The organism is Amycolatopsis sp. NPDC003676, assembly GCF_053587275.1.
Window position 1 is genome coordinate 1 of the sequence record NZ_JBSFNS010000020.1, and the last position, 101824, is coordinate 101824.

The 101824-nt window shown below is 70.2% G+C and carries 71 protein-coding genes, 1 tRNA gene and 1 pseudogene; 31 read left to right on the top strand and 42 right to left on the bottom strand.

What is annotated here, in order from left to right; genetic code table 11:
- A pseudogene (locus tag ACWDNU_RS15295) lies at window positions 1–211 on the top strand (TetR/AcrR family transcriptional regulator); the annotation flags it as partial.
- Here ACWDNU_RS15295 and dmpG read toward each other — a convergent pair.
- Together dmpG and ACWDNU_RS15305 are read right to left on the bottom strand one after the other, a co-directional pair.
- The gene (gene dmpG / locus ACWDNU_RS15300; RefSeq protein WP_449669262.1) at window positions 205–1230 is read right to left on the bottom strand and encodes a 4-hydroxy-2-oxovalerate aldolase; all 1026 of its coding nucleotides are present in this window, start codon (window positions 1228–1230) and stop codon (window positions 205–207) included. The pseudogene ACWDNU_RS15295 and the gene dmpG sit on opposite strands and share 7 nt — an antisense overlap.
- Window positions 1227–2129, bottom strand: a complete 903-nt coding sequence (locus ACWDNU_RS15305) for an acetaldehyde dehydrogenase (acetylating) (protein ID WP_449669263.1) — start codon at window positions 2127–2129, stop codon at window positions 1227–1229. Before ACWDNU_RS15305 ends, dmpG begins: the two co-directional genes overlap by 4 nt.
- Window positions 2130–2168: 39 nt before the next feature.
- Here ACWDNU_RS15305 and ACWDNU_RS15310 point away from each other — a divergent pair, with 39 nt between their 5' ends.
- Entirely contained in the window at window positions 2169–2924 is a 756-nt protein-coding gene (locus ACWDNU_RS15310) for an IclR family transcriptional regulator (RefSeq protein WP_037805676.1), read from the top strand.
- Here the strand turns inward: ACWDNU_RS15310 and ACWDNU_RS15315 are convergent, their stop codons facing one another.
- On the bottom strand, window positions 2925–3497 hold the full coding sequence (locus ACWDNU_RS15315) for a TetR/AcrR family transcriptional regulator (RefSeq protein ID WP_449669264.1): 573 nt from the start codon (window positions 3495–3497) through the stop codon (window positions 2925–2927).
- A 53-nt stretch (window positions 3498–3550) separates the two neighbouring features.
- Here ACWDNU_RS15315 and ACWDNU_RS15320 point away from each other — a divergent pair, with 53 nt between their 5' ends.
- The gene (locus ACWDNU_RS15320; RefSeq protein ID WP_449669265.1) at window positions 3551–4768 is read left to right on the top strand and encodes an amidohydrolase family protein; all 1218 of its coding nucleotides are present in this window, start codon (window positions 3551–3553) and stop codon (window positions 4766–4768) included.
- Window positions 4765–5619, top strand: coding sequence for an alpha/beta hydrolase (locus ACWDNU_RS15325; protein ID WP_449669266.1), 855 nt, complete (start codon window positions 4765–4767; stop codon window positions 5617–5619). The genes ACWDNU_RS15320 and ACWDNU_RS15325 overlap by 4 nt, the downstream gene beginning before the upstream one ends.
- Window position 5620: 1 nt before the next feature.
- On the opposite strand, the gene ACWDNU_RS15330 is transcribed toward ACWDNU_RS15325, so the two are convergent.
- Entirely contained in the window at window positions 5621–7051 is a 1431-nt protein-coding gene (locus ACWDNU_RS15330) for an amidase (RefSeq protein WP_449669267.1), read from the bottom strand.
- Window positions 7052–7194: 143 nt separating this feature from the next.
- Here ACWDNU_RS15330 and ACWDNU_RS15335 point away from each other — a divergent pair, with 143 nt between their 5' ends.
- The 3 genes from ACWDNU_RS15335 (at window position 7195) to ACWDNU_RS15345 (ending at window position 10276) form a co-directional block, all read left to right on the top strand.
- Window positions 7195–8145, top strand: a complete 951-nt coding sequence (locus ACWDNU_RS15335) for a response regulator transcription factor (RefSeq protein WP_449669268.1) — start codon at window positions 7195–7197, stop codon at window positions 8143–8145.
- A gap of 142 nt (window positions 8146–8287) precedes the next feature.
- Complete coding sequence (locus ACWDNU_RS15340) at window positions 8288–9550, top strand: alpha-hydroxy acid oxidase (protein WP_449669269.1); 1263 nt, start codon at window positions 8288–8290, stop codon at window positions 9548–9550.
- Window positions 9551–9610: 60 nt separating this feature from the next.
- Window positions 9611–10276, top strand: coding sequence for a GntR family transcriptional regulator (locus tag ACWDNU_RS15345; RefSeq protein WP_449669270.1), 666 nt, complete (start codon window positions 9611–9613; stop codon window positions 10274–10276).
- A gap of 201 nt (window positions 10277–10477) precedes the next feature.
- On the opposite strand, the gene ACWDNU_RS15350 is transcribed toward ACWDNU_RS15345, so the two are convergent.
- The 6 genes from ACWDNU_RS15350 to ACWDNU_RS15375 form a co-directional block, all read right to left on the bottom strand.
- Window positions 10478–11632: an LLM class flavin-dependent oxidoreductase gene (locus ACWDNU_RS15350; protein WP_449669271.1), complete on the bottom strand. Its 1155-nt coding sequence runs from the start codon at window positions 11630–11632 to the stop codon at window positions 10478–10480.
- On the bottom strand, window positions 11629–12639 hold the full coding sequence (locus ACWDNU_RS15355) for an ABC transporter substrate-binding protein (RefSeq protein ID WP_449669272.1): 1011 nt from the start codon (window positions 12637–12639) through the stop codon (window positions 11629–11631). Before ACWDNU_RS15355 ends, ACWDNU_RS15350 begins: the two co-directional genes overlap by 4 nt.
- Window positions 12626–13330, bottom strand: coding sequence for an ABC transporter ATP-binding protein (locus ACWDNU_RS15360; protein WP_370936781.1), 705 nt, complete (start codon window positions 13328–13330; stop codon window positions 12626–12628). Before ACWDNU_RS15360 ends, ACWDNU_RS15355 begins: the two co-directional genes overlap by 14 nt.
- Entirely contained in the window at window positions 13315–14130 is an 816-nt protein-coding gene (locus ACWDNU_RS15365) for an ABC transporter permease (protein WP_370936780.1), read from the bottom strand. The genes ACWDNU_RS15360 and ACWDNU_RS15365 overlap by 16 nt, the downstream gene beginning before the upstream one ends.
- Before the next feature lie 645 nt (window positions 14131–14775).
- Window positions 14776–15486, bottom strand: coding sequence for an MBL fold metallo-hydrolase (locus tag ACWDNU_RS15370; RefSeq protein ID WP_344276007.1), 711 nt, complete (start codon window positions 15484–15486; stop codon window positions 14776–14778).
- Between the two features lie 24 nt (window positions 15487–15510).
- Entirely contained in the window at window positions 15511–16011 is a 501-nt protein-coding gene (locus ACWDNU_RS15375; RefSeq protein ID WP_449669273.1) for a mycothiol transferase, read from the bottom strand.
- A gap of 43 nt (window positions 16012–16054) precedes the next feature.
- Here ACWDNU_RS15375 and ACWDNU_RS15380 point away from each other — a divergent pair, with 43 nt between their 5' ends.
- The 3 genes from ACWDNU_RS15380 (at window position 16055) to ACWDNU_RS15390 (ending at window position 21091) form a co-directional block, all read left to right on the top strand.
- The gene (locus ACWDNU_RS15380; protein ID WP_449669274.1) at window positions 16055–16942 is read left to right on the top strand and encodes a DMT family transporter; all 888 of its coding nucleotides are present in this window, start codon (window positions 16055–16057) and stop codon (window positions 16940–16942) included.
- A gap of 700 nt (window positions 16943–17642) precedes the next feature.
- Window positions 17643–19334 (top strand): ABC transporter ATP-binding protein, encoded by a 1692-nt coding sequence (locus ACWDNU_RS15385; RefSeq protein WP_449669275.1) that lies wholly within the window; start codon window positions 17643–17645, stop codon window positions 19332–19334.
- Window positions 19331–21091: an ABC transporter ATP-binding protein gene (locus tag ACWDNU_RS15390; RefSeq protein ID WP_449669276.1), complete on the top strand. Its 1761-nt coding sequence runs from the start codon at window positions 19331–19333 to the stop codon at window positions 21089–21091. Before ACWDNU_RS15385 ends, ACWDNU_RS15390 begins: the two co-directional genes overlap by 4 nt.
- A gap of 5 nt (window positions 21092–21096) precedes the next feature.
- Here ACWDNU_RS15390 and ACWDNU_RS15395 read toward each other — a convergent pair whose 3' ends face one another.
- Entirely contained in the window at window positions 21097–21903 is an 807-nt protein-coding gene (locus ACWDNU_RS15395) for an SDR family NAD(P)-dependent oxidoreductase (protein ID WP_449669277.1), read from the bottom strand.
- Window positions 21904–21950: 47 nt separating this feature from the next.
- Between ACWDNU_RS15395 and ACWDNU_RS15400 the strand changes: the two genes are divergently transcribed.
- A complete protein-coding gene (locus ACWDNU_RS15400; RefSeq protein ID WP_449669278.1) occupies window positions 21951–22541 on the top strand; it encodes a TetR/AcrR family transcriptional regulator in 591 nt (196 codons plus the stop codon).
- Window positions 22542–22609: 68 nt separating this feature from the next.
- Here the strand turns inward: ACWDNU_RS15400 and ACWDNU_RS15405 are convergent, their stop codons facing one another.
- On the bottom strand, window positions 22610–22819 hold the full coding sequence (locus ACWDNU_RS15405; RefSeq protein ID WP_370936773.1) for an MbtH family protein: 210 nt from the start codon (window positions 22817–22819) through the stop codon (window positions 22610–22612).
- 23 nt (window positions 22820–22842) lie between these two features.
- Window positions 22843–24180, bottom strand: coding sequence for a lysine N(6)-hydroxylase/L-ornithine N(5)-oxygenase family protein (locus ACWDNU_RS15410; RefSeq protein WP_449669279.1), 1338 nt, complete (start codon window positions 24178–24180; stop codon window positions 22843–22845).
- Window positions 24181–24317: 137 nt separating this feature from the next.
- On the opposite strand from ACWDNU_RS15410, the gene ACWDNU_RS15415 reads away from it, so the two are divergent.
- Window positions 24318–25265: a methionyl-tRNA formyltransferase gene (locus tag ACWDNU_RS15415; RefSeq protein ID WP_449669280.1), complete on the top strand. Its 948-nt coding sequence runs from the start codon at window positions 24318–24320 to the stop codon at window positions 25263–25265.
- 43 nt (window positions 25266–25308) lie between these two features.
- Here ACWDNU_RS15415 and ACWDNU_RS15420 read toward each other — a convergent pair whose 3' ends face one another.
- Window positions 25309–26946 carry an ABC-F family ATP-binding cassette domain-containing protein gene (locus ACWDNU_RS15420; RefSeq protein WP_449669281.1) on the bottom strand — a complete coding sequence of 546 codons (1638 nt, stop codon included), beginning with the start codon at window positions 26944–26946 and terminating at the stop codon, window positions 25309–25311.
- Window positions 26947–27067: 121 nt separating this feature from the next.
- Between ACWDNU_RS15420 and ACWDNU_RS15425 the strand changes: the two genes are divergently transcribed.
- From ACWDNU_RS15425 to ACWDNU_RS15440, 4 genes are all read left to right on the top strand, one after another.
- The gene (locus tag ACWDNU_RS15425) at window positions 27068–27958 is read left to right on the top strand and encodes a PaaX family transcriptional regulator (RefSeq protein WP_370936769.1); all 891 of its coding nucleotides are present in this window, start codon (window positions 27068–27070) and stop codon (window positions 27956–27958) included.
- Window positions 27955–28725, top strand: a complete 771-nt coding sequence (locus tag ACWDNU_RS15430; RefSeq protein ID WP_370936768.1) for an enoyl-CoA hydratase/isomerase family protein — start codon at window positions 27955–27957, stop codon at window positions 28723–28725. The genes ACWDNU_RS15425 and ACWDNU_RS15430 overlap by 4 nt, the downstream gene beginning before the upstream one ends.
- Before the next feature lie 255 nt (window positions 28726–28980).
- A tRNA-Pro gene (locus tag ACWDNU_RS15435) sits at window positions 28981–29054 on the top strand.
- A 249-nt stretch (window positions 29055–29303) separates the two neighbouring features.
- Entirely contained in the window at window positions 29304–29852 is a 549-nt protein-coding gene (locus ACWDNU_RS15440) for a hypothetical protein (protein WP_449669282.1), read from the top strand.
- A 634-nt stretch (window positions 29853–30486) separates the two neighbouring features.
- Here ACWDNU_RS15440 and ACWDNU_RS15445 read toward each other — a convergent pair.
- Window positions 30487–31923: a pentapeptide repeat-containing protein gene (locus ACWDNU_RS15445; RefSeq protein WP_449669283.1), complete on the bottom strand. Its 1437-nt coding sequence runs from the start codon at window positions 31921–31923 to the stop codon at window positions 30487–30489.
- Window positions 31924–32421: 498 nt separating this feature from the next.
- Here ACWDNU_RS15445 and ACWDNU_RS15450 point away from each other — a divergent pair, with 498 nt between their 5' ends.
- Window positions 32422–34539, top strand: a complete 2118-nt coding sequence (locus ACWDNU_RS15450) for a hypothetical protein (RefSeq protein ID WP_449669284.1) — start codon at window positions 32422–32424, stop codon at window positions 34537–34539.
- A gap of 840 nt (window positions 34540–35379) precedes the next feature.
- On the opposite strand, the gene ACWDNU_RS15455 is transcribed toward ACWDNU_RS15450, so the two are convergent.
- From ACWDNU_RS15455 to ACWDNU_RS15465, 3 genes are all read right to left on the bottom strand, one after another.
- Window positions 35380–35994, bottom strand: a complete 615-nt coding sequence (locus ACWDNU_RS15455; RefSeq protein ID WP_449669285.1) for a VanZ family protein — start codon at window positions 35992–35994, stop codon at window positions 35380–35382.
- Window positions 35995–36580: 586 nt separating this feature from the next.
- Window positions 36581–36865: a DUF4235 domain-containing protein gene (locus tag ACWDNU_RS15460; RefSeq protein ID WP_449669286.1), complete on the bottom strand. Its 285-nt coding sequence runs from the start codon at window positions 36863–36865 to the stop codon at window positions 36581–36583.
- A gap of 312 nt (window positions 36866–37177) precedes the next feature.
- Window positions 37178–39325, bottom strand: coding sequence for a hypothetical protein (locus tag ACWDNU_RS15465; protein WP_449669287.1), 2148 nt, complete (start codon window positions 39323–39325; stop codon window positions 37178–37180).
- Between the two features lie 490 nt (window positions 39326–39815).
- Between ACWDNU_RS15465 and ACWDNU_RS15470 the strand changes: the two genes are divergently transcribed.
- Window positions 39816–40319: an acyl-CoA thioesterase gene (locus tag ACWDNU_RS15470; RefSeq protein ID WP_370936764.1), complete on the top strand. Its 504-nt coding sequence runs from the start codon at window positions 39816–39818 to the stop codon at window positions 40317–40319.
- 584 nt (window positions 40320–40903) lie between these two features.
- Here ACWDNU_RS15470 and ACWDNU_RS15475 read toward each other — a convergent pair.
- The 4 genes from ACWDNU_RS15475 to ACWDNU_RS15490 are packed head-to-tail and all read right to left on the bottom strand — an operon-like array spanning window position 40904 to window position 47830.
- Window positions 40904–42121, bottom strand: coding sequence for a hypothetical protein (locus ACWDNU_RS15475; RefSeq protein ID WP_449669288.1), 1218 nt, complete (start codon window positions 42119–42121; stop codon window positions 40904–40906).
- A 36-nt stretch (window positions 42122–42157) separates the two neighbouring features.
- Entirely contained in the window at window positions 42158–45010 is a 2853-nt protein-coding gene (locus ACWDNU_RS15480) for a hypothetical protein (protein ID WP_449669289.1), read from the bottom strand.
- Window positions 45007–45816, bottom strand: a complete 810-nt coding sequence (locus ACWDNU_RS15485) for a serine peptidase (protein WP_449669290.1) — start codon at window positions 45814–45816, stop codon at window positions 45007–45009. The genes ACWDNU_RS15480 and ACWDNU_RS15485 overlap by 4 nt, the downstream gene beginning before the upstream one ends.
- Complete coding sequence (locus ACWDNU_RS15490) at window positions 45770–47830, bottom strand: hypothetical protein (RefSeq protein ID WP_449669291.1); 2061 nt, start codon at window positions 47828–47830, stop codon at window positions 45770–45772. Before ACWDNU_RS15490 ends, ACWDNU_RS15485 begins: the two co-directional genes overlap by 47 nt.
- 309 nt (window positions 47831–48139) lie before the next feature.
- Between ACWDNU_RS15490 and ACWDNU_RS15495 the strand changes: the two genes are divergently transcribed.
- Window positions 48140–49114, top strand: a complete 975-nt coding sequence (locus tag ACWDNU_RS15495; protein WP_449669292.1) for a lactate/malate family dehydrogenase — start codon at window positions 48140–48142, stop codon at window positions 49112–49114.
- A gap of 50 nt (window positions 49115–49164) precedes the next feature.
- Here ACWDNU_RS15495 and ACWDNU_RS15500 read toward each other — a convergent pair whose 3' ends face one another.
- Complete coding sequence (locus ACWDNU_RS15500) at window positions 49165–50154, bottom strand: AraC family transcriptional regulator (protein WP_449669293.1); 990 nt, start codon at window positions 50152–50154, stop codon at window positions 49165–49167.
- Between the two features lie 124 nt (window positions 50155–50278).
- On the opposite strand from ACWDNU_RS15500, the gene ACWDNU_RS15505 reads away from it, so the two are divergent.
- On the top strand, window positions 50279–51127 hold the full coding sequence (locus tag ACWDNU_RS15505) for an NmrA family NAD(P)-binding protein (protein WP_449669294.1): 849 nt from the start codon (window positions 50279–50281) through the stop codon (window positions 51125–51127).
- A 14-nt stretch (window positions 51128–51141) separates the two neighbouring features.
- Here the strand turns inward: ACWDNU_RS15505 and ACWDNU_RS15510 are convergent, their stop codons facing one another.
- The 7 genes from ACWDNU_RS15510 to ACWDNU_RS15540 form a co-directional block, all read right to left on the bottom strand.
- Window positions 51142–51927, bottom strand: a complete 786-nt coding sequence (locus ACWDNU_RS15510; protein WP_449669295.1) for an enoyl-CoA hydratase/isomerase family protein — start codon at window positions 51925–51927, stop codon at window positions 51142–51144.
- Window positions 51920–53107: a CaiB/BaiF CoA transferase family protein gene (locus ACWDNU_RS15515; RefSeq protein ID WP_449669296.1), complete on the bottom strand. Its 1188-nt coding sequence runs from the start codon at window positions 53105–53107 to the stop codon at window positions 51920–51922. The genes ACWDNU_RS15510 and ACWDNU_RS15515 overlap by 8 nt, the downstream gene beginning before the upstream one ends.
- Window positions 53104–54621: a class I adenylate-forming enzyme family protein gene (locus ACWDNU_RS15520; protein ID WP_449669297.1), complete on the bottom strand. Its 1518-nt coding sequence runs from the start codon at window positions 54619–54621 to the stop codon at window positions 53104–53106. Before ACWDNU_RS15520 ends, ACWDNU_RS15515 begins: the two co-directional genes overlap by 4 nt.
- A complete protein-coding gene (locus tag ACWDNU_RS15525; RefSeq protein ID WP_449669298.1) occupies window positions 54611–55711 on the bottom strand; it encodes an extracellular solute-binding protein in 1101 nt (366 codons plus the stop codon). Before ACWDNU_RS15525 ends, ACWDNU_RS15520 begins: the two co-directional genes overlap by 11 nt.
- Window positions 55712–55727: 16 nt before the next feature.
- Complete coding sequence (locus ACWDNU_RS15530) at window positions 55728–57050, bottom strand: MFS transporter (protein WP_449669299.1); 1323 nt, start codon at window positions 57048–57050, stop codon at window positions 55728–55730.
- A gap of 125 nt (window positions 57051–57175) precedes the next feature.
- Window positions 57176–58219, bottom strand: a complete 1044-nt coding sequence (locus ACWDNU_RS15535; RefSeq protein WP_449669300.1) for a LacI family DNA-binding transcriptional regulator — start codon at window positions 58217–58219, stop codon at window positions 57176–57178.
- 102 nt (window positions 58220–58321) lie between these two features.
- On the bottom strand, window positions 58322–58861 hold the full coding sequence (locus ACWDNU_RS15540; protein ID WP_449669301.1) for a ricin-type beta-trefoil lectin domain protein: 540 nt from the start codon (window positions 58859–58861) through the stop codon (window positions 58322–58324).
- A 157-nt stretch (window positions 58862–59018) separates the two neighbouring features.
- Here ACWDNU_RS15540 and ACWDNU_RS15545 point away from each other — a divergent pair, with 157 nt between their 5' ends.
- The 3 genes from ACWDNU_RS15545 to ACWDNU_RS15555 are packed head-to-tail and all read left to right on the top strand — an operon-like array spanning window position 59019 to window position 61031.
- Window positions 59019–59414, top strand: coding sequence for an XRE family transcriptional regulator (locus ACWDNU_RS15545; RefSeq protein ID WP_370936754.1), 396 nt, complete (start codon window positions 59019–59021; stop codon window positions 59412–59414).
- Window positions 59415–59436: 22 nt separating this feature from the next.
- Entirely contained in the window at window positions 59437–59928 is a 492-nt protein-coding gene (locus ACWDNU_RS15550; RefSeq protein WP_449669302.1) for a hypothetical protein, read from the top strand.
- On the top strand, window positions 59925–61031 hold the full coding sequence (locus tag ACWDNU_RS15555; RefSeq protein WP_449669303.1) for an MAB_1171c family putative transporter: 1107 nt from the start codon (window positions 59925–59927) through the stop codon (window positions 61029–61031). Before ACWDNU_RS15550 ends, ACWDNU_RS15555 begins: the two co-directional genes overlap by 4 nt.
- A gap of 11 nt (window positions 61032–61042) precedes the next feature.
- Here ACWDNU_RS15555 and ACWDNU_RS15560 read toward each other — a convergent pair whose 3' ends face one another.
- From ACWDNU_RS15560 to ACWDNU_RS15570, 3 genes are read right to left on the bottom strand one after another with little or no spacing between them, the layout of a single operon-like run.
- A complete protein-coding gene (locus tag ACWDNU_RS15560) occupies window positions 61043–62212 on the bottom strand; it encodes a cytochrome P450 (protein ID WP_449669304.1) in 1170 nt (389 codons plus the stop codon).
- Window positions 62209–66552 (bottom strand): type I polyketide synthase, encoded by a 4344-nt coding sequence (locus ACWDNU_RS15565; RefSeq protein ID WP_449669305.1) that lies wholly within the window; start codon window positions 66550–66552, stop codon window positions 62209–62211. Before ACWDNU_RS15565 ends, ACWDNU_RS15560 begins: the two co-directional genes overlap by 4 nt.
- The gene (locus ACWDNU_RS15570) at window positions 66549–70997 is read right to left on the bottom strand and encodes an SDR family NAD(P)-dependent oxidoreductase (RefSeq protein WP_449669306.1); all 4449 of its coding nucleotides are present in this window, start codon (window positions 70995–70997) and stop codon (window positions 66549–66551) included. The genes ACWDNU_RS15565 and ACWDNU_RS15570 overlap by 4 nt, the downstream gene beginning before the upstream one ends.
- A 210-nt stretch (window positions 70998–71207) precedes the next feature.
- On the opposite strand from ACWDNU_RS15570, the gene ACWDNU_RS15575 reads away from it, so the two are divergent.
- Complete coding sequence (locus ACWDNU_RS15575; protein ID WP_449669307.1) at window positions 71208–84572, top strand: amino acid adenylation domain-containing protein; 13365 nt, start codon at window positions 71208–71210, stop codon at window positions 84570–84572.
- Window positions 84573–84583: 11 nt separating this feature from the next.
- Window positions 84584–85738 (top strand): macrolide family glycosyltransferase, encoded by a 1155-nt coding sequence (locus ACWDNU_RS15580; RefSeq protein WP_449669308.1) that lies wholly within the window; start codon window positions 84584–84586, stop codon window positions 85736–85738.
- Window positions 85739–85782: 44 nt separating this feature from the next.
- Here ACWDNU_RS15580 and ACWDNU_RS15585 read toward each other — a convergent pair whose 3' ends face one another.
- Together ACWDNU_RS15585 and ACWDNU_RS15590 are read right to left on the bottom strand one after the other, a co-directional pair.
- Window positions 85783–86463, bottom strand: coding sequence for a response regulator (locus tag ACWDNU_RS15585; protein WP_449669309.1), 681 nt, complete (start codon window positions 86461–86463; stop codon window positions 85783–85785).
- Entirely contained in the window at window positions 86460–87623 is a 1164-nt protein-coding gene (locus tag ACWDNU_RS15590) for a sensor histidine kinase (protein WP_449669310.1), read from the bottom strand. Before ACWDNU_RS15590 ends, ACWDNU_RS15585 begins: the two co-directional genes overlap by 4 nt.
- Window positions 87624–87771: 148 nt before the next feature.
- Here ACWDNU_RS15590 and ACWDNU_RS15595 point away from each other — a divergent pair, with 148 nt between their 5' ends.
- Window positions 87772–88467: a hypothetical protein gene (locus tag ACWDNU_RS15595; protein ID WP_449669311.1), complete on the top strand. Its 696-nt coding sequence runs from the start codon at window positions 87772–87774 to the stop codon at window positions 88465–88467.
- Here the strand turns inward: ACWDNU_RS15595 and ACWDNU_RS15600 are convergent.
- From ACWDNU_RS15600 to ACWDNU_RS15610, 3 genes are read right to left on the bottom strand one after another with little or no spacing between them, the layout of a single operon-like run.
- The gene (locus ACWDNU_RS15600; RefSeq protein WP_449669312.1) at window positions 88449–89111 is read right to left on the bottom strand and encodes a response regulator transcription factor; all 663 of its coding nucleotides are present in this window, start codon (window positions 89109–89111) and stop codon (window positions 88449–88451) included. The genes ACWDNU_RS15595 and ACWDNU_RS15600 overlap by 19 nt on opposite strands.
- Before the next feature lie 10 nt (window positions 89112–89121).
- A complete protein-coding gene (locus ACWDNU_RS15605) occupies window positions 89122–90762 on the bottom strand; it encodes a right-handed parallel beta-helix repeat-containing protein (protein WP_449669313.1) in 1641 nt (546 codons plus the stop codon).
- Window positions 90762–92156 (bottom strand): BTAD domain-containing putative transcriptional regulator, encoded by a 1395-nt coding sequence (locus ACWDNU_RS15610; protein ID WP_449669314.1) that lies wholly within the window; start codon window positions 92154–92156, stop codon window positions 90762–90764. The genes ACWDNU_RS15605 and ACWDNU_RS15610 overlap by 1 nt, the downstream gene beginning before the upstream one ends.
- Before the next feature lie 34 nt (window positions 92157–92190).
- Between ACWDNU_RS15610 and ACWDNU_RS15615 the strand changes: the two genes are divergently transcribed.
- The 4 genes from ACWDNU_RS15615 (at window position 92191) to ACWDNU_RS15630 (ending at window position 95468) form a co-directional block, all read left to right on the top strand.
- Window positions 92191–92865 carry a response regulator transcription factor gene (locus ACWDNU_RS15615; protein ID WP_370936739.1) on the top strand — a complete coding sequence of 225 codons (675 nt, stop codon included), beginning with the start codon at window positions 92191–92193 and terminating at the stop codon, window positions 92863–92865.
- Window positions 92862–94112: a sensor histidine kinase gene (locus ACWDNU_RS15620; protein WP_449669315.1), complete on the top strand. Its 1251-nt coding sequence runs from the start codon at window positions 92862–92864 to the stop codon at window positions 94110–94112. The genes ACWDNU_RS15615 and ACWDNU_RS15620 overlap by 4 nt, the downstream gene beginning before the upstream one ends.
- A gap of 76 nt (window positions 94113–94188) precedes the next feature.
- Entirely contained in the window at window positions 94189–94533 is a 345-nt protein-coding gene (locus ACWDNU_RS15625; protein WP_449669316.1) for a hypothetical protein, read from the top strand.
- Window positions 94518–95468, top strand: a complete 951-nt coding sequence (locus ACWDNU_RS15630) for a DUF6177 family protein (RefSeq protein WP_449669317.1) — start codon at window positions 94518–94520, stop codon at window positions 95466–95468. Before ACWDNU_RS15625 ends, ACWDNU_RS15630 begins: the two co-directional genes overlap by 16 nt.
- Window positions 95469–95476: 8 nt before the next feature.
- On the opposite strand, the gene ACWDNU_RS15635 is transcribed toward ACWDNU_RS15630, so the two are convergent.
- Genes ACWDNU_RS15635 through ACWDNU_RS15650 form a run of 4 tightly spaced genes read right to left on the bottom strand, consistent with a single transcriptional unit; the run spans window position 95477 to window position 100885 of the window.
- Window positions 95477–96061 (bottom strand): EndoU domain-containing protein, encoded by a 585-nt coding sequence (locus ACWDNU_RS15635; RefSeq protein ID WP_449669318.1) that lies wholly within the window; start codon window positions 96059–96061, stop codon window positions 95477–95479.
- Between the two features lie 38 nt (window positions 96062–96099).
- Window positions 96100–100221 carry a WXG100-like domain-containing protein gene (locus ACWDNU_RS15640; RefSeq protein ID WP_449669319.1) on the bottom strand — a complete coding sequence of 1374 codons (4122 nt, stop codon included), beginning with the start codon at window positions 100219–100221 and terminating at the stop codon, window positions 96100–96102.
- Window positions 100218–100553, bottom strand: a complete 336-nt coding sequence (locus ACWDNU_RS15645) for a hypothetical protein (protein WP_449669320.1) — start codon at window positions 100551–100553, stop codon at window positions 100218–100220. The genes ACWDNU_RS15640 and ACWDNU_RS15645 overlap by 4 nt, the downstream gene beginning before the upstream one ends.
- Window positions 100550–100885: a YbaB/EbfC family nucleoid-associated protein gene (locus tag ACWDNU_RS15650; protein ID WP_449669321.1), complete on the bottom strand. Its 336-nt coding sequence runs from the start codon at window positions 100883–100885 to the stop codon at window positions 100550–100552. Before ACWDNU_RS15650 ends, ACWDNU_RS15645 begins: the two co-directional genes overlap by 4 nt.
- 117 nt (window positions 100886–101002) lie before the next feature.
- Between ACWDNU_RS15650 and ACWDNU_RS15655 the strand changes: the two genes are divergently transcribed.
- Complete coding sequence (locus ACWDNU_RS15655) at window positions 101003–101809, top strand: S8 family serine peptidase (protein ID WP_449669322.1); 807 nt, start codon at window positions 101003–101005, stop codon at window positions 101807–101809.
- Window positions 101810–101824 lie beyond the last annotated feature (15 nt).

Consider the following 101824-nt stretch of genomic DNA (forward strand, 5'->3'; position numbering starts at 1 on the left):
CCTCCCGGCGTTCACCACGCTCGTCGGCGAACAGCTGTCGCGCGGCGACGAGACCGGCCGCCAGCTCGTGGCGATCGGTCTCGTCGGCGCGCTCAGCAACGTGTTCATCGCCTACCTCGACGGCACGCTTAAGGTGAGCCGCGAGCGTCTCGTCGAGCACTGCGTGCAGCTCGTGCTCGGCGCGGACGCTTTCGACTCGGGGGCTCACTGAGCGGCTGCCCGCTCGTCGCGCAGCCGCAGCGCGATGTCGATGATCATGTCCTCCTGGCCGCCGACGTAGCGTTCTTCGCCGACCTTGTACAGGATTTCGTGCGCCGGGACGCCGTAGCGCTCGGCCGCGCGTTCGGCGTGCAGCAGGAAGCTGGAGTACACGCCGGCGTAGCCCTGGATGATCGACGACCGGTCCATCACCGGCAGCCGGGTCAGGTACTTCTTCACGACGTTCTCCGCGGCCTCCATCAGAACGTCTTTGTCCACCCCGGTTTTGATGCCGAGCCGTTCGAAGGTGGCCGCGAGGACCTCCGTCGGCGAGTTGCCCGCGCCAGCACCGAGCGCGGCGAGCGAACCGTCGATCTGCCGGGCCCCCGCACGGTACGCGAGCACCGAGTTGGCTACTCCGAAGCTCAGGTTCTGGTGTCCGTGGTACCCGACCTGAGCTTCGTCGCCGAGTTCCGCGACGAGAGCGGCGACGCGTTCGGAGGCGTCGTCCAGGATCAGCGCGCCCGCGGAGTCCACGACGTACACGCACTGGCAGCCCGCGTCGACCATGATCCGGGCCTGCTTCGCGAGGTCCTCCGGCGACGACATGTGCGACAGCATCAGGAATCCGACGGTCTCGAGGCCGAGATCGCGGGCCGCGCCGAAGTGCTGGATGGACACGTCGGCCTCGGTGCAGTGGGTCGCGATCCGCACCGCGCCCGCACCGAGATCGGCCGCCGCGCGCAAGTCGGTGACCGTGCCGAGGCCGGGCAGCAGGAGCACGGCGATCTTCGCCTGCTTCGCCTCGTCGACCGCGGCGGCGATGAGCTTTCGCTCGTCCACCAAGGAAAAACCGTAGTTGAAGGTGGAGCCGCCGAGGCCGTCGCCGTGGGTCACCTCGATCAGCGAGATGCCCGCGTCGTCGAGCGCGCGGACGGTGTCGCGCACCTGCTTCTCGGTGAACTGATGCGCCATGGCGTGGCTGCCGTCGCGCAGAGTGGTGTCGACCAGCCGGACGTCGGTGTTGTTCACGCGGCCACCTCCTGAGCGGCGAAGAGATCGCCGACGCGCGCGGCGGCGGCGGTCATGATGTCGAGGTTGCCCGCGTACTTGGGCAGGTAGTCGCCGTTGCCCGCGACCTCAAGGAACACGCCCACGCGGGCCTCGCCGCTCCAGTCCGGCCGCGGCGGGTCGAACTGCGGGTCGGCCTTGAGCGTGTAGCCCGGCACGTACTGCTGGACGTCTTTCACCATGCGGTGCACGGATTCGCTGATCGCGTCGAAGTCGGCGTCCGGGTCGACCGCGCAGAACACCGTGTCGCGCATGATCATCGGCGGGTCCATCGGGTTGATGATGATGATCGCGCGGCCCTTGTCCGCGCCGCCGACCTTTTCGATCGCGTGCGCGGTGGTCTCGGTGAACTCGTCGATGTTCGCGCGCGTGCCGGGTCCCGCCGATCGCGACGACACCGACGCGACGATCTCCGCGTACGACACCGGCGTCACCCGCGAAACCGCGTGCACGATCGGGATGGTCGCCTGGCCGCCGCAGGTGATCATGTTGACGTTGCGATCGGTCAGCTGGTCGGGCGGATTGACCGCCGGGCACGTGAGCGGGCCGATCGCGGCGGGCGTCAGGTCGATCGCGCGGATGCCGGCCTCGGCGTACCGCGGCGCGTTCGCCTTGTGGGCCTTCGCCGACGTCGACTCGAACACCAGGTCCGGCAGTTCCGGGCGCGCCAGCAGCCAGTCGACGCCCTCGGCGGACGTCTCGAGCCCGAGCTTCGCGGCGCGGGCGAGCCCGTCCGACGCCGGGTCGACGCCCACCATGTAGCGCACTTCCACGTGCTCGCTGCGCTGGAGTTTTGCCAGCAAATCCGTACCGATGTTGCCCGGGCCGACGATCGCGGCCGTCACCTTGCGTTCCGCCATGTCTGCACGGTGCTCGCCGGGATGGGGCACACTCAACCCATGCGTACCACTGGACGGAACGGCGACGGGCTCGTGACCGCGCGCGTCGCCGCCGTGCTGGAAGCCTTCCGCCCCGGCGACGACGCACTGGGCGTCTCCGAACTGGCGCGCCGGACCGGCCTCGCGAAGACGACCGTGCACCGCCTGGCCGGGCACCTGGCCGACACCGGCCTGCTGGAACGCGACGGCACCTCGGTCCGGCTCGGGCTGCGGCTGTTCGAGATCGGCCAGCTGGCGGTGCGCCGCCGCGGCCTGGTGGAAGCGGCGCGCCCGTACCTGGCGGATCTGCGGGAGGCCACGCGGAACACGGTGCATCTCGCGGTGCTTGAGGGGACCGAGGTGGTCTACCTGGACGTGTTGCGCGGGCCGGACGCACCGGATCTGCCTTCGCGGACCGGCGGGCGGTTTCCGGCGCACGCGACTGGCGTCGGGAAGGCGATTCTGTCCTGCTCCCCCGACGATGTCGTGACGCGGGTGATCGATGCCGGACTCCCCCGTGTCAGCCCGCGAACGATCACCGCGCCGGGGTTGCTTCGGCGGCAGTTGGCACGGATTCGCGAGGACGGAATTGCGTTCGAGCGCGAGGAATCCGGCGTGGGCGTGGTGTGCGCGGCGAGCCCGCTCGTCGATGCCAACGGGCTCGCGGTGGCCGCGGTGTCGATCTCCGGATGGGCGACGCGGATGCGAACCGAACGAGTCGCGCCCGCGGTCCGGACGGTGGCGTTGGCGTTGTCCCGGACCGTCTCCGAAACCTGATCAGGACTGCCCTTTGCCCAGGCGCAAGATCAGGGCAAGGGCTTCCTCCGAGTAAGCCCCGGGAGTCAGGACCTCCTGCAAGAGCAGGCCGCGCATCGCGGCGACGGTGACTGCGGCCCTGGTCAGCGCTTCGTCGGCGGCAAGCCCTTCGCGTTCCGCGAGCGACGCCAGCATCTTGGTCAGGTCGTCGAGCGAATCGATGAACTCGCGGAAGTCCTCCGGCCGGTACGCGGCCAGCCCGGTGACGTGAAAGAACCCGCGAACGCGCGACAGCTGCTCTGGGCGCGTGTACGTCCGCCAGATCGCCACGACGAGATCGTCGAAGGTGCCCTGTCGGGCAGTCTTGAAAAGCGCCTCGTTGTCCCGGGATCGCTGTGCCCCGAGCATCGCCGCCAAGACGCCCGGGAGCGACCCGAAGTGGTAGCGCAGCAGGGCGTGGCTGGTCTCGGCCCTGGCGGCGACCTCCCGAAGCGACACCTCCGGCGACGGAAGCGTCCCGTCGAAGGCGTCGAGAAGCCGGGCCAGGAGACGTTCGCGGGCGTCGCCCTTGCCTTCCGTGCTTGACAGGCTCACTCCCACAGTTTATCCATTGGAAAAGAACGCGGCAACGGCGGAGGGAACGGCTCGTGGGACGTTTTCAGATAGTCGGCGCGACAGTCATCGACGGTTCGGGGCGCGATCCCGCGGACGGCACCGTCGCCGTCGAGGACGGGCTGATCGCCGAGCCCGGCGGCTCCGGCGAGCACCTCGACGCCACCGGGCTGACCATGACGCCCGGCCTCATCGACGCCCACGTTCACCTCGGCCTGTCGAGCCCGATCCAGCCGCAGTTCTCGTTCCAGCTCAGCGCCGCCGAGATCGCGGCGGACATCTTCGCCACCGCCGGCGCGACCCTCGACGCGGGGTTCACGACCGTCCGGGACACCGGCGGGATCGACGGCGGCGTCGTCACCGCGATCGCCAAGGGCAAGGTCCGCGGACCGCGCGTGCTGTCGTGCGGGCCGGTCCAGTGCCAGACCGGCGGGCACGGCTACTACGGGCCCGAATGGGAACCCACCGAGCTGTGGAGCAGCCATCACATTCCCGGTCTGGCCGCCCTGTCGATGATGTCGGGCAACGCGAACGAGCTGCGCGGCAACGTGCGCGAGGCCTTCCGTCGCGGAGCCTCGTTCCTGAAGCTCTGCGTGACCGGCGGCGTGGTCAGCGCGCACGACAAGCTGACCGACACCCAGTTCACCGTGGAAGAAATCGCCGTCGCCGTCCAAGAAGCCGCCGCACGAGGCACTTACGTGACGGTGCACGCGCACAACAACGAAGGCATCCGGAACGCCGTCGAGGCCGGAGTGCGCTGTGTCGAGCACGGCACCGACATCGACGAGTCCACGGCCGCGCTGATGGCCGCCCACGACGTTGCCCTGGTGCCCACTTTCGCCGTCGTCGAGCACCTGCTGCGCGACGCCGCCGAAGCCGGGCTGGGCGAGTCGATCCGCGATCGGGCGCTGGGTGTTCGCGAGCGGATGGCCGAGGCGCTCGCTGCCGCCAAGAACGCCGAAGTGCGGATCGGGCTCGGATCTGATCTCATCGGTCCGGCTCAGGACCGCCGAGGGGAAGAGCTCGCGTTGCGCGCAGACCTGGAGACGCCGATGGAAGCCCTCGTCGCGGCCACGAAGACCAACGCCGAGATCCTGGGCCTGTCCGGCGAGGTGGGGGTCATCGCACCCGGCCTGCAGGCGGATCTCGTGCTGTGGAACGGAAATCCGCTCGAAAATCCGAAGCTGTTCGCCGACCCCGCGAACGCCGTTGTCGTCGTCCAAGCCGGACGCGTCGTAAAGGACCTCCGATGAGCACTCTGTGGCAAGGCTGCCTCGCCGGCACCGATTACTTCGAAATGCGTTCGCGCAGCGGGCACACCTACGGCATCTGGGTCACCACGCCGCCGGGTTACGACCACACCAAGACGCGGGTGCCGGTCGTGTACGTGCTCGACGGCAACTGGGCCGTGGGCATGACGGCTCCGCTCATCGTCACCCAAGCGGATCCCATGCAGCCGATCCAGCCTTACCTCCAGGTCAGCGTCGGCTACGCGGGCGAGGAAGCACAGGACTGGACGCGGCTGCGCAACCGAGACCTCGTGCCGCCCGGCGAACCCATCGCCCAGGAGTTCGTCGATGCCGTGGAGATGGGCATCGAAACGGGCAGGATGACCCGCGAGGAGGCCGACGCCTACCTCGCCGAACTGCGCGACAGCCGCGCCGACGCGTTCCTGGCTTTCCTCGCCGACGAACTGCACCCGCGGATCGAGCGCGCCTATCACGCGGCCCCGAGCGGCCACGGCCTCTTCGGCTACTCCTACGGCGGGCTCTTCAGCCTCTACGCGTGGCTCAGCGGCTGCCCGCTCTTCGAAAGCATCGGAGCGGGCAGCCCTGGCGTCATCGGTGAGGAAAGCAAGGTTTTCGCCCAGCTTGCCGAGCTTGGCGACAGTTTGCCCGCCGCCAAGCTGCACGTGACGGTCAACGACCAGGAGCTGTTCGGAGACCTCGCCGTGTACCAAAGCCTCGCGAAGCACACGGCGACGTTCCTGCACCGCCTCAAGGCTCGCGGCGGAAACGTCACCACCGCGGTCCTGCGCGAAACGCACGTCACCGGCCTGCAGTCCTCGTTCCTCAGCTATCTCCGGACCTACCGGGCCCAGTGAATCACCCGGCGGCGTGCACCGCGGGCCGCCGGTCCGCCCACGGCATCGCCTCCTCCAGGAACGCCGCGACCCGCAGCAGCAGCGATTCCGAGCAGACCGGGCCGCCCAGCTGGACGCCGATCGGCAGTCCCTGCGAGGACTGCCCGAGCGGAAGGCTGATCGCGGGCGCGCCGGTCTGGTTGAACAACGGCGTGAACGTGCACGCGTCGAAAAGCTGCCTCGTCCAATCGGTCGCGGTGAGATCGGCGTTCGCGTCGAGGCGGCCCAGCGGCAGCGCCGGGGTGTTCATCGTCGGGGTCAGCAGCAGGTCGTATCCGGTGAAGAACTGGCCCGCCGCACGGGAAACGACGTTCATCGCCCCCAGCGCCGCGGTCAGTTCCATCCCGCTGACCGAGCGGCCGTATTCGACGCACGCCCAGGAGGTGCGTTCGAGGTTCTCCGGGCTCGCCGCGACCCCGGTCATCTCTTCGATCCCGGCGACCGCGCCGGCCAGGAATCCGCACCACAGCACGTGATTGGCGTGCAGGAACGACTCCCATTCGAAGACCGGCGTCGCGCGTTCGACGTGGTGGCCCGCCGCTTCGAGCACCTCAGCGGTCGCCTCGACCGCGCGCGCCACCTCCGGGTCGACGTAGCTGCCCGCCCACGATTCGGTGTGCAGGGCGATCCTGAGGCGACCCGGGTCGGCGCCGACCTCGTCCAGCCACGGGCGCGCGGGCGGCGCGAGAACGTACGGGTCGCCCGGATAGCTCACCGCCACCTCGTCGAGCAGCGCGGCGGTGTCCCGGACCGTCCGCGAGACCGCGAGTTCGACGCCCATGCCGTAGAGCGGATCGGCGAAGTCCGGCCCGGTAGGCACCCGGCCGCGCGATGGTTTCAGCCCGACCAGGCCGTTGCAGGCGGCGGGCACCCGGATCGACCCGCCGCCGTCGTTGGCGTGCGCGATCGGGAGTGCCCCGGCCGCGACGAGCGCCGCCGAACCGCCGCTGGATCCGCCGACGCTGTGCCCGGTGTTCCACGGATTGCGCGTCGAACCGTAGGCCAGCGCTTCGGAGTTGCCGTTGAACCCCAGCTCCGGCGTGGTCGTGACGGCGAGCGTCGCCAGACCCGCCGCGCGGAACCGCTCCATCAGATGGGTGTCCTCCGGCGGCACGACGCCCTTGCCGAGCAGCCGCGTGCCCATCCGGGTCGGCACCCCGGCGGCGTGCAGCACGATGTCCTTGATCGCGAACGGAACCCCGGCGAACCGGCCGTCCGGCGAGTACTCCAGCGGACGCTCGAACGGGCCGTCGGCGACCGCGTTCAGCTCCGGGTTCACCTTGCCGATGGCCTCGACCGCCAGTGCGGCGACCTCCTCGGCCGTCACCTCGCCGGACGCGATGACCGCAGCGAGCGCGGTGGCGTCGAGGGCGGCGTATTCGTCGATGTTCATCGGGTCTCCTTCAGCCGGGGATCCGGAACGCTACGAGCATGCGTCGGCGGTCGCATCGGCCTAAAAGCCGATCCGCGCGTGCGCCCCGTTGACATCCAGGACGGCGGGCGTTCATGCTCCGTTCGGCAGCGGAGGTTCGGAACATGGCCGCGGATGTGCAGTGGTGGGCACGGCTCGCCCAGGAAGTGCGCGCGGCCGGGCGCGGCGACCTGCCCGTCGAGACTCCGCTCCGCGCGGTGCGCGACAAGCTCGGTTTCGCCTGCATCGCGTTGGTGAGCGGCAGCAAACAGCGCACCGCGACGGTCAACCTCGGCTATCCGGCGGACATGCTCGGCTACATGACCACGACCTACCGGTGGAAGTGCCCGATCCACTCGCGCGCCGCCCGGTTGGGTCTGCCACTGCGCTTCGTCGACATCCCGGAGGTCCACGAGACCAGGACGTACCGGGAAGGCATTCAGCCCTACGGTTTCCGCGAAGGCGTCACGCTGCCGCTCTCGCCGGGTACCGGCCCGGAGCGGAGTTTCGTAGCGCTGAGTTCGACGCATGACCGTCCGCTGGACGACGGATCCGTCCTCGCGCTCACGATGTTGTCGCACGATTTCGCCGCGCTCGCCGACCCTGGTGCCGAACCGGGCGATTCCACCGCTGATGTCGTGCTGTTCGTTTCGCGGTCCCAGGTCGAAGTGCGCGCTGCCGCGGTGGACCAGCTGCCGCTCGGCGAGCGCGAGTTCCGCCTCGCCGCGCAGTGCGCTTCGACCGAGCGGACCGGATTCCGCCACCGGGACGCGGACGGTGTCTGGTGGCGAGTGCTGGCGCGGGTGCGTCGTCCGGACGGCGTGCTGCTGCGGATCTCCCGCGTGCCCGAGCCCGGGCCGCTGACCGGCCGGGAGCTGGACGTGGTCGGTCTCATCGCGCGCGGCTGGTCGAACGAGCGGATCTCGGCGGCGCTCGGGATCGCGATCCGGACGGTGCGCAGCCACGTCGAGTCATCGCTGGTGAAGCTCGACTGCCCGAACCGGACCGCGCTGGCCCGGCACGCGCTCGAACACGATCTGGACACTCTCGGCGCGCTGGAGGCCGCCCACCACTGATCAGATTGTGTCACAATCCTTGCGATCAAGATGGGACCGTGCTTGACTCGCCGTGCCCACAAGTTCCGACAATGGCGGCGCAGCAAGCATTCTGTGTATCGCACATTGTGTACCGATCTTCTCGGTGGCCAGGAGGCAGCGGATGACCACGTTCGAACCCGAGCACCTGCCCCGGCGGCCGATCAAGCGGCGGCTGCCCCGGCCGTCGGAGATCCGCCCGCTGCTGAAGTTCCGGCAGCCGAGGTTCGATGTCCGCGAACGCCGCCTCGCCACCGCGCACACCATCGACGACCTGCGCTCCATCGCGCGCCGCCGCACTCCCCGGCCGGTTTTCGACTACGTCGACGGCGCGGCGGAGCAGGAGATCAGCATCGGCCGGGCGCGGCGGGCCTTCGAGAACGTCGAGTTGCATCCGCGCGTGCTGCAGGACGTCACCGAGGTGGACCCGTCGACGTCCGTCCTCGGTGGACAGTCGGCGCTGCCGCTCGTGCTCGCGCCCACCGGTTTCACGCGCATGATGCACCACGAGGGCGAGATCGCCGTCGCCCGCGCGGCCGCTCGCGCCGGAATCCCGTACGTGCTCTCGACGATGGGCACCACCGATCTCGAAGACGTCCGCGCGTGTGCGCCGTCCGCGCGGCAGTGGTTCCAGCTCTACCTCTGGAAAGACCGCGCCGCGAGCGAAGCTCTGATCGACCGCGCGGCGCGGGCCGGGTACGAAGCGCTCGTCCTGACCGTCGACACCCCGATCGGCGGGGCGCGGATGCGCGACGTCCGCAATGGACTGACCATCCCGCCCACGCTGACCGTCCGCACGCTCGCCGGGATCGCCGTGCGGCCGTCCTGGTGGATGAACCTGCTGACCACCGAACCGCTGCAGTTCGCCGCGCTCAGCAACTTCGACGGCACGGTCGAGGAACTGATCGGCACGATGTTCGACCCGTCCCTGACTGTCGAAGACCTGCGGTGGCTGCGCGAACTGTGGCCGGGAAAGCTGGTCGTCAAGGGTATCCAGAGCGTGGCCGACGCCAAGGAGATGGCCGGTTCCGGCGTCGACGCCCTCGTGCTCTCGAACCACGGCGGCCGCCAGCTCGACCGCGCGCCGACCCCGCTGGAACTGCTGCCCCGCGTCGTCGATGCGGTGGGCGACGACTGCGAGATCATCCTGGACACCGGCGTCCGGACCGGCGCCGACCTGGTCGCCGCGCGCGCACTGGGCGCGTCGGCGGCGATGGTCGGCCGGGCCTACCTGTACGGCCTGATGGCGGCCGGGGAACAGGGCGTCGACCGCGCGATCGAGATCCTCCGCGCCGAATACACGCGGACGTTGCGGCTGCTCGGCGTCGTGCGCACCGACGAAATCAGCGCGGAACACGCCTCCCTGCGGCTGCCCGCCCGGATTTGACGGTGGGCTCGGCTAAGATCGGCAGCGGCTGTGGGAAGTTCTGCTGAAACGAGTAGCGACGTGCGCGATCAGGCGGTCAGTACGCCAGGCGGCATCGCGCAAGCCCTCCGCGACGATCTCCTGGACGGCGTCCTCGAACCCGGGACGCGGCTCACCGAGGAATCGCTGAGCGCGAGGTTCGGCGCCGGGCGGCATTCGGTGCGGTCCGGGCTGCAGACGCTGGTGTCCGAAGGGCTTCTCGAACACCAGCGCAACAAGGGAATCGTCGTGCCCGCGGTGACCGCCGAACGCATCGACGCGATGTGCTCGTACCGGTCGATCCTGGAACTGGGCGCGCTGCGCCTCGCGCTTCTCCAAGGCGCGAACTTCGACGCCGTCGACGAGGCCGTGCGGCACCTCGAAGCGATGACCGCCGAAACCCCGTGGCGGCACGTGATCGAGGCGCACAGCGCGGTGCACGCGGAAATCGTGGCCGCCAGCGGGAATCCTCGCGTAGTCGCCGCGCACCGGGCCTGCGCGAATGAGCTGAACTGCATGCTCGCGACCATCCGCGCCGAGTCCTCCGCCGAGCACCTGGCGACAACCCACCGGCATCTCGTCGGCCAGCTCCGCGCTGGCGGCGAGTCGGCGTTGAAGGCGCTCGATGACGACCTGGAGCTCGGCGGCCGAGCCATGATGCACCTCGCACTGCGCCGCCGGAGCGAGGTGCCCCACCTGCTCTCGTGAGTGACGGTGCCGGATCTCACCGGCAACGCCAACACCCAGCTCCAGCATTCCGCCGCCCCGCGCCAACACCGGGACTCGCATGTTCGCCCCGGCCCGCACCGCCTTGGGCGCGCACGGCACTCACCTCGCCGCACCGCCAACGCCGTCGCATCGGTCAGTGCGAGGGCTGGTGAGCGGCGGTGCCGGTTCTCACGACCATCCCTACTGCGCAGCCACCGCCTGCTCCCGCGGCACCGCCCGCAACACCGGCACCTCATCGAGCAACCCACGCCGCCCCAGCTCAGGCCGCACCCCCTCGCCGAACCAGTACGCCTCCTCCAAATGCGGATACCCGGACAGCACGAACTCCGACACCCCGGCGTCGTGGTACTCCTCGATCAGATCCGCGATCTCCTCGTAACTGCCCACGAGCGCCGTCCCCGCCCCGCCGCGGACCAGTCCGATCCCGGCCCACAAATGCGGATGGATCTCCAGATCCCGCGCCGTCGTCCCAGCCTTGCCGCCGTGCAACGCCACCATCCGCCGCTGCCCCACCGACTCGCTCGCCGCCAGCTGCGACTGCGCCTTCGCGATCTGCTCCGGATTCAGCGCGTCGAGCAGCTTCTGCGCCTCCGCCCAAGCCTCCGCCGAGGTGTCGCGCGCGATCGTGTGCAGGCGAACTCCGAACCGCACCGTGCGACCGGCCTCCTCCGCCAGTTCCCGTACCTTGCCGATCTTCTCCGCGACCTGCGCGGGCGGCTCGCCCCAGGTCAGATACACATCGGCGTGCCGCGCGGCGACCGGGAGCGCCGCCGCCGAGGACCCGCCGAAGTACAGCGGCGGCACCGGATCCGGTGCCGCAAGCGTCGTGGCCCCTTCGACCCGCAGATGGTCGCCAGCGAAATCGAACGGCTTCCCAGACCACACGCCGCGCACGATCGACAAGAACTCGTCAGTCCGGGCGTAGCGGGCGTCGTGGTCGTGCCAATCGCCGAAGCGGCGTTGTTCGATCGCGTCGCCGCCGGTCACGATGTTCAGCAGGACCCGGCCGCCGGACAGCCGCTGGAACGTGCCCGCCATCTGCGCGGCGAGCGTCGGCGAGATGACGCCCGGGCGGAACGCGACCAGGAACTTGAGCCGCTTCGTCTCGCGGATCAGCGCGGCGGTGGTCAGCCAGGCGTCCTCGCACCAGGTCCCGGTCGGCGTCAGCACGCCCTCGAACCCGAGCCGCTCGGCCGCGCGGGCGACCTGCGCGAGGTAGTCCAGATCCGCCGGCCGCTGCGCGCTCGGGCCCTGGGATTTGTTGGCGTGGAAGCGTTCCACGATCGTCCGGCCGTCCCCGGTGGTCGGCAGGAACCAGTGCAGTTTGACGCTCATCCGTTCCTCCTCGCGGCCTCGATGTCGGGCCCGTAACGGCGGTCGACGAACGCCGCGAAGTCGACCTTCCCGGGCAGCGTGCCCTCGTTGGTGAACGCGTCGGAAAGCTGCTGCTCCGACGCGACGACGGAATCGTCCAGCGGGATCGGCCGGTCCCGCCCGGCGGAAACGGCCTTCTTCGCCACCTCCGGCTTCAGCCCGGTCTCCGCCGCCCACGCGCGTGCCCACTCGTCCGGATGCGAATTGGCCCACAGCTGGGCTTTCACCACGCGCTGCACGAAATCCTTGATCGCCGAGTTCTTGCCCGGATCGGCGAGCGCGGTCGTGCTGGCGGTCTCGAAGGCGAGCCCGTTGGACGCGCCGCGACCGTCCGCGAGCACCCGGGCGTGCGCCTCGAGCTGGGCCTGCGCGGTGTACGGGTCCCAGATCGCCCACGCGTCGATCTGGTGCTGAGTGAACGCGGCGAACGCCTCGGACGGCTGCAGGAACGAGAGCTTGATGTCCTTTGTGGACAGACCAGCCTTCTTCAGCGTATTCAGCAGCTGGCCGTGCGCCGAACTCCCCTTCGCCACACCGACCGTCTTGCCCCGCAAAGACGCGACATCGGTCAGCGGCGAATCCGGCGGCACCAGAATGGTTTCCCGCTCCACATTGCTCTTCGCGACGCTCACCACGGAGATCTTCGCCTTCGACGCCGCCGCGAAAATCGGCGGCGTATTGCCGACCCGGCCGACGTCGATCGCGCCCGCCGACGCCGCCTCCAGCAACGGCGGCCCGGAGGTGAAGGTCGACCATTCGATCCGATACGGCGTTCCGCTCAGCTGATTCGCCGCCGTGAGCAGGGATTTCACCCCGCCTTTCTGGTCGCCGACGCGAAGCGTGACCTTCTTCAGCTCGGCGGGCGACACCGCGGCGGGCACCGGCGCGCGACCGTCCGAAGCGGACGACGAGCAGGCGGCGAGCCCGGTCAGCAGAAGCGCCGCGGCCAGGACGTTACGCAGGTGCACCTTCGGTCACTCCCAGATCGGCCAGTACGCGGCTGCGCACCTCGGCATGGTCGGCGGCCTTCCGCGGACGCGGCTGGCCGAGAACGTGTTCGGCGACGATGTGGCCTTCGCCGAGGACGAGGATCCGGTCGGCGAGTACGAGCGCCTCGTCGACGTCATGCGTCACCAGCAGTACTGCGGGTTTATGCGTGCGCCACAGATCCTCGACAAGCCGGTGCATCGCCAGCCGGGTCAACGCGTCAAGCGCGCCGAACGGTTCGTCCAGGAGCAGCAGATCCGGCTCGCGGACCAATGCCCGGGCGAGCGAAACCCGTTGCGCCTCACCGCCGGAGAGCGTGAGCGGCCACTTGTCGGCGTGCTCCGCGAGCCGCACTTCTGCTAGCGCTTTCTCCGCGACAGCGCGGCCGTTGTCCTGATGCAGCCCGAGCACGATGTTGCGCCAGACCTTGCGCCAGGGCAGCAGCCGCGGCTGCTGGAAGGCGACCGAAACCGTCCCGTCAATGCTGGCGGTGCCCTCGATCTCCTGATCCAGCCCGGCCAGCACCTTCAGCAGCGTCGACTTCCCGGACCCGCTTCGTCCGAGCAGCGCGACGAACTCGCCGCGGCCGATGTCCAGGTTGAGTCTGTTGAGGACAGTCCGGTCCCCGAATTTCTTCGCGAGGTCACGGACCTCGACTACCGGGCTCGCCATCGCAGGGCCCTCCTTTCGAGCAGCCGGACGAGCGCGTCGGTGACGAGCCCCAGCACGGCGTAGACCACGAGCCCGACCACCACGACGTCGGTGCGCAGGAATTCGCGGGCATTGTTGATGAGGTAACCGATCCCGGCGTCCGCGTTCACCGTTTCGCCGACGATCAGCGCCAGCCACGCGACCCCGAGCGACTGCCGCAGCCCGACCAGCGCCTGCGGCAGCGCACCCGGCAGAACGACGTGCCACAGCCGTTCGCCGCGCGTGAACCCCAGCGCCCGCGCGGCTTCCACGAGCTGCGGGTCGGCGGTGCGGATTCCCGAGTGGACATTCAGATACAACGGGAACGCCACGCCGAGGGCGACCAGGACGATTTTGGTCTCCTCGCCGATCCCGAACCACAGGATGAACAGCGGGATCAACCCGAGGAACGGCAAGGTGCGCAACATCTGCACCGGCGGATCGACCAGCGCCTCGCCCCACCGGGACAGCCCCGCGACGGCGCCGAGCAGGAGCCCGGCCAGCGCCCCGAGCGCGAACCCCGCGCCGACGCGGCCCAGCGAAACAACGAAGGCACTGCCGAGTTCGCCGCTGCGGGCGACGTCGACGCCGGCTTGCAGGACAGTCAGGGGAGAACTGAGTTTGTCGGGCGGCAACGCGCCGGTCGAGCTGGCGATCTGCCACGCCGCGACCAGCGCGACCGGGCTGATCCAGCGCCGCAGCGACGGCAACCGCCGCCGCGGCGCACGCTTCGGCGCGGCCGTTTCGGCGCGCGGCAGCACGCCCGTGGTGGAAATCGACACGGATTTCTCCCGGGTGGGGGTTTTCGGTTCAGGGAAAGGGATTCAGCGGCGGGACAGACAGACCGCGCTCGCCTGCTGCCGGAGGTCGACGTGCAGGCGGCACACGAGGAGGACGCCGCGCTTCATGCCCCCGAGCTTCGATCCCCGGACGGGTGAAGTCAATGTCGTGCTTTCCGGCTCTCACGCACTGGAACCCGCGCGCCGGTGTACGGGGTTTGTTCACCCGGCCGGTACGCGGATGCCCGGGATGCGGGACGGGTTTCCCGGGCTGGTGCCGAACATGGGACGAGCCGTGCTGGTGCTTGCTCAGGGGTTTCCCAGTCAGCTCCGCACATCCGATGCGTTCAGTCCGAGATCCGGCCGGTCATCGCGGCGGCTACCCTGACAAACCACCGGATGTCTGGAGCCGTCGCGAAAATTGTCGGTGCTGTGCGGTACAAGATCACTATGGCTATTTCCACGGCACAGCAAGCGTTCTTCGCCCCGACTCCGCACTGCACACCCCATAGGCGCAACCGCGCCGCCCCGCAGCCAACCTGCGACGCCCTCGCTGCGGCGACCTCCCGGCCAACGAGCCGATTCCGCCGCCAGCCTCCGGCACTGCGCGCCGAGCCGCGCTTTCGGCAGCTTGAACCGAGATCCGGCTCAGCCGCCGAACATCAGCCGCCATTCCTCCAGCGACCGGGGCCGGAAGACGAAGTTCGTCCCCTTCACCCGCGACAGCGACGCCGAAGACTCCGGCGAATACTGGTGTCCTGGATACACGACCGGATCGCCCGGAAGCGTCGCCAGCCATTGCAGGCTGCGGAAAATCGCGTCCGCGTCGCCGCCCGGGAAGTCGGTCCGGCCGCAGCCCTCCAGGAACAGCGTGTCCCCGGAAACCAGCCGGTCGCCGACCAGGAAGCACTGGCTTCCCGGCGTGTGCCCCGGCGTGTGGAGCAGCCGGATGTCGATCGAGCCGACCGTCACGACGTCGTCGTGCTCGTGGGCGCGCAGATCGGTGTCCGACACGCCGGTCACCCGGCGCACCCATTCGCTTTCCTGCGCGTTGACGTGGATCGGCACCGGCCGCAGCGCGAGCAGTTCCGCGATGCCCGGCAGCGAGAAGCCCATCATGTCGCCGCCGACGTGGTCGGGGTGGTGGTGCGTCGCGAGCACTCCGGTCAGCCGCATCCCGTCGGACTCCAGCGTCTCGACCAGGTCGCCCACCGCGTACGCCGGGTCGACCAGCACCGCCTCGCCCGATTCGCGGTCCCCGATCAGGTAAGCGAAATTCACCATCTGGGTCGCGACGGGATCCCCGACGGCGAAATCGCGGCCGGCGAGCAGTTGGCGGAAGTAGAGCTGGTCTGCCATGCCCCGCAGCCTAACGGTCGCCGCTCACTCGCCCACGGAGCCGTCGGCGAGCTCCCGCAGCGCGTCGAGGTGCCCGACGTGCCGCGCGGTCTCCTGCACCACGTGCGCCAGCACCCAGCGGACAGTGAACTCCCCGGACCGCCGCGTCCGGTCCTCCGGTGTCAGCCCGGCCAGCGCCGCCGCCGCCAGTTCCCGCTCGGCACGATAGGCCGCGACCACCCCGGCGACGTCGTCTTGAGGCGTCAGGTCCCAGCTCGGATCCGGCGACCCCGGCCACAACGACGGCTCGTCGGCCCCGCCCGCCTCGATCACGAGCCACCACCGCTCGACCGCGGTCAGATGCTTGAGCACGCCCAGCGCGCTGGTCCGCGGCGAACTGGGCAACGGAGTCGCGACCGCCTGTTCCCGGGTCAGCCCGGTGACCTTCTGCACCGCGGTCGCCCGGAGGAAGTCGAGGAACCGCGTCTGCACGGTCATCTCGTCGCCGTCGAGCGGATCCGGCCAGACGCGTTCTCCCTCCGCCATGGCCCCGACCCTACCGTCGCCGGGCAGGAATACCCTCGGCGTCATGGTGTGGGGATTTCTGTGCGCGCTGCTGTCCGCAGTGGCCTACGGCGTCGCTTCGGTCATGCAAGCAGTGGCCGCGAAGGCCGCCCCCGACGAGGGCGGTTCCGGCGTCGACCCGCGCCTCCTCCTGCGCGTGCTGCGACAGTGGAAGTTCGTTGTCGGCCTGCTGCTAGACGGCGTCGGCTTCGTCGCGCAGATCGCCGCCCTGCACGTCCTGCCGCTCTTCCTGGTGCAGGCAACCCAAGCCGCAAGCCTCGCGGTAACAGCCGTCGCCGTGCGGGTCTTCGGCGTCCGGCTCGGTGCCCGGGAATGGACCGCCGTAGGCGTCGTGTGCGCCGGACTCGCGTTGCTCGGTTCGTCAGCAGAAAGCGAGGGCTCAACTGAGGTCGGCCTGGCCTTCCGCCTGACGCTGGCCGGTGCCGCCGTCGCACTGGGAATCGCCGGACTCCTAGTCGGCCGCGCCAGCGACCGCGTCCGCACCGCCGGACTAGGCCTGGTCGCTGGCCTGTGCTTCGGCCTGGTCGCGGTCGCCGGACGGGTGATCCCCAGCCTCGCACCTCTGGACCTGCTGCGCGACCCTGCCTTGTACGTCGTCGCCGTCGCAGGCGCTCTGGCGATGCTGTTCTTCGCCACCGCCTTGCAACGCGGCAGTGTCACAACGGCCACCGCCATGATGGTGCTCGGCGAAACAGTCATGCCGTCGCTGATCGGCGTCGTGCTGCTCGGCGACCGCACCCGCCCCGGCTTCGCCGTCGTCGCGCTGATCGGTTTCGTCCTCGCCGTCGCCGCCGCCCTGGCGCTGGCCCGATTCGGCGAACCCGAACCAGCCGTCTCAGCCGAAGACCAGCCCCCGGAAACCGAGCCCGCCAGCCGCGACGCCCACCGGTAGCCCCAGCTCCCGCCTACCCGCACTGCGAAGGTTAGGCTAGCCTTCGCAGCTGGCGGGACAAACGGGAGCAATCGGCGAACGAACCAGCCCCGCCCGCACGAACGGAGGGGTCGGTGACCACGCCCGCACAGCCGGCTGGAGACAACGCGCAGCCTGGCGCGAGCCTCGCCGCCGGCATCCCGACCTCCGCCAACCCGACGCGGAGGCCCTGGCGACCACCGCACCCCTCACCAGCCGCGATGTTCTCCGCAACGCCGCACCGGCCGATGGAGACTCATCCGCGCCGCAGGCCACCAGAACCGGCGAAGCGCTCGTCCCGGCAACCGAGCCCACGGCTGGAGAGCACCCGCTGCCCAGCACGACCGCCAGGCAACGGCACCCACCCGCGCGGAGGCACCGGTGACCACCATCCCGCCCACGACTGGCCGAGGCCTCCGGCGCGGCGCTGCCGCCAGCCAACCGAAACCCCGCCCACGCAGCCATCCGCCCGACCTCCTCTCGCCCCACCGAGAGGCACCGGTGACCACCACCCCGCCCACAACTCGCCGACGCCTCCGGCACAGCGCTGCCATCGGCCCAACCTTTACTCACCTCACGCGGAGACGCCGGTGACCACGACCCCATCGACCACCGGCCGCGAAGTTCTCCGCGGCACCATCACCAGCCGCCCCAAACCCGCCCACCCCACGCGGAGGCACCGGTGACCACCACCCCACCCACCACCAGCCGCCAAGTCCTCCGCAGCGCCGTCACCGGCCAACGGAAATCCGTCCTCTCCGCCTCCATCCTCGCCGCAGGTCACCAAGGCGGCGAAGCGCTCGTCCCAGTAGTGGTCGGCGTCGTACTCGACCGAGCCGTAGGCGACAGTTCCGCCCTCACCCTCCTCGGCTGGCTCGCCGTACTCGCCGTCGTCTTCCTCGTGCTCTCGTCCAGCTACCGTTTCGGCGCACGAGCCGCCGAGCGGGCGTCCGAGCGGGCCGCGCACGAGATCCGGCTCGCGGTCAGCCGTCGGGTCCTGCATCCTCGCGGCGGAGCGGAAAGCGGCTCGCTCGCCGGGGAATTGGCGAGCGTCGGGACTTCGGACGCCCGCCGAGTCGGGATGATCAACGCGGTGCTTCCGTTCGGCATCGCAGCACTCGTGGGGCTGGTCGTGAGCGCGGTCGTGCTCCTCCGGATGTCCGTGCCGCTCGGGCTGCTCGTCCTCCTCGGCACGCCGCCCCTGCTCTTCCTCGCCCACCTCATCGGCAAACCGCTCGAGAAACGCAGCGAACTGGAGCAGGAACGCGCCGCGCACGCCTCGGGCGTCGCCGCCGATCTCGTCAGCGGGCTGCGCGTCCTGAAGGGCATCGGCGCGGAACCGGCGGCAACAGCACGCTATCGCCGCACCAGCCAAGATTCGCTGCAGGCGACCATCCGCGCCGCCCGCGCGCAGGCTTGGCACAACGGCGCACTGCTCGCCCTCACCGGGATCTTCATCGCGATCGTCGCACTCGTCGGCGGCTCGCTCGCCGCGAATGGCGAGATTTCCGTCGGCGATCTGGTCGCCGCGGTCGGACTGGCCCAGTTCCTCCAGACACCGTTCACCATCTTCGCCTGGGTCAACGGCCAGCTCGCCCAGGGCCGCGCCTCCGCCGGGCGAGTCGCCGCCGTGCTCAGCGCTCCCCCGGCTGTCCCGGACGGAACCGGCGAGCTGCCCGTCCCAGCGAGCGGCAGCGTAATGTTTTCCGTGGTATCGCACGGAAAACTCCGCGAACTCGACCTCACCGTCCCGCCCGGCGAGCTGCTCGGCGTCGTCACCACCGACCCCGCCACGGCCACGGATCTCCTTGACTGCCTGGGCCGGTTCGCCGACCCCAGCAGCGGAGCCGTCCACATCGACGACATCAACCTGTCCACTGTGGACCCAGAACGAGTCCGCGACGTCGTCCTCGTCGCCGCGCACGACACCGATCTGTTCGAGGGCACCATGGAAGACAACGTCCGCGGCGGAATGCCCGCCATCCCCGACGGAGTGCTCACCGCCTCAGCCGCCGACGAAGTTGCCGCGACTCTCCCGTCCGGCACCGCCACGACGGTCACCGAACGCGGGCGATCGCTGTCCGGCGGGCAACGACAACGCGTCGCCCTCGCGCGCGCCCTCGCCACGGAAGCGACAGTCCTGGTGCTGCACGATCCGACCACTGCCGTCGACACCGTCACCGAAGCCCGCATCGCCACCGGAGTGGCGAAACTGCGCCGGAACCGGACGACGATCGTGGTCACCACCAGCCCGGCCCTGCTCGCCGCGACCGACCGGGTCGTGCTGATCGAAGACGGCCAGGTCGTCGCGGAAGGCAGCCACGCCGAACTGGTCCGCGCCGAGGCGGCTTACCGAGCGGCGGTGCTGTCGTGAACGAACGCGAACTTCTGCCCGTCGCCGCCGGGCCGCGCATCCGGGCCGTCCTGCTCGACTTGCTGCGCCAGGCGAAAGGCCGCGCCGCCGGGTCCTTCGCCTTCGTGGTCGGCGCGACCGCGATCGGCCTGCTCGCCGCTCCCCTGCTCGGCCGGGTCGTCGACCTGGTCGCTACCCGGCAGCCCGCGTCCGCGCTCGGGTACCCGGTCGCCGGGCTGGTTCTGGTCGCCGTGACGTCCGCGATCGCCACCGCCATCGGCGTCTCGATGCTCGCCCGGCTCGGCGAAACCATGCTCGCCGACCTGCGCGAACGGTTCATCGACCGCGCGCTCGGCCTGCCGCTGGAGCAGGTCGAGAAGGCCGGTTCCGGCGACCTGACCACCCGCGTCACCAACGACGTCTCGGTCGTCGCCGAAGCCGTCCGGCAAGCGCTGCCCGCGCTCGCCCGCTCAGTGCTGACGATCGTGCTCACCCTGGTCGCGATGGCGATCCTCGACTGGCGTTTCCTCGCCGCGGCCCTGCTGGCGGTCCCGATCCAGCTGCACACCGTCCGCTGGTACGTCCGCCGCGCGACCCCGCTGTATGCCGCCCAGCGCGCCGCCGTCGGCGCGCAGCAGCAACAGCTTCTCGACACCATCGGCGGCGCCAAAACGGTCCGCGCATTCCGTCTCGCGGACGCGCACGTCGATCGGGTCCGCGAACGGTCCAACGGCGCGGTGAAGCTGGCCTTGCGAGGAGTTCGGCTCGCGACCCGCTTCTACGGACGCCTGAATCTCGCCGAGTTCGTCGGGCTGTCAGCCGTACTTGCCGCCGGTTTTCTTTTGGTGGGCGCGAATCTCGCGACCGTCGGTGTCGCGACGGCGGCCGCACTGTACTTCCACAGCCTCTTCGGGCCGATCAACACCGCGCTCGCGCTGGTAGACGACGCGCAGGCGGCGACCGCGAGCCTGTCCCGGCTCATCGGCGTGGCGGATCTCCCCGCGCCCGCCCAACCGACCCGGGTGAGCCGTCCGGTCGACGCGTCGGTGAAGGCCGTCGGCATCGGACACTCCTATGTGGACGACCATCCGGTGCTTCGGGACGTCGATCTGGAAGTCGCCCCAGGTGAGCGAGTCGCGTTGGTCGGGGCAAGCGGGGCCGGGAAGACGACGCTGGCGAAACTGATCGCCGGAATCCACCAGGCCAGCAAGGGTGCGGTGTCGATCGGCGGTGTTCCGCTCGACCAGCTCGGCCCGGCCGCCACCCGTCGCGCGGTGGCGTTGATCAGCCAGGAGGTGCACGTCTTCAGCGGCCCACTGGCAGATGATCTCCGCCTCGCCGCTCCCGGGGCCAGCGACGACGATCTCCAAAGGGCACTTGCGAAAGTCGGCGCGGCCGAGTGGGTCGAAGCGTTGCCGGACCGGCTCGCGACGGTCGTCGGCGAGGGCGGGCACCGGCTGACCGTCACGCAGGCTCAGCAACTCGCGCTGGTCCGCCTGGTGCTCGCCGACCCGCCGGTGGCGATCCTCGACGAAGCAACGGCCGAAGCAGGCAGCGCGGGGGCGAAAACGCTGGAAGCCGCCGCAGCCGCCGCGCTCGAAGGTCGCACCGGCTTGATCGTGGCGCACCGCCTGACCCAGGCAGCGGCTTCGGACCGCATTGTCGTCCTGGACGCCGGTGCGGTGGTCGAATCCGGGACGCACGACGAACTGGTCGCCGCGGGCGGACGGTACGCCACGCTCTGGACTGCCTGGTCCGGCCTCCGCAGGACGGAGTGATCCGGTTATGCGGCGTATCCGCCGTCGATCCTCAGCACCGCACCGGTGACGTAGGAGGCCTGCGGGCTGGCAAGGAAAACGACGCCCGCGGCGATCTCCTCCGGCCTGCCGTACCGCCCCATCGCTGTGGTCGAAAGGAACATGGACGCTGCCGGACCGTCCGCGGGATTCCCTTCGGTGTCAACGAATCCAGGCTGGACGACGTTGACCGTGATGCCCCGCTGCGCGAGATCGCGGGCCGCGCCCCGGCTGAAGCCTTCGAGAGCCGACTTCGTGCCCGTGTAGTACGCCATCCCCTGGAAACCCGCCCGAGCGGCCACTCCCGAGCTGATGCTGACGATCCGCCCGCCCTCAGGCAGCAACGGCACTGCCGCCTGGATCCCGGCCACCACGCTGGTGTAGTTGACGGCAAGCTGCCGCTCGACAGCGACCTGGTCGGCTGACTCGCTGCCGACGAGATCACCGCCGCCCGCGGCCGCGTTGTTGACCAGGATGTCCAGCTTCCCGAACCGCTCGACCACCCGCCCGATCAAGCCCGCCGCCTGCGCCGCGTCCGCCTGGTCGGCCCGGAATGCCGCCGCGCGCACCCCCTTCGCCTCAAGTTCTGCGACCACGGCCCCGGCCCGATCCGCCGAGGACGAATAGCTGATCGCGACGTCGGCTCCTTCGTCGGCAAGGGCAAGCGCCGAGGCCGCCCCGATCCCCCGCGACCCGCCGGTCACGATCGCCACCTTGTTGTCCAGCTTTCCCACGTGCTTCCCGCTTTCCCCTAAGCCGCGACGTGCCGCGGAGTTCTTGACCGTGCGGTCCACCATAAGGATGGTGGACCGCGCGGTCAAGAACCTTTATCCTGGTCCGCATGGCACGTCCGCGCACATTCGACGAGAAACAGGTGCTCAACGCCGTCCGCGATCAGTTCTGGGACGCCGGTTACGCCGCGACCTCGCTGGAAGACCTGATGCGGGTCAGCGGATTAGGCAAAGGCAGCCTGTACGCGGCGTTCGGTGACAAGCGGCAGCTCTTCCTCCGCGCGCTGCGCAGCTACACCGACGAAAGCCACGACGCGCTCCGGAAAGCCCTCTCCGAGCCGCCGCGAGCCCTGGACGCACTGCGCCTGCTCATCGAGGCGCCGATTGACGACCCCGGCACACGGCGCGGGTGCCTCATGGCCAACAGCACGTGCGAACTAGGCAACGCGGATCCGGAAGTCCTCGCCCACGCCCACCGCACTTACGAAACGTCCACGGCGCTGATCGGCGACTGCGTCGCGCGCGCCCAGCGCGAGGGCGACCTGCCAGCCGAAGCGGATCCGATCGCACTGGCGCGAGCCCTTCTCGCCGCACAACAAGGGCTCGTGTTCATGAGCCGGACCGGGCTCGACACGGCCACGCTCACCGCCACCGCGCACTCGCTCGCGGCTCAACTCCTGCCGGACCGCACCAACGCCTGATCCGGCAGGCAAAGCCCAGCTAACCGGACGGGGAACCCGGGATTCGCACCGGATTCCCCGCCCGGGCTTCAGGATTCTTCCGACCTGATCAGTGACAGCGGACGCAGGTCAGTCCAGTTCTGCTCGATGTGGTCCAGACAGGCTTGCCGCGCGTCCGGACCGAACGTGGTCCGCCAACCGTCCGGCACGGTCGCGAAGTCCGGCCACAAGCTGTGCTGGCCCTCGTCGTTCACGAGAACCCGGTAAACGCCGTCGGGGTTTTCGAACGGATTCGTCATAACTCAGTCCTCTCCCAGCTCGCTCAGCGAATCCCGCTCACCGCGTACTCGACCGGGTCAGCCCCGGCCGCCCGCCGGTCCACAATGGACTGCAGAATCTCGCCCACCCGCACAGCCGTGTTCGACAGCAGCGACGACGTGATGCCATGCGTGTGCTCGGTGCCGCCTTGCAGATAGAGACCGCCGCGCACAACGGGATCAGTGGTGATCCGGTAGTCCCGCTCGACTTTCAACCGTCCCTCGTCGTCCCTGAGGCATTGCCCGGCCAGCCCGCCGAGCAGCGACGTCGGATCCGCGGGCAGATAGCCGGTCGCGTAGATGACGGCGTCGGCGTCCAGCACCGAACGCTCGCCGGTCGCCAGCGATTCGACCGTCGCGCGCACGTGCGTGCCCTGGTCGGCGACCTCGACCGGCCGCGAGATGTTGAACAGCCGCAACCGTTCCACGCCGAGCACCTTTTCCTGGTACCGCCGCCGGTACAGCTCGTCGATGAGGTCCAGGTCGACCGCGGAGTAGTTCGTCGCGCCGTGGTAGCCCATCAAGCGTTCCTTGACCGGTTCGCTTGCCGCGTAGAAGGAATCGACCGCCTCGGGGTCGAAAATCCGGTTGGCGAACGCACTGTCGTCGGCGGGGCTGTAGCCGTAACGGGCGAACACCGCGCACACCTCGGCACGAGGGAATTCGTCGTGCAGCAAGGCGGCGACCTCGGCCGCGCTCTGCCCGGCGCCGATCACCACGAACCGGCGCGCGTCCGTGCCGCGCAACGACTCGACGCGGTGCAGCAGTTCGCTGTTGTGCCAGATCCGTTCCCCGGCAACGACGCCGTCGGGCAGTTTCGCCCGCAATCCGGTTCCCAGCACCAGATTCCGCGCCCGGAGCTCGGTGATTTCGCCGTCCGCCTCGGCGCGCACGTCGAAGAACGCGATCTCGTCGCCGTCGCGCACCGGTTCGACCGAGACGACCTCGCTGCCGTAGGACACCAGGTCGTCGACCTTCGCCGCAGCCCACTCGAAGTAGTCGTGGAACTCGACGCGCAGCGGGAACAGGGTCTTGTGGTTGATGAAATCGACCAGCCGTCCCTTCTCGTGCAGGTAGTTCAGGAACGTGAACGCGCTGGCCGGATTCCGCATCGTCACGAGGTCCTTGAGGAACGACACCTGCATCGTCGCGGTGTCGATCAGCATCCCGCGATGCCAGCCGAACCGGGGCTGGCGCTCCAGGAAGTGCGCCGTGACCGTCTCCCCCGAGCCCGCGTTGTGCTCGGCGAGGGCGATCGCGAGCGCGAGGTTGGACGGCCCGAACCCGACTCCGACCACGTCGTACACCGGCACCTGGCTGTCCTCGGCCCCTGCTCGTGACATGAAAGTCCCCTAGCGCGGCACTGCCGCATCACCGTTCCCGACTGACCAATGCTCAAGAAACCCTAACCTAACTTAGGTAAGCCTCAACTAGTACTGTCTGGGTGATGTTCGTCCCGACCACGAAAGGTGCACCGCCGATGCGCGTGGCCATGTTCGGCTACCAGACCTGGGGACACCGCACCCTCAAGGCCCTCCTCGACGCAGGCCAGGACGTGCGGCTGGTGGTCACCCACCCGCCGAGCGACCACGCCTACGAACGGATCTGGAGCGATTCGGTCGCCGGACTGGCCGAGCAGCACGGAATCCGCACCCTGCTGCGCACCCGCCCGGACGACGCCGAACTTCTCGACGAGCTGCAGGCCGCGGACCTGGACCTGATCGTCGCGAACAACTGGCGCACGTGGCTGCCGCCGGAGATCTTCGCCTTGCCGCGCAACGGCACGCTCAACGTGCACGATTCGCTGCTGCCCGCCTACGCCGGCTTCTCCCCCATCATCTGGGCGCTGATCAACGGCGAGCCGGAGGTGGGCGTCACCGCGCACATGATGAACGACGAACTTGACGCGGGCGACATCGTGGCCCAGCGCGCCGTTCCGGTCGGCCCGCGCGACACCGCCACGGATCTGTTCCACCGCACCGTCGACCTCATCGAACCGCTCGTGACGGAGGCGCTGGGCCTGATCGGATCCGGCACGGTCGTCCCGATCGCGCAGGACCGGACGAAGGCGAGCTTCTTCCACAAGCGAGCGCCGCGCGACAGCCTCATCGACTGGACGTGGTCGGCCGAGGAGCTGGACCGCTTGGTTCGCGCCCAATCCGACCCGTACCCCAACGCCTTCACCTACCACCGCGGCGAGCAACTGCGCATCGTGCGCGCGTCGGTTTCGGACGGTCGCTACGGCGGGACTCCTGGCCGCATCTTCATCCGCGAAGGCGAGGGCGTGGTGATCGTCGCGGGCCGGGAGGCGCGGCGCGGTCAGTCGCCGGGGTTGCGGATCGAACGCGTCCGGACGGCCGACGACCGGGAGCTTTCGGCTGCGGAGTACTTCACGACCATGGGCGGGTATCTCACCGACCGTCCGTGACCGCTCGTGAGTGCCGGTTCCCACCGGCACTCACGAGGTCTCGTCAACGCTCGGAAACCTTGCCCCCGTCGACTTCCAGCCGCCGCGTCACCGACACCGCGTCCAGCATCCGCCGGTCGTGCGTCACCAGCAGCAACGTCCCGGGGTAGGTGTCCAAAGCGGACTCGAACTGCTCGATCGCGGGCAGGTCGAGATGGTTGGTCGGCTCGTCCAGCACCAGCAGGTTCACCCCGCGCGCCTGCAGCAGCGCCAGCGCCGCGCGGGTGCGCTCGCCGGGCGAAAGCGTCGCCGCCGGACGCAGCACGTGCGCGGCCTTGAGCCCGAATTTCGCCAGCAGGGTACGGACTTCCGCGTCGGCGAGCGACGGGACCTCCTGCGCGAACGCGTCCGCCAGCGGGAGGTCGCCGAGGAACAGCCGGCGAGCCTGGTCGACCTCGCCCACCACGACGCCCGGCCCGAGCGCGGCGTTGCCCTCGTCGAGCGGCACCCGGCCGAGCAACGCCGCCAGGAGCGTGGACTTGCCCGCGCCGTTCGCACCGGTGATGGCGACCTTGTCCGCCCAGTCGATCTGCAGGTCCACCGGCCCGAGCGTGAACTCGCCGCGGCGCACGACCGCGCCCCGCAGCGTCGCGACCACCGCGCCCGCGCGCGGAGCGGCCGCGATCTCCATCCGCAGCTCCCACTCCTTGCGCGGTTCTTCGACGACCTCGAGCCGCTCGATCATCCGGTCCGTCTGGCGCGCCTTCGAGGCCTGTTTCTCGGTGGCCTCGCTGCGGAACTTGCGGCCGACCTTGTCGTTGTCGGTCGCCTTGCGGCGGGCGTTCTTGACGCCCTTCTCCATCCACGCGCGCTGCATGCCCGCCCGGGCCTCCAGCGACGCGCGGGTGTTGGCGTATTCCTCGTAGTCCTCGCGCGCGTGCCGCCGCGCGACCGCCCGTTCCTCCAAATAGGACTCGTACCCGCCGCCGTACGCCTTCACCTGGCGCTGCGCCAGATCCAGCTCCACCACGCGGTCGACCGTGCGGGCCAGGAACTCGCGGTCGTGGCTCACCAGCACGGTGCCCGCGCGCAGCCCGGTGACGAACCGCTCCAGCCGGGCCAGCCCGTCTAGGTCGAGGTCGTTCGTCGGCTCGTCGAGCAGGAAGATGTCGTACCGGCTGAGCAGCAGCGACGCCAGCCCGGCGCGCGCGGCCTGCCCGCCGGAAAGCGAAACCATCGGCTGGTCGAGGTCGACGGCCAGCCCGAGATCCGCGGCGACCTCGCCGGCGCGGTCGTCCAGGTCGGCGCCGCCGAGCGCGAGCCAGCGGTCCAGCGCGGTGCCGTATGCGTCGTCGGCGCCGTCGATGCCCGCGGTAAGCGCATCAGTCGCCGCATCGAGCGCGGTTTGCGCTGTCGCGACACCCGTGCGTCGCGCGAGGAAAGCGCGCACCGACTCGCCCTCGCGCCGCTCCGGCTCCTGCGGGAGGTGCCCGACGGTGGCGGTCGGCGGATTCAGCCGCACCTCGCCGGATTCCGGGCGGGCCAGCCCGGCCAGCGTGCGCAGCAAGGTGGACTTGCCGGCGCCGTTGACGCCGACCAGGCCGATCACCTCGCCAGGGGCGACGACGAGATCGAGACCGGAGAAGAGAACGCGGTCACCGTGGCCCGCGGCCAGGTCCTTCGCGACGAGTGTGGCGCTCATATCGCAGCCGAGTTTACGGGTGCCGCTCGCGCCGCGTGCCGCGTGTCGGCTCCGTCACTCCGAGTGGGTACTCTGGGCGGGTTGCCGGGTCCAACGAGAGCAGTGAGGTCGGTGAAAAGCGATGGCGGAACCCGCCCCCGTCCCGTTCGGCCGGGGGAAGCAGCGGGCTCCCCGGCCGACCGTCAGCAGACGGCGCGAGGTGAGCCACGCCAGCGCACGGTCGCTGCTGATGACCGTGCTGGGCGAGTACGTGCTGCCGCGCGACCGTCCGGTGTGGACGTCGATGCTGGTGGAATCCCTCGGCATGCTCGACATCGAGGAGAAGTCCGCGCGCCAGGCGCTGGCCCGGTCCGCGGGCGAGGGCTGGCTGGTGTCCGAACGCATCGGCCGCCGCGTCCGCTGGTCGCTGACCCCGCCCGGGCGGCGCCTGCTCACCGAGGGCGCCGACCGCATATACGCCTTCGGCCGCGACACGCACGCCTGGGAGAACCGCTGGCTGATGCTGATCGTCTCGGTACCGGAAGCGAAGCGCGACCTGCGCCACCGCCTGCGCACCCGGCTCACGTGGGCCGGCTTCGGTTCGCCGGTGGCCGGCGTCTGGGTCAGCCCGGATCCGAGCCGCGAGCCCGAAGCGCAGAAGATCGTCGCCGAACTGGGCCTCGAAGCGCAGGCGATGTCGTTCACCGCGGAGTACGGCGCGATCGGCGACCAGGAAAGCATGGTCGCGCGGTCCTGGGACCTGTCCGAGCTGACCGACCGGTACGAGGACTTCATCGACCGCTTCACCGGCGTGTCCCCCTCCGGCGCGCAAGCGGTCCTGCGCGCGCAAACCGAACTGGTGCACGAGTGGCGGCGTTTCCCGTTCCTCGACCCCCAACTGCCCGCGGAACTGCTGCCCGCAAGCTGGAGCGGAGCCAAGGCAGCTGAACTGTTCCACCGCAAACACGTGGAATGGCGCCCCGCCGCGCAGGCGTACTGGGACCAACTGACCGCGAACGAGGAGCAAGCATGACGAGGCTGGAACGCGACGGCGGGCTCGCCGTGCTCACCATCGACGAACCGCCGCTCAACCTCTACACGAAGCCGCTGCAGGACGCGCTTCTGGACGCGATCAGCTCGCTGGAGGAAACCCCCGCCCGAGCCCTCCTGATCCGCGCCGAAGGCCGCGTCGTGAGCGGGGGTGTCGATGTCGCGCTCTTCGATGCGCAGTCCTCTCCGGCTGAGGCGAAGGTGCTCTTCGACGAGCTGCTCACGGTGCCGGATCGCCTTGCCGCACTGCCGTTCCCGACGGTTTTCGCCGCGCATGGCCTTTGCCTGACCTGGGCTTTCGAGGTCGCCATGGCGTGCGATCTGCTGCTGGCCGCATCGCGGGCGAAGTTCGGTTTGGTGGAGAAGGTCGTCGGCCTGACGCCCACGATGGGCGGCACGCAGCGCCTCGCCGCTCGGGCCGGGGTGGCGCGGGCTAAGGAGTTCGTGTTCACCGGCTCTCCCTTTGACGCGGCCACGTTGGAGCGATGGAACGTCGTCAACCGCGTTCTCCCGGATGAAGGTTTCGACGAGGCTGCGCGGGAGTTCACGCGTCAGCTCGCCGAGGGCCCCACCCAGGCGCACGCCGCGACGAAGCAAATCCTGGCGCACTTCGAACACGGCGGGGTGCCAGAGGCGAACGCGCACGTGACGGCTATTGCCGCGGATCTGTACAACACGGAGGACCTGCGGGGCGCGGTGAAGTCGTTCCTGGCCGATGGGCCTGGGAAGGCACGGTTCAGCGGTCGCTGAGCGGGTTGCTCTCCAGCCCTGGTCCTTCTGCTGGACCAGGGCTGATTTTTTGGGGTGCCCATGGGTTGCCGGGGCTGGCGGCTCCGGGGCGGCTGATCATGGCGGTGTCGTCCTGCCTCTCGCGCGGGGAACCTCGGTCGCCTGGGTTTGCGCAGGTCAGAGACTAATGAAGACCTCGTTGCGGGGCCGGTTTCGGGACCCGCTAGAGTAGTCGCATCGCACTCCACGAGGGGTTCCTTCGGGGAGTGAGGAGTCCGGGCTGTGGCGCAGTTTGGTAGCGCACTTGACTGGGGGTCAAGGGGTCGCAGGTTCAAATCCTGTCAGCCCGACCGGACGAACAAGCCGCTTGGCTTGGGTGAAAGCCCAGGTCAGGCGGCTTTTTTGTCGTTGACCACCTGCCTGCTGCGGACAGCGGCGCTACGACCTCTGGGGACCATTTGGGGACCACTCGCGTCGACGTGACCGTGTAGCGCCGCCCAGCTCGCGATGAGGCACATGAAACGCCTTCAAGCCGCCAGCCGACTGGGCTAGCAGCGGCCAACGCTCTTAGCCGCCAAGACGCCGGGGAAGGAGCGTGCATGGATAGCGCCACGATCGTCGCGACGGCCTCGGCCGCGATTTCACTCCTGGCGATGGGCATCGCCATCTGGCAGGGAACCTCGGCGCACAGGGCAGCCGACGCGGCGAAGGGCCAAGCTGCATCGTCCTCCCAGGCCGCCGCAGCCGCTGAGCGTGCAGCTACCGCAGCCGAAGTCGCGAATGAAGTGCAGCGGCAGCAGATCGACGAGGCGGCCGGCCCCGAGTTCCAGTGCGTTCTAGGACTGTTCGGCGACCAGTCAAGCGAGGTTGCCGTGGAGATCACCATGATAAAAGGACCACCCCTGAACTCGGTCTCTGCATCAGCAGTTGGCAACACACTCGGCGTCAGCCGAGAAGATAACTCGAATTTCCGCCTCAAATTAGCTTTAGGACCAGCGGAAGAAGGCGACTCCTGGACGATCAAGGTCGGCCTCCAAAGAGTCGGGCGTCCTGAACTCGCCCAGATCCATCTCGATTGCCGAGATCACGACGGCACCCGCCAATGGCGGCGCACATACCCCCTCGAAGCAATGAAGAAATTGGGTTGATTCATGACGCATCGAGATACTCCAGAATCGGATGAGACCTTGCACTCTGAAGCGGTCGACGTTTACCGCCGCTACAATCGAATTTTGGAACGGTTCAACACATGGAGCTTTATGATCGGTTGGCTCGATCATGCTCCATAATTCTGGCGGAGACACTATCCGGGAGTTCTTTGTCTATTCTCTCATGAAGCTCTCTCATTAAAACATCGAAATCCGAAATAGTCCGACTTATTAATTTCCGGCCTTCGTTAACCAACACCACGGGAACCCCGCGATAGTGATCACTCCGAGTGTAGCCTTCCGAGAATTTAGTCATTTACTTTATGCCAATCATCACTTGCGAAGCAGAGGTTCAACGCAGCTAATATTCCACCCGAATTCGACTTACTTGAACTGCGCCGAGACGAGGGCACGGACACTGAACCTCTCAGCCTGCGACCGCAGGTGCCTGCTCCCTCCCCCGCAACACTCATCATGGCTGTTTAGTCGCCTAGTGAGCACGTTTTGTTTCGCCAAAGAGACATCGACTCCGCGAACAGTTGCTTCAATGTGGGCAAGGGTCCCAAGCGGTGCCGTGTAGTTCGTTATACACTTTCGCAGTACGCGCTCGGCCAGATCGTCGCCAGATGGGCCCTCATTCGACGCTTCGCCGATTCCGGCGCCAGTCGTTCTCAAAGTCGAACTCAACCCCGTTCAACCTCGCACCACCAAACATTGGATCTCTCGAAAACTCCGCATGGTGGAAATTTGGGATTTTCGCAAAATTAGAACTAGTGAAGTTTGCTTCCAAGTGAAACTTCGCATCAGTTACCGATAGCCGATCAGAAAAGCTGCACTGATTGCATTTCACGTCACCCGTAAAAATAGTCTTTTCAAGTAAAACGGGCCCCGAAAACCTTGCTCCGGAAAAGGTAACCTTTCCCTTGAATAGCGAACTGTCCAGCCCCAATTCATCGCCGACCTTAGCGTCCCGAAACGTAGCCCCGCTTTTAAACGCCGTACCCGTAAAGCTTCCGCCCCCCATCAGATCCGCGTCAGCGAAGTACGCTACGCCCCCGAATTCAGCATGATCAAACTCGGCCGAATCAGAGAATTCTGTCCCGGAAAATGCAGCAGTTGACTCAAACTTCGCCGAGTAGAACACTGTCAAATCGCTAAATTTCGATCGATTAAATAGTGCGGAACCGGAAAATTTTGCCCCGAAAAACACTCCTCCTTTAGTGAAGATGGAGTCGTTGAAATTTGACTCACCGGAGAAATTCGCATCTACAAACCTTGCCGACCCGACACTGCAATCTCTCAAGTCAATACTCCGGAGGTGAGCGCCGGAGAGGTCGAGGTCTCGCGAACCCCAGTTGGTTGCATTGTTTTGCACCTTGAGATGACTCGTTAAAATACGCTGCGCAGCGTCCCGTACTTCTATCTCCTGAGCGTATTCACGCTGCAGTGTTCTTCGGTCGGGCACCTCACCTTCATCAGAGATTGTTGGCGGCTCCGGCATCCTCAAGTAGGCGCACAGCACGTTGACGATGGTCTGGCGTTGGCTTTCGTTGTCCTGCGCAAGGCGTTCGAGAGCATAGAGTCCGCCAAGCCGCACCGGAGCTTTGTCAGAGCCGAGCTGCTCAACCGCTTTGGTGTACAGCTCGGTGATCCGCCGCTCGGTCGCGTCCAGTCGCGAGTCCTCAGCGATGCGCTCCTGGTGTCGCTTTGTGTCGGCTGCGACAGCTTCCTGATGCGCAAGTGTGCGCTCTCGAGTATCCAGATCGACCTCTGTGGCATGCTGCCGTCGCCAAGTCAGGTAGAGAGCGACAACTCCGCCGCTGCCGACCCCGATGCTCAGCCCGATCTTTAGCGCATCGAACCGGGCGGTAACCAAGGCGGAGCCATTCAGTCCCGAGGTCGCCGGCCACCACAGCAGGACGACTGCCGCCGTAGTGAGCACCGTAATCACGACGGCAGTCGTCCACATCGCTTTCGGAGTCAGTTCCCTCAGCCTGCTGGTGCCTCGAGTCGCCGGATGAGCGGGGTCGAGCAGCTCACCGTCCTCGCGTTTACTCGCATCGTCGCCCATGCAGTCATCTTCTCCCACTCGATACCCTCAAGGCCGAGGTTCCAGTTGGGGGCGCTGGCTGCCTGAGGACCTTCACCCAAATGGTCGCACCCGGGGAAGGAAGTCTCGGGCTAGCCGGCGAGGCCTCGACTCAGCGACCCGAAGGCCCACTTGCGCGGCCGGAGCTTTGGGGCATCGCTCAGGACGCGACTGCTCTTGTTCCACCCCCGATGCACCCCCGAATTCCTGCCTTAGGCCGCGCATACGCAGGTCAGAGCACATCTCCTGCCTGGATTCAAAACCCGTCCAGTGTGAGTTCGAATCTCGCTGGGGTACTCGCGAGCACCTGCATAAAATGACCCCTGACCAGATAGAACCTGGACAGGGGCCGCACTTGTTTGGTCCGGCTGTGTCCGGGGCTGTCCGGCCATCTGCGACTGTTCGCGGTCTATTCGCGGTCCACATCGGTACTGCTGCGCTCGCCGGACAGTAACGCGCGTATGCCTGCCTACCGACTTCATGACCATGCCACCCGCGGACACTCCCGAACCACTGACGCCTCTAGAACGCGAGCTGATCAAGCACGTCGAGCGCGGCGAGAGTCTCGATCTCGGCGAACACCACCCCGCGGACGAGACTGCAATGAGAGCCTGGGGAGAGACGCGCACGATCCGCGCGTGGGTCGTGCGCGACGTCCTTCGCGGCCGACTAGCCCCCGACCCGGACCCGCACGGTCTGCAGGTGCGCGGTGTCCGAATCGCCGGTCGTGTCGACCTGGACAACATCACCACCACCGTATCGCTCACCCTAAACAACTGCCTGCTAGACGAAGGAATGACCGCAGATAGCAGCCACCTCGCCAACCTCGCTCTGTCGCGCTGCTGGCTTGAACATCCCACTGAAACACCGCTCTCCGGTGCGAGACTAGTCGCGAGCGGCCTCGCCCTCGACGGCGCGACCGTGGTCGCGCACAGCGCAGATGGGGCCGTTCATCTAATCGACGCTCAAATCGATCAACTGAGCTGCAATGGGGCGACACTGCGCAACAACTCCGGCCCCGCACTCCACGCCGACAGGCTGCAGACCAACGGGAATGTGCTCCTGCGCAATGGATTCTCGGCAACCGGCGACAGCGACCGGGGGGCGGTCCGGCTGCTCGGCGCCCGCATCGGCGGCGGGCTGGTCTGCCACGGGGCGACACTGCGCAACAGCTCCGGCCCCGCCCTCCACGCCGACGGGCTGCAGACCAACGGGGATGTGTTCCTGCGCGAGGGGTTCTCGGCAACCGGCGACGGCGACAACGGGGCGGTCCGGCTGCTCGGCGCCCGCATCGGCGGCGGGCTGGTCTGCCACGGGGCGACACTGCGCAACAACTCCGGCCCCGCCCTCGTTGCCGACAGGCTGCAGACCAACGAGAGTGTGCTCCTGCGCAATGGATTCTCGGCAACCGGCGACAGCGACCGGGGGGCGGTCCGGCTGCTCAGCGCCCGCATCGGCGGCCAACTGGGCTGCCGCGCCGCCACACTGCGCAACAACTCCGGCCCCGCCCTCGTTGCCGATGGGCTGCAGACCAACGGGGATATGTTCATGTGCGAAGGTTTCTCGGCAACCGGCACCGGCGACAACGGGGCGGTCCGGCTGCTCAGCGCCCGCATCGGCGGCCAACTGGACTGCAGCGGGGCGACGACACTGCGCAACAACTCCGGCCCCGCACTCCACGCCGACAGGCTGCAGACCAACGGGAATGTGTTCCTGCGCGATGGATTCTCGGCAACCGGCGACGGCGACGAAGGGGCGGTCCGGCTGCTCGGCGCTCGCATCGGCGGCCAACTGGGCTGCCGCTACGCGACACTGCGCAACAACTCCGGCCCCGCACTCCACGCCTACGCGCTGCAAGTCTCCGGGGAGGTGTTCCTGCGCGAAGGGTTCTCGGCAACCGGCGGTGGCAAGGGTGCCGCGATCAATCTAGCCGGCGTTCAGATCGGGGGCACGCTGACATTCACGCCGAACCGATTGGAGCATCTCAGCAGCGCACTGTCCCGGCTCGATGTCGACGGCTTGGTCTACAACGGGTTGCCCTCCGGGATCTCGACCTACTCCTGGTTGCGACTGCTGCGCGAGGCCACACCCGCCTACGTCGCCCAGCCGTATCAGCAACTGGCCGCAGCACTGCGGGCAGCCGGGCACGACCACGAAGCACGGCGAGTACTGATCCAGCAACGCCGCGACCAAATCCAACGCCACGCCCTCACCGGACGCACCGAACGCACCTGGGCCCGCATCACCGGACTCACCCTCGGCTACGGCTACCAACCCTGGCGAGCACTCCTCGGCCTCCTCGCCGCCCTCATCACCGCGGCCGTGATCACCGCAATCCTTGGCGCCCACGGCGGCCTCGCCCAAATCCACACACCACCCAACCCCACACCCACGGACTGCACCCTCATCGAACGCATCGGCGTCGGACTCGACCTCGGCACACCACTCATCTCCACCGGTGCCCGCACCCACTGCGACACCACCAACACCGCCACCGGCCAATGGCTCACCGCCACCGGATGGGCACTCCGACTCCTCGCCTGGGCCTTCGCCACCCTCTTCATCGCCGGCTTCACCGGAGCCGTCCGCAAAACCTGAGTATGGCAACGCACAAGCCCGTGACGGACGTGAGCCGACACGGCGACAGTTCGCTGCCCCGGGCCATAGCCAGCACCGTCCGGTACCCATCGTCTTGCACGCGAGTTTGTCCGAGGAGGTTATCCGAGAGACGACCGGTAACGACCCACAACTTGTGCGGACTAGCGCAAGTGTCGGTCTCTGGCAACGCCGGACCGTGAAGGCAGTTATACATGTCCGTAAGCGCTCCGGAGCAACTTGCTTGAACAACGCCACCCCGGACAGCGGCTCCGACCAGCTCGCGCTCAGGGCAGGACGGGCTTCCTGGCCGGATCCAGAACCCGCGTGGGTTCAGCTGCTGCCTGACGAAGTGCCTGACAATGCACCCGGACGCGCGCGGACGTTCGCGCACGTCTGCGGTCACGGGTAGTCAGGCAAGAATGCCGCCCTACCTGGTGTTTTACGACTGTCAAGTGCCTGGGGGTCAAGGGGTCGCAGGTTCAAATCCTGTCAGCCCGACCGGAGACGAAAGCCGCTCGACCAGGGTGAAAACCCAGGTCGGGCGGCTTTTTTCGAGCCGTGCTTGATGTCCGCAACGGTCAAGGTCAGTCGGGCCCGTGGACCATTTGGGGACCAGCAGGCCCGAGCAACTGGGCTCGCCGCCGTGAGAAGAGCGCAGAAGACGAGGCCACACGGTCGAAGCGCGGCAAGACCTGCGGCCCTCGGCGGGGAGGTGCCGAAAGCTGACCCGCTGAACTTGGCGCCGCACTTGTCGCCAATCGGTCGTCCGTCGCGATTTTGCGTGCGGCCGAACGCAAGCGGGCATCGGTCACGGAGGCGCGAACAGGCCGTGCCCACGCTCTAGAGCAGATCCGGGGCACGCGATTCCGAGCGGGCCGCAGCGCGAAAATCCGGCGGCCCGGCAGCCGGAGTTCCCGGGCCGGAAGCTACGGCCTCGCGAGGGCGAGGGATCACCGGAGAAAGAGCGCGCCAAAGGCCGCGCGTCAGACTGGCGCTGGCGGTGGCGCCGATCGTGTTCAACAGTACGTCGTCGGTGGCGCTGACCCGACCGGCGTCCAACAGGTACTGCACGGCTTCGATCCCGATCGAGACGAGCGCCGCCGCCGCTGCTATCCGTGCGAGCGACTGCAGCCGGGGCACCCGAAACGGGACCAGCGCCGCGAGCGGTGCCAGCAGCACCAGGTTTCCCGCTATCTGCCAACCCGCGTCGGTTCCCAGACCGGCGACGTCCTGGCCCGGGATCAGATGCAGGGTGCTGCCTTCGCCGTCCCCGGCGGGTGCGGTGACCAGGACGACGACCAGCCCGCCGCAGAGCAGAATCGCCGTGTCGACGGCGGCGGTGAACGTCGCGATCGAGAGCGGCAAGCGCCGGCTCCGGCGCACCGCCAGCACAACCCACAGGATCTGCGACACCGGCAACGCCAAGACCGCCGCCGGAATGATCCGTTCGACCACTGTGTCCATCCCGCGCCTCTCCCCTGAACCCCCTTCGCAAGATCACCTTCGCATCGGTCAGGGAGAGTGTCGTGTCGCCACGATCACCCGACTTGATGGACGGCCGGATCGCCGAATGCGCTGTCTTGCAGTGGGGTTCGACCACCCGTTCACCTGACGGCCGGGGGACGCAATTACGCCATTCGTGTAGCGCCAAGGACTCGGTGCCGAACGCGCTGGTCGCAGTGCCTGCGAGCGTGGGGTGGGCGGCGTTGGCCGACTTCGCCGTCGGCGGCGAAGTCGGGGCTTCTTGCCAGACGAGCCCGAGTGCCACACCGGGCGGTCGGACTGCCCGGCGTGGCACTCGGGCTCGTCTTGGGTCGCCGCGATCGCCTCTGCCCTCTTCGGCCAGGATCCAAGCGACAGAACCCGAAATATGACCCGACCTGGGTGTGGCACCTGCCCGGAGACACTAACCGGGTCACCTCAGCTGCGGCACGACGAGCGGCCTAGGCGCGCGCGTCCCGGCCCGTGGTTCTGCCCAGCAACGCCTGCCGGGCTCCCGCCTGCGCTGAAGGTTGCCCGGCCGCTGAATGCCGGTGCGATCTCAGTCGTTGTCGTGTTCGGCGGTGTCGCCGGGCCACTGACCGGTGAGCTTGTCGTAGCCGGTCGCGCCGCCTCGGTCGACAGCCGCCTTCACCAGGCCGAAGATCGCTCCTTGTACGGACGCGGCCAAGAGCACCTCGCCCCATCCCCGGTCTTTCTGGGTCGGAGTCGGCGCCTTTTCCCTGCCGGAGATCAGCTTCCACACTCGATCGAACACCGCGTTGGCGGCCAAACCGCCAAGCACGCCGAACAGCATGCCCAGCGGGCGGTACAGCAGCTTGTTCATCTTCATTTTCCTTCCGGACTACCTTCCACGGCGCACAATCGGGGCGTTCTCGCTCGATCAAGCACTACCCGCTACCGCGGAGGTGTATGCGCGGCCGGGAGGTCGAAACCCAGTCGAAGCACGCGGCGCGTACCGGGTCGTCGTCCGCGGCCAGGCACTGACGGACAGGGGGCGGCCGGTGCGCCTCCATAGTCGCTTGTGGACAGTCCTGGCGGAGCTGGCCGAGATTCCGTCCCGGATCGGCGCGCAGCAAAGCCATTTCGGTCTGCGCAGGTGCGAACGATGTCGCGCCGGGTGCGGCATCCTGTGCCGTCAGGAAGTGTTGGCCAGGATCGTGCGGCAGTCGGCGAGCAGGGATTCGTCGGCGGTGACGAATCCGTTGTAGACATCGAAATACTCGACGACTCCCTGCACAGTGTGCCGGCGAACTGAATCCAGTTCGGCGCGGGCCAGTGGTGCGGCTGGGCGTGCGGCGGGGCCCAGTTCCGCCAGGCCGCGCGCCAAGGCAGGCATCAGCACTCGGTTCGTGCGCCACAACGTGACCAGCACCGCCGCTGCTGCGTCGGCGTCGCCGTCGATGCGCCACAAGGCGGTCGCCAGTTGGTATCGCACCCATCGGTAGGGGTCGGATTCGTCATCGGCTTGGGCGAGCATCGTCCGCAACCGTGCGCGGTAAGACGTCGCTGCTTGGCCCAGGGCGCCGAGAGCTTCCGCGGCGGCCGCGATCGCGTACTCGCTTCCGTCCAGACGCCGGGCAATCGCGGGGAGCACGACATCGGCGTCGCCGGTGATGCGCCACAGCGCGACCGCCGCGCCGATGGAATGGTCCCGGTCGGGTTCGCCCAGCAGCGAACGGAGTGCCGGGACCGCAGCGGCGGCGCCAGGGCCGATCTTGCCCAAAGCTGGCACGGTTTCTCGGGTCTTGCCGTTCGAGAGGAGGGCCACCATCTCCGGCACGGCTTCCGCGGCGACGGCGCCCATCTCCCCCAGCGCGCCCGCCAGCGCCTCGGCTTCCCCGGGGAAGTCCGGCATCCGACGACGGACCAGCGGGACCAGATCGGCCGCGAGCTCGCCGAAACTGCTGATGGCGCTTCCGATCCCAGCGGGCAGCTGCTCTTGCTCGAGCACCCAGCGCAGGGCCGGCAACGCGCGCACGTCCCGCAACTCCGCCAGCACGGGCAGAATCGGGTTGAGATCGACGGAAACCCGCGCCGGCCCGGAGCCGCGCGGGCGGGAAGTCTTGATGAGCCAACCCGGTTGGCCGGACAGCGGGTTGCTCCGTTCGGCTTCCCGGGGCATCGCATCGAGGGCCTGGCTCAGCGCATCCGCCGCGGGAGCGGCCAGGACGCCGAAACCCGCCAACGCGGTCACTGCGCTGCCAGCCAGAAGCGGGTGCTCGTCGAGCGCGTTTTCGCCGATGCGTACGGCCAGCTCGCGGTAGTCGCCGCGCCAGCCGCGGACGAGGTCACTCGCCGCGTTCTGGGCGTCCAGGCGGCATTGTCGGCCGGCCGCGCCCGTCAGGCCGGCCAGCAGCCGGAGCCGGTCGCCGACCTGATCGCGGAAAGCCCAGCTCAGCTCTCGGACCGGCGAGGGTCCGTACGGATCCAGGTCCTCCGGCAGGCCGCTCCGGTGCAGTGCCTTCCGCTTCCGCAACTCGCCGGCGAGCGTCGGCGGCGCGCCCGGCAGGGTCTCGAACGGGACCGGCTCCGGCACGGGCTCGGGGGTGGCATGCTGGGCGGTCAGCAATTCCACCGCCAGCTCGAGCCTCTCGTCCGACAGCGATTCAGTGCCGGATCGTGCCAGCGCGGCGAGCGCGGCCAGCCGCACCTTCGGGGGCCCGGGCTCGGCCAACGCGGCGCGCACGCCGGAGAGGTCGACATCCGCCGAGCGCCGGGCGAACGTTCCGATCGTGGCGACCAGCGCAGCCGCGACGGCGGGCACCGCTTCCGCGGCGAGCCGCCGCTGCACCGCCGCCGCGACTTCGGCCACCTCGGACCGGCGGGCGAGCAGCGTGGCGCCGACAGCCTCCCGGACCTCCGCGTCGGGATCGGCCAGCAACGGCAGCAGTGCCCCAGCAGCGCCGCCCACCGCCGACGCTGCCTGCCCGTACCGCATGCGGTCGCGATCCACCGGCGGCGAAGGCTGTTCCGCACCGCCGATACTGGCCAGCAGCCGCAGCACAGCAGCGCGCCCGGGAAGGCCGGGGCACGCGGCGACGCGCACCAGGAACGGGACGGCCGCGACCGTGCATTCGTAGACATCGCCTTGGTGGTGCACCGCCCCGTACATGCCGTCGAGCGCGACCTCCCGCACGGCCGGGTCGGCAGACGCCAGCCCGCGCAGCAGCCCGGGGACGTCCCCAGCCGGTCCGTACGCGTGTTCCATCGCGGCCCAGTCGATCTCGTCCAGCCCGGCGAAAACCTCGGCGGGCGCCTCGTTGTCCAGCACGTCGGGGATCATGCCACCGACCCCCGACAAAACCGGCCGCCCTTGTCCTCGGTCCCCCGTCCCGAGACCCGTCCCGAGCCGAAGGCATGCGACCGCCTCGTCCCGATCTTCGCTCTGCCGACCGTCGGTCCCGGACACCATCAACGCGGCACCCGAAAACGCACAATGCGTTTCACTTTCACGTTTCTGTCACCGTTCGCGTGAAGCCGGCACAATCGCGCGGGGCACTCTTTCGGCCGTGCTAGGATCGATTCAGAGAGAGCATCCATCGAACGTAGAGGCGCCCGATCGACGCATTCACCCGAGCCCGAGCGGAAAGCATTACCCGATCGGGCCGCTTCGGCACGGCCACGGGCGACCCCCGGGCATGCGGATGCGTCTCACCGGGATGAGCGGAATTCCGCGCGCAATTTCCGCGGGCCCCTGAAGTTTTCCGCGTTTCCGCCGCATTGACGTGCGGCTTTTTCGCGCAGACCAGCCGATGACCGAAAGGAATACCGTGATGAGCACCAGTTCGTCCGCGCCCTGTGCGCGACCGCTGATTCAGCGCACTTTGACCCACCTGGCCCAGCCCGCCGACCTCAACCACCAGGGAGACGTCGCGGGCGCGGTCATGTTCCGGCTGATCGACCACGCGGCCTGGCTCGTGACCCTCGAGTACAGCAACGGCCCGACGGCCACCCGCGCCGTGAAGCGCATGGAGTTCCTGAACCCCGTGCGAGAAGGCGGTTTGCTGCACGCCTGCGCGCGGATCGAGCGGGTCAACAACACCTCGATCGAAGTCCGCACCACGGTGACCGCCACCTACTGGTCGGGCTGGGCCGACGATCCCGAGGACCTCGCGGCGCCGCCGACGCCGGTGGCCTCCGCGGACTTGGTCTTCGTCGCGATCGACGTCACCGGAACGCCGCGGCCGGCGAACCCGGTGCCGGGGACCAGACTGTCGTCGGAGCGCCTGTACCTGCACCAGGAAGCGGCCTCCGGCTATCGCCGCTCCAGCCCGTGACACAAATCCGGAGCTCTTGAGCATTTCGCGAGAAGGCGGAAAGGAGAGCAGGAAAAAAATAACGCCGTCAGAATTTCCTGACCGGCGAGAAGCTTATCAGCGACCGTTATTCATCGCGGAACGATCTGGCTGGCGGCGCGTCTAGTGCGTGCCGTCAGCCAGCTTCACGCTGCCCGCTAATCGGGTGCGGCGAGACATTTCGAGCGTCGATCCCTCAGCGTGAGGAATGTCCGTTCGGTCAGGGCTCCTCAATCGAACTGGGAAGGAATCGCTGAACGAATTTCGAAGCGGAGCGACCCCGGACTCTCCGTCGGCGCCGTTCCCGCCTTCGAACCACTCCGGACGCGCCGTGCGGTTTCTGCCCGGCTCATTCGCCTGCGAGCCTCCGCGAGGCAGGCCGCCGCCGCGGACCCGGCCCGGGGGCCGGGAGATACGGGGTCGCGAATGGGACGGGGGCGGCGCGGGGAAAACGATACGGCCGTAGGTCCCGGCCGGGCGGGACCAAGAGCAGGAAGAAGCGGCACCGGGCAAGAAAAGGACGGCGGCGCGACTGTTCCTTCGCAAGGTCGATGCCCGCTCGGATCTCAGTCCTCGTGCGCGGCGGCGTCCAGTGCCGCCTGAAGGCCTCCCGGGTCCTTCAGCAGTTCCGGGTGGCGTTCGAGATGTTTGAGCTGAGCGGGGGTCAGCGTGCACGAATAGACCTGGCTCGCGCCGTCGGGCCGGCAGGTCTTGATCAGCAGCAACGGACCCAGTTGGATAGCCGCGGCGGATTCTTTCTCCAAAGCTTGGATGAGAGCAGCGAGACCCTGCGCGTTGTTCAGGGTGGCCTGGCTCTCCGGCACGGCGAGCAGGTGGACCTCCGCGGCGCGTTCCAGCTTCTCCAGCCTTTCCTGCAGCGCCGCGCGCGCCTGGGGGCTCGCGGCTTTGGCGCGCAGTTTCTGGAAGAACGATCCCAGAACCGGGTCGAACTCCGCGACCACTTCGAAACCCAGCTCGGCCCAGAACCGCTCGACCGCCTTCCGGATCTCCTCGCCCTCGCGGACGCCGCCGTCCCGCAGATAGATCGCCACCGCCCAGTTGTCTTCCGCCTGCTCGCGCGGCACCTCGATCGGCGGCGCACCGTGCGGGAATCCATAGGCCGTGGGGACATCGACGCGCCCGATCGCGATGCGGAGCCCCTCGACGCAGATCGCGTGCACGGTCTCGCGCATGGCCCGGGCCGATGCGGCGCGGGCGAAGTCGTCCGCGCGCCGGGCGCGATCGAGCAGCAGCTTCCAGCCGCGGCGGGAACGGCTCATCGTCCATCCCACGTACAGGCCGTCCCCGTAGCGGAACACTGAAATGACCGCACGGTAATCGTGATCGACCAGATCGAGGTAATTGACGGTCGCGAATCCGTCCTCGATCCGCCGGGTCGAAATCCGGTCGACCGGAAGGTTCTTTTCGCGGAGGCTCCCCGCCAGGAAGGTGTATACGGACTCGGCTGCCTGCCCGCGGTCCGCCAGGACGACCGACCACTCGCCGATCGGCTCCGCCGATCGCAAGAAGAGGGTCAGCAGGGCACAGACCGCGACGGCGGCGGAGAACGCGGCCGGATAAGGAATGCCCGCCATGTTCGCGATGCCGAGGAACGCCGCCAGCACAAGCACTCCGGCCGGGACTGTGCGCACCGCCAGCCGTCCGAGCCCGGCCGATTCCGTCGGCTCCAGGCTGCCGAGCCGGTAGCGCGGGACCCGGTCGAGGAAGGCGGGGTAATCGTCTCGGGTTTCCGGCTTCGGACCCGGCGTATCCGGTCTTGTCATCGTGCCCTTTCCCGCACAGGTGCGAGCTCGGTTTTCTCAGCCCTGGCTTTTCGGCCCTCGACCCGGACGAGGACGGATCGCCGCGTGGCCGATCAATCGCTCGGCCGCCGCGCTGCCCTCGGGCAGCAGGTCGTAGTAGCTGACTCGCGGACTGCTTTCTTCGTCCAGCCGGATCTTTTCGACATACCCCTGCTCGCACAGCTTCCGCAGCGTTCCCCGAAGCGCGTTCGTGCTCGGCGGCTTTCGCAGCCGCCGTCTCAGCTCGTGGATGTCCTGAGTGCCGTAGCGGGCCAGTGCCACGAGGACAGCCGACTCCGCGGCCGACCGCTTCCGCTTTTTTCGGCGCACCGGTTCGGCTTCCGGCTTCCGCGCGCTCTCGTCGTGCAGGCCCGGGTCGTCGACCGGAGTGAACAGACCGAGTTCGCGGCCGAATCCGACGACGAGCGCGTTGTCCGCGGCGGAAGCCGCGAGAACCTCCGCCGGGACGAACAGCACGGCTTCGGCGGCACCGGTCCGCGCGTCCCAGACACAGGCGCTGTTCTGGCTGCCTGCCGCGATCACCACCGGGCGGCCGGCGGCGGTTCCGAAGAGCAGCCGGGAAGCGACGCCGGCCGACGAGGGGATCGTCAGCGCGGCTTCCGCGGCGGCGTCCCACACTTTGATCACGCCGTCCGCCTGCTGCGTCGCGAGGAGAGCGGGACCGGGCGTCGCGGTCATCGCGACGTGCACGAGGTCGGAACCGAGCGGGCCGAAGGCATGCAGCGCCGAGCCCGTGGCCAGGTCGAACACGACGGCCCTCCGGTCCGCGGTGCCGGCCGCGAGCACGTCTCGCCGGCCGATCCGCCCGAACGCGACGGCCGTGATGTCCGGGATATCCGGCTCGGCGCCGGCGGCGTTCGGCAGGACCCGCCCGCTCCGGAGGCTCAGCATCGTGAGCCGCCCGTCGTGCACCGCGGCGACCGTCGCGTTCCGTCCGGAGCCGCCGACCTCCAGCGCCGAGGCGGGCAGGTGGCGCTTCCACAGCGCTTTGCCGGTGGAGACCAGGCGCGCGGCGACCGTTCCGTCGGAAGTGGCGGTCACCGCGACCGCGCCGTCCCGCGTTCCGCCCAGCCCGACCGCGACCACGGTCCCGGTGCCGACCGTGTAGTGCCCGATCTGCTTGCCGTCCGCGGCCGTGAACAACCGCAGCACCGAGTCGCCGCAAGCGGTGGCGATGACGGTCTGGCCGGCGACGCGCCGCACCGCGACCGCGTCGACCCGTTGCGGATGCCTGGCCCCTTCGGCCTGCGTCCGCCAGTGCTCCAGTGCCCAGAGGCTCGCCGTTCCGTCCTCGCTCCCGCTCACCGCGATCGGCTCGCCCCAGAGTTCGGTGACCTTGATGTCGGCCACGCCGCCCGTGTGCGCGAAGAACGTCCGCAACGGCCGGCAGTTCGAGGCGCTCCAGCTCTGCACTGTTTCGTCAGCGGATCCCGACAGGACGACGTGCTCGGCGAGTTCTCCGAGAATTTCGGCTTTTCGCCGCCACCAGTCCGTCCGCGGCCGCAGCCGCACCAGGTCCGGTTCGTTCGGCCGCGCCGGCCGCGGGGAGCGGTGCGTCCGGACGACATGCCAGGCGACGGCGGTGATCCGCTCCCGGTGCCTGCCGGTCATCCGTCCCAGGAGCTTGCCGTCCGCGAGGTTCCACAGCCGCAGCACCCCGTCCTCGCCGCCGGTGACCGCGACGGTCTCCAGCCCGGTTTCGATCACGCTGAGGACCTCCAGGCAACCCGGGCGTCCGGTCAACGTCGCCGTCAGCGCTCCGTCGGAGAGCCGCCACACGTGTCCGGAGCCGTCCTCGTGGGTCGTGACGACGACCGGCTCCTCGCGAACGAACGCGCACTCCGCGGCGGACACCGGACTGGCGGCGGTCCCGAATCCGGCGATCGCCCGCCGGGCGATGAGATCGACGACCACCACGGACCCGGTCGCGGTCACCGCCACGGCCACCGGGGCGTCGTCCGCGCCGCCGGAGATCAGCCGGACCACCGGCCCGCCGGCTCGCACCGTCTCGAGCGGCGTTCCGCCGACCAGATCCCACAGGCGGACCGCACCGTCCGCGTCGCCGGAAATCGCGAGATGCTTCTCGTCGACGGCGTCGACCAGCAGGCAGCCGACCGCCGCGGCGCCCGCGTGCCGGTATCGCTTCTTGCCGGTGCGAAGTTCCCAGCAGCACACCGTCCCGCCGGTGTCCGCGGTGACCGCCAGCGGCGAGGACGCCGGGCCGCCCACCGCGACTGACGTCAGCGGCCTCCGATGGCCCCGAAGACGCCGGTGCAGCACCCCCACGAAAAGGTTCCACACGCACGCTGCCCCGTCGTCGCCCGCGGTGACCGCGATCGGCGTCTCGTCGACGAAGCCCGTGGCGATCGCGCGGATCGGCCCGTCGTGCCCCACGAGCGAGGCCTTCAGCGCGAGGCTGATGTTCCCGGCCGTGGCCCAGCGGCACTGCCAGCCGACCGGCGGCAACAGCGGCGGGTTGTACAGCCGCGAGCCGATCCCGCCGGACCGGTGCCGGATCGCGTCCACGGCCAGGATCTGCCGCCGTTGTTCGGGTTCCGAGTGCAGATGGCGCGCCAGCGAGGAACGGTAGATCGGCATGGTCTCGGTGGGGACCCGCGTCTCCAGGATGGCGCCGAAGGTCTGCACGCTGCCGGGAGCGCCGTGGACCAGGTACTCGGCGTCCTGGAGGAGTTCGGCCAATTCGCCTGCCTCGAGCGCGTGTTCGGGCGCGTGGCGCAGCAGATACGGAGAAGCCAGATCCCATCTTCGCGACCCTCCCTCGGTGATCGAGGCGAGCAGCCGTTCGTAGACCAGAGCGGCGGCCGTCCCGCGCGCTTCGTCTTCGGTCATCCCAGCAGCCTGGCCAGCCGGCGGGACTTCAGGTAGTTGCCCGCCTTGTGGAAGTCCCAGGCATCGATGACGTCGTGGTCGTCGCTGTCGACCCCGGCGAAACAGCGCGAGACTCCTCCGATCGGCACCGCGACGAGATCCCCGGGATCGGCCAGGTTGGCCCACCTGCCGACCCGGTGCGGACGGGTCCCCCGCCCTTCTCGCGGCGCGGGCGTGAGCCGCTCGAAAACCGCCTTCGGGAAGGCCAGCGGCGAGCCGAGGGTGATCCACAACGGCACGCTCGGTCCCGCGCTCTCGTGCAGGATCTCGTAGGTCACCACTGTTCCCAGGGAATGGGCCAGCACGACCTCGGGCTGATGCCGCTGAAGCGCCGCGCGCAGCCGTTCCTGGACGGCCTCCCGGGCCCCGCCGGGCGAAAGGTAAGCGACCGCCTCCTTCGCGAAACGAACCAGCAGCCATTCCACGAGCCGCTCGCTGCACACCCGGCTCGCCGCGAGCGTCGAAATCATCGCCCGAAGCCATGCGGTCAACCGGCCCTGCGGCACCCCCGGCAATTCGAGAGGCTGCCCTTCGAGGAGACACCGCAGGAACTCCTCCTCGACGGCGGTCAGGTCGCTGAGGTCGCTGTCGTCGCCCTGGCGGCCGCGCACCCGCAGGAGGTCGGAGTAGTACGCCACGGTGACGTCGTGCCGGCCCCCGGCGGCGGCGAGACCGGCCGTCCAGACGCGGGACAGCGAAGCCGAAGCGCTCTCCGGAGTCTCATGAGGACGGTAGTTCCCGATCCCGTGGACTCCCAGGATCTTCATGTCCGAATTCCTTTCCCCATGGCGTCGCCTTGAGATAGTCGGCCAGTCCCTGGTGGAAGAGCCGGTACAGCACAGATCCGTCTGCTTCGACGCTCGTGCGCAGGTAGAAGCGGCCCGCGGCAAGCAACTCCCGGACGTTGTCCTCAGTCACCGAAGGATGGAACCCGGGTGCGATCGCGGCGACCGCCTCGGTCGGAAAGCCCTGTCCCTTCGCCCAGGCCACAGCTGCCAGGGTGGCTCGCAGAGCGTCTTTCTCCGGATGCAGCGAAAGGTCCAGTTCGAGCACGTCGGGCAGCGTCCGGGGGGCGCTCGCGCCGAGCACGGCCGCGCTGACGGCGTCCGTCGCCGGTTCGAGCGCCACCAGCGACCGGCTGAAGATCCGGGCTACCAGAAAGGGTCCCCACTCGCGCCGCCGCCGCGGATCCTCGGCGAGAGCGCGTGCCACGGTGCGGGCCAGGACGGCGCGCACGTGGCGGCGCGCGGGTTCCCGGTAAGCGGTGTGCTCGGCCAGGACGCGGAGAAGATGCTGTTCGAGGTCCGCGCGCAATTCCGCTTCCGGCACGTCGTCGAGATCGACCACGGCGCCGGCCGCTCCCGCCTGCTTCAGCAACGGTTCGAAGTCCGGCCTCCGGCGGGTCCCGACCAGCAAGCGGCACGCCGGGGCGCCGTCGGTCCGGACGGCCCGAACCAGCGGAAGCAGGAGTTCCCGGAGGACGTGCACCGGGTCGTCGGCTTCGTCGAGCGCGTCGAAAACGAGAGCAGGTACCGTTTCAAGGTCCAGGACAGCGGCGATGAGCGCCCGCGCGGACAGCGTGCCGTCGCCCGGGGCGAGACGCCACTGCGCCGCCAGCGAGACGAGAACGGCATCGAGATCGCGACCGCGGGCGTGAATGGCCGCCAACCCGTCGTTCGCGGACGGGGTGCCCTCAGGGCACTGCGCGGCGAGGCAAGCCCGGACGTCCGGCACCGCGGCGACGATCTCGGGGTGGCCCGCGCACGCCAACGCGCCGAGCAAAGCCGATTTGCCCGCCCCCGGAGCACCGGTCACCACCTTCAAGCCGCCGACGGTCGCGTCGTCCAGCCACGGGGCGAGCTCGCCCAGCTGCTGCCGCCTCCCGACGAAGTGGTCGCCGACGCGGTCGATGAAATGGTCGGCGCCGAGATCGGCGACAAACGGCCGGACCGGCGGCGTGATCGCCTGCACTCGCGCCCGGCGTTCGTCGGAAACCCAATTCGGGTTGCGGAAAAACGGTAGTTCGGGAAGCGGCTGGGACGGGTCGATCTTCGTGGCGTGGATCCGCTGCGTGCTGCCCGCCGCGGTCAAGCGCTGCTGGATCACGAACACCAGGCGGTCCCAGCGGACGAATTCGATCGACGGGTCGGTGTCGAGGCCGTTCGCCGCGATCTGCTCGAGCACCTCTCCCACGATCTCGCTGAACGTGCCGTCGTAGGCGGGTTCCGCGGGGCTGGTCGCCGCGACCACCCAGGCGTTCAGCTCGTCGTCGGGAACCTGGGCCAGCTGCGCGATCCGGGCCGCGCGGCCGGCCCGGCAGAGATCGACGACGAACAGCATCGGCTCGGCTCGCCGGTGCGCGGTGCGAATCCACTGGACCACGTCGGTCCCGTTGCCCGTCTGCCCGCAGGAGGGCACGAAACACAATTGCTCGCCGTCTTCCGCCGACCGGGACCGCACCGCGTCCGCGAGCGACGTCGCCCCGTGCGAAATGACATGGACGATGCGAAATCCCTTCGTCACCGCGTCGTCCCATTTCTCCAGAACAGTACGCCGGACGGGGTTTTCGACGATTTCCACGTCGTACGCGAGTTTTCGATAGGCCTGCTGCAGCCGCGGCAGCAATGCGGTGACGAAGGGCAAGTCTTCCCACACCTGCTGCGCGGGCTCCGGCTCTGCCTCCGGCGGAAGCGGCGACGCGAACCGTTGTGCCGCAAGCACCATGACCGCCCCGGTTCCCGCCTGTTCGGCGACCGGATGCATTCGCTCAGCGGCAGGCATGTGCTTCTTTCGGCAGCGGCCAGGTCTCTGCCGAAAGGTCGCGTCACGAACTCTCGCCGTTACACCGCGTTTCCGGTGAACCCCGTCAGCCGTTCAACGGCTCCGCGCGGGCCGTTGTTTGCAGATCGTCAAATACAACGTCGAATACCAGGATGGGCCAGGATTCCGGAAGCCCGGATCAGGCCCGAGGGGCATTGGTCTCCGGCAATGGTGGCCGTCGCCCCTGGAGGGCCAAGGAGCGGCTGTCCCACGCTGGACATGCCGCGCGAGCAGCCTCGGCGGTTACGGATTCGGGCGAGGAGGATGCAAGTGCCGCACTTGCTTCCGGTGCACAGCGCGCCGCACGGGACCAAGGTCGCCATCGTCGGAGCGGGCGCGGTCGGGTCGACGATCGCCTACGCCTGCCAGATCCACGGCGTGGCCCACACGATCGCGTTGTACGACACCGACGCGGCGAAGGTGCGGGCCCAGGTCCTCGATCTGCAGCACGGCAGCATGTTCACCCCGACCACCGCGATCGCCGGCAGCGACGACATCGGGGTGTGCGCGGACGCCGACCTCGTCGTGATCGCCGCCGGAGCCAGACAACGGCCCGGTCAAAGCCGCATGGAGCTCGCGGAGGCGAACGTCGCGATGTGCCGGGCGCTGGTGCCGCGCCTGCTGGCGGCGGCGCCGGAAGCGATCCTGGTCCCGGTCACCAATCCCGTCGACGTCATCACCCGCGCCGTGCTGGCCGTGAGCGGGCTCCCGGCCTACCGCGTCGTCGGCTCCGGCACCGTCCTGGATTCCTCCCGGCTGCGGTCGCTGATCTCCGAACGCGCCGGAGTCGGCGTGCCCAGCGTGCGTGCCTACATCGCCGGCGAACACGGCGACAGCGCGGTTCCGCTGTGGTCGGGAGCGTTCGTCGGCTCGGTGCCGGTCGCCGAGTGGACGATCGACGGCGCCCCGGCCTTCACCCCAGCCGTCCGCGACGACATCGCCCGGACCGTGACCAACGCGGCCTATGAAGTGATCGCGGGCAAAGGCGCCACCAACTACGCGGTGGGGCTGGCCGCCGCTTACGTCCTCGACGCCGTTCTCGGAGACCCGCGGCTGATCCTCCCGGTCAGCAGCCTCGTCCAGGACTTCCACGGCATCGACGGCGTATGCATGTCACTGCCGAGGCTGGTCGACCGCCGCGGAGCCGGCAGGCCCGAACCCGCGACGCCCTCCCCCGAAGAACTCGCCCGGCTCCGCTCCTCCGCCGGACAAATCCGCAAAGCCTGCCGCGACCTGCGCCTCTGAACACCATCGCGCTTTCGGCGAACCTCTGGCATCCGGCGCCGCGATCGCAGTCATCGCCGCGTATCGCTGGCGCCCGCATCTCGATGGTGCATCGCCCGATAACGACCGGGCGCATGACCGACCACCCGTTTGAAAGCGCGCGCGAACGCGAATTCCGAGTCGTAACCCACCTTCCGCGCGATCTGCCGCAGAGGAGCCTGGCCCTCGCGCAGCAGGCGCGCGGCCACGGTCATCCGCCAGATGCCGAGGTACTCCATGGGGGCGTGGCCGGTCGTCGAGGCGAATCGGCGGCTGAACCGGGCCCGCGGGACGCCGACGGCGTGTGCGAGCGCCTCCACGGTCCAGGGTTTGCCGGGGTCGTCGTGCAGGAGTGCGAGCGCCGGGCCCACCGCGGGGTCGTGGAGCGCGTGGGCCCATCCGACCAGCTGGTCGGGCTGGCCGAGGAACCAGGACCGCAGGGTGTAGGTGAACAGCAGGTCGAGCAGCGAGGCCACCACGGCGGGTGTGCCGCGGCCGGCGTGGTCGACTTCGGTGGTGAGCAACTGGACGGCGGCGGCGAGGCAGGTGCCGCGCATCTGGCTCGCCGTGACGTGGACGACGTCGGGCAGCGACGCGATGAACGGATGCTGCGGCGCCGGTTCGAGCAGATATGCGCCGCAGACCAGAACGGTCTCGGGGCCGTCGCCCTTGATGACGAGGTCGGTGGCGGACAGCTCCTCGAGGTCGGCGCCGAACAGCTCTCGTACGGTGGGAGCCTGGCGGCCTGGGGTGTCGGCGGCGACGTGTCCGGCGCCGGACGGCAGCAACGCGACGTCCCCCTGGGCGAGATGCAGCGGTTGTCCGCCGTCGGGGACGAGGACGCAGGAACCGGCGATCGCGACGTAGATCGTGGCGATCGAGCGCGACTCGAACGCGATGCCCCAGGGGGCGCGCAGCAGCGCCCGGCCGTAGACGACGCCTCCGCGCCGGAGGGCGGCGACGAGGTCGCCCACGACCTCGGCCACGTGGTCGCGTTCACGGCCGACCGCTTTCACCGCCATGCCCGATTCGCTCCGGCGCGGCGCCGATCGGACATGAATCTGTCGAGAGCTGTCATGGCGCGTGTCGGTGACCCATTCCTACGGTGATGTCGTTGCCGTTTCGACCCTACCTTGCGAGGAACGCGTGCCCGCCACAGTTCTTGTCCTCGGCGCGACCGGACGCACCGGGCGCCGCGTGGTGTCCTTGCTGGCCGAGCAGGGGCACGAGATCCGGGCGGCGAGCCGGACCCCGGGGAGCCCGGCGGGTCCGGTGACGCCGGTCCGCCTCGACTGGGACGACCCGGCGACCTACCGGCCCGCGCTGGACGGCGTGGACGCGATCTACCAGTGGTTCCCGATCAGCCCCGACCCCACGGCGGAGGTCGCGGCGCTGCTGGACGACGCCAAGGCCGCCGGGGTTCGCCGGGTGGTCCACCTGTCGAACATGGCGGCGCAGCTGTCCGCGGGCGGATTCGCGGCGCACGGAGTCGAGCGATTCCTCGAAACCGGGCCGGTGCCCGCGACGATCCTGCGTCCCAACGTCTTCGCCGAGAACTTCTCCGAGCACCCCGCGATCCTCCAGGGCATCCGCACCGGGGTCGTCTCGGTTCCCGCGGGCGACGGCCGGGTGGCGCCGATCTCCGTCGAGGACATCGCCGCCGTCGCCGCGGCCGCGCTGACCCAGGGCGGGCACCAGCACCAGATCTGCTCTCTGACCGGGCCCCATTCACTGTCCTTTTCGGACATGGCCGCGATCGTGGGCGACGCCGCGGGAAAACCGGTGCGGTACCAGGCCATGGACCCGGCCGAGTTCCGCGAAGCCCTGCTCGGCGGGGGCACTCCCGGCCAGGTCGCCGACTTCTACGCCGCCATGTACGAAGGCATCCGCAACGACTGCGCCGCCGACGTGACCGACGACGTCCAGCGGATCACCGGCCGGCTGCCGGTCTCCTTCGCCGACTACGCCCGCGCCGCGGCAGGCCTGTGGCGCTGATCAGCCCGCCGAGGTCAGAGACGGCCGAACGCGGGCGGGCGTTTCTGGATGAACGCGTCGATGCCCTCCTTCGCGTCGGGCGTGTCGAACAACCTGCCCAGCGCCGCTTGGTCGTCGCCGAGCGCCGTCGCCAGATCCTGCTCCGCTCCCTCGTCGATGCGTTGCTTCGCCGCCCGGGCGGCCTCGGCGGGCAGGAGAGCGAGCGTGGTAGCCAGTTCCAGCGCCTCCGCGGGCAAGCGGTCTGGTGCGACGACCTTCGCGACGACCCCACGCGCGAGCGCCTCGTCGGGGTAAACGGTGCGTCCGGTGAGGACCAGCTCCTTCGTCCACCTCGGGCCGACCTGACGGGCCAGCCGTTGCGGACCGCCTCCGCCGGGGATGAGGCCGAGTTTGATTTCCGGCAGGCCGAAGCGGGCGGTTTCCGAGCAGAGGATGACGTCGCAGCAGAGGGCGATCTCGAAGCCGCCGCCGAACGCGTAGCCGTTGACTGCCGCGACGGTCGGCTGCGGCAGTGCGCTGAGCGCGTCGAAGACCACCCGCGAACGTCGTTGGTATGCCTCGAATTCGGCGCGCGAGGAAGTGCCGTACTCGCCGATGTCCGCGCCCGCCACGAAGCCCCGCCCGGTGCCGGTGAGGATGACGGCGCGCACGGCTGCGGCGTCGCGCAGGGCCGTGATCTCGTTGCCCAGAGCGGCGATCAGCGAACTGGAGAAGGCACCGAGCTTGTCCTCGCGGTCGATCCGCAGGATCCGGACCGCGCCCTCGTCGCGCACGACCAGGTTGGGGTGGGCGTCAGTCATGGGCGGCACTCCTCGCAGCGGGCGTCGTGAAGCGGGCGATCTCTTCTTCGGTGAGCACCTCGCGCAGCACCTCCGCGGTGTGCTCGCCCGCCCGCGGCGGGGCAGAGCGGAGCTGCCAGGGCGTCTCACTGAGGGTGACCGGGCAGCCGATCAGCGAGATCGGGGAACCGTCGGGGCCCTCGGTGGTGATCAGCAGGTCCGAATCCTGTTCCTTCAGCTCGGCGACGGCCTCCTCGGTGGTCCGCACGCGCGCCGCCCAGAGTCCTGCGGCGCCCAGAGTTTGGACCCAATGTGCTGCTGTCTCCTGGCGCACAAGCGATTCCAGGCGACGCTTGACCTCGTCCCGGTCCGCCCAGGCATCGAGATCGGCGAGCGACGGGTCGCCCGCTACGTCCGCGACGACGTCCAGCGGGGCCATCGCCAGCGCGATCCAGCCGTCCTGTGCCCCGTAGACGCCGAACGGCGCCGACAGCCACGCCTGGCCGATGCCTTCCTCGGACCGGTCGTAGCTGCCGTCTTGGTTGAGGAAAGCGGAAATCTCCTGGCACTGCATGGCGATCGCGGTCGAGTACAGATCCACTTCGACGCGCTGTCCGATCCCGTGCCGTTCCCGCGCGACGAGCGCCGCGAGAATGCCGTTCGCGAGAGTGAGCGCGGTGGCGTGGTCGACGATCGCCGTCCCCGCGGGCGTCGGCGGGTCGCCGCGCCGTCCGGTGGCCGCCGCCAGTCCGGACATCGCCTGGATGAGGAGGTCCTGTCCGGGGCGGCGCTCGCGGGCGAATGGTGTGTCCTGTCCCCAGCCCGACCCGGAGCAGTAGACGACATCGGGCCGCACCGCGCGGATGTCGTCGTAGCCCAAGCCCAGTTTGTCCATGACCCCGGGACGGAAGTTCTCCACCACGACATCGCACGTCGCCGCGAGGCGCAGCAGGGCGTCTCGCGCGGCGGGGTCCTTCAGATCCAGTGCGAGCGAACGCTTGTTGCGGTTCATCGCGAGATACGCGGCCGACTCCCCGGCGACCAGGCCGCCCATCATCTCCAGCGAGCGTTCCCACTCCCCCTCGGGACGCTCCACCTTGATGACGTCCGCGCCGAGGTCGGCGAGCATCTGCGTCCCGTACGGGCCGAGCATCATCTGCGTGAAGTCGAGGATGCGGATCCCTTCGAGCGCCTGGGTCATGCGTCTGCCTCCTTCGTCGGCGGCTCGGGCGCGACGGAAGCACGCAGGGCCCGCCGGTCGAGCTTGCCGTAGTGGTTGCGCGGCAAGCTGTTTCGCACGTGGACGTGCCGCGGCTTCTTGTACGAGGCGATGGCGCCCGCGCACGCGTCGCGCAGGGTCGTCGCCAGGGTTCCCGGGTCCCGCAGGGCGTCGTCGCCGACGACCACGAACGCGTGCACCGCCTCGCCCCACTCGGGATCCGGCACGCCTGCCACGGCGACGTCGGCCACGCCGGGGACCCGCTCGATGACCTGTTCCACTTCCCGCGGCTGGATGTTGTACCCGCCGGAGACGATGACGTCCGAGCTGCGCCCGGTCAGGTGCAGATAACCGTCGGCATCGACACGAGCCAGGTCGCCGGTGGCGAACCAGCCGTCGGACAGCACCTTCGCGTCGAGGTCAGGCCGCCGCCAGTAGCCCGGCATGACGACGCTGCCCCGCACTGCGAGGACGCCGTCATCGACGCGGTGCTCGACGCCGTCGACGAACCTTCCGGCTGAGGTGAGGCGGCTCGAATCCGAGCCGTCGTGATCGGCCGGTGTCAGCACGGAAAGCGGCGCGAGGGCTTCGGCGAGTCCGTAGAACTGGGTGAGCACGCCCGGGAACCGGCGGGACGCGCGGACCAATACGTCGGTGCTCACGGAGGAGCCGCCGTACGGGAGGCAGCGGATGTGCCGTCCGCTGGCGGGTCGTGCGGCCGCCGCTTCGACGAGACGGGCCAACAGGACTGGCACGAGCGGCACGATCGTTCCCTCGTACCGGTCGATCAGGTCGAGGACGGCTTCGGCGTCGAATCGCCGCTCGATCACCGTCCGGGCGCCTTGGATGAAGCAGTCGAGCGCGACCGATCCGGCGAAATGGGCTGCCGGGGCTGCGAGGACCACTGTGTCCGCTTCCGTCACGGGAGGCAGACACGCGAGCGAGTGCCGGGTTCGCGCTACCCAGGCGCCTTGCGTGACCACAGCCGCTTTCGGCGCGCCGGTCGTGCCGGAGCTGTACATCAGCATTGCGACGTCGTCGTCTTGCGGGCGCACCAGTGCCGTCGTCTGCGCGTCGCCAAGGGCGGGCGGACGGTCGGCATCCAGGCCCACGACGAAGGTGCGAGCGCCAACGTCGTGGAGCGCGGCCTGCAGCAGGTCGGCTTGTCCGGGGTCGGTGCACACCACGGCCGCCTCTGCGTCGAGGCAGATCGCCGCGACTTCCCGGACGTGGAGCCTCGCCGAGACGGCGACCCGGACGAGGCCGAATCCGAGCAGGGCTTGATCGAGCAGCCGGGTCGTCACGCCGTTCTCGAGATGCACGACAACGCGATCTCCTTGGGCAGCGCCATGTTCGAGGAGCAGGGCGTGGATGCCTCGCGCGAGCCTGGCCGTTTCGGCGAACGTGAGCCAGCTTCCGTCGTGAAGCAGCGCGGGCGCGGCCCCGCGTGCTTCGTAGGTGTGTTCGAGGAGCTCCGGCAGAGTGTCAGCCGACATGCGCACCGGACCACAAGTTGTTGAGGCGCACCACGATCCGCGCGTCGTCGGCTCCTCCGCGGATCATGTCGTGCAGCGCCGACGCCGCCACGCGCTGGTACCGCGGGTAGGACGGCACCCGAGGGCGGAGGAACGACTGCTGCATAGTCGAAAGCGTGCTGCTGAAGAATTCTCCGGCGAGCGGGTCGTGCCAGGCACGCGCCGCGGCGGGTTGACCCCCTGCTGCCAGGCAGATCCCGGCCTGCACTTCCGGCGAGGTGGCGAAAACGACGAAGTCCGCGGCCTCCTGCGGCCGGGCTGATCGTGCCGACACGGCGAGACCGACCCCGCCGGCGAGCGACCCGGTGGCCGTCCGCCCGGCCGCGACCGGCGCGTCCGAGAACACGACGCGCCGGTCCAGTGCGTAGGTGCTGTAGCCGAAGACCAGCGGCGTGTACCGCGCGGGCCCGGTGCCTGCGAGTTCGTCGAGCACCTGGATCGGGTTCGCCTCGAACGACCTCTCGGGCAGCAGTGCCAGCACCTCGCGCAGCAATGCCAATGCCGCCAACGCGGTGTCGGCGTCCAGACCGTCGTCACCCCACCAGCCAGGCAGGTCGCCCGGACGGACGGCTTCGCACATCGACAGCAGAGTGCCCCACAGATGCGTGGGATTCGCGGCGAGCAGAGTGCGGGCGGGCCCTAGCTCGGCCAGGTGCGCGAGGACGTCCGGCCACGTGTGCGGGAGGTCGGTCCCGGCCCTCGCCGCGCTCACCATGCAGGCCGCGTCGACCGGCAGGGCCAGGAGCCGGTTCTCCCACACATAGCTGCGCAGGCTCGGCCCGACGTAAGCCGTCGCCCGCTTCTCGAGGATCTCCGACGGCAGCGGCGCGAGAGCACCGGCGCGCGCGGCGTTTCCCACGTGCGGATGGTCGATCGCCAGGATGTCGAACTCGTCCGCCAGTTCGGCGAGCGGGACGTCCTCGAACTCCTCAAGCGACCGCGCGGTCCACTCGACCGAGATTCCCGTGCGGGCCTCGTATTCCGCGGACGTGCGGACGATGGGGTCGATGGCGCGGGGGTGGTCCCACGTGAGCCCCCGTAGGCGCGTCATGGCCTGGTTTCTCCTGTCAGTCGTGATGAACGGGGCTGGACGGGCGCGCTGCCTGCGGCTCCGGATTACGCGTGCGGTGGCGCTGGTGGATGCCGACCGCGACTAGCCCGGCGATCGCCACGACCTGCAGCACGACGAGGTAGTACGCGGGCGCGAGGAGCGATCCGGTGGACGACACGAGCGCCACCACGATGTACGGGGCCACGCCGCCGAACGCCGCGTTCGCGACCGCGTAGACGATGCTGAGGAACGAGGTCCGCACGCTGCCCGGGGCGAGTTCCGCCAGGAGCGCGGGAGTCGGGCCGGCGACCAGGCCGAGCGACGCGGCGAACAACAGCACCGCGGCGCCGATCGCGACGGTCGATCCCGCGATGAGCAGCTGGTAGCCGGGGACCGCCACGACGGCGAGCAAAACCGCGCCCGCCAGCATCACCTTCCAGCGCGCGAACTTGTCGGACAACCAGCCGCCGAGGACGACGAACGCCGCGTACGCGCTGAGGCCGACCAGCGACGCGGTCAGGCCCTGGCTGATCGGACGCTTCAGGACGCCCTCGAAGAACGTCGGCAGGAACTGGAGCGTGACGTAGCCGCCCGCCGTCCACGACACGATCGCCGCCGTGCCCGCGATGATCATGCGCCAGCTCGAGCGGAAGACCTCCTTGATCGGAGCCTCCTCCAGCGTGCCGGTCACCTGAAGCTCGGTGAAGGCGGGCGATTCGTCGATCCGGCGCCGGATGTACCACCCCGCGAGGCCGAGCGGCAGCGAGAGCAGGAACGGGATGCGCCAGCCGAAGCCGTGCAGGAACTCTTCGCTCATCGCCGAGGTGAGCGCGGTGCCCAGACCGGCCGAAACCGCCAGCGCGGCCACGATGCTCGCGGGCTGCGCCGAGCCCATCAACCCCCGGCGGCGGCGGTCGGCGGACTCGAACAGCAGGGACGCCGCTCCCCCGAATTCGCCGCCCGCGGAGAACCCCTGCACGAGCCGGAGGACGGTGAGCGCGATCGGTGCCAGCGCCCCGATCTGGTTATAGGTGGGCAACACGCCGATCAACGCGGTGGCGACCGCCATCATGAGGATCACGACGGACAGGACCCAGCGGCGGCCGTGCCGGTCCCCGAGATGCCCGAACACCAGCGCGCCCACCGGCCGCAGGACGAAGGCGGCCGCGAAGATCGCCAAGGTCGCGAGCAAGCCCACGAACCCTTGGCTTTCCGGGAAGAAGACCTTCGCCAGAACGGCGGAGAAGTAGCCGTAGATCGCGAAGTCGTACCACTCGACGAAGTTTCCGGCGACGGCGGCCGCGACGATCCGCGGCCTGCTGCTGGGTGAGGTCGGCATGAGGCGTCTTCCTTGACGTGGGGGGTCCGGCGAGCACGAACAAGGCGACGGTAACACGTGTTACCACCCTGGCAAAGAGTCAGCATCGGAGCCTGCTAGCGAATCGCGGGGCTTCGGGGTCGCCGTCAACGAGCGGCGGAACCGCCCGGTGAACTGGACGCGCGCGGCGGTGCCGTGGAGTCGCGCGCGACGATCCGCGGCTCCGGTTCCGTGACCTTGACCTGCTTGTCCACGGCCTGGCCGTCGAGCAGCTGCATCGCCGTCTCGACCGCGGCCGCGCCCATCTCGCGCAGCCCCATCCGGACGACGGTCAGCGCCGGTTCGAGGTATGCGGCGTAAGGCATGTCGTGGAACCCGACGATCGACAACTCCCCTGGCACGTCGATGCCGAGTTCCCTCGCCGCGATCAGCGCGCCCACCGCGGCCTGCACGCTGTGCACGACAATGCTCGACGGCAACGGCCCGCTTTCCGCGAGCCGGAGCAGTGCGCGTCGTCCGGACTCGGGCTCGTGGCCGCCGTCCCCGACCCAGCGGTCGTCCAGTTCGAGGCCCAGTTCCCGCAGTCCCGCGACATGCCCGTCGACCCGGTCCGCGCCGCGCTGGGTCTCGCCGTCCAGGTGCAGCAGGCCGATCTCCCGGTGCCTCAGGTCGGCCAGGTGCCGCACCGCGAGCATTCCGGCCGTGTGCTCGTCCGCGCTCACGCTTTGATAGTCGGCGGAGCGCTCGTTGACCAGAACCGTCGGGATGCGCGCGGCGGCGGAGTGCGCGATCGCGGCGTCGGACTCGTCGCCCGCGGGCAGGAGCAGGAGAGCGTCGATCGCATCGCTCGCGACAAACCGGCGAAAGGTCGCCGCGTCCCGGTGCAGCTCGGCGGCGTCGGCCAGCATGAGCACCGAGCCGTGCCGGTTGATGGCTTCCTGCGCGCCTTTGATGACCTCGCTGTACACCGGATTGCTCAAGTCGTGCACCGCCAGTCCGATCGCCCCGGCGCGCGACGCGCGCAACGCCTTCGCCGCGTGATGCGGGATGTACTCCAGCTCAGCGGCGGCCGCCAGCACGCGCTCGCGGGTCTCGGACCGGACCCGCAACGCCTTGTCGCCGTTGAGGATGCGCGAAACCACGGCGTGGGTCACACCTGCCAGGCGCGCTACATCCTTGATTGTGGGCACTCGTCGATCGTAACTGCCTTGCGGCGGGGCGCTTGCTGCGCGGAGGGCCAGGGGCCGGCACCCGGACGGAGCCCGGCAAGAGGCTCCGTCCAGGCAGTCCGATCAGCTGTGCAGGTAGTGCGCGTCCCAGCCCTGCAGCGGGGCCAAGTTGTTGCACTGGCCGACAAACGTGTAGACGCCCTTCTTGTTCACCTGGTCCAAACCGAACTGGATGCAGGTGCCCAGGAGGCGGTTGCGGATGGTGCCGTCGTCGTAGAAGACCCACTGCTGTTCGGCTCGGCCGTTGCAGCCCCAGCCCTCCAGGCGCGGGGCCGGGTCGCCCAGGCCGGTCGCCGAGGGCGACAGACAGCGGCCGTCGTTGGTGCTGTGGATGGAGCCGTCCGGAGCGATGGCCCATTGCTGGTTGTAGCTGCCGTTGCAGTTGTACGTCCAGACCTTGCGGCCGTCGCCTCTGCTGTCGTCCGAGTCTTCGTCGATGCACTTCGTGCCGTTGAAGTAGTACGAACCGAAAGCGTAGTAGCCGACTGGCTGCACCGGCTTGGGCGCGGTCGCGGGCGCCGCGGATGCCGGGGCCGCGGTGAACATTGTGCTGGCCAGGGCCAGGGCGCCGACTGCGCCGGCGAGGAGTTTGCGCTTCGTCATGGCTTCTCCATTCACATCGGGATGTCAGCTGACATGAGTGTTGCCGATCACTCCATTCATCTCAGCTCATGGCAGATCCTGGATGACGGGACGGCCGCTGTCAACTAAGATGAATCCGGAAGCCGGACATGTTCACGCCAGCAGAGGAAGACCGACGATGGCCTCGCTCGCCGAGAAGATCGAGAAGTTGTTCGACGTCGTGCGCAAGCCGGACCGCGTTCAGTACTCCAGCGAAGAGGTCGCCAGCGCTTGCCGGGAGGCGACGGGCGAGACCTTTTCGGCCACCTACCTCTGGCAGCTGCGCACGGGCCGCCGGGACAATCCCACCAAGCGGCATCTCGAGGCGCTGGCCGGGTTTTTCCAGGTGCCGCCCGCGTATTTCTTCGACGACGAGCAGAGCGCGCGGATCGCCGAGGAGCTCGAACTGCTCGGCGCGCTGCGCGACGCGGGGGTGCGGGACGTGGCGCTCCGGGCGGTGACCTTGTCCAGGGCCGGGCTGGGGACCATCAGCGACATGATCGACGCGATCGCGCGAAGAGAAGCCGGCGAGTAAGGCGGAACTGGGGGGTCGGTTCGTGGATCGCAAGCTGTGGCGAAGATGCCGGAAACTCGCCGACGACCTGGAACTGCCGGAGCCCTTCGACCCGGCCGAGTTCGTGCGGGGAGTCGCCGCGAGCCGGGGCCGGCCGATCGAGCTGCTGCCTGCCCGGGCGGTCGTCGGCGGTCCGTGCGGGCTGGTGATGTCCACCGACCGCGCCGACTACATTCTCTTGCCCGCCAACACTTCCGCGCTGCACCGCCAGCACATCCTGCTCCACGAAATCGGGCACCTCGTGTGCGGGCACTCCGGGGGCGGCGACGTGGACGTCGGCGCGCTCCTGCCGACCCTCTCCCCCGAACTCGTCCAGCGCGTGCTCGGCCGTTCGGTGTACACCGAGGTGCAGGAGCAGGAGGCGGAATTGCTGGCCACCCTGGTCGCGCACCGTGCGGCTCGCGGGCGCGAACCGTCTGCAGGGAACGCACGCGGTTCGCGCGGGCTGGCGTTGGTGGAGCGGTGGTTCGGGTGATCGAGGCGATCGGGTACTCCGGCTGTCTGTGCGCACTGCTCGCAGTCGCCGCGAAGGTGGAGTCGCGCCGTCCTGCTCCCCCGCCCGGGATCAGGTACCTGTGCATGTTCATCGGGTGCTTGGCCGTCGGCATGACGCTGCTCGCCGTCCGGGGCGGCAATACGGCGGGCTTGCTCGGCGACGAATTGAAGCTCGCCTCGCTCGCGTTCCTCGTCCTGTTCGCGCGATCGTTGTCGCCGGGAGAACCGACGCGGCGACAGGTCCGCGGCACCCTGCTCGTGACCGGCGAGATGCTCGCGGTCAACGCCGTTCTGTTCGCCGCCGCCGATGCCCGCGAGGTCGACGGGAACACCGTGGTGAGCGGGTCCGGTGTCCTGCCGTTGCTGATCTACTACGTGATCTACACCTTGGCCGCCACGTCGGCGTTGTCGCTGTTCATCGTCCTGATCCGGCGGTATGCCAAGCGCATGGCTCCCGGTTCGCTGCGGCGCGGGCTTCAGTTGATCATCGCTGGCGCCTCGGCTGGCCTGTTGTGGACAGCGTGGGCGGTCGAGGACATGTACAGCTTGCTGGCAACCGGCCAGGTCAGCGCCGCCGAGGACACCCCGTCGGTGCTGCTCGGCGCGGTGGCCGTGACGCTCGCCGCCGCCGGCGCGACGCTCTCCGTGTGGGGGCCGCGGCTGGGTGCGCCCGTGCGGTGGTTGCGCGCCTACCTGGGCTACCGCCGCCTTGGTCCTTTGTGGACGGTGATGCGGGAGGCGGTGCCGGGCATCGTCCTGAACACCGGCGGCGGGGTGCATTTGGCTCTCTACCGCCGGATCATCGAGATCCGCGACGGCCACCTCGCGTTGCGGGAGCACTTCGATCCCGCGGTGGCCGAACGGGCGGCGTACACCGCACGGCGTACGGGCATCGCCCCGGATCGGGTACCCGCAGCTATCGAAGCCGCTTCGATCGTCGCCGCGCTGGCCGCTCACCGCGAAGGCCGCCGGTTCGGCACCGCGGCGGACTATCGGCCGCCCCGTCTCGCACCCACCATTGCGGCCGAGACCGCTTGGCTCACTGCGGTTTCCCGGGAGCTCCGCTGGCCGGGCGTGTCCTGACGGCACCGGCTTCAGTAAAGCTCGGCCGTGTCCGGGACGAACCGTACCGGCAGCGTGCTGTACCCGGTCAGGAAGTTGGAGTGGATCCGCCTCGGCGAGCCGACGACCTCGAATCCGGTCGCGTACTTGCGAAGCGCTGAGAGCAGCTCGGCGAGCTCGATCCGCGCCAGCTGGGCACCGACGCAATAGTGCGGGCCGTAGCCGAAGGCGAGGTGTTTGTTCGGGGTGCGGCGGAGGTCGAAGCGGTCCGGCTCGGCGAAGACGGTTTCGTCGCGGTTCGCCGAGCTGAGCCACAGCGTCACGACCTCCCCCGCCGCGATGGGGTGACCGGCGATTTCGGTGTCAGCGATCGCGGTGCGGCCAAAGTGCATCGCGGGAGTCGACCAGCGCAAGACCTCGTCTGTGGCGGTAGCGAGGTCGATATCGCCGTTGCGCAGCACGTCCCATTGCGAAGGATGGGCGGCGAGGGCACGTACGGCCTCGATCATGGACAGGCGGCTTGTCTCGTCGCCGCCGATGAGGAGGCTGTAGCAGTTCAGGACGATTTCTTCGGCGGACAGCCGGGTGGCGGCCAGCGCGGTGAGGACATCGTCGGCGGGAGTGGTGCGGCGGTCAGCCAGCAGGTCGGTGAAGTAGGCCAGGATTTCGTTGCGGGCCAGGGACGATTCCAGCTCGTCGGAGTCGCGGTCGTCGGAGCTCAGGGCGCGTTTTGTTTGGGTCAGAAGGAAATCGTGGTCGCTCTCCGGCACGCCCAGCAGGTGCCCGACGGTCGTGATGGGGATTCGGCCGGCGACGTCGGCGGCGAAATCGCAATCGCCGCCCGAGACGGCGTCGACGATCAGGGTGCGGGTGTTGCGGCGGACTTGACGAGTGAGGCGGTCGAGCGCCGACGGGGTGAAGGCGCGCTGCAGGATCTGGCGGAGTTCGCGGTGGCGCGGGCCGTCGGTGACGGCGAGCATGCGGCCGGCCGCGGAGTCTCCCCCGGCCAGCAGGGTGACCAGGACGTTGCCGCGTTCGGAGGTGTAGTGGGCGGCGTCGCGGTAGACAGCGAGGACGTCCGCGTGCCGTGACACTACCCAGAAGCCGTGCGGTTCGTGGCGGTAGACGGGGTTGTGCGCGCGGGTGGAGCGCCAGAACTCGGTGCGGTCGGACTCGAAAGTCCGGGGGTCGGCCAGGTTCATCGGAGTGCGTTGAGTTCGTCGGCGAGGGCGCGGATCGTCGAGTGGTCGAACAGGGTCGCGGCGGGCAGGTCGACGTCCAGGTGTTCGCGGAGCCGGGCGAGCAACTGGGTGGCCTGGAGCGAGTTGCCGCCGAGTTCGAAGAAGTCGCTGTCCAGGTCGAGGTCGGGGACGCCCAGGGTTTCTTCCCACAACTGCAGCAGCGTTCGCTGGAGGTCGGTCGCGTCGGCGAGGTCCTCGCGTACTACCGGGGCCAAGTGATGGGCAGGCGCCGGGACCGGCTGGGGTTCCATGCGCTGGGCGGCTTCGCGGCCGACCTCGGCGAGGCCGCGCGGGGCGGCGATCACCTGCGGGCCGAGGCGGGCGGCGAGGATTCGCCAGAGCAGGTCGAGGCCCTCGCTGGTGCGGAGGTAGTTGCTGTGCGGATCGTTGGACGCGAGCATGCCGGTCTCGCTCCAGGCGTCCCAGTTGACCGACACGGTGTGCCGCGGTCCGGACGGGCTGGCGTGGGCGAAGGCGTCGAGATAGGCGTTGGCGGCAAGGTAGTCGGCCTGGCCGTAGTAGGTCGGGACGAGTGCGGTGACCGAGGAGAACAGGACGAGGAAGTCCGGGTCCTGGCCGAAAACCCGGTCCAGGATCTGGGTTCCGGTGATTTTCGGGGCGAGTACGGCTTCGACGTCCTCGCGGCGGCGGACTGCCATCATCCCGCCGCCGGGGCTGCCTGCGGCATGGAAGATGCCGTCGATGCGGCCGCAGGTGTCGTGAATTCGGCGTATGGCCTGTTCGTCGGTGACGTCGGCGACTTGGACCAGGACGGAGCCGCCTAGAGCCTCGATCTCCTTGAAGCGCCTGATGGTCTGCTTGCGGATCGGGCACGGGCCTTCGGCGAGGTAGGTGTCCCAATCCGGGCGGTCGGGGAAGCTGGAACGGCCGACCAGGACGAGCCGCGCGCAGACCAGGCGGGCGAGGTCCTCGGCCAGCGCCAGGCCAATGCCGCCCAGTCCGCCGGTGATCAGGTAGGTCCCGCGTTCGCGCAGCAGCGAGGGCAGGGATTGCGGCGGGCTGCTCGGCAGGGGGCGGATCTCGCGGACCCAGCGGCGGCGTCCGCGCAGGGCGACCTGGTCGTCCGTGGCGGCGAGTTCCGCCAGGACCTGCCGGACGTCGGCAGGCAGCGCGAGGTCGACGACGCGGCTGGACAGGTTCGGGATCTCCTGATTGACCATGTGGTGCGGGCCGAGGACGGTCGCTTTCGCGGGGGTGACCGGGTCGGTGCCGGTGACCTCGTGCAGGCCGGTGGTGAGGATCGTCAGGGTGATCGGGACCGAGATCTGCCGACGGGCCAACGTCCGGCCGAGTGCCAGCAGGCTGAACAGGCCGTGTTCGAGGCTGTCCTCGTCGAGCAGCCAGGCGTGGACGATGCGGCGGGGTGCTAGTCCGGCGGCGGCGAGGTCGGTCAGGAGTGCGTCGTAGTCGGCGGGGTCGGAGGGGCGGAGCGTGTACCGGCCGGGGGCGCGGCGGGCGAACTCGGTGCCGGGTTCGGCTCGGACCACGGTGGCTCCGGCGCGGCGGAGGTCGTCGAGGACGTGGTCTACGACCGGTGAGCCTGCGGTGAAGACGAGCCAGGGTTCACCGGGGGTGACGCCGACGCTGGTCTGGTCGAGGGGTTGTTCGGCCCAGGTGGGCAGTTCGAGCGGCGTCTTTTCGGCCGGCGGTTCGGCTGCGGTCAGCGGGACGCCGTACATCCCGGCCAGCGGCGGGCGGCCCGGATCCGGATCGACCCACGCGCGGACGCGTTGGTACGGGTAGCCGGGCAATGGCAGACGGCGGCGGTTCTCCCCCGCCCAGAACGTGTCCCAGTCCGGTTCGACTCCGGCGGACCAGAGGGTGCCGAGTGCGCGGAGCAGCAGGTCGGCGTCGGTGCGTTTGTCCGCACGGTGGCGCATGGAGGAGACGATGGTCGGCGCGGAGTCGGTTCGGGTTTCGCGCCAGTGCAGGCGTGCGATGGTGGACAGTGCGCCACCAGGGCCGACTTCGAGCAGGGCGTGCTCTCCGTTGTCCCACAACGTGTTCAGGGCGTCGGCGAATCGCACTGGCTGGCGCAGTTGCCGGACCCAGTATTCCGGGTCGCGGGCCTGGTCGGCGGTCAGCCAGCCGCCGGTGACGCTCGAGACGATGGGGATTTCCGGGGCGTCCAGCTCGATGTCCGCGAGGGCGGCGCGGAACTTCGGGAGGATCGGGTCCATCAGCGCGGAATGGAAGGCGTGGTCCACCGGGAGCGGGACGCAGCGGATTCCCCTGTCGGTCAACCGGTTTCGGAGCTGGTCCACGAGCTGCGCGGGCCCGGACGCGACGGTGTTGCGGGCGCTGTTGACCGCGGCGATCGACACGCCGTCCGGGAGTTCGGCGCGGAGTTCGTCCTCAGGAAGCGGGACCGCGAGCATCGCGCCCGGGGCGGTGCTCGCCATGAGTTCGCCGCGCAGGACAACCAGGTTGGCGGCGTCTTCCAGGCTGAAGCACCCTGCGACGCAGGCAGCGGCATACTCGCCGATGCTGTGTCCGGCGAGGGCTCGGGGCCGCACGCCCCAGTGCATCCAGAGCTGGGCGAGGGCGTATTCGACGGCGAACAACGCGGGTTGGGCGAGGTCTGTGCTGCGCAGGGTTTCCTCGTCCAGGTTGATGCCGAGGAGGTCGGCGCAAAGGTCGAGTTCGCGGCGGAACACCGGTTCGTGCGAGGCGATTTCGCGGCCCATTCCCGCGTACTGCTCGCCTTGGCCGGGGAACAGGAACGCGACCGATGGCGGACGGCGCGGAGCCGGTGGGCGGCCGTCGATCGCCAGTTCTTCCAGCCGTTGAGCCAGATTCTCGCCGGGTGCCGCTACCAGGGTGCGGCGGTGCGCGTGCGCGGCCCGGCCGCGGTGGAGGGTGTGGGCTAGGTCGGCGACGTCGAGGTCTGGGTTCGCGCGCACGGTCTCGGCTAGCGCGCGGACGGCGGCGTTGGCGGCGGCTTCGGTCCGGCCGGAGACAGTGATCAGCTGCCGGGGCCGCGCGCTGGCTTCGGTGGCGACGGCGGGGGCTTGGGTGAGCATGACGTGGGCGTTGGTGCCGCCGATGCCGAAGGAGCTGACGCCCGCGACCCGGCGTGGCTGCGTCCAGTCGCGGAGTTCGGTGGTGACGAAGCAGGGGCTGGAGTCGAAGCCGATGTCCGGATTGGGTTCGGCGAAACCGGCGCTCGCCGGGATTTGTCCATTGTGGATCGCCAGCGCGGTTTTGATCAGGCCCGCGATCCCGGCCGCGGAGCCGAGGTGGCCGATGTTGCCCTTGACCGAGCCGATCGGGACGCTGCCGCAGCCCGCCAGCACGGTGGTCAGCGCTTCGACCTCGATCGGGTCGCCGACGGTGGTGCCGGTGCCGTGGCATTCGACGTAGCCGAGATCGGCGGCGGTCAGCCCGGCGCGGGCAAGCGCGGTCTGGACGAGTTCGACCTGGCCGGCGATGCCGGGCGAGGTGAAGGTGAACCGGCGGGATCCGTCGTTGTTGACTGCGGAGCCGCCGATCACCGCGTAGATGTGGTCTCGGTCGGCGACAGCGTCGGCGAGGCGTTTCAGCGCGACGACGCCCGCGCCGGAGCCGAAGACGGTTCCGTCGGCGGCGGCGTCGAAGGGGCGGCAGCGACCGGTGCGGGACACAATCGCACCCTCGTGCCAGAGGTAGCCGTGGCCGTAGGGCAACTGGACGTCTGCGGCTCCGGCGAGGGCGAGGTCGCAGTCGCCTTGCCGCAGGGATTGGGCGGCCAGGTGCACCGCGACGAGGGCCGACGAGCACGCGGTAGCGACCGCCAGGCTGGGTCCGTCGAGGCCGAGGCGGTGCGAGACGTTCGTGGCCAGGTAGTCGTTTTCGTTGCCGACACTCCACTCCAGCGACGCGAGCGCGGCACGGGCGGCCGGTTCGCGGCTGACGTGCAGGGCGCCGTAGAGGTTCGGGGCGGCGGAACCGAAGACCCCGGCTCGCCCGGGGACGCGGCCGGTGTCGTAGCCGGCGTTCTGGAGCGCGGCGTGCGCGCATTCGAGGAACAGCCGGTGCTGCGGGTCAGTGGCCCTTGCCAGCTCCGGGCGGTAGCCGAACAGGTCCGCGTCGAATCCCGCCAGGTCGGCTACCAGCGCGGCGGCCCGGACGTAGTCGGGGTCGTCGATCCGGGTCGGCGGGACTCCTGCCTCGCGGAGTTCCTCCTCGGAGCGGTCGGCGATCGAGGCGACGCCGCCGCGGAGGTTGTCCCAGAACTGCGTGACCTCGCCCGCGCCGGGGAAACGGCAGGCCAGGCCTACGATCGCGATCTGGTCGCTCATCGTGCTCCTCGGTCGGTCAGGGTGGCCGAGACGGTGCGCACGGTCGCGGATTCGAACAGCGCGCCCGAGCTCAGCGCGATGCCGTAGCGCTGTTCGATCTGGTCCACGATGTGCACAGCGGCCAGCGAACTGCCGCCGACGTCGAAGAAGTCGTCGTCGAGGCCGATGTCCGGGTTGCCGAGCAGGTCTGTCCACAGTTGACGGACGACCTCGACCACGGGCTGTCCGGGCGGCGGGGTCGGCTCGGCCGCCGGTGGTGCGGGCGGAGTGCCTAGATGTTCGACGATCACCGTCGCGGGCAGGTCGCGGCTGAGAGCGTCGAGGAAGATCTGCGCGGCTTCCGCTGGGTCGAGTTGCGGGTCGCGCGAGGTCGGTGCCGGTGCGGTGGGGCGGCTGAAGTCGGTGCGGGGCACGGCGCGGAAGGTCAGCTCGCGGATCGCGACGAGGTGGTTGCCGTTCTCGGTGTCGTGGAGGTCCACGTCGACTACGCGGGTGGTGCTGGTCCGCTCGCGCATCCGGGAGCGGGCCGTGACGCGGCTGGTGAGCCGGTCGAAGACGGCGACCGAGCGGTAGCGGAACGGGACGAACACCGCGTCGGCGGTGGTATCGATCAGCGTGGCGGTCGCGACGTCGAGGAGGGCCGGGTGCAGGAGGTGTTCGTGCAGGTCGGCGTGGAACTTTTCGGGCAGCTCGAGTTCGGCGACCGCCTCGTGCTCGTCGCCCCACCGGCGGATTTCGCTTTCCCAGCGCGGGCCGAATCCGAAGCCGGGGCCTGCCGCCGTCGCGGGCACGTGCGGGGCCGCGCTGGGCAGCGATTGGCTGGCGAGTTCGGGTTCGGTGTCGGGGACGTCGATCAGTCCCTCGGCGTGGTCGGTCCACTCCCCTTGTCCCTGCACGGGTTTCGAGCGCAGGCGGAAGCGACGACCGCCGGGTGCGGCGGAGACGGCGACCTCGACGTAGTGCGGCTCGGTGACCGGCAGGGAACGCAGGATCAGCGTGTCGCGCAGGCCGACCGGCGAGCTGTCCGGCAGGAGGGCTCGCGCGGCTGTGACGGCGAACTCCAGCATCGCCGTGGCGGGCAGCACCGGGACGCCGCCGAACTTATGCTCGTCGAGCTGCCAGGTCTGACCTGGGGCGATGACGACCCGGTGGCCGGGGGTGGCGGTCATGCCGGTTCGTTCCCAGGCGGGCCAGGCGATCGACAGGGTGCGAGGGTGGCGGAGGCGGTGGCGGGCGGCGTGGGCGTTGAGGAAGGCGTTGGCGGCGGCGTAGTCGGCGCTGCCGCGGAGGCCGGACACTCCGGCTTGGCTGGAGAAGTAGACGAGGAAGTCGAGGTCCGCTCCGGACAGGGCGTGTTCGAGGGCGAGGGTGCCCTGGACCTTCGGTCGCAGGACTCTGTCCACATCGGACCGTGAGCGGCGTTCGACCAGGCCGCCGCCTGCGATTCCGGCGGCGTGGACGACTCCGTGCGGCCCTCGGCCGAACGCGCGCTCAACCTCGGCTAGGGCACCGCGCAGGGATTCGGGGTCGGTCACGTCGGCTTTGAGCACCGCGACGGTCGCGCCCGCTGCTTCGAGGTGCTCGATCGCCGGGGTGCGGGTGGCGGACCGGCCGAGCAGGGCAAGCCGTGGGCGGATCCCGGTGTCGGCGAGCGCCTGTGCGATGACGAGGCCTGCTCCCCCGAGTCCGCCGGTGATCAGGTAGATCCCGTTGTCCCGCAACGGGCGTGGCTCGACTGGGGTGTCGTCGACTTCGACGATGTCGGGCAGCCAGCGGGTGCGGCCGCGCAGGGCTACCTGGGGTGCGGTCAGGGTGGCGAGTTCGGCGGCCAGTACGGAGGTCGCCGCGATGGGACCGACGTCGATGAGCACGCAGCGGAGGGTGGGGAGTTCTCGTTCGACGGTGCGGGCGAAGGCGTTCAGCATGGCGCGGGCGGGGTTGAGCGGTTCGGCACCGGTCAGGTCGACGGTGTTCCGGACCAGGATCGCTAGGGTTGCCGAGGCGGACCGAAGTTGCTTCGCCAGGGTTTGGACACAAGCCAGGACGCTGTAGAGGCTGGTCTCCAGATCGGCGCTGTCCTCGTCGGTGACCCCGAGGGCGTGGACGATCAGGTCCGGTACCGCAGTCTCACGCAAGGCTTCGGCGGTGGGCAGGTCGGTGGTGTCGTACCCGGCTGCGGCTACGGAATCCGTTACCCACTGCGCGTTTTCCGGCCGCAGGACCAGCGCTCGCGCGCCTCGGACTGGGGTCGCTGGGGCCTCGCTGCCCGGTCGCCAGCGCTCGTGCAGCAACGTCCATCCGGCGGGTTTCGGCTGGTCAACGGAGACGGGACCGTGGTAGTCGACCCAGTGTCGCCGTCGCTGGTAGGGATAGCCCGGCACCGGGATCCGGCGGGCGGTGCGCGGGGCGCGGCTGCGCCAGTCGATGTCCTGGCCGTGGACCCACAACGTGGCAAGGGCATCGTTGAGGCCGTTGTCGGAAAGGACCGGCAGGACGCGAGCGGACGCGGTGCCGGGGCCGAGCAGCACCGTCAGGTCCGCTCGCGGTTCAGTCCGTTGTGGACTTCCCGCGCCGCTCACCACGCGTTCCGCGAGGTCGCGCGAGATCTCGCCCTCGCGGAAGGCCTGCGCGGCCAGTGCGCCGACACCGTCGCCGGTCACGCTCTCCGGCCGCACTCCCCAGCGGGTCAGGCAGGCGGCCATCGCGTACTGGAGGACGAACAGTGTCGGGCGGGCGAGGCCGGGTGCGCCACCCGGTCCGGCAAGGGGTTCGAGGACCGCGAATGCGGCATCGTAGGCGTCGCGGAAGTCGGGCTCGGTGGCGTAAAGACCGCTCGCCAAACCGGGCTGCCACGCCGACTCGTCCGGGAAGTGCAGGCCCACGCTGCGCGGACGGTCCTCCGAGCTGAGCACGCCAGACGCCAGCTGCGCGAGGAAATCGTCCCGGTCGCGGGCCACCACCGCCGAACGCACGGAGCGCGCGGTCCGGCCGACCTGGAGCGTGTGGGCCGAGGCGGCGAACAGGGTCGGGTCGAGGTCGGCGAAGTAGTCGCGGAGGCGGTCGCGGAGCTGGGACTCGGCGGTCCGGTCGTCGGCGGACCAGACGACGATCTGGTCCCCCGAATGCAGATCAGGCTCGGCTGGCGGGGCCTCTTCCAGGATCACGTGGGCGTTCGTGCCGCCGATGCCGAACGAGTTCACGCACGCGCGGCGGACCGAGCCCGGCTGGCGGGGCCACGGGCGAGACTCGGTGAGCACCTCGAACGGCGAATCGGCGAGGCCGAGTTCGGGGTTCACCGCGTCCACGTTGATGCTCACGGGCAGCCGCTCGTGGCTCAGCGCGAGGACGGTCTTGATCACGCCCGCCACTCCGGCTGCGGCGCCGAGGTGGCCGACGTTGGACTTGACCGAGCCGAGCAGGCAGGAACCCGGCGGCAGCGGGCGCCCGGCGAGCGCGCGGAACGCCTGGGTCATCGCGGCGACCTCGGTGCGGTCGCCGATCGCGGTTCCGGTGCCGTGCGCCTCGAAGTACGAGATGGTGCGCGGGTCGATGCCCGCCGCGGTGAACGCGCCGGTGATGCAGTCGGCCTGGCCGTCGACGCTGGGGGCGGTGAAGCCGGTGCCGCGTCCGCCGTCGTTGTTCACCATCGAGCCGCGGACTACCGCGTGGACGGTGTCGCCGTCGGACAGCGCGTCGGAGAGCCGTTTGAGCACGATCGCGCCGACGCCGTCGCCGAAGTTCGTCCCGGTGGCCGCGCTGGCGAAGGGGCGGCACGAGCCGTCCGCGGAGTTGACGCCGCCGGGCACGTGCACGAATCCGCGTTCGCTCTGCGGGTCGATCATCGAGCCGCCGACGAGCGCGAGCTCGCAGTCGCCCGCGAGCAGCGCTTGGCGGGCGAGGTGCAGGGCGACCAGCGACGTGGAGCAGGCGGTGCGGACTGTCAGGCTCGGCCCGGTCAGGCCGAGGCGTTGCGCGATGCTGGCGGCGAAGTAGTCGGGGTCGTTGTTGAAGTCGACGGCGAGCTGGCCGACCGAACGCAGCAGGCGCGCGTCGGGCTCGACGTGTTCGCTGGCGTACCGGTTGCTGCCCGCGCCGGCGAAAACGCCGATCCGGCCGGGGAAATCGGCGGGCACCTGTCCGGCGTGCTCCAGCGCGGCGTGGCTGACTTCGAGGAACACCCGGAACTGCGGGTCGCGGATCTCGGCTTCTCGCGGCGTGAGGCCGAAGAACGCGGCGTCGAAGTCGTAAGGCGCGTCGATGCGAGGACGGCGGCGCACGTAGCCGGGCATGGCCAGGCGTTTCGGGTCTTCCCCGGCGCGCAGGATCTGGTCGTCGGAAAGCGCGGTGATGCAATCGCGGCCGTCGAGGAGATTCCGCCAGAATTCAGCGAGGTCATTCGAACCCGGAAACCGGACCGCCATCCCGACTACGGCGATCGGCTCCATATCCACCCCTCACCAGTTCACTCTCGGCGGAGAGCTGATACGCGCATTGCAGCACACCGACCGGCGCCGCAGCCAGCGTTTCGGACAGAGCCGAAGCGAACCTCTCTTACCGCGTCGCAGCTGGTCAGAACTTGACCGGACCTGGCCGCCGCCGAAACAATGCGGGCACATCTCGGCCCCGCTCGGGCTCGCTGGCTTCGGGAGTTGCTCATGGCCGAACGGATCTGTCCCGCCTCTTGCGAACAGGAACGGATCTGGTTCGCCAGCCAATTCGAACCGAATTCCCCGGCGTACAACATCTCGGCGGCAATGACGTTGCCGCCGGTCGCATTGCCGCCGGAAAACATCGAAGAACTGCTCGCGACCGTGACCGCCCGGCACGAAGCCTTGCGCACGTCGCTGGCCGCTGACGAACACGGCGTGCTCCACCAGACCATCCACGACGAGGTTGTCCTTGACGTCGAGCACGTCGACCTGCGCGGGCACGCCGAGGCCGAGGCGGCTGCGCGCGAATTGCTGCGAGAGCTGAGTCTTCGGCCACTCCCCCTGTATCGCGCGCCGCTGTGGCGTGCGGTGTGCGTGCGCCTGTCCGACGCGGACTACTGGCTGCTGTTCGTGGTGCATCATGCGGTCTTCGACGCGGCGTCGAGCGTGCTGCTGCAGGCTGAACTGGACGAACTGTGCACCGCAGCGGCGGCTGGGCGACCGGCGGAGCTGCCCGAACTGGCGACGCAGTACGCCGACTACTCGGTGCAGCAGCGCTCCGCTCCCGGGGATCAAGAGCGGCGGCTGGCGTATTGGCGCGATCAGCTCGCCGAACTGTCGGACTTCCTGCCCACGGATCTGCCCCGGCCCACCGTCCCAGGACACGAGGCTGCGGCGGTGCCGTTTCGCCTGCCAGAGGGGTTCATCGACCGCGTGACGGCAGTCGGGCGCGGCCTTCGCGCGACGGCGTTCATGGTGCTGCTGGCCGCACATCACGTGCTGCTGGCGCGGATGTCGGGCAGCGCGGACGTGGCCATCGCGGTGCCGACCTCCAGCCGGGACCGGCAGACGAGGTCGGTGATCGGGATGTTCATCGACACGGTCATCGTGCGGGTCGCACTGCCTGCCGAGCTGACCTTCGCCGAAGCGGTCTCGCGGGTGCGGGACGCGCTCTTCGACGGGTTGCGGCACAAGGGGATTTCGTTCCAGGAGATCGCCGAGAAGTTCAGCGCCGGCGCCGCGGACCGGTTCGGGCGGCTGTCCCGGGTCGCGTTCAACTACGTGCCGTCGTCGGGACACGAGTCGATTCACAACGGGTGGGCCCGCGCCGATCTCGCACTTGAGCTGTCCACTGTGGACGGATGGGTGCTGTACCGGACGGATCTGTTCCAGCGCCGCAGCGCCGAGGCGTTGACCCGGCGGTATCTCGGCTTGCTGACCGCGGCCCTGGACGCGCCGGAGACGCGGCTGCGCGACCTGCCCCTGCACGTCGACGGTGAGCTGGCGGAGGTGCTGACCTGGAGCACCGGAGAACCCTCGGCTACGCCAGAACAGTTGCCCGATCTGCTCGCCCGCCACGCCGAGCACGCGCCACAGCGCCCGGCGGTCGAGGCTGCCGACGCCACGTTGTCCTACGCCGAACTGCACGAACGTGTCGAGCACCTGGCCGGGGTGCTGGCCGCGCGCGGGATCGGTCCGGAGCACGTCGTGGCGATCGTCGTGCCGCGCTCGGCGGCCTACCTGACTGCTGTGCTGGCAGTGCTTCGCGCTGGAGCCGCGTTCGCCCCGATAGACGCCGCCACCCCGCCAGCGCGGATCGCGACCCTGATGGCGAACACCACGGCGGTCTTGGCCACGTCGTCCACAGTGGACCTGCTGCCGACGGGAAGCGACCCCGTCGTGCTGGACGCGCTGGACGGCCTGCCTACGTCGGCGGTGGTCGGTCAGGCGCTTCCGGACAACGCCGCCTATCTGCTGCACACCTCGGGTTCGACCGGCGAACCGAAGGGCGTCGTGGTCGCGCGCGGGTCGTGGGCACGGCTGGCGGCGACCTGGGCGGAGCGGCTGGGACTGACCGGCGAGTCGCGGATCGCGCAACTCGCCTCGGCGGCCTTCGACGCCTCCGTGGCCGAGATCGGCGCTGCGCTGGTCGCCGGGGCGACGCTGGTGATCCCCGAGGCTCCGACCGCCGGCGAGGACTTGGCGAAGTGGCTGGACGATCAAGCCGTCACCGAACTGCTGCTCACTCCGACGGTTCTCGCCAGCCTCCCGGAAGGATCGCTCCGCAGCGTCCGGACAGTGTTCGTCGGCAGCGAGGCGTGCCCGACGGAGCTGGCGACGCGATGGCACACGGACGGACGGCGGGTAGTCAACGCCTACGGCCCGACCGAGGCAACCGTCAGCGCGACACTCTGGGACTTCGAGCCCGGCATCGAGACACCGACCGTGCCGATCGGCCACCCGCATCGGGGTGCGCAAGTGTACGTGCTGGACGCGGCGCTCAAGCCGGTTCCGCCGGGCGTGACCGGGGAGCTGTATCTCGCGGGTTCCGGCGTCGCCCGGGGTTATCTGGGCCAGCCGGACCGGTCGGCGGAGCGGTTCGTGGCGTGTCCGTTCGGGCCGCCGGGGGCGCGGATGTACCGCAGCGGCGACCTCGCGAGGTGGGGCTGCGACGGGCGGCTGGAGTTCCGGGGCCGCGCCGACGACCAGGTCAAGGTGAACGGGATCCGGGTCGAGCCGGGCGAGATCGAGGCCGCTCTGCTCGCGCGGCCGGACGTCGGGCACGCGGTCGTCGTGCTCCGCGAAGGACGGCTCGTCGGGTACGCGACCGGGTCCACTGTGGACACGGACGCGGCGCTGGCAGACCTCGCGCGCCGTCTGCCCAGCGGGTTGGTGCCTGGTGCATTGGTCGTGGTGGAGTCGATTCCGTTCACCCGCAACGGCAAGCTCGACCGGAGCGCGTTGCCCGCGCCTGCGGTGCCTGCCGCTCCGCGCGGAGAGGTGTCCGGCACGGTCGGGCTGATCTGCCGGTTGTTCGCCGAGGTGCTCGGGCTGGCCGAGGCTGGGCCGGACGACAGCTTTTTCGCGCTCGGCGGCGACAGCATGTCCTCGATCCGGCTGGTGAACCGGGCGCGCAAGGCGGGTCTGGCGTTCTCGCCTCGGGACGTGTTCCGGCGGCGGACCCCGGCCCGGATCGCCGCTGCCATGGCCGAGAAGCCGCCGGAGAAGCTGGCGCGCGAGGTTTCCCGCGTCGTGGAACGGACGTTGGCGGACGTTTTCGCCGAGACCGTGCGACGGCATCCGGAGGCTGCGGCGCTGGACGACGGAACCACGGTGCTGAGCTACTCCGCACTCGCTGAGCATGCTGGCGCGCTGGCCGAGCGGCTGCGCGGGCACGGGGTCGGCGCGGGCGATCGGGTCGGGGTGCGGGTTCCCTCCGGCACGGCTGAGCTGTACGTCGCGATCCTCGGCGTGCTCCTCGCCGGGGCGGCCTATGTCCCGGTGGATGCCGACGACCCGGACGAGCGCGTCGAGCGGGTCTTCGCCGAGGCTGGCGTGAAAGCTGTCGTGCGGCAAGGCAGCCGGGTCGAGGCGCGCTCCGCGGCCAGGAGTCGGGCCGACGGCGAGGCTTGGGTGATCTTCACGTCCGGCTCCACCGGGCGGCCGAAGGGTGCAGCGGTCCCGCATTCGGCTGCGGTGTCCTTTGTGGACAGCGAGGCACGGCTGTTCTGCGCTGGTCAGCCGCTCGGGCCGGGCGATCGGGTTCTCGCCGGGCTGTCGGTCGCCTTCGACGGGTCCTGCGAGGAGATCTGGCTGGCGTGGCGCAGCGGCGCGTGCCTCGTCCCGGCGGCCCGGGAGGCGGTCGAGGGGCCTTGGCTGCGGGAGCGCGGGATCAGCGTGGTCTCGACGGTGCCCGCCCTCGCCGCCGCGTGGACGGCGCAGGACCTCGAATCGGTGCGTCTGCTGATCTTCGGCGGCGAGTCGTGTCCGGCGGATCTGCTCGACCGGCTCGCCGGGCCGGACCGGGAGATCTGGAATACCTACGGGCCCACGGAAACCACGGTGGTCGCGACGCTGTGGCGGCACCGGCCCGGTCGCGCGACGACGCCGACGGCACCGATCGGCCGTCCCCTGCCAGGTGTCGCCGCGCACGTGCTCGACGCGCGACTGCGGCCCGTGGAGCCGGGCGAACCCGGCGAGCTGTACCTGACCGGGGCGGGGCTCGCCCGTGGCTACACCGGCCGTCCGGAGTTACCGGCAGTGCGGTTCGTGGCTTGTCCGTTCGGCCCGCCAGGCGCGCGGATGTACCGGACCGGAGACCTGGTCCGCGAGGACGCCGACGGCATCCTGCACTTCTGCGGGCGCGCTGACGAGCAGGTCAAGATTCACGGCGTGCGGATCGAGCCCGCCGAGGTCGAAGCGGCCCTGCGCGCGGATCCGGCGATCGGTCGTGCGGCGGTCGTCGTACGGGAGGACGAGCCGGGCCGGCGGCGCCTCGTCGGCTACGTCGTGCCCGCTCCAGCGTCCACAGTGGACGTCGAGGGCGTGCTGACCGGGCTCGCCGCGACCCTGCCCGGCGCGTTCGTCCCGGCTGACCTCGTTGTCCTGGACCAGATCCCGACTACCCGCAACGGCAAGACCGACCTCGCCGCCCTACCGGCCCCAACCCGGTCCGCGACGACCACGAAGCGCGCGACGACCTCCACAGAGCAACTGCTCTGCCAGGTGTTCGCCGAGGTGCTCGGGCTCGCCGAGGTCGGCGTCGACGACAGCTTTTTCGCCCTCGGCGGGGACAGCCTGCTCGCGATCACGCTGGTCGGCCGGGCGCAGGCGAAGGGGGTCCGCTTCACGCCGCACGAACTGTTCCTGCGCCGCACCCCGGCCCGGCTCGCGCGGCTGGCCGGCGACCGCCGCACGCCCGCCGACTTCCCGCTGGCGCAGCTCAACCAGCCCGAGATCGACGATCTGCTCCGCGACTACCCGGGCCTGGTCGACGTCCTGCCGCTGACGCCGCTGCAGCAAGGTCTGGTGTTCCACGGCAGCTACGACAGCGACGAGAACTACCGGGTCCAGCTGGCACTCGACGTGGACGGCGACCTCGATCCGGACCGCCTGCAGACCGCACTCGACGCGCTGGTCCGCCGCTACCCGAACCTCGGCGCGGCTTTTCCGGCCACCGGCGACGGTCGCCTGGTCCAGGTGATCCCGGCGCACCGTCCGCCGCACTGGCGCGAGGTTTCCTCGGCAGAACACGAGCGGATCTCCGCCGAGGAACTGCAGGCGCCGTTCGACCTTGCCCGTCCGCCGCTGCTGCGGACCGCGCTGGTGAAGCTGGGCGAAGGCCGGTCGCGGCTGCTGCTGACGCTGCACCACGTCCTGCTGGACGGCTGGTCGACGCCCATCGTCATCCGCGAACTGCTCGCGCTGGCCACCGGTGCGAAGTTGCCTCCCGCCGCGGACCACCGCGATTACCTGCGCTGGCTGGCGGAACAGGACCACGCGGTCGCGGCCAAGGCGTGGGTGCAGACGTTGCGGGATCTCGACGGGCCGACTCTCGTGGCCCCGCCGCGCTCGCGCGCTGTCCGGCCGGAGCTGGTCAGCGCCCGGCTGCGGACGGAGGTCTTCGCTGCGCTCCGGGAGCGGCTGCGCGAGCTGGACCTGACGCTCAACGCCGCGGTGCAGTCGGCGTGGGCGGTTCTGCTCGGCAGGCTCACCGGCAGAAACGACGTCGTGTTCGGGACGACCGTTTCCGGGCGTCCGGCGGACCTGGAGCACGCGGACCGGATGGTGGGGCTGCTGATCAACACGATCCCGGTCCGGGTGCGGTGTTCGCCGCACGAGCCGCTGGCCGGGCTGTTGCGGCAGGTCCAGGACCAGCAGGCGGACCTGCTGGAGCACCAGTTTCTCGGTCTCGCCGACATCCAGCGCGCGGCCGGGCACGGGGTGCTGTTCGACACCGCGACCGTGGTCGAGAGCTACCCGGACATGGGCGGGCTCGGCCGTACCGGCGAACTGGCGGTGACCGGGTTCGGCAGGCGGGAGTCGACGCATTACTCGCTCTACCTCTACGTGATTCCCGGCCGCGAGCTGACGGTCGAACTCGCTTACCGGCCGGACGTGCTCAGCGCGGACACCGCGGCGGAGGTCGCCGAGAGCTTCCTCAGCCTGCTGACGGCGATCGCTAAGGAGCCCGCGCAACCGGCGGGGGCGGTCCGGCTGCTGACCGACGACCGTGCCCGGGCATTGCTCGCCACCGGCGTCGGTGCAGCTTCGGGAGCACGGGCGTTCGATCCGATCTCGGCTGGCACGGACCGGATCGCGGTACGGGACGCGGCGGGCCAGCTCACCTACCGCGAACTCGACGCGGCGGCGAACCGGTTGGCGCACTTGCTGATCGAGCACGGCGCGGGTCCGGAAAGGACAGTCGCGGTGGCGATACCGCCGTCCGCTTCGTATCTGACGGCGCTCCTCGCGATCACTCGCGCAGGCGCGGCCGCGTTGCCGCTCGACTTGAACCATCCCCCGCAGCGCCGACAGTTCATGGTGGAAGACTCCCGCCCGCTGCTGACGCTCGGAACCGCGGCGACCCTCGACGGCGTGCCCGGCCCGCACCTCGTCCTGCCCACCACGATCGACCAACCCGGCACCCGGCCCGTTGAACGCGCGATGCCGCAGCATCCGGCTTTTCTCTTCTACACGTCGGGTTCGACCGGCACGCCGAAGGCGGTCGTCACCACGCGTGCCGCGGTCGCGAACGCCGTCGCTGCCTTCGTGACCGGTTACCGCCTCGACGAGGACGCACGGATGGCGCACACCACGTCGGCGGCGTTCGACATCTCGGTGGCGGAGCTGTTCGCACCGCTGGCCGCGGGCGCGACCGTAGTGATCCCGGATCCCAGCGTGCCGCGCGCCGGGGCCGGACTTGGCGATTGGCTGAGCGAGGCGGAAGTCAGCCACGCGCAGCTCGTGCCGACGGTCCTGGGCACGATTCCGCCCGAATCCGCTGTCGGGCTGACCACGGTGATCGTCGGCGGCGAGGCGTGTCCCGGCGAACTGGCGCAGCGATGGGGCGAAGGCCGCACGGTCGTCAACGCCTACGGTCCGACCGAGGCGACGATCTGGGCGACCCTGTGGGACTACGAGCCCTCCGACACGGCCGTCGCCGCGATCGGCGAGCCGATGCCGGGAGTGCGCGTGCTGGTGCTGGACTCGGCGCTGCGCCCGCTCCCGCCGGGGATCACTGGCGAGCTGTACCTGGCCGGAGACTGTCTCGCCCGGGGTTACGGCAACCGGCCCGCACTGACTGCCGAACGCTTCACGGCTTGCCCGTACGGTCCGCCGGGCGCGCGCATGTACCGGACCGGCGACCTCGCGCACTGGGATTCCGACGGCACATTGCATTACGACGGCCGTACCGACGAGCAGCTGAAGATCAACGGCGTCCGGGTGGAGCCGGGCGAGATCGAAGCGGCTCTTCTGACGCATCCGGCCGTCGAGCAAGCCGTGGTGATCACCGTCGAGAAGCGCCTGATCGCTTACGTGGTCCCGGAAATCGACGCGGCGGACGTTCGGGAGCATCTCGGCCGGATGCTGCCGCAAGCCGTGGTGCCGGGTGCGGTCGTCGGGCTCGGCGAGCTGCCCCGGCTGGCCAACGGCAAGGTCGACCGTGCCGCGCTTCCCCGCCCGAACCGCCCCGAATCCCGTCGCCCGGCCGACGCGCGGGAAGAGACGTTGTGCCGGATCTTCGGCTCGGTGCTCGGCATGACCGGCGTCGGCGCCGACGACGGGTTCCTCGATCTGGGCGGGGACAGCATTTCCGCGATCCAGCTGGTGGCGCGGGCGCAGGCCGCCGGTCTCGGGTTCACGCTGCGGGAGGTGTTCCGGCACGGCAGTCCCGCCGGGCTCGCCGCGGTGGCGCGGGTCCGGGCCGACGTCGAGCTTGGCGGCAGGGAGGTGCCGCTGACGCCGGTGATGCACTGGCTGACCGAGACCGGCGGCGACATCGACCGGTTCAGCCAGTCGGCGTTCGTGCACACCCCGGCAGGACTGACCGAGGCTCGGCTGTCGGGTGCGCTGGAGCAGGTCCTCGCGCGGCACGACATGCTCCGGATGCGGTGGGTGCGCGGGACGATCGAGATCCAGGCGAGCGCTGGGAACTGCCTTCGCCGAGTTGATGCCACCGGCCCGAACACCGACGCGCTTATCCAGGCAGAAGCCGCCGCAGCGGGCGCATCACTCGCGCCGGAGCAGGGAGTGATCGTCCGTGCGGTCTGGTTCGACGCCGGGCCTGACCGCCGGGGCAGGCTGCTGCTGATCGTGCACCACCTGGCCGTCGACATCGTCTCCTGGCCGATCCTCCTGTCGGATCTCGCCGCCGCCTGCGAGGCCCCGGACACCCCGTTGCCGCCCGTGCCCACGTCCTTCCGCGCCTGGGCTACCCGGCTGCACGAGGAAGCCCGGTCCGCGCGGCGGCTGGCAGAGCTGCCGTACTGGAACTCGGTCGTAGCGAACACCGGTCCGTCGATCACCACGGGAAGCCTGAATCGCGAGCGAGACACCTTCGGCACCGCGACCCACCACACCGTCTCCCTGCCCGTGGACACCACCCGTGCCGTGCTCGGCTCGGTGTGCGCTGCCTTCCACGCCTCGGCGGAGGACGTCCTGCTCACCGCGCTGGCAATCGCGGTCGCCGATTGGCGGGAGCGCAACGGCCTGCCGCGCGCCGCATTCCGGGTGGACGTCGAGGGGCACGGCCGCGCGGACCTCGACGAGGCGATCGACCTGACCCGCACCGTCGGCTGGTTCACCAGCATGCGTCCGGTGCGTCTCGACCCCGGCCCGCTCCGGTGGGACGACGTCTGGTCCGGCGGCGCCGACGCGGGCGCGTGCCTGCGGCGGGTCAAGGAGCAGGTCCGCTCCGCCCCGGGGCAAGGCCTCGGCTACGGACTGCTCCGCTACCTCAACCCGGACACCGCGGACAGCCTCGCCGCCGCCCCCGCCGCCCAGATCGCGTTCAACTACCTCGGCCGGTTCACCCCGTCCGCCGAAGCCGACTGGGCTCCGGTGACCGACTACAGCGCGCTGACCGCCGAGGTCATCACCGGCGGTTCCGGCAACCGGCAGCCGCTGGGGCATCCCCTGCTCGTCGATGCCCACGTCACCGAAAGCCCCGACGGCCTCGTCCTCGGCGCGACCTGGACCTGTGCACCGGCGCTGCTGTCCGAAGAGGACGTCCGGGATCTCGCGGAGAGCTGGACCTGGGCCGTGACCGCGTTGGCCGACCACTCCCGGACTCCCGGCGCTGGCGGGCACACGCCGTCCGACTTCCCGCTGACGCCGCTGCGTCAGTCCGATGTGGACCGAATCGCGGCGGAGTACCCCGGCTTCGTCGACGTTCTCCCGCTCACGCCCTTGCAACGCGGCTTCGTGTTCCACGCCAACCTCGACGGAGCCGACGCTGACCGCTATCGCCTGCAGCTCAGCCTCGATCTCACCGGTGCGGTGGATGCTTCACGGCTGCGGGCTGCGGTGGCCTCGGTGCTGGAGCGACATCCGCACTTGCGCGCGGCGTTCCCGACGGTCAGTTCGGGCGAGCCGGTCGCGGTGATTCCGGCGACGGCGGAGCTGGAGTGGACCGATCTGCGTGACAGTGACGCGGCGGAGGCAGCCCGGCCGTTCGACCTCACCAAGCCGCCACTGCTGCGGGCGCTGCTGGTGCGGCTGCCCGACGGACGGAACCGGCTGGTGCTCACCTATCACCACGTCCTGCTGGACGGATGGTCGATTCCGCTCCTGCTGGACGAGATTCGCCGCGCATACGCCGGAAACCGGCAAGCATCGGTGGTGGAACTGCGCGACTACTTCGACTGGCTCGGCGAACGCGACCGCGAGGCGGCCGTCGAGGCGTGGCGGTCTTCCCTGGACGGTCTCACCGGTCCAACGCTGGTCGCCGACCGCCGCGCGACCGCTGATCCGGTCGAGCTCACGACTGCACTGTCCACTGAGGACTACGCGAGGTTGTCGGCGCGGCTGCGGCAGCTCGGCGTCACGCTGAACACGGTCGTCCAAGCCGCCTGGGCGATTCTGCTCAGCGAGCACATCGGTCGCGCGGACGTCGTGTTCGGCACCACCGTGTCCGGGCGTCCGCCGGACCTGCCCGCGGCGGGCGAGCTGATCGGCCTGCTGATCAACACGCTCCCGGTGCGCGTCCGGCTGGCCGCCGACGAGCCGCTCGCCGAGTTCGTGCGGCGGCTCCAGCGGGAACAGGCCGAGCTGTTCGCGCACCAGTACCTCGACCTCGCGGAGATCCTGCGCCTCGCCGGGCACGGCGAGCTGTTCGACACCGCCACCGTCGTGGAGAACTACGCCGGCGCCAAGGAACTTCCCGGCGCTCTCTTCACTGGGGTCAGCGGGCGGGAGTCGACGCACTATCCGCTCGACCTGACCGTCCGTCCCGGCGCGGAACTCGGCGTCCGGCTGGCTTACCGACCGGATGTGGTCGACCCGGTGACGGCGACCGAGCTGGCCGCGCGCTTCCGCCAGCTCCTGCTGACGATCGCGGCCGAACCCGATCGGATCCTGCGGCCGACGCGGACCGTCGCGGAGTGGTTCGGCCAGATCGCCGCGCGCTACGCGGACCGGCCCGCTGTCTCCGATGCGCGGGTTTCTTACACCTACGCGGAGTTCGACGCCGCGGCCAACCGGCTCGCGCACCTGCTGATCGCCCACGGCGCGGGGCCGGAGCGCGTCGTCGCCGTCGCGGTGCCGCGGGGAGCCGATCACGCGCTGGCGATCGTGGCGGTGCTCAAGTCCGGGGCGGCGGTGCTGCCGGTGGACACGGCTTACCCGGCCGAGCGGATCCGGTTCATGCTCGCCGACGCGCAGCCGGTGCTGACCCTGGCACACGAGGAGCTGGACACGCCGCACCTCAACCTGGCCGATCCCCGCACCGCCCTTGCCAGCCAACCGGAAACGGCACCGGAGGTCGAACTCCGGCCGCTCAACCCCGCGTTCGTGCTGTACACCTCAGGTTCGACCGGGACTCCGAAGGCGGTGTCCGTCCCGCACGCGGCGGTCGCGAGCATGGCTGCCGCGCAGATCGACGGGTTCGCTCTCGACGCGGACTCGACCGTCTCCCAGTTGTCGTCGCCGAGCTTCGACGCGGCGATTTCCGAACTGTGCACGGCATTGCTGTCCGGCGCGCACCTGGTGTTGCCTGGCCCGGACGTCATCCTGGAGGGGCCTTCGCTGGCCGAGTGGATCACTGAACACCAGGTCACGCACGTGCAGCTCGCTCCGGCGGTGCTGGCGACTGTCCCGGCGGAGAGCCTGCCTCGGGTGCGCACGCTCGTGGTCGGCGGCGAGGCCTGTCCGGACACGCTGATCGAGACGTGGGCACGCGGCCGCCGGATGGTGAACACCTACGGCCCGGCCGAGGCCGCCGACACCGTGACGTTGTGGCCCTGCTCCCCCGGTTCCGGCCGCGCCGTCGCGCCGATCGGCCGCCCGATCCGGGACACCGAGGTGTTCGTGCTGGACTCGCGGCTCGCTCCGGCGGCCCCGGGCACGGTCGGCGAGATCTACGTCGCCGGTCCCGGCCTCACCCGGGGCTACCTGGGCCGGCCGGGGCTGACCGCGGAACGGTTCACCGCGTGCCCGTTCGGCCCGCCCGGCGCGCGGATGTACCGGACCGGCGACCTGGGCCGCTGGGACGCGGACGGGCTCCTGCACTACGAAGGGCGGGTCGACGACCAGGTCAAGGTCAACGGGATCCGGATCGAGCTGGGCGAAGTCGAGGCTGCCTTGACCGATCACCCGGACGTCGGGCAGGCCGTCGTCGTGCCGGACGACGGACGGCTGATCGGCTATCTCGTGCCCGCGCCCGGCGCCGCGGTCGATCCCGCTGCGGTGCGGGCCGGGCTCGCGGCGCGGCTGCCGGTCCATCTCGTGCCGGCCACGTTGCTGGTGATGGCGCAGATTCCGCGTACGGCCAATGGGAAAATCGACCGCGCGGCGCTACCGAGGCCGAGCGCGCCCCAGCAGGCACTTCCGGTAGCGAGTCGGGCTCCGCGCACCCCGCACGAGCGGATGCTCTGCGAGGTATTCGCCGACACACTCGACCTTCCGTCGGTCGGCGTCGACGAGGATTTCCTTGCGCTGGGCGGGCATTCGCTGCTGGCAATGCGGGCGGTCGCCCGGATCCGGGACCTGCTCGGCGTCGAACTCGCCGTCCGTGAGCTGTTCGATCATCCGACCGCCGCCGGGCTCGCCGCACGGGTGGAGCAGGCTCGGCCCGCAGTGTCGGCACCCCTGGAGCGTCGACAGCTTCCAGATCGGATCCCGTTGTCGCACAGTCAGTTCCGGTTCTGGGCACGGGATCAGCTGCACGGGCCGACGGCCACGACGGTGCTTCCGCTCGCCCTGCGGCTGCCGAAGCCGGACGAGCCTGCGCTGACCGCCGCGCTGGCCGATCTCGTCGCGCGGCACGAATCGCTGCGGACCGTCTACGACGTGCACGAAGGCCAGCCGTATCAACGCATCCTGCCCCCGGCACCGCCTGACGTGCGACGGCTGACCGCCGGTGACCTGGATCAGGTGCTCTCGGCCGCAGCGGCCGAACCGTTCGACCTCACGCGTGAGCCGCCGCTGCACGTTTACCTGGTCACTGGCGCCGAGCCGATTCTGCTGCTCGCGCTCCCGCATGTCGCCGCGGACGGCTGGTCGCTGGACGTGCTGTCCCGCGACTTCCGTCAGGCCTACTCCGCTCGACGCGCCAGGGTGTCGCCCACGTGGCCGCCGCTTCCGGTCCGTTACGCGGATTACGCGGTGTGGCAACGTGATCTGCGCGTCGAGGAGCAGCTCGACCACTGGCGATCCACGCTCGCCGGGCTGCCCGCGGAAATCCCGCTCCCCGCCGACCGGCCGCGACCGGCCATCCGGACCGGGCGAGGCGGGACCGTGCTCGGCCGCTTCGACGCCGACCTGCGTGACGGCCTGACCGCGGTGGCCCGGGAATGCGGAGCGAGCCTGTTCATGGTGCTGCACGCCGGTCTGGCCGCTCTCCTCACCGGTCTCAGCGGTGCCACTGACCTGCCGCTGGGCACGCCGATCGCCGGCCGTCCGCGTCCTGAGCTGGACGATCTCGTCGGCTGTTTCGCCGACTGCCTGGTGCTGCGCACGGACACCGCCGGAGACCCGTCGTTCCGCGATCTGGTAGCGCGGGTGCGCGAGGTGGACCTGACCGCGTACGCCAACCAGGACGTGCCCTTCGACCGGCTGGTGGCGGAGCTGGGCGCGCGGACGCCGGACCGGCATCCGTTGTTCCAGGTTCAGCTGGCTCTGCAGGACCTGCCGGTCGGCGCGAACCGGGGCGACGAGCGTCCGGTCGCCATCGGCACCGACTCGCACGACCACGACCTGTACCTGGAGTTCCAGGAGGCCCGGACGAACAAACTGGACGCCTACCTGCACTACTCCAGCGACCTGTTCGACCGTGCCACCGCCGCCGGGCTGCTCGACAAGCTGCGGACGCTGCTCACCGCGGCCGTCGACGCGCCCGACGCGCCGCTGTCCCGGCTGGGGTTGTCGTGACGCATCTCTGCATGGTGAATCTGCCGTCGCACGGGCATGTGCTGCCGAGCCTGGAGGTGATCCGGGAACTCGTCGCGCGCGGGCATCGGGTGAGCTACGCGAACGATCCCGCTTTCGCCGACGTCATCACCGGTGTCGGCGCTGACTTCGTTCCGTATCGGTCGACTCTTTTGTCCTATTTGGACGGGCGCGCGGAATGGCCGTCTGACGAGATCGCGCACCGGGACTTGTTCCTCGACGACGCGATCGCGATGACGCCACAGCTGCGGGCGGCATTCGAGGACGATCGGCCGGATCTGGTCCTCTACGACCAGGGCGTGGGCGCGGTGCGTGTGCTGGCCGAACAGTGGCGGGTGCCGCACGTGATGTTCTCGCCGAACTCCGTTCCCGACCGCGGCGACGACGAACTCCTGCGCGAATTCGAGGAGCGACGGCGTGATCCGCGCTTCTCCGTCCATTACGGACGGTGGGCGGAGTGGTTGCGCGACAACGGAATTCCGTCCGGCTATCTGGGCCGTCCGGCGCGGGAACTGGCTCTGATCCCTCGGGTCCTGCAACCGAACCCGGACCGGGTGGATTCTCGGCGGACCACCTTCGTCGGCCCCTGCTTCGGTTCCCGAGCGGAGGCGTGGCAGCCGCCTGCCGGAGTGGAACGGGTGCTGCTCGTGTCGCTGGGGTCGACGTTCACCGGCAAGCCCGGCTTTTACCGGGAGTGCGTCGCGGCGTTCGGCGACCTGCCCGGGTGGCACGTGGTGCTGCAGATCGGGAAACACGTCGATCCGGCGTCGCTCGGCGAGTTGCCCGGGACGGTCGAGGTGCGGGATTGGGTGCCGCAGATGGCCGTGCTGGAGAAGGCCTCCGCGTTCGTGACCCATGGCGGGATGGGCGGGTGCGTGGAGGGGTTGTTTCACGGCGTGCCGATGATCGCGGCGCCTCAGGATCCGTACACCGATCAGCCGGACAACGCGGACGTCCTGGTGCGGCTCGGGGTCGGGCGCCGGATCGATCCTGGCCGGGCGACTGCCAGGGCGTTGCGGGAGAGTCTGCTGGAGCTGGTCGGGTCGCCGCAGGTCGCGGCTCGGCTGGCGGAGGTCCGTCGGGAGCTGATGGCGGAGGGCGGGACCAAGCGGGCTGCTGATCTGATCGAGGCGGAGTTGGCGGGATGAGAGGTTCTGTCCACATAGGACAGTCTCAGGCCAGGCAGCGCAGGTCACTCGGCCACCCACCCGGGCCGGACCAGACCGGTTTCATAGGCGAGCACGACGAGCCCCACCCGGTCCCGCACCGATAGCTTGCCCATGATGCGCGACACGTGCGTCTTCGCGGTCAGCGGGCTAACCCGCAACCGGTCCGCGATGTCCGCATTGGACAGTCCCGTTCCGGCCAGCGCGAGGACCTGCCGTTCCCGTCCGGTCAACGCGGAAAGCGCCGCCGCTGCCGACGGAACCGGCTTCGTGCGGGTGGCGTATTCCGCGATCAGCCTGCGCGTGACGCCGGGGGCGAGCAGCGCGTCCCCGGCCGCGGCGGCCCGGACGCCGCGCACGAGATCGTCCGGTTCGCTGTTCTTCACCAGGAATCCGGCCGCGCCCCGGCGCAGCGCCTCGAAGACGTACTCGTCCAGGTCGAAGGTGGTGAGCATGACCACGCGCGTCCCGCCGCACCGCGGGTCGGCGGCGATCCGGCCGGTGGCGGCCAGCCCGTCGAGGCCGGGCATGCGGATGTCCATCAGGACGACGTCGGGCCTCAGTTCTCGCACCAAGTGAAGCGCGGTCTCGCCGTCGGCGGCTTCGCCGGCCACCACGAGGTCCGGGCAGGTCTCCAGCAGCACCCGGATGCCCGCGCGCACGAGCGCTTGATCGTCAGCGAGAACGACCCGGATCGAGCCGGTCACCGGACACCGCCGACCGGCAAAACGGCCGCCACCCGATACCCGCCACCGGGAACCGGGCCCGTTGTGAGCACGCCACCGAACGCCACGGCACGTTCCCGCATCCCCGGCAACCCGTTGCCACCTCCCGAAACTCCGCCCCGAGGACGACCCCCGCCATCGTCCGTCACGGTCAGCTCGAGCCGGTCGTCGGCGCAGGACAGGCGGAGTCCGACGGTCGCGCCCGCACCGGCGTGCCGGATCGCGTTCGTGACCGCTTCCTGGGCGATCCGGTACGCGGCCTGGTCCACCGGGACGGGCAACGACGGCAGCGCGTCCTCGATCTCGGTCGCGACGCGCAGTCCCGCCGCGCGCGCTCCGTCGAGCAGTTCGGCCAGGTCGCCGGGTTGGGAAAGCCGGGGGCTCGGGCGGTACGGGACGTCGCCGGAGTCGGGTGCGCGCAGCGCGTCCAGCACCGCGCGCACCTCGCCGAGCGCGGAGTTTCCCGCGTCCTTGATCGCGGTCAGCACCTGTTCGACGGCTTGCGGATCGCGCGGGAGCAGGGCGAGCCCCGCGTTGGCCTGGACCGTGATCAACGCCAGCTGGTGAGCGAGCACGTCATGCAGATCGCGCGCGATCCGGAGCCGTTCGTCCCCGGCACGGCGCAATGCCTGTTCCCGCCGGGTCCGCGCTTCCCCGGCTAGCTCGGCCTCGCGGGCTCGGCGTGCCTGACGCCGGACCCGGACGAGCTCCGCGGCTACGGCCAGCACGAGGAACCACGCTGCCAATCCGACCGCCGATCCCACGCTCGGCGAATCCCAGCCAGGCACCGGGACGCTGACGGCCAGCGCATAACCGGCGGCCAGCACCGCGTAGGCGACCGGGCGGCGGCCGAGCACCACCGTGGCGGCGAACATGAGGACCAGCGGCAGGAAGACCGGCGCGGGCACCGTGCCCAGCAGCAGATCCGCGACGTACATGGCGAAACCGGTCAGCAGCGCGAGCGTCGGGCGGGTCCGCCACCATGCCACGGCCGCACCGGCTACGGCGGCCGTCACCCATCCCGGCCACGAGCCGTGGGCGGCCGCCGCAGCCGCTGCGGCGACCACGGCGAAAGCCAAGGCCAGCAACGCATTCCCGCCGCCCGGCAGACGGCGGGCCGCGGTTGCTCGACCAGATGTCACCAGGCCATCGTCCGCGTCTTGAGGTGCTGGCGCGTCCGTCCGGAAGCGCATTTCCCGCTACGCTCCCGGACGTACTCCCGCGGGAGCAGGCCGAGATACGCCTCCGAAGCGACGCGCATCAACTGCGGACCGCCGCATGATCCCTGCCATGTCCACCACCACTACCGAATTCCGCGTCCGCACCGGCGTACTGGCCGCAGTGTCCTATGTGGTCTTCTTCCTGGCGTCCCTCGTCTTCCCGGGCCTGCTCGGGCAGAACCGAGGCGCGTCCATCGTCACGCCGTACTCGACCAACTCCGAAGTAGCGGCCTACCTCGCCGCGACCAGCCACGGCGGCGTCCCGATCGCCGCGTTCTGCCAAGCCGTCAGCGGCCTTGCGCTGCTGGTCTTCGCAGGCTGGTCAGCCAGCTACCTGCACTGCCTCGGCCGCGATGCCCATGCCTCGCTTGCCCGCACCGCCGGTACCGCGGCGGGGGTGTTCCTCCTGCTCTCAGCGAGCATCCAATGGATCCTGTCCCTGCCCGGAATCACCGACAATCTCGCCGTCTACCGCGCCGTCACAGACCTGAGCTTCACCACGGGCGCGGCCGTCCAGATCGCCACCATCGGGCTCCTCACCGCCGCGGTCGCGACCGGCGCACGCATCCCGAAGTGGCTCGCCTGGTTCGGCCTAGGGGTCGCCGCGCTTTCCGTGCTGTCGATGCTTTCGCTGCTGACCAAGGGATTCTCGCCGTTCCTGCCGATCGGCCGCTACCTCGGCATGGTCTGGTTCCTCGGCCTCGCCGCGCTCCTCCCGCTGCGGGCGCGTCCGAGGAGCGCGGACCGCTACCCGGCGAACCGGTAGCCGACGCCGCGGACCGTCTCGATCAGGGTCTGTTCCCGCAGTTTGCGCCGGAGCTGCCGGACCACGACCTCCAGGACGTTCGAGTCCGGATCGGCCATCCGGTCCCACGCGTGCTCGATCAGCTCCTTGCGCGGCACCGGCGCGCCGGCGGCGGCCATCAAGCGTTCGAGGACCAGGAATTCCTTCGGGGCCAGGGTGAGCAGCACGCCCGCGCGGCGCACCTCGCGGGTGCCCGCGTCGAGTTCCACGTCGCCGCGGCGCAGGACGGCCGGGCGGGTCCGCGGCGCGGGGCTCAGCCGGCACAGGCTGCGGACGCGCGCGACCAGTTCGGCCATCTCGAACGGTTTGACGAGGTAGTCGTTGCCGAGCTGCAGGCCCGCGACCCGGTCGGCGGTGCTGTCGCGCGCGGTCAGGAACAGCACCGGCACCAGCCAGCCGGACCGGCGCCGGTGCTGCACGTAGCCGAGGGAGTCGCCCGACGGCAGCATCCGGTCGAAGACCACGCAGTCGTAGGCGTTGACGAAGAGCGCTTCGTCGGCGACCGGCAGATCGGCCACCGCGTCCACGGCGAATCCGGCACTGCGCAACGAAACGTCGAGAGCTATCCGCACATTGTCATCGTCTTCGACCACCAGCACCCGCACGAAGCCCAGGTTAGCGGGCGACTGCCGCCTCGATGTCGGCGATGCTCAGGCTCCGCAGTTCCTCGAGCGTCGGCACCCGGCCGAGCAGCCGCAACCGCTGGGACTGCGACTTCCGCACGCCCTCGAACAACCGCCGCGCGTCGCGGGCGTTGCCGAAGTTCTCGTCGCCGGAGATCCGCGCGAAGTGGTCGACGAGCACCGGTTCCGCGGCCGCGTCGAGTTCGTAGTCCTGGCTGGAGACCATCCGTTCGATGATGCCGAGCAGTTCGCCGGGGGTGTAGTTCTCGAACTCGATCGTCTTGCCGAACCGCGACGCGAGCCCGGGGTTGGCGGACAGGAACCCGGCCATCTCCTTCGTGTACCCGGCCACGATCACGGCGACCTCGTCCCGGTGGTCCTCCATCATCTTCACCAGGGTGTCGATCGCCTCCTGCCCGAAGTCGCCGCCCGCCGAGCCCGCCCGCGACAGCGTGTAGGCCTCGTCGATGAACAGCACCCCGCCCTTGGCCTCCTCGAAGATCAGCGCCGTCTTCTCCGCGGTGTGGCCGATGTACTGGCCCACGAGATCGCGCCGCGACACCTCCCGGAACTGGCCGTGCGGCAGCACCCCCAGTGCTTGCAGCAGCCGCCCGTACAGCCGGGCCACGGTCGTCTTCCCCGTGCCGGGCGCGCCGGCGAAGATCAGGTGGTGGCTCGCGCCGCCGACCGGCAGGCCCGCGTTCCGCCGCCATTCGTTGACCTGCAGTTCGTCCACCAGCGAACGCACCTCGGCCTTGACGCGAGGAAGGCCGACCATCGTGTCGAGTTCGGTCAGCAGTTCGTCCGGCGCCCCGCCTCCGGAACCGGCCGGCCCGGTGGGCTCGACCACGACTGGGTTCGCGCCGTCGGCGAGGGAAATGCCCGGCTCCGCGGTGTTTTCCGCGCGGCACTCCTCGATGCTGCCGCCGCATCCGGCCGCGAACGCGATGCCGAAACCGCGCGAGTCCCGGACGGTGCACTGCCGCAGGAGCGGCGAGCTGTGCTGGGCCACGGCGATCCCGTCCGAGCCGGTCCGCGAAATGGCGCAGTTTTCCAACGCTGGGCGGCTGTATTGGTAGACGTACACCCCGCGCAGCCCGCACCCGCTCACGGTGCAACCGCGCAACACCGGCGCGGCCCCCATGCCGATCACGACGCCGTCCCCGGTCACCTCCTCGATGACGGTGTCCACCAGCCGTCCCGGGCTGCCTTCGATCACCACGCCCTGTTCGACCGCTTTCAGCGAGCAGCCGGTCAGCTCGAACGCTGCCGTCCCCTCGATCCGCACCGCGGGCCCGCGTCCGCCGGTGATCAGGCAGCGGCGTACGACCAGCTCCACGTTCTCCGTAGACAGCGCGCCCGACTCGCCCGCGTGCAGCTCGATTCCTTGCAGCGTCAGGGATCCGCCGACCGCGTGCAGCACCGGATGATCCGCTCCGGCGCCGTCGACGATCACCTGCGCCCCGGCCTCCGCCGTCAGCGTCACGTGCAGTCCGGACAGGGCGAGCACCTCGCGGTACCGGCCCTCGGCGACGGTGATCACGGCGTGGGCCGGAGCGACGGAGAGCGCGTCGCCGATCGTCGGGTACGCGCCGGGCCGGTCGGCGACCAGGAGGCGTTGTGCGTTCGTCATCAGCCCGCCTCGGCCATCAGCCAGCCCCGCCCGGCGGCCTTCGCCCCGGCTTGGAACCGGCTGCGCGCGCCGAGCCGGTTCATGATGTCGGCGACCATCCGCCGGACCGTGCGCACGGAGATGTCGAGCCGGGCCGCAGCGGATTCGTCGGTGCTGCCGGAACACAGCAGGGTCAGCAGATCGCGCTCGCGGCGAGTAAGCCCCGCGGCGCCCTCGCGGTCGTCGAGACTCGTCGGGATCAGCGGCACGGCCTCAGGCCAGATCCGGTCGAACAGCCCGGCCGTCGCCGCGACGACGCCGGGCAGCCGGAACACCGCCGCGGCCGAACTCCCGGCCCGGTCGTCCGGCAGCACCGCGGCCGCACGGTCGACGACCAGCGCGTCCATCGGCACGTCGGCCACGGTCCGCACGTCCGGCCCGGCGAGCGCCAGCCCGCCGAGCGCACCGGAGAGCCGGGCCGAATCGGGGCACAGCACGCGGTAACGCACGCCGGGCCGCAACGTCGCCTGGCCCAGCCGGCGCACGACGTCCGCCGGTCCCGGCCCGACGGTGGCGCACATGATCAGCACCTCGCTCGTGGCGGACGTCAGCAGCCCGTCGATTCCGGCCGGTCGCGGCGCCGAACCGCCGCCCGCGACCAGGCTGAGCTTCGCGCCCGTGCCCGGCTGCCGTTCCCGCAGCACCTTCCGCTGCGCGGCAACGAGTTCCGGCCCCGGTTCCCAGCCGAGTTCGCGAGCCAGCAGCTTCCGGGCGTGCTCGAACGCGGCGAGCGCTTCGGCCGGGCGACCGGCTTGCTGCAGGGCCAGCACGAGCCGCGCCCACGCGCTTTCGCGGAGCGGGTCGCGGTCGGCGACCTCGCGCAGCAGCGTGATCGCGTCCGTCGCGCGGTCCGCCGCGAGGTACGCCTCGGCGAGCAGGCACCGGAGCTCGGCGCGCCGTTCCTCCCAGTTCGCCGCCGCGGCCCGTGCGCCGTCGAACTCGAGGCCCTCGAACGGCTCGCCCTGCCAGTGCCCCAGCGCGGCGGACAGCCGCTCGGCCGCGGTCTCGTACTCCGCCTCGGCCAGCGCCGCACGACCGGATTCCGCGAGCGTTTCGACCAGTTCGGTGTCCAGTTCGCCCGGCAGCACCTTGATCCGGTAGCCGCCCGGCCGGCTTTCCAGCCGCTCCCCCACGCTTTGCCGCAGCTGCCACACGTAGCTGCGCAGGTTGCGCAGCGCGGAGGCGGGCACGGCCTGTTCATGCCAGATTCCGGCGATCAGCTGATCGACCCGGACCCAGGCGTTAGCGTGCAGGAGCAACACCGCCAGGAGCGCGCCCGGCTTCGTCGCCCTCAGCTCGATGCGGGTGCCGCTCGACGGGCGCGCCTCGAGCGGACCGAGTAGTTGAAACTGCATGCGCTAACTTTCCATCGGGACACCTGAGGTTTGGATGACAACGGTGATGGTCGTCGAAGACGACGAGAACATGCGGGTCGCGGTCGCCGCGCAGCTGAGCGCGGCCGGGCTCGGCGTGCACGTCTGCGGAGACCTCGCCGGCGCCGGAAGAGCGCTCGGCTCGCACGCCTACGACTGCGCGGTGTTCGACCGGATGCTGCCCGACGGCGATTCCCTCGGCTACGTCGACGCTCTCCGCCGCCAGGGCTGGCACACGCCCGTGCTGTTCCTCACCGCGCGCGATTCGCCGGCCGACCGCGTCGCCGGGTTCGAGCACGGCGCGGACGACTACCTGGTCAAACCGTTCGCGATGGCCGAGCTGACCCAGCGGGTGCTGAACCTGTGCCGGCGCAGCGGGTCGGACCGGCCCTCGGTGCTCCGCCACGACGACCTCGTGATGGACTGCGCGCGGCGCGAGGTCCGCAGGGCCGACGTGCTGCTCACCCTGTCGAACAAGGAGTTCGCCGTGCTCGAATACCTCCTCGTCCGGGCCGGGCAGGCGGTGAGCCGGGCGGAACTGCTCGAACACTGCTGGGCCGCGGCTCCCGAGGAAATGGGCGACAAGTCCAATCCGGTCGACGCGGTGGTGAAGCGGCTGCGGCGGAAGCTGCGGGAACCGGAACTGATCCACGCCGTGCGCGGTCTCGGCTACCGGTTCGGCGCTCAGTGAACGGCTCCGCCGCCGACCGGTTGCGCCGGCTGCGCTGGGTCCTGACCGCACTGTTCACCACGATGAACGCGATCGGGCTGATCGTGCTCGCCTGGATCGTCGTCGACGAGGACGCCGACCGCGGCACCGCCGAGGTCACCTCGAGCCTCGACCGCGTCACGTCCGCGGTCAGCAGGCAGGTCGGCTACGACGGCGGCGTGGTCAGCTTCGCGCTCGTCAACAGCGACGAGCTGAACAACGCCTGCCCGCAGTTCGCGATCCTTCCCGGCGGCGCCCAGACCTTCCGGCCGCATCTCTCCGGCCGCACCTGCGTGCCGATGGACACCGGCGTGCTCAACGGACTCGCCGCCGACGCGATCCACACCGGCGGACTCGTCCAGGGCTACCAGCAGAGCACCGACGGCCGGTCGGTGCTGGTGCGCGCGCAACCGCTGCTGAACCCGTCCGGGAAGTACCTCGGGGCCGTCGTCGCGTCCGCCGACCTGACCGACACGGAGTCCGCGCACACGCAGTTCGTCCTGCTGGTGGTCGGCGGCTGCGTGCTGCTGATCGCCGTGCTCGGCTTCGCCGGGCACCTGCTGTCCGGCCGCTCGATCCGGCCCGCGGCGGCGGCGTTGCAGGAACAGGAAGTGCTGCTCGCCGAGACCGCGCACGACTTGCGCAGCCCGGTCGCCGCCCTGCGCGCGCTCGCCGAAACCGCCCAGGCGAACCCGGATCAGCGTGCCGCGCTGCTGCCGCGGACCGTGCAGCTGGCGTCCGATATGGGCAGCATCATCGACAGCCTGCTGGTCCGCGCCCGGCTCGCAGCTGGTGTCGAACAGCTGAACCTGCAACCGGTGTGGCTCGATCAGCTGGTCACCGACATCGCCGAGAGCGCGCACACCGGAGGCGCGCAGGTGACCGTGACGGCGGCCCCGACGAAGGTGAACGCGGACCCGACCCTGATCCGCCGCGCGGTCGGCAACCTGCTGGACAACGCGGTCCGGTACGGAAGGCAGCCGGGCGCGGAAGCGATCGTGCACATCACCGTTTACGGCGGAACGGTCACTGTGGCCGACCATGGTCCCGGCATCGACCCGTCCACGGCTGCGGATGCCTTTGACCGGTTCAGCAGCACGGGCGGGTCGTCCGGACTGGGGCTGTCGATTGTGCGGTGGGTGGCGCAGGCGCACGGCGGGGTGCTGTCGGTGTACAACGCGGACGAGGGCGGGGCGATTTTCGAGCTGCGCTTTCCGCAGGCGGCGTAACCGGCGGCAGCTTCCGGACACAGCGGCAGGGAACCCGGCCTTCCGCACTACCTTCGGGTCCCGGAGGGAGGCACGGATGACCTTCGACATCATCGGTTTGTGCCAGCGGAAACCCGATCCGGAGATCCTGTTCGCCGCGCTGCTCGCGGCCGGACCGGAACTGCTCGCGGAGGTCCCGGACGGCCAGCCGCTGCGGCTGCGGCGTCCGGACGGGCGACAGCTGCTGACTGTCGCCGAACCCGTTTTCGTCGCGGTGCCGGGCGAAGCGCACCGGCTGCTCGGCCTCGCCGAGGACCTGCCGCCGCTGTGGTGGGTCGAAAGCCGTGCCCCCGACGGAGATCCCGGGGCCGAAGCCGCCGGGCGGGCCTTCACCTCGGCACTGGTCGCCGCGACCGGAGGACTCTCGTGGTCCAGCCGCTGACCGAGCACCCCGCCGCCGACCGGACCACCCCGGAAGCGCTGGTGGTCGAGCAATTCCGCCACGTCGTGCCCGACTCGCCGTGGCTGCGCACCGCGGCCGCCGCCGCTTCGCGCGACCGCCGCGCGCTGCAGCTGGTCACGTCCGAGCGCAGCCGGCTCACCTATCCGCTCGAGCTGCTCCTTCGCGACGCCGGCGCCGACTGGATCGTGCGCGAGGAATCCGGCGCGCACCGGGACGGGTTTCGCGGGATCCCGTTGCACTGGAACGGAATCCGCTTCGTTCCCTTGCCCGGCGAGCCACGTCCGATCGTACCCGGGCCGTCGCCTGGCTCCGGCGACGTGGAACTCCGGATCACCACCGCGCGGACCGGCGCCGAGACGCCGCGGATCGGCGAGTCCGCCGCGTGCGCGATCCGCGCGCTGACCGGCCGCGACCCGCTCGGCTGGGGCATCGCCGAACCCGCCGCGCAGCCGTGGGGCGACCTCGCCGCCGCTGCCCGCCGCGTCCCCGCTCGCTTCGTCGTTGTCGGCTCCGGCTGCCTCGGCAGGCTGCGACTGTCCACAACGGACTCCGGGGTCGTCGAGGAAGTCCTGCTGAGCGGACCGCCGTCCGGGAGCGTCTCGCGGCACGCCGTCGAAGCGCTCGCCGACCGGCTCGCGGAGTCGGCGCAGACGATGCTCGTCTCCGTCCATCCGGGACGCAGCCACGGCCTGCGGTCCGCGAAGCCGTCCCCGCCGTCGATCCCTTACGGCCTGCTGGCCGGTCCCGAACTGATCGCCCCTCGCGGCGTGCCGCACGCGCGCCAGGTTCCCGGGGTCCGGGCGGAAATCCTCGGCGCGGCCGGGCGGCACGCCGCGTGGTACCGCTTCGACGGCGGGCCGGAGGCTCCGATCGCCCAGTTGACCGCGGTCCTCCAGCACTTCGGGACCCGGTGACGGCTGCCTCATCGGCTCGGAGCGGTGCCAGTGACGGCGAGCACCGCGTCCAGCAATACCTTGTCCTGCTCGGTGAGTGCCGCTCCGTTGCGGGCCAGCGCCGTCTGGATCGTCCACGCGCAGAGGGGCCACTCCCCCGCGTGGAAGAAACGACGCACACTGTACGACCACGGCTCGACACGATCCAGCACGGCTTCGACCAGGGTTTCCAATCCCCCGAAGAACTCCCTCCACGGCCTTCCCGGAGCGGCCGCGCCCTCGACGTCAGTCGGATTCTTCATCACCCCCGGGCCCCACTCCGGGAAAGCGGCGAGAATCTCGCCGTCGGCGTCGAGGACGACGCCGAACTGGACACCGTCCCGGAGATCCCACAGGTGGAACGTCCCGTCAGGCAACTCCACGACCTGACTGTCAAGCGGATGCCGGGCGATATCCTCGACGAAGTCGAAGATCTGCTCCTCGGACCATCGCACCGGGAACTCGGTCTTGCCCGGCAGCCCTCGCCCGGGCCGATGACCCCCGCCGACGGCGAGGGAAGGGGCCCTGCCCGGGCCGGAGCCCGGCTTTTCCCCGCCCGTAAATCCTTCTTCCACGATCTGCCTCGCCTCCGCTGCCGGCCGATGCTACCCGGCTAGTTCCTGGGGTTCTGATACACACCGCGTCCGTACAGCGGCATCGAGGTCCGGATCCGGCCCGCCGGATCGATCACGACCTCGATCATCACCCCGTCCCGCATCCCGAACACGTTCCAGTTCCCTCGTCCGGCGTCCCACCTCACGGAATCCGGCTTGCGTGCGACGTCGAGAACGAGGTTGTGCGTCTGTTGCTCCGTCCACCGCCGGGGGAACTCCGTCTTCCCCGGCACCCCGGCTCCCGAGCGATGGCCCCCGCCCGGATGCTGCGCGGTGGACGGATCACCGTCGAGAATGTGCCGTTTGCGGTTGTCAGTCAGCCGGATCTGCTCAGCCGACGGGAACCCCCTCGGCACCGGCCCCGGTTCCGGCGGCCGTTTGTCGGCCGCGATGTCCTCCGCGGTGCGCACCTCGGTGGCCCCTGGCAGCGGTCCGGAGCCTTTTCGGTTGCCGATCTTCGGCGGCATCCGGACGTCTCCGTCCCGGCGCTTGCCCGTCCGCGAAACACGATCGCCGTCCGTCCGGCCGGCCGAGTGGTGATGGCCGGGTCCTGGAACTTCCACCTGCCTCGCGCGCGGAGCGGATCGGGCCGGCTGCTCGTCCGGTGCCCGGTGCGACGGCTGCGGAGAGTTCGGCCGACGGCCGCCGCCACGATGCGGAGGGTTGATCGCGTCGCCGACGGAACCCGAAGGCCGCGTGCCCGGCCGCACCGGCGATTGCGCGGCCGAGTGCGCGGGTCGCGTTCGCCCGTCTCCGGCTTCGGTCTGTGCGCCGGATCTTCCTTTCGACGGGCCATGAGCCCGCGGCTCGGCACGGTCCGGTTCGGGCGCCCGCGACACCGCCGGGTCGTTCTTCGCGTTCTCGGCAGGTTTTCGCTCGGAGGGCCGTCGCACCGCTTCGGACTGTTCCTCGCGGCGCGGTTCCGTCGGCCGAACTGCCTCCCGACCGCGTTCCGCGGGGTCCGGCACGCGGTGTGCGCTCTCGGCCGATCGTCCCGGTTGCGACGCACCTGTTTCGGCCCGGCGGTCTCCCGGCTCGCGGGCTCCCTCCGAGCTCCGATCCGCTTGCGGATCCCGCCGGCCGCCGGGCTCCGGGAAGTCGGTGCCCTTCGCCCGCGGCGCGGCCGGACTGCCGTCCCCCGGCCTCGGATCCGGAGTTTCCCCCGGATCACGGGTCTGGTCCGGCTTGTCCCGGCCGTCTGAACCTCTTCCCGGCCCGTCGGGTTCCGGGTGCCCGTGCGGCGGGCCGCCGGAGCCAGGCTTCCCCGGCGACTCCGGATCCGGTGCGGTCTCTTCCCCGCGGCCGCGCTCCGGATCGCGCGACTCCGGCGGAGTCCGCTCGGGCTCGGCTGCCCGCCCCCCGCCGGGCTGCGGGGAATCCGGGCCTTTCGGCGGCTTCGGGCCAATCGGGCCATCGTCCCCCGGCCGCGGCTCCGGATCCTCGTCCGGACCGCGGCGGGCCGCCCCGTCGGGATTCTCGGCCCCACGGCCGGAATCCGGCTCGGCGCCGTGCGGACCTTCCCGTTCCGGCAGTTCCCGCGGCGGCTCGGGGTGCGGCCTGACGCCCGGAGCCGCCGCGGCGTTTTCCGGCCGGACGAGCCGGAACCTCCCGGTTTCGGGATCGAACCGGGCGACGGTGCCGTCCGGGTTCCCGCCGGGCCCCCTCCTCGGGCCGCGGGGGTTCGGCCTCGACGACGGCAGGTCGGTCGGCCCGCCGGTCGGCGGGTGCGGCACCCCGTGCCAGATGTCCCACATGTCGAAGCCGCTGTGCAGCAGGCTCGACATCCGCAGCCCGGCGAACATGGCCAGCTGGAACTTGGTGCTCGCCTTGATCCGGGGGTTGTCCTGCACGTCGTGGGTGTCGTGCCCTTCCAGCCGCGCCTCGTCGCTGCCCGGCGCCGGCAGCCCGGTTCGAGCACCGGGATGTCCTGGTTCCGCGGTGCCGGGCGGCTCCGGGCGACCGCGATCCGGGGCAGGGCCCTCCCGGTCCGGCGTGGACGGCGGCTCGGCTTCCGCCGGCCGGTGTTCGACAGTCACCTCGCCGGTGTTGCGGTCGACGTGGGCGACGTAAGCCCCTTGGTCACGCGGGGGCAAGCCGGGATCCCCTGGCGGCAGCGTGCGGGGAGCGGAGGTCTCGCCGGGCGAACGCTGCGGTTCGGCGCCGTCCGGTTCGCGCTCGGGCTTTCCGTTCGGCTCGCCTTCCGCGGGCGGTTCCGCCTCCCGTCCCGGCCCCGGCGGTTTCCGCGGCGGGCCGCCCGGCGGCTTGCCCGAGGAACCCGATGCCGCCTCTTTCGGCGCTTCCCGTCCTTCGACGAGCGGAGTGACCGGCTGGGCCGGTTCGCGGCGGACTTCGGAGGGCTTCGCGTCCGGGTGTTCTCGTTGCGGCGGCAGGGAATCACTGCCGTGGGAGGATTTGCCCGCGGCGGCCCCGGTCTCGGCGGAAGGGTGCGGCGCGACCGCACCGGAACCGGGCTGTTCCGTGCCAGGACGTCCCTCGCCGTGCGGGACCTCTCCCGGGTGCGGGCCGACGTGTGCTGCTTCCGCTGCCGGATGCGGCGCCGCGGCGGTCGGCGGCCTCGGCGGAGGCGAGGACGGGACGACCCGGTCGTCCGGAGGCACGGCCTGGTGCGGCGGACCGGCCGGGCGGGCGGGGTCCGGCGATGCGTCCGGCCGCGGATGCACCGGGCGCGGGCCGCCCGGCACATCCGGAGTTCCCGGGGCGGGCCGGACCGGCGGAGAAACACCGGGCGGTGAAGCGGCCGCCGGGTTGTGCCCGGTGCCGTCCGGCGGGGTGCGGGGAGCGTCGGCGGCAGGACGCGCCGGTGCCGAGGGGTGCGGACCGGCGGTGCCGCCGGGAGACTTTTCCACTGCCTCGCCGACCGAACCCGGAACCGGCGGCTCGTGCGGCGGATCCGCCGGCGGCGGGCGATCGGTGTCCCGCACATGCGAAGGCCCGGCGGCGTCGAGTTCACGGCCTGCGCGTCCGGGAGTGCGAAGGTGGTCGACGATCTTCGGGACCTGCCCGAGTCCCTTCACCAGCGTGGTCGAGAACGGATGCAGATACGGGCTCGCGGTCAGGATCGCGTCCCCGGCGCGGGCGGCCGCACTGCCGGTTTTCGCGATCGCGCCGAACTTCGAACTCTCCGCGACCTCGCCGAGCGACCTCAGCGCGCCGCCGACCCCGTCGGTCCCGACCACGGTCAGCACGTTGCCGATGTCCGTGCCCACCGCGGCCCACGGATTCGTCTCCCAGTCGTCGACGTCGATGAAATCCGCGGCCTGCTGGAACAGCTGGTAACCCATGTCGCCCGGCTGGAAACCCGGCAGCCCGACCGTCTGGTCGAGGACCGGCAGCCCCAGCATCAAGCCGGTCGGGCTGTAGGTGATGTTGGCGAGCACGTGCGTGCCCAGCGCTCCCCAGGCGTCGCCGAGGTTCGACCACGACCAGCCGCCTTCCCCGAACCCGGCGAGTCCCTTGACCATGCCGTACAGCTGGCCGACGGTCGCGTCCCACATGCTTTCGAGCAAGCCCAGCGGGCCGTGCGCTTTCTCCTTGGGGGCCTTGGATTCCGGCAGCTCCTTCCCCTCGAGCAGGCCCACCGCCGCGGTGATGATCGCGGCGAACGACGGGGCCACGTGCCGCGCGAAGCTCTGTTTCATCCGCTCGCCCGCCAGGCCGGCGAGGGAGTACTTCGTGTCGTAGGAATCCAGTTGTTTCAGGATCGTGGACTTCACGCCGTGGATCAGGCGCCCGTAGCTCTGATAGGCCTGCGCCAGTTCTTTCATCTCGCCCGACAGCTGGGTCATCCCGGTTTCGCCGGGACCGGCCGTGTTCACCGTCGAGATGTTGTGCCGCAGCAGCACCCCTGCCGGATCCGGCCACGTCTGCTCGATCGCGGACGACACGGCGCTGCTCGACGCCACGGCTTCGTCCACCGCGGTGGCCCCGGCGAGCCATTCGTCTCCGGTCGCCGAGGCGACGGCCGCGCTGTCCGCGGGCCACAGCTCGTCATGCCGGTAGCCGCCGTACGAGACGACGTGCCGCCACAGGTCATTGTCCGTGGGCTCGGAAATGTCCGCGTAGCAGCCCCACGGTGTCTCGACCGCGTCGTAGCCGCTCATCGGCCGAACTGGTCGGCCGCCTCGACGGCCCCGGCCTCGTAGCCGCGGACCGCCTCGCGCGCGTCGGTTTCGATGCGGCGATACGGGTTCTGCTCGCCGAGATAGGTGTTCAGACCGGTGTGGAGCTTGTCCGCCGCCGTGATCACCTTCTGGAACGCGGCTCCCATCGGGCCGTTGCCCAGCTTTCCCGCACTCGACAACGCGGTCTCGGCGGCCTGCCAGCGGGTGTGCAGAGTGTCGGCGGTCGTGCCCAGAGCGTCCAGCTGCCGGTAGGTGTCGTCGAGGTAGATTTCGACGAGGCCGTCCTGGTTCGTGGTGACGCGCGAGCTCACCGGGAGCCTCCCTCGAGTTCGCGAAGCAGCGGGCCGAACCTGAGGTCGGCGTTCTCCGGCGAGGCACCGGGTTCCAGGTACTTTTCGAGAATTTCGAAGCCCTCGTCCGCGGCGAGCGCGGCCGCCCGGCGGACGGTCGCGGTGATGTCCCCGGCCAGCGCGGCGGAATCCGGCCTCCGGAAGACGCGCGGGTCCAGCCACAGTTCCAGCAGCTCCCCCGAGCCGCCGACGGTCGCGCCGACCAAGCCGTCGTCCGATTCCGCGACCGCGCGGATCTCGCCCATCCGCTGTTGTGCGGCCCGGATTCCCGCTGCCATCCGTGCGGATTCCATCGTGCACCTCCCACGCCTCGGCACTCACTGTGCACCGGCCGCGACGGCGGCGGGGCCCCGTGTCCGGTTGCGGCCACGGTCGTCCGGCGGCCCGCCGCCGGGCCCGACTATGGGGCGGTGAAACGACATCGCGCACTCGCGCTCGCCGCCGTGCTGGCCGCGACCGCGGTCCAGGTCATCGCCGGGGCGGGCGCCGCCGCCGCGGCGCCGCCCGCCGGGGCCTGCCAGGACCCCAGTCCGGCGCAGGCCGAGGTGCCCGCGCTGCCGTGGGCGCAGCAGCTGCTCGCTCCGCAGCGGGCCTGGCCGTACAGCCGAGGCGACGGGGTGCTGGTGGCGGTGGTGGATTCCGGGGTCGACGCCGACCATCCGCAGTTGCGCCGGGCGGGGAAAGTCCTGCCCGGCCGGGATTTCTACCTCAACGGAGCCTTGCCCGGCGACTTCGACTGCGTGTCGCACGGCACCGGGGTCGCCAGCATCATCGCCGCGGACCCGGCGCCCGGCATCGGCTTCGCCGGAATCGCGCCCGGCGCGGCGATCCTGCCGGTCCGCGTCAGCGACCGCGACGTCAGCGACCGAGGACAGGTCCAGCGGATCGACCCGCAGGTGGTGGCGAACGGCATCCGCTACGCGGCGGACCAGGGCGCCAAGGTGATCAACCTGTCCCTCGCCGGCCTCGACGACTTCCCGGCCATCCGGGACGCGGTGGCCTACGCGGTGGCCGGCGACGCGGTCGTGGTGGCGGCGGCGGGCAACGCGCAGCAGGACGCGGCCGCGCGCTTCCCGTCCTACCCGGCGGGCTATCCGGGAGTGCTCGGGGTCGGCGCGGTCGACATCGACGGGGCGCGGCTGTCCGCCTCCCAGATCGGGCCGTACGTCGGCGTGGCGGCCCCGGGCGTCAAGGTGCTGGCCCGTCGTTGCCGGTGACGACCAGGTCGAGAT

Excerpts from the sequence above, each read along its gene's own strand:
- ACWDNU_RS15305 (WP_449669263.1), bottom strand. The coding sequence starts at position 2,129 with ATGGCGGAACGCAAGGTGACGGCCGCGATCGTCGGCCCGGGCAACATC.
- ACWDNU_RS15310 (WP_037805676.1), top strand. The coding sequence starts at position 2,169 with ATGCGTACCACTGGACGGAACGGCGACGGGCTCGTGACCGCGCGCGTC.
- ACWDNU_RS15325 (WP_449669266.1), top strand. The coding sequence starts at position 4,765 with ATGAGCACTCTGTGGCAAGGCTGCCTCGCCGGCACCGATTACTTCGAA.
- ACWDNU_RS15330 (WP_449669267.1), bottom strand. The coding sequence starts at position 7,051 with ATGAACATCGACGAATACGCCGCCCTCGACGCCACCGCGCTCGCTGCG.
- ACWDNU_RS15335 (WP_449669268.1), top strand. The coding sequence starts at position 7,195 with ATGGCCGCGGATGTGCAGTGGTGGGCACGGCTCGCCCAGGAAGTGCGC.
- ACWDNU_RS15340 (WP_449669269.1), top strand. The coding sequence starts at position 8,288 with ATGACCACGTTCGAACCCGAGCACCTGCCCCGGCGGCCGATCAAGCGG.
- ACWDNU_RS15350 (WP_449669271.1), bottom strand. The coding sequence starts at position 11,632 with ATGAGCGTCAAACTGCACTGGTTCCTGCCGACCACCGGGGACGGCCGG.
- ACWDNU_RS15360 (WP_370936781.1), bottom strand. The coding sequence starts at position 13,330 with ATGGCGAGCCCGGTAGTCGAGGTCCGTGACCTCGCGAAGAAATTCGGG.
- ACWDNU_RS15370 (WP_344276007.1), bottom strand. The coding sequence starts at position 15,486 with ATGGCAGACCAGCTCTACTTCCGCCAACTGCTCGCCGGCCGCGATTTC.
- ACWDNU_RS15375 (WP_449669273.1), bottom strand. The coding sequence starts at position 16,011 with ATGGCGGAGGGAGAACGCGTCTGGCCGGATCCGCTCGACGGCGACGAG.
- ACWDNU_RS15380 (WP_449669274.1), top strand. The coding sequence starts at position 16,055 with ATGGTGTGGGGATTTCTGTGCGCGCTGCTGTCCGCAGTGGCCTACGGC.
- ACWDNU_RS15400 (WP_449669278.1), top strand. The coding sequence starts at position 21,951 with ATGGCACGTCCGCGCACATTCGACGAGAAACAGGTGCTCAACGCCGTC.
- ACWDNU_RS15405 (WP_370936773.1), bottom strand. The coding sequence starts at position 22,819 with ATGACGAATCCGTTCGAAAACCCCGACGGCGTTTACCGGGTTCTCGTG.
- ACWDNU_RS15410 (WP_449669279.1), bottom strand. The coding sequence starts at position 24,180 with ATGTCACGAGCAGGGGCCGAGGACAGCCAGGTGCCGGTGTACGACGTG.
- ACWDNU_RS15415 (WP_449669280.1), top strand. The coding sequence starts at position 24,318 with ATGCGCGTGGCCATGTTCGGCTACCAGACCTGGGGACACCGCACCCTC.
- ACWDNU_RS15420 (WP_449669281.1), bottom strand. The coding sequence starts at position 26,946 with ATGAGCGCCACACTCGTCGCGAAGGACCTGGCCGCGGGCCACGGTGAC.
- ACWDNU_RS15425 (WP_370936769.1), top strand. The coding sequence starts at position 27,068 with ATGGCGGAACCCGCCCCCGTCCCGTTCGGCCGGGGGAAGCAGCGGGCT.
- ACWDNU_RS15430 (WP_370936768.1), top strand. The coding sequence starts at position 27,955 with ATGACGAGGCTGGAACGCGACGGCGGGCTCGCCGTGCTCACCATCGAC.
- ACWDNU_RS15440 (WP_449669282.1), top strand. The coding sequence starts at position 29,304 with ATGGATAGCGCCACGATCGTCGCGACGGCCTCGGCCGCGATTTCACTC.
- ACWDNU_RS15445 (WP_449669283.1), bottom strand. The coding sequence starts at position 31,923 with ATGGGCGACGATGCGAGTAAACGCGAGGACGGTGAGCTGCTCGACCCC.
- ACWDNU_RS15450 (WP_449669284.1), top strand. The coding sequence starts at position 32,422 with ATGACCATGCCACCCGCGGACACTCCCGAACCACTGACGCCTCTAGAA.
- ACWDNU_RS15460 (WP_449669286.1), bottom strand. The coding sequence starts at position 36,865 with ATGAACAAGCTGCTGTACCGCCCGCTGGGCATGCTGTTCGGCGTGCTT.
- ACWDNU_RS15465 (WP_449669287.1), bottom strand. The coding sequence starts at position 39,325 with ATGATCCCCGACGTGCTGGACAACGAGGCGCCCGCCGAGGTTTTCGCC.
- ACWDNU_RS15470 (WP_370936764.1), top strand. The coding sequence starts at position 39,816 with ATGAGCACCAGTTCGTCCGCGCCCTGTGCGCGACCGCTGATTCAGCGC.
- ACWDNU_RS15475 (WP_449669288.1), bottom strand. The coding sequence starts at position 42,121 with ATGACAAGACCGGATACGCCGGGTCCGAAGCCGGAAACCCGAGACGAT.
- ACWDNU_RS15480 (WP_449669289.1), bottom strand. The coding sequence starts at position 45,010 with ATGACCGAAGACGAAGCGCGCGGGACGGCCGCCGCTCTGGTCTACGAA.
- ACWDNU_RS15485 (WP_449669290.1), bottom strand. The coding sequence starts at position 45,816 with ATGAAGATCCTGGGAGTCCACGGGATCGGGAACTACCGTCCTCATGAG.
- ACWDNU_RS15490 (WP_449669291.1), bottom strand. The coding sequence starts at position 47,830 with ATGCCTGCCGCTGAGCGAATGCATCCGGTCGCCGAACAGGCGGGAACC.
- ACWDNU_RS15500 (WP_449669293.1), bottom strand. The coding sequence starts at position 50,154 with ATGGCGGTGAAAGCGGTCGGCCGTGAACGCGACCACGTGGCCGAGGTC.
- ACWDNU_RS15510 (WP_449669295.1), bottom strand. The coding sequence starts at position 51,927 with ATGACTGACGCCCACCCCAACCTGGTCGTGCGCGACGAGGGCGCGGTC.
- ACWDNU_RS15515 (WP_449669296.1), bottom strand. The coding sequence starts at position 53,107 with ATGACCCAGGCGCTCGAAGGGATCCGCATCCTCGACTTCACGCAGATG.
- ACWDNU_RS15520 (WP_449669297.1), bottom strand. The coding sequence starts at position 54,621 with ATGTCGGCTGACACTCTGCCGGAGCTCCTCGAACACACCTACGAAGCA.
- ACWDNU_RS15525 (WP_449669298.1), bottom strand. The coding sequence starts at position 55,711 with ATGACGCGCCTACGGGGGCTCACGTGGGACCACCCCCGCGCCATCGAC.
- ACWDNU_RS15530 (WP_449669299.1), bottom strand. The coding sequence starts at position 57,050 with ATGCCGACCTCACCCAGCAGCAGGCCGCGGATCGTCGCGGCCGCCGTC.
- ACWDNU_RS15540 (WP_449669301.1), bottom strand. The coding sequence starts at position 58,861 with ATGACGAAGCGCAAACTCCTCGCCGGCGCAGTCGGCGCCCTGGCCCTG.
- ACWDNU_RS15545 (WP_370936754.1), top strand. The coding sequence starts at position 59,019 with ATGGCCTCGCTCGCCGAGAAGATCGAGAAGTTGTTCGACGTCGTGCGC.
- ACWDNU_RS15560 (WP_449669304.1), bottom strand. The coding sequence starts at position 62,212 with ATGAACCTGGCCGACCCCCGGACTTTCGAGTCCGACCGCACCGAGTTC.
- ACWDNU_RS15565 (WP_449669305.1), bottom strand. The coding sequence starts at position 66,552 with ATGAGCGACCAGATCGCGATCGTAGGCCTGGCCTGCCGTTTCCCCGGC.
- ACWDNU_RS15570 (WP_449669306.1), bottom strand. The coding sequence starts at position 70,997 with ATGGAGCCGATCGCCGTAGTCGGGATGGCGGTCCGGTTTCCGGGTTCG.
- ACWDNU_RS15575 (WP_449669307.1), top strand. The coding sequence starts at position 71,208 with ATGGCCGAACGGATCTGTCCCGCCTCTTGCGAACAGGAACGGATCTGG.
- ACWDNU_RS15580 (WP_449669308.1), top strand. The coding sequence starts at position 84,584 with ATGGTGAATCTGCCGTCGCACGGGCATGTGCTGCCGAGCCTGGAGGTG.
- ACWDNU_RS15595 (WP_449669311.1), top strand. The coding sequence starts at position 87,772 with ATGTCCACCACCACTACCGAATTCCGCGTCCGCACCGGCGTACTGGCC.
- ACWDNU_RS15605 (WP_449669313.1), bottom strand. The coding sequence starts at position 90,762 with ATGACGAACGCACAACGCCTCCTGGTCGCCGACCGGCCCGGCGCGTAC.
- ACWDNU_RS15610 (WP_449669314.1), bottom strand. The coding sequence starts at position 92,156 with ATGCAGTTTCAACTACTCGGTCCGCTCGAGGCGCGCCCGTCGAGCGGC.
- ACWDNU_RS15615 (WP_370936739.1), top strand. The coding sequence starts at position 92,191 with ATGACAACGGTGATGGTCGTCGAAGACGACGAGAACATGCGGGTCGCG.
- ACWDNU_RS15625 (WP_449669316.1), top strand. The coding sequence starts at position 94,189 with ATGACCTTCGACATCATCGGTTTGTGCCAGCGGAAACCCGATCCGGAG.
- ACWDNU_RS15640 (WP_449669319.1), bottom strand. The coding sequence starts at position 100,221 with ATGAGCGGCTACGACGCGGTCGAGACACCGTGGGGCTGCTACGCGGAC.
- ACWDNU_RS15650 (WP_449669321.1), bottom strand. The coding sequence starts at position 100,885 with ATGGAATCCGCACGGATGGCAGCGGGAATCCGGGCCGCACAACAGCGG.